This is a genomic window from Streptomyces sp. NK15101 (assembly GCF_020400725.1).
Taxonomy (GTDB): domain Bacteria; phylum Actinomycetota; class Actinomycetes; order Streptomycetales; family Streptomycetaceae; genus Streptomyces.
In genome coordinates, this window is sequence record NZ_JAINVG010000005.1 from 56613 (window position 1) to 170752 (window position 114140).

The following is a 114140-nucleotide window of genomic DNA, read 5'->3' on the forward strand; positions in this document are numbered from 1 at the left end:
GACAGCTACAGCGTGACAACCGACGGTCGCGCTCCGCAAGCATGGGCCAGGGTTTCACTCGAAGTGATGACGGCGTCGGCCGCCCGCGGCCGCCCGAGGAATGCCCGCGAACCCCTTGACCCTCATTGGTCCAGACCAATAAATTCTGCCCGCGCGCCCGGCACGGACCGTGCCGGGCGCGCGGGCCGCGGACCGGCACCCGCCGCCCGCGGTGCTCCGGAACGGCGGTCGGTCACGGGCCGCCGTCACCGGACCATCGCCACCGGTCCGCGCACGACGGGGCCGGGCCTCCCGGGGGGAGACCCGGCCCCGTTCGCACCCCGGCCCCGCCCGTGCGGACGCGGCCGGCTCAGGCCTCGGTGCCCTCGCCCGCCGGTGGGGTGTCCGTCAGGCCGAGCGCGGTCCGCGCCTCGGCGCCCAGGTCCTCGGGGAGGGCGTCCCAGGCGGTGTCGTACGCCTCCCAGTAGGCGTCGGCGTCGGACGCCGCGGCCAGCTTTCCCCAGCGCTTCGAGGCCGTGTCGAGCTCCTTGCCGAGCGCCGCGAGCGCGGGCTTGGACGTGCCGGGCCAGTCGCGGTCCCGCAGGCCCGTGCGGGCCGAGTCGATCGCGGCCAGCAGCTCACCGGCCCACTTCCGGTTGGCTTCGAAGTCCTCGTCCGGGTCTTCCTCCGGCTCCTGGTAGCTCAGCGTCTCGATCGGGTTGACGCTCAGCAGGAAGTGCTCCTGATCGAGGGTCAGGCTCGTCGAGTCGGACCGCACCGAGCCGCTGAACGGCTTCTTCTCCGTGGCGAACGCGCAGGTCACCGTCCGGTCGCCGAGGCGCCAGCTCTGCCTGCTCGGCAGGTAGTAGTAGATCCAGACGTCCTTGGGGATCTTCCAGGTGTCCATCGCGTAGGCCGAGTTGATCGTCTCGCAGCGCGTCTGGGCGAGCTCGTCGACGGGGTCCTCGCCGGGCCACTCGTCGAACCCGGTCACCTTGAAGTCGCCGGTGACCTCGCCGTCGTGCGGGCGGGCGCAGTCGACGACCTCCACGTCCGCCGTGTACTCCTCAAGCCCGCCGTCGTCGGTGAAGCACTGCCCGGTGCGCAGCGAGAACGGGGACTTGGAGCGGGAGGCCTCGTCCACGGTCTCCCGGAAGCCGTTCCACACCGAGCCGAAGCCGCCGGTCGCGAGGCCGACGACGAGCAGCAGGGAGCTGACGGCGGAGAGCACGATGCCCGCGATCGCGAGCCCCTTGCCCGTCTGGTCCTTCTTCCTGATCTGCGGGAGGGCGACGAGGCCGAGGACCAGACCGAGGGGCGGGAGGCAGCAGACGACGCCGGAGACGAGGGAGCCGATGGCGAGTCCGTTGGTGGAGCGCCGCGGCGGCTGCCCGTACGGGACGGATCCCGGCCCCCCGTAGGGGCCGGCCGCGTACGGCATCCCCGGGGAGGTGTACGGGCCGGGGGCGGGCCATCCCCCGGGCTGCGGGCCACCCCCGGGCTGCGGGGTCGGCGGGGTCGGCTGGCTCGGCTCCACGGGTACGCGCTCCTGTTGCGGGCGGGCGATGCGAACAAACGCTCGGGCGCGCATCGTACGCGGCGGGGCGGAGGGGGCGGCCACGTGGGGCCCGGCGCACGGAAGGAGCGGCCGCCACGAGGCGGCCGCCCCTCACCGGTGCGATCCGGTCCGGTTCGGGCTCAGAACTGCAGGGCCCAGGAGTCGATCTTCCCGGTGTCGTAGTTCGCGTTGTCCGTGACCCGCAGCTTCCACGTGCCGTTGGCGACCTCCGCGGAGGCGTTCACGCTGTACGTGGTGTTGATGTTGTCCGCGCTGCCGCCGGTGCCGAAGGCCTTCAGCGTGTACGCCGTGCCGTCGGGGGCGATCAGCTGGACCTGGAGGTCGCCGATGTAGGTGTGGACGATGTTCACCGGCACCTGGAGGGTGGCGGGGGCGTTGCCCGAGACGCCGCTGACGGTGACCGGGGACTCGACGGTCGCGTTGTCGTTGATCGCGTAGTCCGCGGTGTTCTCGAACTTCGGGCCGGTGGGCGGCGGGGTGGTGCCGCCGCCGACGTACAGCAGCTTGTTCGGGGAGCCGGTGCCGGGGTTGGTGACGACGTTCGGGGTGGCGGCGGTCGTCAGGGCCGTGGAGACCTGCGCCGGGGTCGCCGTCGGGTTGTCGGCGAGGTAGACGGCGGCGGCGCCGACGACGTGCGGGGTCGCCATCGACGTGCCGGAGATGGTGTTGGTGGCGGTGTCGCTGCTGTTCCAGGCCGAGGTGATGGAGGAGCCCGGGGCGAAGATGTCCAGGACGCTGCCGTAGTTGGAGAAGCTGGAGCGGGCGTCGCTCGACGTCGTGGAGCCGACCGTGATGGCCTCGGTGACGCGGGCCGGCGAGGAGCCGGAGGCGTTGGAGTTCTCGTTGCCCGCCGCGACGCCGTAGGTGATGCCCGCGGCGATCGAGTTGCGGACGGCCTGGTCGAGGACGCTGTCGGCGCCGCCGCCGAGGCTCATGTTGGCGACGGCCGGCTTGACGGCGTTCCGCGTGACCCAGTCGATGCCCGCGACGACCTGCTCGGTCGTGCCGGAGCCGGAGTTGTCGAGGACGCGGACGCCGACGATCTTCGCCTTCTTGGCGACGCCGTACGACGTGCCCGCGACGGTGCCGGCGACGTGGGTGCCGTGGCCGTGGCCGTCCTGGGCGGTGTTGTCGTTGTCGATGGCGTCGTAGCCGTTGGAGGCGCGGCCGCCGAAGTCGCTGTGGCTGATGCGTACGCCGGTGTCGATGATGTACGCGGTGACGCCCTGGCCCGCGCTGTCCGGGTAGGTGTAGCTCTGGTTCAGCGGCAGCGCCCTCTGGTCGAGCCGGTCGAGGCCCCAGGACGGCGGGGAGGGCTGGGTGCCGTCGACGTGGAAGACGCGGTTCTGGACGACGGACTTCACGGCCGGGTCGGCCGCGAGCTTCCGCGCCTGCGCCTCGGAGAGTTCGACGGAGTAGCCGTTGATCGCGGTGGTGTACGTCCGCTTGATCTTCGCGCCGAACTTGGCGGCGACGGCCCGGCCTTCGGCGGTCTCCGCCTGCGCGGACTCGTCGAGGGTGACGATGTAGCTGCCCGGGACGGTGCCTTCGGCCCCGGCGTTCTCGATGACGCCTTCGGGGGCGGCCGGCGCGGCGGCCGCCGGGAGGGCGGTGAGGGAGCCGAGGGCGAGGGCGGCGACGGCGATGGCCGCGGCGGTGGCCGTCCGGCGACGCGGTGTGCGCATCACTGACATGTGGGGGGTCCTCCTCGTGGGGGCAAGACAGGAGCACGGCACGATTACGGCATGAACATGTCAAGTCGACACGGGAGGCCCGTGCCGTCCCGAACGTCCGGCTGCCGAGCGAAAGATTGACCGATCCATAGGAATCCCACAAGAGCCCTCGCAGCTCCGCAACACCCGTGCCACACGCCTGACATGCTGCCCCTCATGACCGCCTACGAGTGCCCTCGCTGCCGGATCCAGTCCCCCACCGACGCCCTCACCTGGTGTTGTCCGCGATGCCGCGGCCCCTGGGACCTCGCGTTCACGAGTGCGCCGGTCTCCCTCCCGTCACTCGCCTCACGCGTGAATTCATTGTGGCGTTACGCGGAAGCGCTGCCTCCGCTCCCGTACGGGCCCGAGGTGAGCCTCGGCGAGGGCCGCACACCGCTCGTCCGCCTCACCGACTCGGTTTCGGCCAAACTCGACTTCCTCATGCCGACGCTGTCCTTCAAGGACCGGGGCGCCGTGATGCTCGCCGCCCACGCCCGCCGGCTGGAGCCCCGCACGGTCCTCGCCGACAGCAGCGGCAACGCGGGCACGGCGATCGCGGCCTACGGCGCGCGGGCCGGACTCGACTGCGTCGTGTACGTCCCCGGCGGCACCTCCCCCAAGAAGCTGGAGCAGATCCGGGCCCACGGGGCCCGGGTCGTCGAGGTGCCCGGCGACCGCGAGGCGACGGCCCGGGCGGCGCGCGCGGCCGCCGACGAGCCGGGCGTCTTCTACGCCTCGCACGTCCACAACCCGTACTTCCTGCACGGCACCAAGACCTACGTCTACGAGCTGTGGGAGGAGCTCGGCGGACGCCTCCCGGACACGATCGTCGTCCCCGTCGGCAACGGCACCCTGCTCCTCGGCGCCGCCCTCGCCCTCGACGAGCTGCGGCGCCACGGCCTCGTCGACACCCGGCCCGCCCTGGTCGCCGTCCAGGCGGAGGCCGTGTCCCCGCTGGCCGAGGCCTTCCACGCGGGCGCGGAGGACCTCGCACGGCCGGCCGTCGCCCGCCCCACCCTCGCCGAGGGCATCGCGATCCCGGCCCCGCCGCGCGCCCGCCAGATCCTGCGGGCGGTCCGCGCGACGGGCGGCACGTTCCTGACGGTGACGGAGGACCAGATCCGCACGGCACAAAGGGACCTGGCCCGCCGGGGCCTGTTCGTCGAGGCGACCGGCGTGGCCTGCTGGGCGGCCGTGAGCGCGGCCCCGCCCCGCCCGGGACTCACGGTGGTGCCGCTGTGCGGGGCGGGCGCGAAGACCGGCCTGGCCCCGTGAGCCCGGGGCTCAGTCCGTCCAGAACGTGTCGTGCTTCAGGAAGAACTCCGCGCGCTCGTCGTCCGTCATCGACGCGAACGCCGGCATCATCTCGAAGTACTCCTCGCGGGGCGCGCCCGGCGCGAAGAGCATGAGCATCGAGGCCTCTTCGCCGGAGTCGTTGCGGAAGGCGTGCAGCCCGCCCGTCGGGACGTACAGGAAGTCGCCCTTGACCGCGTCGATCCAGCGGTCCCCGTCGTAGAGGCGGACCGTCCCGTCGAGGACGAAGAAGGTCTCCGAGATCGTCCGGTGGAAGTGGGTGGCGGGCCCGCCGGCCTCGGGAGGCATGTCGACGCGGTAGAGGCCGAACTCCCCGCCCGTGGAGGCGGTGGTGGCCAGATAGTGCGTACGGGTCCCGTTCGGCGCGGTGAGCTCGGCGGGCGTCCCGGCGGGCCGGAAGGAGGCGCTGATCTCGCCCTTCTCGCCGTGGTAGCGGGGGTCGGGGTAGGACATGGAGGCTCCGTTTCGTTCATCCGGCGACCGCCCTGACGACCGCTCAGGTGTACGGAAACGGTTGGCCGCGCGGGGCCGTTCCCCGGCAGACTGCGTCCATGGACAGCAGTCGAGTGGTGACCGGCGTCGAGGCGCATTCGGCGGGCGGCACCGGCCGTCTCGTCCTGAAGGACCCCCGCGACAGCGGCCACGGGCACGCCGTGGAGCGGTACGTGATCGCGAAGGGCGAGGGCCGGCCGCGCTACATGGAGCTGCTCGGCGGCCGGTACATGAACCCCGACCGGCCGCCGCGGCCCGGCTTCGTCGGCGGGATCATCGAGGACGCGGCGGCCGTCACGGACGAGGAGCTGGACGCGCTGCTCGCCTACGAGTGGCGCTCGCGGTACACGGCGGCGTGGCTGATCGGCGTGGACCGGCGTGCCTCGTTCCGCGAGCGGCTCGGCGAACTGCTCCTGGCCAGCGAGGTCTGCTACGCGGGCGGGGCCTACTGCTTCGCCCTCGCCCGGCTCGGCACCCGCGCCGACGCGGAGGTCCTCGCCGCCTACCTGGACCGGTACCTGCCCCGTACCGACCTCCGCTATGACCAGCCCCAGGCCCTCGGCGCCCTGCTGCGGCTCGACGCCGGGCTCGGCACCTCGTACGCCGGACAGTTCCTCTCTCCGGGCGGCCTCTGGGAGACCTGGGTCGGCGCCCTGCCCCACCTGCGCGACGAACCCGGATTCACCCCGGAGAGGCTGCGGTCGTGGACCGACCTCCGGTGCGACTTCGCGGACGGCTGGACCCGCCCCTGAAGCCGCACCGGGACCATGGCCGTCCCGTACGGATCAGAACTCGTCGGCGCCGTTGCGGAGCTCGTACGTCCAGTACCCCGTCTTCGCGGCGGCCTCGTCGACCGCCAGGCCGCCGGCGGGGGCCTTGACGACGATGCTGCCCTCGGCCGGGCCCTGGGCGGCGAAGAGGTTCACGTTGAACTCCTTCACGACCTTGCTGTCCTCGTCGACGCCGCCGAGCGCGATCCGCACGTTGGCGTAGGCGGGCGCGCCGGCCTTCAGGACGATCGGCGCGGCCGGCTTGCTCTTCGCGACGGCCGGGACGTCCTTGGCGGTCTGGATCGGGCCGAAGGCGATGAGCGGGTACTCGAGCAGGGTGCACGAGCGGCCGGAGGTGTTGGTGGCGGTGAGGACGATGTGCTCGGTCGGGACCTCGTCCGCCTTCGCCGCCGTGACCTTGATGTCGCCGTAGGCGCAGGCGGGGGCCGTGGCGGAGCTCTCGCCGCCGGTGGAACCGGTGGAGCCGCCCGTGGTGGAGCCGGCCTTCGCCCCGCCGGTGGAGCCGGTGGAACCGCCGGCCGTGGAGCCGCCGTCGGCCGAGCCGCCCGTGGAGCCCGAGCCGCCCTTCGCGGCGGTCCGGTCCGCCGTGCCGCCGCCCGCCGTGCCGTTGTCGCCCGCACCGGCGGCGGACTGGGAGGAGCTCGCGCTCCCCGCGTCCTTGGCGCCCGTGGCGTCCCCGCCGCCGCAGGCGGTCAGACCCAGCGAGAGGGCGGCGATGGCGGCGGCCAGGACGGTGTTCCTGCGGTGGTTGCGCATGGTGGTTCTCCCCCGTTGACGCGGTCGGTCGGGGCGCACGATCGGTGCGTGCGCCTCGCGGCACCGGCCTGTTCTCCCCGGTGCCGCATTCAGCTTCCCGTCCCGCGCTGCCGTCCCGCTTGCGTACCGCTAACGATTCGCTGTCAGCCGCGAGAGGTGCGCCGCCGCCCGCGCCGAGCCCTCGGTGAAACCGGCCGCGTCGGCCGCGACGATCGCCCGTTCCAGCTGGTCGGCGGCCTCTTCGAGACGGCCGATACCGGCCAGCGCCTCGCCCAGGGTGATCTGCAGCGAGGCCCGGATGACCGCCGCGTCGGGCGCGACCAGTTCCCCGGCGCGAAGGGTGTGCGCGAGCGCCGCCTCGTACTCCTCCGCCTTCAGGCAGTGGCCCGCCAGGTGCTGGAGGGTCAGCACCTGGGTGGACGGGTGGCCGGTGCGGTCGGCGAGCGAGACGGCGTGCAGCATGAGCAGCCCGGCCCGCTCGTGCTCCCCCGTCGCGTCCAGGACGGCCGCGTAGTTGACGTAGGCGATCGCCTCGCTGATCGGGTCGCCGGCCCGGGCGGCCAGACCGGGCGCCTTCTCCAGGTGGACCAGCGCCTCGGCGTCCCGGCCCTCCTCGTGCAGGATCCAGCCGAGCAGGGCACGCGTGCGCGACTGCGCGTCGAGGTCGCCGATCGCCTCGGCGGAGGCGAGTCCGGCCTCCAGGAGCGGCGTCCAGCCGTCGCCGATCCGCCTGAGCATCAGCGGCCACTGCACGAGCGCGATCCGCCAGGCCCGGTCGTGCATCCCGAGGGCGGCCGCGGCGGTGACGGCGCCCTCCAGGGCGGCCCGCTCGGCCGCGTACCAGTCGAGCGCCGCCGTGCGGTCCTCGAACTCCCTCGTCGCGGCGGGCCGCCGGGCGTCGGCCGGCAGCGAGTAGCAGGGCTGCGAGCCGGGCTCGGCGGCGGCGTCGGCCGCGAGACCCGTGTAGAGGTAGTGGTCGAAGAGCCGGGGCAGCCCCTCCTGGTCGGCCTGCGGGGCGAGGTGGCGCGCGTAGAGGCGCACCAGGTCGTGCGGTGTCCAGCGGCCGGGGACGGCCTCGGTGAGCAGGTGCGCGGCGGCGAGCCGGTCCAGGTCGGCGGAGGCCTGCCCGGGCGTCGTCCCGGCGAGCGCGCCCGCCGCGAACCGGTCCAGGTCGGAGCCGGTGTGCAGGCCGATCGAGCGGAACATCCGGGCGGCGGACTCCGGCAGCTGCTGCACGGTGAGGCGCAGCGCGGCGGAGACGCCCCGGTCCTCCACGTCGAGCAGCGCCAACCGGTTCTGCTCGTCGGCGAGTTCGCCGACCATCGCGTCGAGAGTCCACTGCGGCCGCTCGGCCAGGCGGGCCGCCGTCACCCGGAGGGCGAGCGGCAGGCCGTCGCAGAGCCGGGCGAGGCGGGTGGCGGCGGCCGGTTCGGCGGCGACCCGCTCCTCGCCGAGCACGGTCGTGAGCAGGGCGGCCGAGGCGGCCGCCTTGAGGTGCCCGAGCGGCACGGGGCGGGCGGCGTCGGAGGCGATGAGGCCGCCGAGGCGGTCGCGGCTGGTGACGAGGGTCGCGCAGTGGTCGCCGCCGGGCAGCAGCGGCCGGACCTGCTCGGAGGAGCGGGCGTTGTCGAGGACGACGAGCAGCCGGCGCCCGGCGGTGAGGGAGCGGAACAGCGCCCCGCGCGCGTCGACGGCCTCGGGGATCCGTTGCGGCGGGACGCCGAGGGCGAGCAGGAACTCCCGCAGGACGCCGGCCGTCTCGGGCGCCGGTGTGTCGCTGAAGCCGCGCAGGTCGGCGAAGAGCCGCCCGTCGGGGAAGTCGGCGCGCCGCTCGTAGGCCCAGTGGACGGCGAAGGCGGTCTTGCCGACGCCGGCGGGCCCGGTGACGAGACAGACGGGACCGTCCCCGGCGCGGACGGCACGGTCGAGCGCGGCCAGTTCGGCCCCGCGCCCGGTGAAGCCGCGCGGCGCCCGCGGCAGGCCCTCCGGCGCCGGGGCCCTGGCCTCGACGGCGGGGCGGGGCACGGAGACGGGCCCGGCGGAGCGGAGCAGCGTCGCGTACGCCTCGCCGAGGGTCTCACCGGGGTCGACGCCCAGCTCCTCGGCGAGCAGCCGCCGGGTCCTGTGGTACCAGTCGATCGCGTCCGACTGCCGGCCGGAGCGGGCGAGCGCCAGCATCAGCGCGGCGGCCAGGGACTCGCGCAGCGGGTGGGCGACGGCCTCGGTACGAAGGACGGCGGCGGCCCTGCCGTGCTCGCCGAGCTGCCCGTACGCCTCCGCCAGCGCCTCCACCGACGCGAGCCGCATCTCCTCCAGACCGCTCGCGGCGGCTTCGAGGGGCCTGCTGTGCACGGTGCCGGTGAGCGCGGGCCCCTGCCAGTACGACAGCGCCTCCCGCAGCATCCGCACCGCGTCGGCGGGCCGCCGCTGGACGCCGGCGAGGCCCACGAGCTCCTCGAAGCGGTGGGCGTCCACGAGCGACTCGGGCATCCGGAGCACGTACGCCGAACCCTGCGTCGCGAGCTCGACCCCGTACGCCTCGGCCCCGTGCTCGGCGAGCAGCGCCCGCAGCCGCGAGACGTGCCCCTGGAGGACGGTCTTGGCGTGCGTGGGCGGCTCCTCCTCCCACAGGGCGTCGATCAACTGACCGACGTTCACGGCGCTGTTGGGCCGCAGCAGAAGCATGGCGAGCAGACTGGACCGCTTGGCGGGCCCCAAGGCTACGTCCCTGTCCTCCGTCACCAGCGCGACGGAGCCGAGCAGCCTGAACTCCACCTGATACCTCCGCGATCCCTGTCCCTCAAGCCCCCCGTCCCCGGCCTCCGAGGATACTTGCGAGTAGAGGCCCGCCCGCCCCCGCCGTTCCCCGCTCCCGCTCCCGCCGTCGCCATCCGGACACGGCGATCGACCGGCTAGGGGAGCCGGGCCGGGCAGGGGAGACGGACCGGGTCGGGGAACCGGACCGAGGTGGAGCGATCCCGACGGAACCTCCGCCGCCCGCCCGCTCCTCCGCCAGGCCCGGCCTCACCCGCTCCTCCAGGACCCGGACGGCAGTACCGCATCCCGCCACGACCACCGCGACGCCCGGAAGGGGCCGGACTCCACGGAGTCCGGCCCCTTCCGGGATGCGGGTGCGATCAGACGTTGAAGCGGAACTCCACGACGTCGCCGTCCTGCATGACGTACTCCTTGCCCTCCATGCGGGCCTTGCCGGCCGCGCGGGCCTCGGCGACCGAGCCGGTGGCGACGAGGTCGGCGAAGGAGATGACCTCGGCCTTGATGAAGCCCTTCTGGAAGTCGGTGTGGATGACACCGGCCGCCTCGGGGGCCGTCGCGCCCTGCTTGATCGTCCAGGCGCGGGATTCCTTCGGGCCGGCCGTCAGGTAGGTCTGGAGGCCGAGGGTGGCGAAGCCGACGCGGGCGAGGGTGGCGAGGCCGGGCTCCTCGGCGCCGACCGACTGGAGGAGCTCCATGGCGTCCTCCTCGTCGAGCTCGGCGAGGTCCGCCTCCAGCTTGGCGTTGAGGAAGATCGCCTCGGCCGGGGCGACCAGGGCGCTCTGCTCGGCCTTGAAGGCGTCGTCCGTGAGCTCGTCCTCGTCCACGTTGAAGACGTACAGGAACGGCTTCGTGGTGAGGAGGTGGAGGTCGTGCAGCAGCTCCGCCTTCTCCGAGCCCTGGACGATGCCCTGCGAGAAGAGGGTGTCGCCCTTCTCCAGGATCGCCTGGGCGGCCTCGACGGCGGCGACCTTGGGCGCCGTGTCCTTCTTGATCCGCATCTCCTTCTGGAGGCGCGGCAGGACCTTCTCGATGGTCTGGAGGTCGGCGAGGATCAGCTCGGTGTTGATCGTCTCGATGTCGTCCTTCGGCGAGACCTTGCCGTCGACGTGGACGACGTTCTCGTCCTTGAAGGCGCGGATGACCTGGCAGATCGCGTCCGACTCACGGATGTTCGCGAGGAACTTGTTGCCCAGGCCCTCGCCCTCGCTCGCGCCGCGCACGATGCCGGCGATGTCGACGAAGTCGACCGTCGCCGGGAGGACGCGCTGGGAGCCGAAGATCTCCGCGAGCTTGGCCAGGCGGGGGTCGGGGACACCGACGACGCCGACGTTGGGCTCGATCGTGGCGAACGGGTAGTTGGCCGCCAGCACGTCGTTCTTGGTCAGGGCGTTGAACAGGGTCGACTTGCCGACATTCGGCAGACCGACGATTCCGATCGTGAGCGACACGGTGGCGACTTCCTGAAGTGTGGATGGTGGGCCGATCCCCCAGTTTACGGGCGGGACGAACCGGCCAGTGACGGAGACCTTCGGTCGTTCTCGGGGGCAAGGTCACCCAAAGGGCGTGTCCCGGACCCGGTTCCCGCCCTCTTCCGACCTACGTTGGTCGAGTGGAGCAGCACAGGACAAGTCAGCCGCAAGGCCGCCGAAGGCCGCAGACCCCCACCACGCCGCCGGTCGCACCGCCCGGCGCTCTCGTGGAGGGCGCGGCCGTCTACCGCGTGACCGGCAGAGCCGGCCGCGCGCCCGGTCGCGCCCGCGTGGAGCGGGCCGTGGCCGCCGGCGGCCCGGCCCGTGCGTCCGGGCGGCCCGCCGGGCGCCGGCCCGTGCCGCCGGTCGTCCTGGCCTTGCGCCGGCTCCCCTCGCCCCGTCTCACCGGACTCGGCGCCGGGCTCTTCGCCTCCGCCGTCATGCTGACCCTCGGCCTCCTCGACCAGCTGCTCCTGGACGGCTCCCCCGTCGTCTACGGGCTGCTGTTCCTGCCGGTCAGCGCCCTGACCGCGCTCTGGGTCCGGACCGCCGACCTGGTCACCGCCCCGATCGGCGTCCCCATCGCCTTCGCCGTCGGCATCGTCCCCATCGCGGGCGGCACGGGCGGCTTCGGCGGCCAGGCCATGGCCGTCGTGACCGCCCTCGCCGTGCACGCCGGATGGCTCTACGGCGGCACCCTCGTCGCCGGCCTCATCGCGAGCGTCCGCAAGGTGCGGGACATGGGGCGGCGCCATCAGCGCGCCGCCGCTGCGGCGGGGCGTCGGCCCGTAGCGTGACTTGGATCCGGGATCCAATATCCGGGATTCGATCTGCCGAATCCCGGATATCGGATCCCCACCCCGCTCCTCAGACCACCCTCGCCGCCGTCCCCGCCGCCATCCCCGCCCCCACGATCCCCGCGTTGTTCTGCAGCTCCGCCGGGACGATCTTCGCGCGGATGCCCTCGATCAGCGGCAGGAACCTGTCCGCCTTGCGGCTCACGCCGCCGCCGATGATGAACAACTCGGGCGAGAAGAGCATCTCGACGTGCGCGAGGTACTTGCGCAGCCGTCGGGTCGCCCAGTGCTCCCAGGTGAGGCCCTCGTCCTCCTTGGCCCTGGTCGAGGCCCGGGTCTCCGCGTCGTGCCCCTTGAGCTCCAGGTGGCCCAGCTCGGTGTTGGGGACGAGCCGGCCGTCGACGAAGACGGCGGAGCCGATGCCCGTGCCGAGGGTCAGCAGGATCACCGTGCCCTTGCGGCCCCGGCCCGCGCCGAAGGTCATCTCCGCGATCCCGGCCGCGTCCGCGTCGTTCAGGACGGTCACCGGGAGTCCGCCGAGGCGGTCGCTGATCAGGGCGCCGGCGTCGACGCCGATCCAGGACTTGTCGACGTTGGCGGCCGTGCGGACGGTGGAGCCGGTCACGACGCCCGGGAAGGTCACGCCCACCGGTCCCGTCCAGCCGAAGTGCCCCACGACCTCCGCGACGCAGCCCGCCACACCGTCGGGTGTGGCGGGCTGCGGGGTCAGTACCTTGTGGCGCTCCTCGGCGAGCGCTCCGTGCTCCAGGTCCACGGGGGCGCCCTTGATGCCCGAGCCGCCGATGTCCACTCCGAAGACGTTCATGGACCCCACGGTAAGGGCAGGCGCGCCGCGCTACTCCTCGACGGACGCGGCGGACGCGGCGGGCGCGGCCGCCGCGAGCCTCTCGGCCTCGGCCCGGAGGTCCTTGTTGCGGAGCTCCTTGGGCAGCGAGAAGGTCAGGGACTCGTCCGCCGTCTTGACGATCTCCACGTCCGCGTAGCCGCGCTCGGCGAGCCACTCCAGGACCTCCTGCACCAGGACGTCCGGGACGGAGGCGCCGGAGGAGAGGCCGACGCTGGTCACGCCCTCCAGCCAGGCCTCGTCGATCTCGCTGGCGAAGTCGACCAGGTACGCGGCGGGGACGCCGGCCTGCTTGGCGACCTCGACCATGCGGATCGAGTTGGAGGAGTTCTTCGAGCCGACGACGATCACCAGCTCGGCCTGGCCGGCGAGCTCCTTGATGGCGGTCTGGCGGTTCTGCGTGGCGTAGCAGATGTCGTCGGACGGCGGGGAGATCAGCTGCGGGAACTTCTGCTTCAGCGCGTCGACCGTCTCCATCGTCTCGTCGACGGAGAGCGTGGTCTGGGAGAGCCAGACGACCCGGGAGGGGTCGCGGACCTCGACCTTGGCCACGTCCTCGGGGCCGTCGACCAGCTGGATGTGGTCGGGGGCCTCGCCGGAGGTGCCGATGACCTCCTCGTGGCCCTCGTGGCCGATGAGGAGGATGTCGAAGTCCTCCTTGGCGAAGCGGACGGCTTCCTTGTGGACCTTGGTGACCAGCGGGCAGGTGGCGTCGATGGTCGCGAGCCGGCCCTGGCGGGCCTCCTCGTGGACGGTGGGGGCGACGCCGTGCGCGGAGAACATCACGATGTTGCCGGGCGGCACCTCGGTCGCCTGGTCGACGAAGATCGCGCCCTTCCGCTCCAGCGTCTGGACCACGTACTTGTTGTGGACGATCTCGTGCCGGACGTAGATCGGGGCCCCGTACTGCTCCAGGGCCTTCTCGACGGCGATCACGGCACGGTCCACGCCCGCGCAGTAGCCGCGGGGAGCGGCGAGCAGGACACGCTTCGGGCGGTTCGTCGCGGAGGCGGCATCGGGCGTCGGCGCGGGCGTTGCAGTCATGCGTCCCATCGTAAGGCCGCGTCGGTGAGCGGTTGGAGCGGCGCCGTGGCCGAAACTGGCGCCATGGCTCAGGAGGCGCAGGTGGCGGACCACGAGGAGCTCCGGCGGAATCTCGGATTCCGGGACCTTGTCGTGTACGGACTGCTGTTCATCGCCCCCATGGCACCGGTCGGCGTCTTCGGGACCCTCGACGCGAAGTCGCACGGCGCCGTCGCACTGGTGTACGTCGTGGCGACCGTCGCCATGGCGTTCACGGCGTTCAGCTACGCCCAGATGGTGCGGGTCGCGCCGCAGGCCGGTTCCGTCTTCACGTACGCGCGCAAGGGCCTCGGGGAGGGGCCGGGGTTCATCGCCGGATGGATGGCGATGCTCGACTACCTGCTGATCCCGGCCGTCGCCTACCTCTTCGCCGGCATCGCGATGGAGGCGCTGGTCCCGGAGGTGGACCGGTGGGTGTGGACCGGGATCGCCGTGGTGGTCACCACGCTGCTGAACCTGTGGGGCGTGCGTGCGGCGGCCCGGGTGGGCTTCGCGGTGCTCGCGATGGAGATCGTCGTCCTGCTGGTCTTCGTCGTGTCGGCGGTGGTGGTGCTCGTACGGGACGGGGCGCTGCGCGACGGGTGGTCGCCGCTCACCGGTGACGGCTCGTTCTCGCTCGCCGCGGTGGTGGGCGCGGTGTCGGTGGCCGTCCTGTCGTACCTGGGCTTCGACGCGATCGCCTCCTTCGCGGAGGAGGTCACGGGCGGCTCACGGAAGGTGGCGCGGGCGGTGCTGTTCTGCCTGGGGCTGGCGGGCGTCCTCTTCGTGGCCCAGACCTGGCTGGTGGCGCTCCTCGAACCGGTCTCCTCGGCCGAGCTCGCCGCCGACCCGGCCAGGCAGGGTTCGGCCTTCTACGACGCGGTGGACACCTCGGTCGGCGACTGGCTGCACGACCTGGTGGCCGTCTCGAAGGCGATCGGCGCGGCCTTCGCGGCGCTCGCGGGGCAGGCGGCGGGCGGCAGGCTGCTGTTCGCGATGGGCCGCGACCGGCGCCTTCCGCACCTGCTCGGCCGCACCGACGGCGGCGTCCCCCGGGTGGCGCTGCTGGTGGCCGCGACCGTGACGATGATCGCGGCGGTGTGGGCGGCGCGCCGGGACGACGGGCTCGACCACCTGGTCTCGGTGGTCGACGTGGGCGCGCTGACCGCCTTCGTCCTGCTGCACGCGAGCGTGGTGGGCTGGTTCGCCGTGCGGCGGGCGGAGGGGCCGCCGCACTGGCTGAAGCACGTCGTGCTTCCGGTGGTCGGTGCGGCGATCCTGATCGCGGTGATCGTCGAGGCCTCGGCCGCCGCGCAGGTGGTGGGCGTGGTGTGGCTGGGGGTGGGTCTCGTCGTCCTCGCCGTCCAGGGCGCGACGAGGACGGACACGCGCGCGTAGACCTCGCGCCGCGCGCGGGGCCGTCTCCGCGCGGGGACCGTCTCCACGCGCGCGTGACGCCGCTCGGGGCTCCCCGGGCGGGCCTGGCCGCCCCGCGCGCCCCTGACGTTGTCGTACCGCGCGGTTACGCTCGGTCCATGGCTCTGACTACGTCCGCCGAAGCACCGCTTCCCGTCGGTGAGGTCTCCCGGCTCATCGGGGGGTGGATCGACCGGCTCGGGGCGATCTGGGTCGAGGGGCAGATCACTCAGCTGTCGCGGCGCCCCGGCGCCGGGGTCGTCTTCCTGACGCTGCGGGATCCCTCGCACGACATCTCCGTCAGCGTCACCTGCTACCGCCAGGTCTTCGACGCGGTCGCGGACGTCGTCTCGGAGGGCGCCAGGGTCGTCGTGCACGCCAAGCCCGAGTGGTACGCGCCGCGCGGGCAGCTGTCGCTGCGGGCGGCGGCGATCAAGCCGGTCGGGATCGGCGAGCTGCTCGCCCGGCTCGAACAGCTGAAGCGGAGCCTGGCCTCGGAGGGGCTGTTCGCCCTCGACCGGAAGAAGCCGCTGCCGTTCCTGCCGCACCTCGTGGGCCTGGTCTGCGGGCGCGCCTCGGCGGCCGAGCGGGACGTCCTGGAGAACGCGCGCCGTCGCTGGCCGGCCGTCCGCTTCGAGGTGCGGAACGTCGCGGTGCAGGGCGTGAAGGCGGTCCCGCAGGTCGTCCAGGCGGTCAGGGAGCTGGACGCGCACGAGGACGTGGACGTGATCATCGTGGCCCGGGGCGGCGGCAGCGTCGAGGACCTGCTGCCGTTCTCGGACGAGCAGCTGATCCGGACGGTGGCCGACTGCCGTACGCCGGTGGTGTCCGCGATCGGGCACGAGCCGGACTCTCCGCTGCTCGACCTGGTGGCCGATCTGCGCGCCTCGACGCCGACGGACGCGGCCAAGAAGGTCGTCCCGGACGTCGGAGAGGAGCTGGACCGGGTGCGCGGGCTGCGGGACCGGGCGCTGCGGACCGTGCAGGGGCTCCTGGACCGGGAGGAGCGCGGCCTGGCGCACGCCCTCGCGCGGCCCGTGATGGAGCACCCGCAGCGCATGGTGGAGGTGCGCGAGGAGGAGGTGGCGGCGCTCCTGGCCCGGAGCCGGCGGGTCCTCGGGCACCTGCTGGACCGGGCGGACTCGGAGCTCTCGCACACGCGGGCGCGGGTCCGGGCGCTGTCGCCCGCCGCGACGATGGAGCGGGGGTACGCGGTGCTCCAGCGGGCGGACGGGACGGTGGTCCGCTCCCCCGAGGAGGCCGCGGAGGGCGAGGAGCTGCGGGCCCGGGTCGCCGAGGGCGAGTTCACGGTGCGCCGCGTGCCCGACCCGGCCTGAGGGCCTGGGGCGGGCCCCTGAGGGGAAGCCCTGAGCGGAGGCCCTCATCGGGGCCCTTCGAGCGGCGGCCCGAGCGGCGCCCCCTGAACGAGACGACACGGCTTGTCGACACGACAGCCGAGGAAGAACGACCGGACACGGCGGATGGAGCAGCACATGGCAGTGGGTACGAGCACGGACGCGGGCACGGAAGAGGAGGCCCTCGGTTACGAGCAGGCGCGGGACGAGCTGATCGAGGTCGTCCGGCGCCTGGAGGCGGGCGGGACGTCCCTGGAGGAGTCCCTGGCGCTCTGGGAGCGGGGCGAGGAGCTGGCGAAGGTGTGCCGGCGCCGTCTGGAGGGGGCGCGGGCCCGGCTCGACGCCTCGCTGGCTGCGGAGCGCGCGGCCGAGGCGGACGCGGAGGAGGACGGGGACGAGTAGGCCCCGCATGTAGACTCCGAGTGAAACGGATCACTATCCGGATGTATTAGTTGAATTTTCATCAATTGCGGGCGTACTGTCGAGACATCGCTTGAATCTTGTACGAGCGAACCCCCCTTGCAGTTCGGAAGGTACGCAGCATGTCTCTCGCCCTCGACGCCGTCGCCCAGGACCTCCTCTTCCGTGAGGCCCGTACCGCCAACACGTTCACCGACGAGCCGGTGACCGACGAGCAGGTCCAGGCGATCTACGACCTGGTGAAGTACGGCCCCACCGCCTTCAACCAGACCCCGCTGCGCATCACCCTGGTCCGCTCCCCCGAGGCCCGCGAGCGCCTGGTGAAGCACATGGCCGAGGGCAACCAGGCCAAGACCGCCGCCGCCCCGCTGGTCGCGATCCTCTCGGCCGACAACGAGTTCCACGAGGACCTGCCGGCGCTGCTCCCGCACTTCCCGCAGGCCAAGGACATGTTCTTCTCCGAGCGTCCGGTCCGTGAGGGCTCCGCGCTGCTGAACGCCGCCCTCCAGGCCGCGTACTTCATCGTGGGCGTCCGCGCCGCCGGCCTGGCCGCCGGCCCGATGACCGGCCTGGACTTCGCCGGTGTCCAGAAGGAGTTCCTGGACGACGACCACACCCCGCTGATGGTCGTCAACATCGGCAAGCCGGGCGAGGACGCCTGGTTCCCGCGCTCCCCTCGCCTCTCGTACGACGAGGTCGTCACCACCGTCTGAGCCTGACGGCACACGGGAACGGCACACGGAAGGGCCCCGCACTCCACGAGTGCGGGGCCCTTCCTCGCGTCTCAGGCCTTCTTCGCCTGGAGCGAGCCGGCCATCTCGGCCAGCCGCTCGAAGGAGGCCGTGCCGGCCACCACGGTCGTCGCGCCGTTCTCCGTACGGACCAGCGCGTCGTACTTCGGTCCCTCCCAGCGCTGCCAGACCCGCCCGGCCACCGTCTGGGTCTTCCCGGTGTTCTTCGCCTTCCGGGTCACCTCGGGCACGAACTTCCCCGGCTCCGCCGTCGACTGGTTGACGGCCACGTACTGGGTGTCCGGGGAGATGAAACCGAGCTGCCAGGCGTCGCTCTTCTCGCGCTTGTACGAGACGACCGTCGCCTTCCATCCCTCGCCCAGGCCCTCGGGGGCCAGCACCGGATAGGGCGCCACCCGCTGGGCCGTGAGGAGCTCGACCCGGTAGTCCTTCGCCTTGATCGGTTCGGCGCTCTCGTCGTGCGGGATGAAGAGATACATCACGCCCGCGGCGACCATGATCACCCCGAGGGACTGGAACATCCCGCGTACCGTCTGCCTACCTCGCATACCTGCCACGCCCACCATGGTCGCATCATGGTGTCCTGCTCATACGTGGGGCCCTCTGCTCATTTTGTCGACGTACCGATAGAGTCGCATCACCCTCTTTTTCCCGGCCGTCGCCGTACAGAAAGGTGCGCTCCGATGACCGAGCACCACCACCTTCCGCCCGAGCTTGTCGTTTCTCCCGAGGCCCCCGACCGCAACCTCGCCCTGGAGCTGGTCCGCGTCACGGAGGCCGCCGCCATGGCCGCCGGCCGCTGGGTCGGCCGCGGCGACAAGATCGGCGCGGACGGGGCGGCGGTCAACGCCATGCGGACCCTGATCTCCACCGTCTCGATGAACGGCGTCGTCGTCATCGGCGAGGGCGAGAAGGACGAAGCCCCCATGCTCTTCAACGGCGAGCGGGTCGGCGACGGCACCGGCGCCGAGGTCGACATCGCGGTCGACCCGATCGACGGCACCACGCTCAACGCCAAGGGCATGCCGAACGCGATCGCCGTCCTGGCCGCCGCCGACCGCGGCACCATGTTCGACCCGTCCGCGGTCTTCTACATGGACAAGCTGGTCACCGGCCCGGAGGCCGCCGACTTCGTCGACATCAACGCCCCCGTCTCGGTCAACATCCGCCGGGTCGCGAAGGCGAAGAGCTCCTCCCCCGAGGACATCACGGTCGTCATCCTGGACCGCCCGCGCCACGAGGGCATCGTCAAGGAGATCCGCGAGACCGGCGCCCGGATCAAGTTCATCTCGGACGGCGACGTCGCCGGCTCGATCATGGCCGTCCGCGAGGGCACCGGCGTCGACATGCTCATGGGCATCGGCGGCACGCCCGAGGGCATCATCTCCGCCTGCGCCATCAAGTGCCTCGGCGGCGTGATCCAGGGCAAGCTGTGGCCCAAGGACGAGGCCGAGCGCCAGAAGGCCCTGGACGCCGGCCACGACCTGGACCGCGTGCTCTCCACGAACGACCTGGTCAGCGGCGACAACGTGTTCTTCGTCGCGACCGGCATCACCGACGGCGAGCTGCTGCGCGGGGTGCGCTACCGCGCCGAGACGGCCACCACGCAGTCGCTGGTCATGCGCTCGAAGTCCGGCACGATCCGCCAGATCGACTCGACGCACCGGCTCTCGAAGCTGCGCGCGTACAGCCAGATCGACTTCGACCGGGCGAAGTAGCCGGCCGGCCGGCCGGGAACCGGCCGTACGAAGAGGGGCGCCCCCATGTGCGGTGGGGGCGCCCCTTCCCGTACGGACCGGGGGCGGGTCTCCGTGGGCCCGTCAGCCCGCCTGGGCGATCCGCTCGGTCGCCGCCGCCTTCCGCAGCTCCACCTCGCGCCGCCGGCGCCGGGCGAGGACGACGCGGCGCTCCGCCGCCGTGAGCCCGCCCCACACGCCGTAAGGCTCGGGCTGGAGCAGTGCGTGCTCCCGGCACTCGACCATCACGGGACAGCGCGCGCAGACCCTCTTGGCCGCCTCCTCGCGGGCGAGCCGTGCGGCGGTCGGCTCCTTGGACGGGGCGAAGAAGAGCCCTGCCTCGTCCCGGCGGCACACCGCCTCCGCGTGCCATGGACCGGCCTCGTCCTCCCGGGCAGGGGCGCGCTGAGGGGGCACGGCGGCGACCTGGAGGGGCTGATGCGGCAGTTGCAGCACGGTCTACTCCTGACGACGGCTTCGCGAGCGAGCGGCGATGCACCAGCCCTACCCGCTGTGCGCGCGCCTATGCACTGCGTGCCCCGCCGTTCCGCACTGCGGATACCCGAGGGCGAATTCCGGTCACCTCCGGGCGGTCCCGGATCCTCAGTGCCCGAGGTGCTTGCGGAGCCTGCCCTGGAGGTCGGTGATCCACTTTCCGCGCTTGGGCTTGGCCTCGACGTTCCCGAAGACCGAGTAGCCGTTGACGACGACGACCGGCGCCTGCGGGTCGACCCCTTCCAGGGTCACGACCTCGAAGTTCCCGAAGACGCCGCTGCCGCTGCCGCGCAGGCTGATGTTCTCCGGGACCCGGACCTCGACGTTCCCGAAGATGGAGGTGGCGTTGATGGTGGTCAGCCGCTGGGCGAAGATCGCCTCGGTCAGGTCCACCTCGACGCTCCCGAAGAGCGCGAAGGCGTTCGTCCGGCGGCTCACCCGCCAGCGGCCCTTGCGGGTCGTGCTGGAGAAGATCGCGACGAGGTTGTCCGCGGGGCCCTCGGAGCCGTCGGGGCCGTGGGCGAAGGCCGGCTCGGCGTCCCGGCCGGTGCGGGCGCCCGGCAGGTCGCGGACGATCGGCTCCAACTCGCCGACGGTCTTGGCCCGGTAGACCGCGTCGATCCGGTCCGAGTGCTCCTCGGCGTCCAGCCGGCCCTCGGCCAGGGCGTCCCGGAGGATGTCGGCGATCCGGTCCCGGTCCGCGTCCGAGGCCCGCAGCGAGCCCTGCGGATCGGCGAAGGCAGGCCCGGCGAGAGCGGGCTCGGCGGGGGCGGCCGGCCGCTGCGGCCGCGGCTGCTTCTCGGGTTCGGGCTGCTTTTCGAGGTCCACGGAACCAGCGTAGCGACACGCGATAGATCGCGACCAGAGGGAACGCCCCGGGCGGACCCCCTAGGGGATCCCTGAGGGACGCCAGGGCTCCCGGGAGGTGAACCGGAAGGGCCGAGTGGCGGATTGAAGCCACGGCGGAAAACCGCCGCTTTCCGCACGTCCCGGCCCGCCACCACTTCTGTCAGGGTGTGGACACCGTGCGTGAGCACGGCTGGGGCCGGCGGGAGGGGTTGACGTGACGGGCGTGGCGGAATCGACTGGCACACCGGGCATGTCGGACGGGCCCCGCCGGCCTGGCGGAACCGGCGGGGCGGGCAAGCCGGGTGGATCAGGCCGGCCCGACGGGTCGGGAACGGAGAGGCCTCACGAGCCCGGCGGATCAGGCGGGCCCGGCGAATCGGGTGGATCAGGCCGGCCCGACGAGCCTGGCCGAGCAGGCGGGCCCGACGAGCCGGGCGGATCAGGCCGGCTTGCCCGCCCCGCCGGTTCCGCCGGGCCCGACGAGCCGGGCGGATCAGGCCGGCTCTGCGAGCCTGGAACGGCCCCGGTCGAACTCGCCGCCTTCCAGGGCCTCGTCCTGCGTCGCCTCGACGAGATCCGCGAGGCGCAGCGCGCCGCGCTCGCCGACCCCACCCGTACGGCTCACCCGGCCGCCGCCCCGGACGCCCCCGACGTCGAGCTGGTCACCGGCGCCCGGGCCATCGCCGCGCGGTACAGGGGGCTCCAGCGCACCGCCCGCCGGGAGATCCTCGCCCTGGCCGCCGGGCCGGTGGTCGCCGTGCCCGCCGCCGCCAACTCCGGCCAGCGGGAGGCGATGCGGGCGGGGGTGCGCTACCGCGTGGTGTACGAGCGGGACGCGCTCGCCCTCACCGACTCCGACACGCCGCCGCTCCTGGAGCACTGGGCCTCGCTCGGCGAGGAGATGCGGGTCGCGTTCGGGTTGCCCCTGAAGCTGGTGCTCGTCGACCGTGCCACGGCCCTCGTCGTCCCCCTCGCGGCCGCCGGCCCGGAAGACGGCCCGGAAGACGGCCCGGGTGAGCCGCGAAACCCGGAAGGCGACGGGGAGGGCGCCGTTCCCACCGCGACCGTGCTGAGGTCCCGGCCGCTCCTCGACGCCCTCGGCTGGATCTTCGACCGCGTCTGGGACAGCGCCCTGCCGGTCCCGGCCGCGCTCGCCGCCGCCGTGGACGGCCCCCTGACGGCCCACGACCGCCGGCTCCTCACCCTCCTCCTCAACGGCTACACGGACCAGGCGATCGGATCCCAGCTCGGCGTGTCCGAGCGGACCGTGCAGCGCCGGGTGCGGCGGCTGCTCGCCCTCGCCGGCGCGCGCAGCCGGCTCCAGCTCGGCTGGCACGCCGCCCGCCACCACTGGCTCTGAAACGTCCGGAAGCAGGGCCCGGGGCCGTCGTGTCGCCTTTACGACACGTCGTCAAACCGCCATTGCACAGGCCCTGTTGGGGCCCGGAGGCCATGGCAACGTGTCCGGCGTTCGCACCCCAGGACGCCGGAAGGACACCATGTCCCGTCGCAGATCCCTCGCGATACCCACCGCCCTCGCGCTCGCCGCCGCCTCCCTCGCCCTCACCGCGCGCCCCGCCGCGGCCGAGGCCGACCCCACCCCGGTCGACAAGCTGGGCGCCCACGACCGTGCCCTGCTCGACCGGTACGAGCGGCAGCACGACTCCGCCCGGCGCCTCGCCACGGGCGTCGCCACACCCGACTTCGCCACCCTCCTGATCGCCGTCGCCGACGGCCGTACCGCCGAGGCGGAACGGGCCCTCGCCGAGCTGGGCGTCGGGACGAGCCGTACCGAGGCGTCCGTCGGCTACCTCAAGGCCAACGTCCCCTTCGACCTCGTCGAGCGGGTCGCGGCCCTCGAATCCGTCGTCGCCGTCGACCTCGACGAGCTGCTGGAGGTCGAGGACACCCGCGCCGACGGCGGGCTCGCCGCCGAGCCGAAGCCGGGCGCGGTCCTCCCCCAGGCCCCCTCGGCCACCACCCCGGACGACAACCCGTACATGCCGACCCGCGAGACCGGCTCGACCGCCTTCAAGGCGGAGCACCCGGCCTTCGACGGGCGCGGGGTCACCATCGGCGTCATGGACACGGGCGTCGACCCGACCCACCCGGCGCTCGCGAAGACCACGACCGGCGAGGACAAGCTGGTCGAGACGGTCACCGGCACCGATCCGAACAACTTCATCGACCTGCTCTTCGACTCCAGCTGGTTCCTGCTGGGCAAGCACCAGGCCGGTCCGACCGTCCTCACCCCCGACGGCCAGGCCTGGACCGCGCCGCTCGACTCCGACCTGCGGGTGCAGAACCGCGCGCTGGTGATGCCGGGGGGCGAGCAGAAGAAGATCGGCGTCCTCTTCCGCGACTCGGACGGCGCGATCTGGGTCGACACGGACGGCGACTTCGACTTCACCGACGAGGAGGCGATGCGCCGGTTCGGCGAGGGCCGTCAGATCGGGTACCTCGGCACCGACGACCCGGCGACGCCGCTGAACGAGCGCGTCCCCTTCACCGTGCAGTGGAAGAAGATCAACGCCACCACCATGGGCGTGAACGTCAACGTGATCACCGAGGCGCACGGCACCCACGTCGCCGGCATCACCGCGGCGAACGGCATGTACGGCGGCGCCATGGACGGCCAGGCACCCGGCGCCAAGCTGGTCTCGATGAAGGCGTGCCACTCCTTCGGCTGCTCCTCGGCCGCGCTCACCGACGGCATGATCGACCTCGCCACGAAGTACGGCGTCGACGTGATCAACATGTCGATCGGCTCCAGCCCCGAGCTCAACGACGGCCAGAGCGCCCGCGCGCTCGTCTACAACCGGCTGGTCGACGCCACCGGCGTCCAGCTCTTCATCTCGGCGGGCAACTCCGGCGCCGGCACGAACACGGTCGGCGACCCGACCGGGGCCGACAGGGTGGTCAGCGTCGGCGCGGCCGTCTCCTCCGACACGTGGTGGGCGAACTACGGCTCGCCGACGAAGGACGCGCGCGCCATGTTCCCGTTCTCCTCGCGCGGCCCGCGCGAGGACGGCGGTTTCAAACCGGACATCACCGCGCCCGGTGCGGCCGTCTCCACCACGCCGGACTGGATCGCGCCCGCCTCGGTCCCGGAGACCGGCTACCGGCTGCCGCCCGGCTACTCGATGATGAACGGCACCTCGATGTCGTCCCCGCAGGCCGCCGGCGCCGGCGCGCTGCTGCTCTCGGCCGCGAAGCAGACCGGCGCGTCCGCCACGCCCGCCGAGCTGCGCGCCGCCATCTACTCGACCGCCGGCTGGAACGGCAAGGCCGAGGCCGTCGCGCAGGGCCGAGGCCAGTTCGACGTGCCGAAGGCCTGGTCCGTGCTCGGCAAGGGGCAGGCCGGCACGGCCGACGCGGTCACCGTCTCCGCGCCCGTCTGCACCCCGCTCTCCGGAAAGCTCGTCACCCCGCACCGCGGCAGCGGCCTATTCAACAGCTGTGCCCCCGGCGCGGGCGGCCAGGCGGTCGGCGAGGAGCGGACGTACCGGCTGACGGTGACCCGCACCACCGGCGCCGAGGGCCCCGTCACGTACGGGACCGGGCTGAAGGGCGGCGACGGCACCTTCTCCGTACCGGCTTCCGTGGTGCTCGCCAAGGGCGTGCCGACCACGCTGGAGGTCACGGCGAAGCCGGGCTCGCAGGGCGTCCACTCCGCGGTCCTCACCCTGGACGACCCGGCCACCCGGGCCGTCGAGCAGCACGCGATGCTCGCGGTCGAGGCCGCCGTCCCCCTGGCCGTCGGCGGCACCCCGCTGACCGTCACCGGCGTCACGTACCGCAACGGCACCGTCCACTACACGGTGGCCGTGCCCGCCGGGGCGCAGGCGCTGACCGTCTCGATGGACGGCCTCGACGAGGGCAGCCAGACCCGCTGGTGGGCCTTCCGGCCGACCGGCGTCTCCGGTGAGAAGTCCGCGGCCGGCACGATCTACTGCTACAACGGCTATCTCGACGGCTACGGCTGCGACCCGAAGAGCCGGACGTACGCCCAGCCCGCCGCGGGCGTGTGGGAGCTGGTCGTGGAGGCCCGCCGTACGTCCCCCCTGTGGGCGAACCCGTACGCGCTGACGGCCACCGTCTCGTAGCGGAACACTCCACATCGGCGCGGTCCCGGTCCCTGGTGAGCCTTACCTCACAGGATCGGGGCCGCGTCCGCGTCTTAGGCTGGAGGGCGCGCCCGCCAACGGAGGCGGCGCGCCGCTGTCTGCCGAGTGAGGAATGGCCGCCGTCATGCCTGAGTTTGCGTACTCCGATCTGCTCCCCCTGGGAGAGGACACCACGCCCTACCGCCTGGTGACCTCCGAAGGTGTCTCCACCTTCGAGGCCGACGGGCGTACGTTCCTCAAGGTCGAGCCCGAGGCGCTGCACAAGCTGGCCGCCGAGGCCATCCACGACATCCAGCACTTCCTGCGCCCGGCCCACCTGGCCCAGCTGCGCCGGATCATCGACGACCCGGAGGCGTCGAGCAACGACAAGTTCGTCGCGCTCGACCTCCTGAAGAACGCGAACATCGCCGCCGCGGGCGTGCTGCCCATGTGCCAGGACACCGGCACCGCGATCGTCATGGGCAAGCGCGGCCAGAACGTGCTGACCTCCGGCCGCGACGAGGAGGCCCTGTCGAAGGGCATCTACGACGCCTACACCAAGCTGAACCTGCGCTACTCGCAGATGGCCCCGGTCACCATGTGGGAGGAGAAGAACACCGGCTCGAACCTGCCCGCGCAGATCGAGCTGTACGCGACCGACGGCGGCGCGTACAAGTTCCTCTTCATGGCCAAGGGCGGCGGCTCGGCCAACAAGTCCTTCCTCTACCAGGAGACCAAGGCGGTCCTGAACGAGGCCTCCATGATGAAGTTCCTGGAGGAGAAGATCCGCTCGCTCGGCACGGCCGCCTGCCCGCCGTACCACCTGGCGATCGTCGTCGGCGGCACGAGCGCCGAGTTCGCGCTCAAGACCGCGAAGTACGCCTCCGCGCACTACCTGGACGAGCTGCCCACCGAGGGCTCGGCCGAGACCGGCCACGGCTTCCGGGACAAGGAGCTGGAGGAGAAGGTCTTCGAGCTGACGCAGAAGATCGGCATCGGCGCGCAGTTCGGCGGCAAGTACTTCTGCCACGACGTCCGCGTGGTCCGTCTGCCCCGTCACGGCGCCTCGCTGCCCGTCGCGATCGCCGTCTCCTGCTCGGCCGACCGCCAGGCCGTCGCGAAGATCACCGCCGAGGGCGTCTTCCTGGAGCAGCTGGAGACCGACCCGGCGCGCTTCCTGCCGGAGACGACCGAGGAGCACCTCTCCGCCGACGAGGACGTCGTCAAGATCGACCTCAACCAGCCGATGGACGAGATCCTCGCCGAGCTGACCAAGTACCCGGTCAAGACCCGGCTGTCCCTCAGCGGCCCGCTGGTCGTGGCGCGCGACATCGCGCACGCCAAGATCAAGGAGCGCCTGGACGCGGGCGAGGAGATGCCGCAGTACCTGAAGGACCACCCGGTCTACTACGCGGGTCCCGCCAAGACCCCCGAGGGCTACGCCTCCGGTTCCTTCGGCCCGACGACGGCCGGCCGCATGGACTCGTACGTGGAGCAGTTCCAGGCGGCGGGCGGCTCGAAGGTCATGCTGGCCAAGGGCAACCGCTCGAAGCAGGTCACCGACGCCTGCGGCAGCCACGGCGGCTTCTACCTGGGCTCGATCGGCGGCCCGGCGGCCCGTCTCGCGCAGGACTGCATCAAGAAGGTCGAGGTCGTCGAGTACGAGGAGCTCGGCATGGAGGCGGTCTGGAAGATCGAGGTCGAGGACTTCCCGGCCTTCATCGTCGTCGACGACAAGGGCAACGACTTCTTCCAGAACCCGGCGCCCGAGCCGACCTTCACGCACATCCCGGTGCGCGGTCCCGGTCTCGGCTGACCGTCACGGCTTCCGGAGCCCCCCGGTCCGTCCCCGGACCGGGGGGCTCCGTCGTCCGCCGGTGTCGATCTCCGCTCAGAAAGACGCTACCGACCGGTAGCCCTCTCGTCGCCTACTGGTCAGTATGGGGCGCGAGCATGTCAACCACTGAGCCGGTCGACCCCTCGGGAGCCCCCCATGCCCTCCGTCAAAGCCACCGCCACGGCCACCACCGCCCTCGGCCTGACGGCCCTCCTCGTCGTCGGCCCGGCGCCCGCCGCCTCCGCCGCCGACCCGGACACCCACGTCACCTCGGCCGCGGCCCTCGCGGACGTCGACTACGCGACCTGGCGCCGCGACGTGGCGGCCGTCGTCGCCGAGGCGCGCCCGTACGTCGAGGCGCGTTCCGAGAACGCCGGCCGCGAGAAGCAGGCCATCGTCCTCGACATCGACAACAGCTCCCTGGAGACGGACTTCCACCCGTTCTGGGAGCTGCCGACCCCGGCCATCGCGGACGTGCGCGCACTCGTCCGCGACGCCCACGCGCGCGGGGTGGCCGTCTTCTTCGTCACCGCCCGGCCCGGAATCATCTACTCCCTGACGGACTGGAACCTGAAGAAGGCGGGGTACCCGGTCGACGGGCTGTACGTGCGCTCGCTGCCCGACCTGTTCGGCGAGGTCAGCGCGTACAAGACGGCGAAGCGCGCCGAGATCGAGGCCAAGGGCTACACGATCATCGCGAACATCGGCAACAACACGACCGACCTCGTCGGCGGCCACGCCGAGCGCGCCTTCAAGCTCCCGGACTACGGCGGCAAGTTGTCGTGACGGCCCCTGGGGGTCAGCGCGTGTCGATGTGGAACTCCATCCGCTCGTAGTCCCCGTCGGGGGTCGTGCGGACGTATCCGCGCGCGTTCTTGAAGTCGCCGGTGCCTCCGGTGACGGCCACGTCGTAGGCCGCCGGCGTCTGGTTCGTGATGTCGAAGGTGACGAGGGCCTGGGCGGTGAGCTGTCCGCCCGGCCCGCCGTTCAGGACGAAGGTGCCGATGCAGTTCACGTCGGCCTGGTTCCCGGAGACGCGCACCACGGCGCAGGTCACGCCGTCACGGCCGACCTTGTCGCCGCCCTTGGTCTTGTACAGGTCGTCGGCGACGGTGAAGACGTCCCCGATCTTGGGCGGTGACGCGCTCTCACCGGCTCCCCCGCTCGGGACCTCCTTGGCGTAGAGCGTGAACTCGAAGCCGTCCCCGTTGTCGGCGGAGACGGGGGCGGCGGCGGCGAAGGCGACCGCCGCGACCGTACAGGCGCAGAGCGCGCCGGTCCTCCTGAAGCTGCGGGTCATGTTCCGCCTCCCGTGGGATGGGGGTCCCCCTCGGCATGCTTCACATTGTCCGGTGCCCACCCGGGATTCGCCCGTCCGGCGCAATCCCGGGGCGCCGGGTCGGGGATCATGGCGGCATGCCCACCCACAGAGCACTCCCGGTCCGTACGACCGCCGCCGTCGCCCTGGTGGCCGCCCTGCTGCTCGCCGGCTGCGGGACGACCGCGAGGCCCGACGCCCCGGCCGCCCCGAAGAGGACCACCGCCACGGCCGCCCCGGAGAAGACCGCCGCCCCCACCGTCGAGGCCGCCGCCACGCTCGGCGGCCCCGGGACGGCCTGCGTGCTGCCCGTCTCCTTCGGGCTGGCGGCGGACTGGAAGCCCGCGGCGGTCGAGGAGCCCGAGGACCCGGAGTTCGCGGAGCTCGTCCGGCAGGGGCCGGCCGTCATGCGCTGCGAGATCGACGCCAAGCCCGCCGGGAACATCGGCCACCTGCGGGTGTGGACGGCGGCGAAGGGCCCGGCCCGGGCCGCCCTCGAAGGCTTCGTGAAGGCGGCGGACGAGCCCTCCGCCGTCACCTACCGGGAGACGCGGGCGGGCGCGCTGGCCGCCACCGAGGTCACGTACACGACGTACAGCGAGCTCACGGACGAGACCAAGGAGCAGCGGGCCTTCGCCGTCACCACCCCGAAGGGCGCGGTCGTCATCGTCCATCTGGGCGGTCTCGACACCGACGAGCACCGCGCGATGCTCCCCGCCTACGAGCTGGCGAAGAGCACGGCGAAGGCGCTCTGAGCGTGAGCACGGCCGCCGGGCCGCTCCGGACGCGACCGTGGCCCCCCGTCCCGCACCGGACGAGGGGCCACGGCGTGCGCGGGGCCCTTACGCGAACTTCTGGTTCGCGGAGCCGTCGCAGTTCTGGAGCCGGATCGGCTCCTTCGCCGCGCCCTGGGTGAGGCAGAGGCCGGTGGCGGCGGCGGGGCGGACGGTGGCGCCGTCGCGGACGAACCGCTGGTTGGCGGCGCCGCCGCAGTTCCAGACGATGAGCGCCTTGCCGGTCTGGTAGGCGGCGCCCGGCACGTCCAGGCAGCGGTCCTGGGTGAGCTGGGTGTGGACGGTCCCGCGGGCGGAGTCGTACCACCAGCCCTGGTTGCGGCCGCCGTGGCAGTCCCAGCCGAGGACGGCGGTCCCGTTGGCCGACTCGGAGGCGTTCACGTCGAGGCAGTTGCCGGTCGCCTGGTTCCTCAGCGGCTTGTACGCGTCGTCCCAGGCGAGCGGGAAGAGCGTCGGGGTGCCGGAGGAGTTGACGTCGGCGCAGCTCGCCTCGCGCAGACCGGAGTCGTAGAGCTGGGTCAGACAGGAGGCGAAGGCGCCGTGGCCGCTCTTGTTGGGGTGGAAGGACTGGCGTACGGAGTTCTCGTCGATCCCGCCGGGCTTGGAGAGGTCGATGTAGAGGCCCCGGGCCCAGGTGTCCTCCATGCAGACCTCGTGGCCGTGGAAGAGCCGCGAGTTGTCGAGGTAGACCGCCCCCGTGTCGGCGGCGACCGTGCGCATGCCGCGCTCGAAGGCCGGGACGGCGGCGTTGCGGCCCCACTTGGTGTCGGAGTCGTAGCCCATGCCGCCGCAGGCGAGCTTCCCGGAGAAGTTCGGGTTGTCGTGGAAGTCGGGGCCGATCGGGCTCGGGTAGCCCATGACGACGAGCTTGTAGTCGCCGTCGGCGTATCCGGCGTCGCGCATGACCGTCTTCAGGTCGCGGACGGTCTGCTCGACCTTGGGGACGAGGCCGTCGACGCGGGCCTGCCAGCCGGGGGCGTACTTGGGCTCGCAGGCGCCCTGGCTGAGCACGTAGCGCTGGACGCAGTCGGTCATGACGGGACCGAACTGCAGGTCGTCGTTGGCGCCGGCGACGAGCAGGACCATCTTGATCCGGGTGTTGCGGGCCTTGATGGCGAGGTTGTCGCTCTGGACGAGCTCGTCGGCGTACTGCTTGGAGCCGCCGATCCGGATGTTCCCGGTGTACGCGCCGGAGCAGGACACGTTGAAGGTGAGGTCCGCGGGGATCCCGGTGCGGTGGATGGCGGCGTCCGGGGAGCGGTGGCACCAGTTGGTGGGCCCGTTGGTGGGGGACTCGTACGTGCCGACGCCCTCGCCGGAGATCTCGCTGTCCCCGAGCGAGATCAGGCCGGTCTTGCGCTGGGCGAGCGGCCGCTCCTCGGGGCTGCCGTAGATCCTGGTGGCCTCGGCCGCCCGGATCGCCTCCAGCTCGGGAGAGAGCGGTACGGAGGTGATTCCGGCCGCGGTGCTCGTGTCGGCCGCGCCGGCGGGGGCGGCTGCGGTCATGCTGCCGAGGGCCGCCGCGGCGGCGGCGACGGCCGCGACGGACCAGCGGAGTCTGGACCTGGTGCGCTTCACTGCGCCTCCTGGAAGTGGGGTTACCCACGGTTTTTACTGGCCGGTACGCGCCTTGGGAATACGTCGAACAAGACAAGTGCTCATCTTTTATTGGAGGTTGAGAAACATGAACGACACGGACGGGTACCGCATCGAGCACGACTCCATGGGCGAGGTGCGGGTCCCCGCGCACGCCAAGTGGCGGGCCCAGACACAGCGGGCGGTGGAGAACTTCCCGGTCTCCGGCCAGCGCCTGGAGCGCGCCCACATCGAGGCCCTGGCCCGGATCAAGGCCGCCGCCGCCAAGGTCAACGCCGAGCTCGGGGTGATCGGGAAGGACCGCGCGGAGGCGATCGTCTCGGCCGCGGAGGAGGTCGCCGAGGGCCGCTGGGACGAGCACTTCCCCGTGGACGTCTTCCAGACCGGCTCGGGCACCTCGTCCAACATGAACACCAACGAGGTGATCGCCACCCTCGCCACCGAGCGGCTCCCCGAGGGCCGCGAGGTGCACCCCAACGACCACGTCAACGCCTCGCAGTCCTCGAACGACGTCTTCCCCTCCTCCATCCACATCGCGGCCACCGCCGCCGTCACCCGCGACCTGATCCCCGCCCTCGACCACCTGGCCGCCTCCCTGGAGCGAAAATCGGCCGAATTCGCGTCGGTGGTGAAGTCCGGCCGTACGCATCTGATGGACGCCACCCCGGTCACCCTGGGCCAGGAGTTCGGCGGCTACGCGGCCCAGGTCAGGTACGGCGTCGAGCGGTTGCGCGCCTCGCTCCCCCGGCTCGCCGAACTCCCCCTCGGCGGTACGGCGGTGGGCACCGGCATCAACACCCCGGCCGGCTTCTCCGCGGCCGTCATCGCGGAGGTCGCCCGCACGACCGGACTGCCGCTGACGGAGGCCCGCGACCACTTCGAGGCCCAGGGCGCCCGCGACGGCCTGGTGGAGACGTCCGGGCAGCTCCGGACCATCGCCGTCTCCCTCACCAAGATCGCCAACGATCTGCGCTGGATGGCCAGCGGTCCGCGCACCGGCCTCGCCGAGATCAACCTCCCCGACCTCCAGCCCGGCTCCTCCATCATGCCGGGCAAGGTGAACCCGGTGATCCCCGAGGCGGTCCTGATGGTCGCCGCACAGGTGACCGGAAACGACACCACGGTCGCGGTCGCGGGCGCGGCCGGGAACTTCGAGCTCAACGTGATGCTCCCGGTGATGGCCAAGAACCTGCTGGAATCCGTACGGCTTCTGGCCAACGCCTCCCGGCTCCTCGCCGACCGCACGGTCGACGGCGTGACCGCCAACGCCGAACGCGCCCGCGAGTACGCCGAGTCGTCCCCGTCCGTGGTCACCCCGCTGAACAAGTACATCGGCTACGAGGAGGCCGCGAAGGTCGCCAAGAGGTCCCTCGCCGAGCGGAAGACCATCCGCGAGGTGGTGCTGGAGTCCGGCTACGTCGAGCGGGGCGACCTCACGGTCGAGCAGCTGGACGAGGCGCTGGACGTGCTGCGGATGACGCGGCCGTAGCGGAGACGGCCGGTGGCGACCGGCCGGTAGCGGTTTCGTCCGTGACCGGTGGCCGACTCCTTGGTGATCTGTACCGCAGCGGTCGTGGGAGCGCGCCCCTAAGATCTGCGCATGACAGGATCGGGCGGCTCTCAGCACTGGGCGCCGGGGGAGCACATCCTCTGGCGCTACCGCGGCAACGGCACCGACGAGGTGCACATCTGCCGACCGGTGACGGTCGTCCAGGACACGCCCGAGCTGCTCGCGGTCTGGATGGCGCCCGGCACCGAGTGCGTCCGGCCCGTCCTCACCGACGGCACGTCCGTCCACGACGAGCCGCTCGCCACCCGCTACACCGCCCCGCGCACCACCGAGCGCGCGCGCTGGTTCGGCAGCGGCGTGCTGAAGCTGGCGCGGCCCGGCGAGCCGTGGTCGGTGTGGCTGTTCTGGGAGCGCGGCTGGCGCTTCCGCAGCTGGTACGTGAACCTGGAGGAGCCGCTCGCCCGTTGGTCCGGCGGCTTCGACTCCGAGGACCACTTCCTCGACATCTCCGTCTACCCCGACCGCAGCTGGCTGTGGCGGGACGAGGACGAGTTCGCGCAGGCCCAGCGGTCCGGCCTCATGAGCCCGGCGCAGGCCGCCCGGGTGCGGGCGGCCGGGGAGCGGGCGGTGGAGCGGATCAAGGCGTGGGGGACGCCGTTCGCGGACGGCTGGGAGGACTGGCGGCCCGACCCGGCATGGCGGATTCCGGAGCTGCCGGCGGACTGGGACCGCACTCCGGCGCACACGGCACCGTGAGACCCTTGATGCGCCCCCGGGGTTCAAACGTAGGATCGTCCTCCGCACGGCAGAGACGGACCGAACACCACGTCAGACCGACCGAACACCACGTCAAAGACTCACCGCAGCACAGGACCTGACCAGAAGTCACCCACGAGGGGGAGAGCAGTGCCGGACGTGCGCCCGGGTGTTCCGACCCCTGCCGTTGCCGCAGCTCGCGGAACGTCCAGATCCGCTGCATACGAGGGGTTTACCCCCGCCGAAGGCGCGGCATCGGCGAGAAGAGCGAGTGCATCGCACCACCGGCCCGGACGGACGGAATCCCACGCGTGACGGAGCATCCCACCTCCCACGAAGGCCGGCAGCCCCTGGCTGCCCGGCCGCAGGAACGCGCTCGCCCTCGCCAGGAGGCGGCCGCCCTGCCCTCCGACGTGCCCGGCCAGGCGGGCGGCCCGGCGGCCGCCGCGACCCCGGGCCCGGACGCGCCCCCGCAGCCCGTCGCCGGAGGCACGGGCCACCCCGGCCTCACGGGCGGCACCGACCATCCGGTCACGGCCGACGGCACGGGCCACGCCGTGACGAGTCACCCCGGCGGTACGGGCCGTCCCGGCACCCCCGGTGCCGTGGCCCTCGCGGTCTCCCCGCAGCATCCCGGCGGCGGGGACACCTCCACCCGACGGGAGGGCGACCGGCTGCGGTTCGTCGGCGCCGCGACCCGGCGCATCGCGCGCGGCATCGACCTGGACGAGATCGTCCTCGGCCTGTGCCGGGCCACCGTGCCGACCTTCTCCGACGAGATCCTGGTCTACCTGCGCGACCCGCTGCCGGTGGGCGACGAGCGCCCGGTGGCGCCCTTCGTGCTGCGGCTGCGGCGCACCGACCGGCTGCGGTTAAGCGATCTGGAGGGCGAGGACCTCGTCCTCGTACCCGATCCGGATCCGACCCCCGCGGCCGAACTCTGCGAGGTGCGGTCCGGCGGGGCGCTGGCCGAGGTGCTGCGCGGGGTGCGGCCGGTCTTCGGCGACTCCACGGCCGCCCGGACGGCGCTGGCCGAGCTGCTCGGCCCCGAGCACCCGCTGCCCGGCGGGCTGCGCGCGGTCCTCGCGCCGCTGCGCGGCCGGCGGCGGGTGATCGGCGCCGCCGTGTTCCTGCGCCGCCCCGAGCGGGCCGGCTTCGAGCCGAACGACCTGCTGGTCGCGGCCCAGCTGGCCACGCACACCGCGCTCGGCATCGACAAGGCCGTGCTGTACGGCCGCGAGGCGTACATCGCGGACGAGCTGCAGCGGACGATGCTGCCGGACTCGCTGCCGCAGCCGACCGGCGTCAAGCTGGCCTCGCGCTACCTGCCGGCGGCCGAGACGGCCCGGGTCGGCGGCGACTGGTACGACGCGATCCCGCTGCCGGGCAGCAGGGTCGCCCTCGTCGTCGGCGACGTCATGGGCCACTCCATGACCTCGGCGGCGATCATGGGCCAGCTGCGCACGACCGCGCAGACCCTGGCCGGCCTCGACCTGCCCCCGCAGGAGGTCCTGCACCACCTGGACGAGCAGGCGCAGCGGCTCGGCCAGGACCGCATGGCGACCTGCATGTACGCGGTGTACGACCCGGTCTCGCACCGGATCACCGTGGCCAACGCGGGCCATCCGCCGCCGATACTGCTCCACCTGGGCGGGCGCGCCGAGGTGCTGCGGGTGCCGCCCGGCGCCCCGATCGGGGTCGGCGGGGTGGACTTCGAGGCGGTCGAGCTGGACGCCCCGGCGGGCGCCACGCTGCTGCTCTACACGGACGGTCTCGTCGAGTCCCGGCTGCGGGACGTGTGGACCGGGATCGAGCAGCTGCGGGAGCGCCTCGCGGCGACCGCGCAGCTGACGGGCCCGGACCACTCGCCTCCCCTGGAGGCGCTCTGCGACGACGTCCTCGACATGCTGGGCCCGGGCGACCGGGACGACGACATCGCGCTGCTCGCGGCCCGCTTCGACGGGATCGCGCCGAGCGACGTGGCGTACTGGTTCCTGGAGCCGGAGGACGCGGCCCCGGGGCGGGCCCGGCGGCTCGCCCGGCGGGCGCTCGCCCGCTGGGACCTGGAGGACCTGACGGACTCGGTCGAGCTGCTGGTCAGCGAGGTCGTGACGAACGCCGTGCGGTACGCGGAGCGGCCGGTGACCCTGCGGCTGCTGCGGACGGACGTGCTGCGCTGCGAGGTCGGCGACGACTCCCCGCAGCTGCCCCGGCAGCGGCGGGCACGCGACACGGACGAGGGCGGGCGCGGACTGTTCCTGGTGAACCGGCTGGCCCGGCGGTGGGGGGCGACCCGGCTGTCGGGCGGCAAGGTGGTCTGGTTCGAGCTGGCGACCCGTACCTGAGCCCGTCCGCCCGCGCCCCGTACGACCGCCGTACGACCGAAGGCCGGACCCCCGTGCGGGGTCCGGCCTTCGGTCGTGCGGTCAGCGCGGCGGTCGGGTGGTGGTGGTCACGCCCGGCTCGCCGGCGTCCGGCGGCTGGATCGAGGTCTGCGGGGCCGTCGGCTCCACGGTCACCGTCGGCTCCTGTGTGGGCTCCGGCGGCGTGGTGACGGGGTCGCGCGTCGGCTGCGGCGGCGTGGTGGCCGTCGAGGTCGGCGGGGCGGTCGAGCCCGGGGAGGCCGTGGTCGGCTCCTCGGTCGGCTCCTCTTCCTCCGGCGCCTCGGTGGTCGAGGTGGGCTCCGGCAGCGTGTCGTCCGGGGCGGCGCCGTCGGTCTCCAGGTCGAAGGAGGCGTCCGAGCCGCCGTTCAGCGCGCGCTCGGTGTAGTCGCCCCAGATCTGGGCGGGCGTGCGGCCGCCGTTGGCGCGGCCGGGGTTGATGGTGTCGGTGAGGGTGACCTGGTTGCCCTTGGCGTCCTCGCCGAAGAGGCCGACGGCGGTGACGAGTTCGGGGGTGTAGCCGACGAACCAGGCGGACCGGTTGTTCTCGGAGGTGCCGGTCTTGCCGGCGGCCTCGTAGTTTCCGGCGGCGCGGAAGCCGGAGCCGTTCTGCACGACGCCCGTCATGGCCTGGGTGGCGGTGTCGGCGGCCTCGCGGCTGATGACCTGCTCGCCGATCGCCTCGGCGCCCTTGACCGTGCGGTCCTTGTGCTCGGCGGTCTTCACCAGGGTGGGGGTGACCTTCTTGCCGTGGTTGTCGAGCGTGGCGTAGACGCCGGCCATGTCCATCGTCGAGGCGCCCATGGTGCCGAGCGAGATGGCGGGGGTCTCGGGGAAGCCCGCGCCGTCCTTCATGCCGAGGGCGAGGGCGGTCTTCTTGGCCTTGGCCGGGGTGACGTCGACGATCATCTGGGCGTAGACCGAGTTGATCGAGCTGTTGGTGGCCTTCTGGACGGTGACGGGGCCGTAGCTCCTGTCGTCCTCGTTCTCCGGCGCGAACTCGATGGGGCTGCCGACGACCGGCCTCTGGCTGGTGCCGTCGTAGACGGTGCCGAGGCCGATCCGGCGCCCGTCCTGGGTGACCGCGCGGTTGTCGACGGCGGAGGCGAGGACGATCGGCTTGAAGGTGGAGGCGGGCTGGTAGTCGCGGCGGGTCGCGTTGGACATCCAGTGCTCGGTGGCGCCGACGCCGCCGTACAGGGCGACGACCGCGCCGGTCTTCGGGTCGACGGAGGTGGCGCCGGCCTGGACGGTCGCCTGCTTCTCGTCGCCCTTGCGGTCGAGCTTCTCCTCCAGCTGCTTGTCGACCGCCTTGACGAGGTCCTTCTGCTTCTTCTCGTCGATGTTGAGGGTGATCGTCCAGCCGCCGGCCTTGATGTCCTCCTCGCTGACGCCCTGGCGCATCAGCTCCTGGTTGGCGGCCTCGATGATGTAGCCGGTCTGGCCCTCCATGCCCGGGGCGGGCTTGGGCTTCTGCGGGACGGGGAACTTCATGCCGGCGCGCTCGGAGGCGCTGAGCCAGCCCTCGCCGACCATGTTGTCGAGGACGTAGTTCCAGCGCTCCTCGACGAGCTTGCGGCCGGTGGTGCTCGCGGAGGTCCAGTCGTACTGGTTGGGCGCCTGGAGCAGCGAGGCGAGGTAGGCGCCCTGGGCGGTGGTGAGCCTGGTGGCGTCGACGCCGTAGTACGAGCGGGCGGCGGCCTGGATGCCGTAGGCGGAGCGGCCGTAGTAGCTCGTGTTCATGTACCCGGCGAGGATGTCGCTCTTGCTCATCTTCTGGTCGACCTTGATGGCGATGACCATTTCCTTGAGCTTGCGCGTGGCCGTCTGGTCCTGGCTCAGGAAGTAGTTCTTGACGTACTGCTGGGTGATGGTCGAGCCGCCCTGCTTGCCCTTGCCGGTGACGGTGTTCCAGGCAGCGCGGGTGGTGCCCTTGATGTCGACGCCGTTGTCCTTGTAGAAGGTCTTGTTCTCGGCGGCGACGAAGGCCTTCTGGACCGGCAGGGGGATCTTGTCGAGGCCGACGATCTCACGGTTGATCTTGCCGGTGCGGCCGAGGATCTTGCCGTTGGAGTACTTGTAGATGTTGCTCTGCATCGTCGCCTCGGCGTTCGCCGTCGGCACCGGGACCAGCAGGTAGACGACGTAGAGGGCACCCATGCCGAGCAGGCAGAACACGATGAAGGTGCCCAGGAGCTTCTTCCAGGTGAAGAGGCGGCGTATGCCGCGCTTCCTCGCCTTGCCCTCGTCCGGTCGGCCCATGTGTCCAGTCGCTCCACTCGTCTTGTGTCCGGCGCCCTCGGTGCTGAGCCCGCCCGCGTCGGATCAGCTCAGCAAGCTAACACCGACGAGGCGGACAAAGGACAACCGATCACGTCTTTTCCGGACGTGAGAATCAGCACCCACGCCCAGAGGAACCGACGCTCGAGCGGACCGGATGGTTGCGTGAGGGATCGGTTCCGTTTGGTGACTTCGCCGTTCGGTGACTTCGCCGTTCGGTGACTTCGCCGTTCGGTGACTTCGCCGTTCGGTGACTTCGCGACGTGCCGGCCGGTGACCCCGCGGCGCGCCTAGACGCTCGTGGAGCTATACATCGTGCGTATACACGGGGTGTACAGTAGGCGGCATGTCCATCGGTCACACCCTCCTCGGGCTCCTGGAGTCCGGACCGCGCCACGGCTACGACCTCAAGCGCGCCTTCGACGAGAAGTTCGGCCAGGACCGGCCGCTCCACTACGGCCAGGTCTACTCGACCATGTCCCGGCTCCTGAAGAACGGCCTGGTCGTCGTCGACGGCATCGAGGCCGGCGGCGGCCCGGAGCGGAAGCGGTACGCGATCACCGAGGCCGGCATCACCGATGTCGCCCAGTGGCTCGCCACTCCCGAGAAGCCGGAGCCGTACCTCCAGTCCACGCTCTACACCAAGGTCGTCCTGGCCCTGCTCACCGGCCGCGGGGCCGCCGAACTCCTCGACACCCAGCGCGCCGAGCACCTGCGCCTGATGCGCGAGCTCACCCGGCGCAAGCGCGACGGCGACCTCGCCGACCAGCTCATCTGCGACCACGCGCTCTTCCACCTCGAAGCGGACCTGCGCTGGCTGGAACTGACCGCCGCCCGCCTCGACGCACTCGCCGAGGAGATCCGCCGATGAGCTCCGCCCCGCTCCTCCGCGCCACCGGCCTGGACAAGGCCTACGGCCCGACCCCGGCGCTCGCCGGCGCCGACTTCGCCCTGCGGGCCGGCGAGGTCGTCGCCGTCATGGGCCCCTCCGGCTCCGGCAAGTCCACGCTCCTCCACTGCCTGGCCGGCATCGTGCGCCCCGACGCCGGCACGGTCACCTACGACGGACGCGAACTCACCGCGCTCTCCGACGGCGCGCGCAGCTCCCTGCGCCGCACCGACTTCGGCTTCGTCTTCCAGTTCGGCCAGCTCGTCCCCGAACTGACCTGCGTCGAGAACGTCGCGCTCCCCCTCCGCCTGAACGGCGAGAAGCGGAAGACGGCCGAGGCCAGGGCCGCCGAGTGGCTCGCCCGCCTGGAGGTCGGCTCCGTCGCGGGCCAGCGTCCCGGCGAGATATCCGGCGGCCAGGGCCAGCGCGTCGCCGTCGCCCGCGCCCTCGTCACCGCCCCGCGCGTGATCTTCGCCGACGAACCGACCGGCGCACTCGACTCCCTCAACGGCGAGCTGGTCATGCGGCTCCTCACCGACGCCTCCCGGGACACCGGCGCCGCCGTCGTCCTCGTCACCCACGAGGCCCGGGTCGCCGCCTGGTCCGACCGCGAGGTCGTCGTACGGGACGGTTCGGTGCGGGACGCGGAGTGGGCCGCGTGAGCCCCGGCACCTGGGCCCGCGACCTGACGCTCGGCGCCCGGTTCGCGGTCACCGGCGGCCGTTCCGGCCGGCTCCGCACCCTGCTGACCGCGACCGGCGTCGGCTTCGGCGTGGCCCTGCTGCTGCTCGCCGCCTCCTTCCCGAACATGCTCTTCCAGCGGGAGGTACGGGAGTCGGTCCGCGCCGTCGACGGCAGCGAGCAGGTCACCTCGCCCCGCCCCGACTCCTTCCTCCACCTCGACCGGAGCACCGTCTACCGCGACGACGTCGTCAGCGGCCTGCTGCTCCGCCCCGAGGGCGACGCGCCCCCGGTCCCGCCGGGCGCGGACCGGTTCCCCGGGACCGGCCAGATGCTGGTCTCCCCCGCGCTCGGGGAACTGCTCGACTCCCCCGAGGGCGCGCTGCTCAGGGAGCGGATCCCCTACGAGGTCGTCGGGACGATCGGACCGGCCGGACTGATCGGCCCGGCCGAGCTGCGGTACGTCGCCCACGTCGACTTCCTGAACCCGGAGAACCTCGACGGGCGCGGCACGCGCTACGGCTGGTCGGTGCCCGAGGAACCGATGAACGCGTTCCTGGTCCTCCTCGTCGTCGTCGCCTGCGTCGTCCTGCTCCTGCCGGTGCTCGTCTTCGTCGCGACCGCCGTCCGCTTCGGCGGCGAGCAGCGCGACCGGCGGCTCGCGGCGCTCCGGCTGATCGGCGCGGACACCGCCATGACCCGGCGGATCGCGGCCGGCGAGTCCCTCGCGGGCGCGCTGCTCGGTCTCCTCGTGGGCCTCGGACTCTTCGCGGTGGCCCGGCAGTTCGCGGGCACCTTCACCATCTGGGACGTCAACGCCTACCCCGGCGACGTCGTGCCGATGCCGGCCCTCGCCGCGCTCGTCCTCGCCGTCGTCCCGGTCGCCTCGGTCGTGGTCACCCTCTTCGCCCTGCGCGGGGTGGCGATCGAGCCGCTGGGCGTCGTACGGACCTCCACCCCGCGGCGCCGCCGGCTGTGGTGGCGGCTGCTGCTCCTCGCGGCCGGCGCGGCCTTCCTCGCCCCGCTCATCGGCGAGGTGCGGGTGACCGAGACCAGCATCGACACCGTGGGCGTCGTGGCCGGCACGACCCTCGTCCTGATCGGCCTCACCACGCTCCTGCCGTGGCTCGTCGAAGCGGGCGTCAAGCGGCTGCACGCCGGCCCGGTGGCCTGGCAGCTCGCGGTCCGCAGGCTCCAGTTGAGCAGCGGCACGGCGGCCCGCGCGGTCAGCGGCATCGTCGTCGCGGCGACCGGGGCGATCGCGCTCCAGATGCTCTTCCAGGCGATGGAGAACGACTTCACCCGGCTCAGCGGCGAGGACACCTCCCGCGCCCAGCTCGCGATCGGCAACGACGCGAGGAACGCCGACGAGGCGCGCGGGGTGATCGACCGCTTCCGGCGGACCGAGGGCGTCACCGGCGTGATCGGCACCGTCGAGTCCCACGTGTGGCGGCCCGGCCGCCTGAAGGAGGGCGAGGAGTTCTCCCCGACGACCTCGATCCGGGTCGGCGACTGCGCCTCTCTCCGGGAGTTCGCCACGCTCCCCTCCTGCACCGACGGGGACGTCTTCGTCTTCCTCGCCCACGGCGTCCAGGGCAATCCGCCCGACGACCGCGTCACCGGCGTCGCCCGGCCCGGCGCCACGGTCGCCCTGCGCGACCCGCATCCGCACCCGAGCGCGCCGAAGCGCCCGGAGGGCGCGCCGCTGCCGCAGTGGCGGATCCCCACGACGGCCCGGGTCGTGGACTCCCGCCCGGACCCGACGGGCATGTACGAGTACGGCGTCCTCGCCACCCCGTCGGCGATCGACACCGCCCTGCTCGACGAGCCAGACGCGCAGACCATGGTCCGGCTCGACCCGGCGGTGCCGGACGCCGCCGAGTACGTGCGGAACACGGCGGAGGCCATCGATCCGACGTCCTGGGTGCGCACCCTGAAGGACACCGAGCGGGACGCGGCGTTCTCCAGCGTCCGGACCGGCATCCTCGTCGGCTCCACCCTGACGATGCTGCTCGTGGCGGCCTCGCTCCTGGTCGCGACCCTGGAGCAGCTGCGGGACCGCAAGCGGCTGCTCTCCTCGCTGGTCGCCTTCGGCACCCGGCGCTCGACCCTGGGCTGGTCGGTGCTGTGGCAGACGGCGGTGCCGATCCTCCTCGGCCTGGTCCTCGCCGTGGCGGGCGGTCTCGGTCTCGGGGTCGTCCTCCTGAAGACGGGCGGTCAACAGGTCCAGGACTGGTGGGGTTTCCTGCCCGTCGTCGGGATCGGCCTCGGACTGATCGCGGCCGTGACGCTGCTGAGCATGCCGGTGCTGTGGCGGCTGATGCGGGCGGACGGGCTGCGGACGGAGTAACCCGTCGACCGGATGTCCGAGGAGTACGGGGCGGTACGGGGGCGGGGCGCGGGTTCCTGACACCGGGGGGTGTCAGGAGCCGCCGCCCACCACCCGTACCGGAAGCTCCTCCATCGCCCCGCGCAGGGCCTGGGCCAGCTCCTCGAACTCGGCGTGCCGGGCCGCGCCCGTCCGCATCGCGAGGGCGATCCGCCGCGAGGGCGCCGGTTCGGCGAACCCCCCGGTCCACAGGGCGGTGTTGCGGGCGGTCTCGACGGTCACGGCGGTGCGCGGCAGCAGGGTCACCCCGAGGCCGCCGGCGACGAGCTGGACCAGTGTGGCGAGTCCGGCGGCGGTGGTGGTGACCTCGGCGCCCTCCGTGCGCCCGGCCTCCCGGCAGATGTCGAGGGCCTGGTCGCGCAGGCAGTGTCCCTCGTCGAGGAGCAGCAGCCGGAGCTCCCTGAGGGCCTCGCGGGGGATGTCGTCCCGCCCGGCCAGCGGGTGCCCCTCGGGGGCGACCAGGACGAAGTCCTCGTCGAAGAGGGGGAGTTCGGTGATGCCGGGCACGCCGAGCGGCACGGCGAGCAGCAGCAGGTCGAGCCGGCCGGCCGCGAGCCCCTCCAGGAGCGAGGAGGTCTGTTCCTCGTGTACCTGGAGGTCGAGCTCGGGCCAGCGGCGGTGGACGAGCCGCAGGACGGTGGGCAGCAGGTAGGGGGCGACGGTCGGGATCACGCCGAGCCGCAGGACGCCGGTGAAGGGGGCCCGGGCGGCCTCCGCCTCCTCCATCAGCTCCGCCACCGCGTCGAGGACGGTCCGGGCGCGGACCGCGAGCCGCTCCCCCGCGGGCGAGAGCAGCACCTTCCGCGTCGTACGCTCGAGGAGCTGGACACCGAGTGCCTCTTCGAGAGCCGAAACCGCGCCCGAGAGGGCGGGCTGGCTCATGCCGATGGCCGCCGCCGCGTCGCGGAAGTGCAGATGCTCGGCGACCGCCGCGAAGGCCCTGAGCTGGGAGAGGCTCGGCTGCTTGCCTCGGTGCGGGCCGCGCGGGGGGCTGTACGGGGATGCCACTGATAACCACCTTCGATCAACACGACCCACACTAGCTATTTCACTGATCAATGCACCCCGTGCCAGTATGTGAGACGTCCAACCCCCACGGAAGGCCCCAAAAGGGACCCTTCCTGCCTGCAAGGAGAGCGCGTGCTCACTGTCGGTGACAAGTTCCCCGCCTACGACCTGACCGCCTGCGTGTCGCTGGAGAGCGGCAAGGAGTTCGAGCAGATCGACCACAAGGCCTACGAGGGCAAGTGGCGCGTGGTGTTCTTCTGGCCGAAGGACTTCACCTTCGTCTGCCCGACCGAGATCGCCGCGTTCGGCAAGCTGAACGACGAGTTCGCCGACCGTGACGCCCAGATCCTCGGTGTCTCCGGCGACTCGGAGTTCGTGCACCACGCCTGGCGCAAGGACCACGCCGACCTGCGCGACCTGCCCTTCCCGATGCTGGCCGACTCGAAGCACGAGCTCATGAGCGACTGCGGCGTCCGCGGCGAGGACGGCTTCGCCCAGCGCGCCGTCTTCATCGTGGACCCGAACAACGAGATCCAGTTCGTCATGGTGACCGCCGGCTCCGTCGGCCGTAACCCCAAGGAGGTCCTGCGGGTCCTCGACGCGCTGCAGACCGACGAGCTGTGCCCGTGCAACTGGAACAAGGGCGAGAGCACCCTCGACGCCGCCGCCCTCCTCGCGGGCGAGTAAGGACGGATCCGACATGGCCCTCGACGAACTGAAGTCCGCCATACCGGACTTCGCCAAGGACCTGAAGCTGAACCTCGGTTCGGTCATCGGCAACAGCGACCTCCCGCAGCAGCAGCTGTGGGGCACCGTCCTCGCCTGCGCGATCGCCTCGCGCTCGCCGAAGGTGCTCAAGGAGCTGGAGCCCGAGGCCCAGGCCAACCTGAAGCCCGAGGCGTACCAGGCCGCCAAGTCCGCCGCCGCGATCATGGCGATGAACAACGTCTTCTACCGGACCCGGCACCTGCTGTCGGACCCCGAGTACGGGACGATGCGCGCCGGCCTGCGGATGAACGTCATCGGCAACCCGGGCGTCGAGAAGGTCGACTTCGAGCTGTGGTCGCTGGCCGTCTCCGCGATCAACGGCTGCGGCCAGTGCCTTGACTCGCACGAGCAGGTCCTGCGCCAGGCCGGTGTCGACCGCGCCACGATCCAGGAGGCCGTGAAGATCGCCGCGGTGATCCAGGCGGTCGGCGTCACGCTGGACGCGGAGGCCGTGCTCGCCGAGTAGGGCGCCGCCGTACGAGAAGGGCCCCGGGGCTTCGCGCCCCGGGGCCCTTCCGTCACTTCTTGAGCGCCTCCATGACGGCCAGCAGGTCCTGGGTCATGGGGACGTCGATCCCGGAGAGGTCGATCTCCTGGGTGTTCCTGGTCGCCTCCCCCTCGGTGGAGTCGTAGTCGTACTGCGACCAGACGCTGAGCTCGAACTCCGCCTGCCCGTCGAGGACGAGCAGCAGCGCCCCCTCGTTCCCCGACTGGTCGAAGAAGGCCTTCTCACCCAGGCCGTCGACGGGCTGCGGGGATCCCCCGTGCATGACCCTCGGCACGAACTCGGGGCCGGGGTCCGACTTCTTGTGCAGGGTGTACGTGATCGAGGCGCTGTACCCCTTGTCCGGCGGACCGAGGGTGAGCGAGCATCCGGCCTGGAAGAGGGCCGGGTCCTCGATGGAGGGGCCCGAACCGTCCTGCCCGACCTCTCCGAGGACGCCTTCGAGCGCCTTCAGTTCGAGCGTGCGGCAGAAGTCCGCGGTGTCCCGGTACCCGCCGAGGTCGGGCCCCGGGTCCTGCCGCTGCTGGTACGCGTAGAGTCCGCCGCCCCACACCGCCGAGGCGAGCACCGCGCCGCCGAGCGCCCACGGCCAGGGGCGGCGGGCCCGGGGCGGGCGCGGCGGCGGGGTCTCGGTGAGCGTTTCCGGGGCGCCGAACTCCCCGCCGCCCACGAGCTCCGGCTCCGATATCACTTGCCCTCCCCCTCACCGGCGCCCGGCGCCGGGACCGGTGCGACCGCGAAGGCCGTCGCGCCGCGGGGCTCGGGGGTGCTGCGCAGGGCCTGTTCGGTGGTGTACGCGCGCAGGTAGCCGACGACCGTGTTGAGGACGGCGACCAGCGGCACGGCGACGACGGCGCCGCCGATCCCGGCGGTGAGGCCGCCGGCGGCGACGGCGAGGACGACGGCGAGGGGGTGGACGCGGACGGCCCTGCCGAGGATGAACGGCTGGAGGACGTGACCCTCGATCTGCTGCACGGCGAGCACGACGACGAGCACCATGAGGGCGGTGAACACGCCGTTGGTGACGAGGGCGACGACGCAGGCGAGGGCTCCGGAGATGACCGCGCCGACCAGCGGGATGAAGGCGAAGAGGAAGATGAAGACGGCGAGCGGGACGGCCATCGGGACTTCCAGGAACCAGAGTCCGAGGCCGATGAAGACGGCGTCGATGAGGGCGACGAGGACGGTGCCGCGGACGTAGGCGGTGAGGGTGCGCCAGGCGCGCGGTCCCGCGCCGGCGACGCCGGGCCGGGCCTGGGCGGGCACCAGCTTGAGCGTCCACTCCCAGACCTTCTTCCCGTCGTAGAGCAGGAAGAGGGTGCAGAACATGGCCAGCAGGATGCCGGTCATGGCCTCCACGATGACGGTGACGCCCTGGAGTCCGGCGGAGGTGATCTGCTCGGCGTTGGCGCCGATGGCCTCGCTGAGGTTCTTGGCGATGTCGTTGATCTGCTGCTCGGTGACGTGGAACGGGCTGTCGAGCAGCCAGTGCTTGAGTTCCTCGATGCCGTCCTTGATGCGGTCGGACAGGTTGTCGACGTTGTCCATCACCTGCCAGACCACGAACCAGCCGACCAGCCCCATGACGACGAAGCCGGACACGGCGGTGACGGCGGTGGCGAGGCCGCGGGGCAGGCCCTTGCGGCGCAGCATGGCGACGGTGGGCTGGAGCAGGGCGGTGACGAGGAGCGCGGCGACGAAGGCGAGGACGACCAGCTGCACGGAGCTGATCACCTTCATCAGCACCCAGACGGTGCCGGCGAGGACGAGCAGCCGCCAGCCCGCCTCGGCGGCCACGCGCATGCCCCAGGGGATGGCGGCGACGGGGTCGGGGCGCGCGGCGACGGCCGGCGCGTACGAGGGAGGCGCGGGGACGGAGCGCTCCGGCTCGGTGGCGGCCTCCGGGTCCGGGAGGGGCGCGGCGGTGTCCGGGTCGACGTCCGGCGGCGTGGGGACGGCCGGGCCGGGGGTCTCGGGGCGGGCGTCGCGAGGGGTGCCGTACGGCGGTCCGAGCGGATCGTCCCGTTCCGCCTCGGCCCGGCGCTCGTCGAGGCGTTCACCCACGCGACTCAGGCTCTCGCCCAGCCGGCTCAGCCATCCTGGCACTCTGGACATCTCTTCCCTCTCCCCCCGCCGATTCTTCCCCGCTCGCTCCTCCGGGAGCCCGTGGGGCCTTCGAACCTACACGCAAGAAGCCCCTCACCTTAGGACGGTGAGGGGCTTCCGGAGGTTGAGCGGGCCGGCATCGGGTCCGGGGACCGTCCCCGACGCGGCGCGGCCTAGTACCAGTGGTTGGCCTGCCAGAACGACCAGGCGCCACACGGGCTGCCGTAGCGGCTGTCCATATAGTTGAGGCCCCACTTGATCTGGGTGGCGGGGTTGGTCTGCCAGTCGGCGCCGGCCGAGGCCATCTTGTAGCCCGGCAGGGCCTGCACGAGACCGTAGGCACCCGAAGACGGGTTCACCGCGCGGTAGTTCCAGCCGGACTCGTGGTCCACGATGTTGCTGAAGCACGAGAACTGGTCGGCCGACATCATCTGCCGGGCCATCGCCTGGACCTCGGCGATGCTGTAGGAGCCCTGCGCGGCGAAGGACGAGGCGCTGCGGATGGAGGACCGGCTGGCGCGCTCCTCGGCCTCCTTGCGCTCCTGCTCGGCCTTGGCCTCGGCGGCGGCCTTGTCGGCGGCCTCCTTCTTCGCCTCGGCGTCCTTGGCGGCGCGGATGCGTGCCGACTCCTCCGCGGACTTCTTCGCGGCGGCGTCGGCGGCGGCGGCCTGGACGTCGGCCTGCTCCGAGAGGGACGAGACCTGTACCTGGGCCTGCTCGCCCGCGGGGATGTCCGCGAGCAGCGTGGTGTCGGCCGCGGTGGCCTCGAAGTTGTCGTCCGAGGGCTGAGCGGCGTTGCCCGAGGCGACACCGGCGATGGCGCCGACAGTGGTGACCGCAGTGGCCGAAGCCACCGCGAATCCCCGGACCGAGATCCGGCTCACACGGTTTCCTTCCAGCACGCCCGCACAGGTGACCACGCGGGCGAAATCTTGCCCCTGGCACTGGTCTCCGACGTACGGGGTCACAGAAGACACGGGCCCGTGGTGCTGTGGGCGGCATACGGCGACGGCTGTGGAGTTGTGTGGTGCGGTGCGCACCCCCGAGGGTGCACGTGTGCCGTATGCGGGGCCTGACGGAAGCAAGACTCTGCCGGACGACGACACCGCAAGGCAATTCCGTGTTGCGTGTGAAAGCTCACACCTGGGTGGACGCACGGGATTTGGCGGATACGGGCGACAGCACGGCGCCGCCCGGCTAAGCTCCTGCGCTCTGCCGGGCGGCGCCAACTGCCTTACCCGTATGAACGGGTGCGAATCGGTCAGATCTGAACGTCCTCCAGCATCTCGGTCACGAGCGCGGCGATCGGGGAGCGCTCGGAGCGGGTGAGGGTGACGTGGGCGAAGAGCGGATGCCCCTTCAGTTTCTCGATCACGGCGACGACTCCGTCGTACCGGCCGACCCGGAGGTTGTCGCGCTGGGCGACGTCATGGGTCAGCACGACCCGCGAATTCGCCCCGATACGGGACAGAACGGTCAACAGGACGTTCCGCTCCAGGGACTGGGCCTCGTCCACGATGACGAAGGCGTCGTGGAGGGAGCGGCCCCGGATGTGGGTGAGCGGCAGGACCTCCAGCATCCCGCGGCCGAGCACCTCCTCGATGACCTCCCGGCCCGCGACCGAGGACAGCGTGTCGAAGACGGCCTGCGCCCACGGGCTCATCTTCTCGGCCTCGCTGCCCGGCAGGTACCCGAGCTCCTGGCCGCCGACCGCGTACAGCGGACGGAAGACCATCACCTTCTGGTGCTGACGGCGCTCCAGGACGGCCTCCAGGCCCGCGCAGAGCGCGAGCGCGGACTTGCCGGTGCCGGCCCGGCCGCCCATGGAGATGATGCCGACGTCCGGGTCGAGCAGCAGGTCGAGCGCGATCCGCTGCTCGGCGCTGCGGCCGCGGAGCCCGAAGGCCTCCCGGTCGCCGCGGACGAGCCGCACGTTCCCCTCGGCGGTCACCCGGCCGAGCGCCTTGCCGCGCTCGGACTGGAGCACCAGGCCCGTGTGGACCGGAAGCTCGGTGGCCTCCGGCACGTACAGCGAGTCCTGGTCGTAGAGCAGGTCCACCTGCTCCCCGGAGAGGGCCAGCTCGGACATCCCGGTCCAGCCGTTGGCGTCCGTGATGGCGAGTTCGGCGCGGTACTCCTCGGCGAGGAGCCCGACCGAGGAGGCCTTGATGCGCAGCGGCAGGTCCTTGGAGACGACCGTGACGTCGTACCCCTCCGCCTGGAGGTTGCGCGCGACCGCGAGGATCCGTGAGTCGTTGTCCCCCGACCTGTAGCCGGCGGGCAGGACGCCGGTGTCGGAGTGGTTGAGTTCGACACGCAGGGTGCCGCCCAGGTCCCCGATGGGGAGCGGGGCGTCGAGGCGTCCGAACCGGACCCGGAAGTCGTCGAGCAGGCGCAGCGCCTGCCGGGCGAAGTAGCCGAGTTCGGGGTGGTGCCGCTTGGCCTCCAGCTCCGTCACCACGACGATCGGGAGCACCACCTCGTGCTCCTCGAAGCGCGAGACGGCGTTGGGGTCGGCCAGCAGGACGCTGGTGTCGAGAACATAGGTGCGCCGGTCGGAAAGGCGGCGCTTCGTGCTGGTCACCACGGAAGGACAGACCCCCTCTGAAGACCCCTGTGAGGTCGGGGTGCGACGGAACCGGTGTCGCTGCGGAATGGGACCGGGCTCAGGCCGCCATGCGCGGGCCGAACCACGGCCCTCCGCTTCTCCCGTGCTTGTCCCGCACGGTCGTCCTGGTGCAAGGGGCCTCCCGGGTGGCGGTCTCCGTGCCGCTCACTTCACCAGGGATATGCCCTCGAACGACCACTGCCATGCCATGGCATATGACGACGTATTCATGAACACCAGGTGATCGGTTCCGACCGGGGGTGATCGGCAGGGGCTCAGGTGCCGTAGCGCCGGTGCCGGGCCGCGTAGTCCCGCAGCGCGCGCAGGAAGTCGACCTTCCGGAAGGCCGGCCAGTGGACCTCGCAGAAGTAGTACTCGGAGTGGGCGCTCTGCCACAGCATGAAACCGGACAGCCGCTGCTCGCCGCTGGTCCGGATCACCAGGTCCGGATCGGGCTGACCGCGCGTGTACAGGTGCTCCGAGATGTGCTCGACGTCGACGATCTCGGCGAGCTCCTCGAAGCTCGTCCCCCGCTCCGCGTGCTCCAGGAGCAGCGAGCGGACCGCGTCCGCGATCTCCTGGCGCCCGCCGTAGCCCACCGCGACGTTCACGAGTATCCCCGTGTTGTCGTGGGTGGCCTCCTCGGCCTCCTTCAGCACCGTCTGGGTGCGGGCGGGCAGCAGGTCCATCGTGCCGACGTGGTGGACCCGCCAGCGGCCGTCGGCGGCCAGCGCGCGCACGGCGTTCTCGATGATGCCGAGCAGCGGGACGAGCTGTTCCTCGGGGCGGTTCAGGTTGTCCGTGGAGAGCATCCAGAGCGTGACGACCTCGACGTCCGTCTCGGCACACCAGCCGAGCAGCTCCTGGATCTTGTCCGCGCCGGCCTTGTGTCCCTGCTCGGGGGTCCCGCCGGACGCCTTGGCCCAGCGACGGTTCCCGTCGAGGATGACGCCGATGTGCTTGGGCACCTGGGTGTGGTCGAGGCGGCCTTCCACCCGGCGTGCGTAGAGCCCGTACACCAGGTCGCGCAGGTTCACTGTTCTTTACCCCTCCATGCAGTGTCGGCCCCCGAAGCCGCCACACTACTGCGGACGGGCGACGGGCTCCCAGCCCGGGACTGTCACAAGTCCGTGATAAGCAGAGATACGTGACTGATTCCCCCTTGTACCGCGCCGCCGACGAGCGCTACGACTCCATGGAGTACCGGCGCACCGGGCGCAGCGGACTGAAGCTCCCCGCCGTCTCGCTCGGCCTCTGGCACAACTTCGGCGACGACCGCACGCTCGACTCGCAGCGGGCGATCCTGCGCCGCGCCTTCGACCTCGGCGTCACCCACTTCGACCTGGCCAACAACTACGGGCCGCCCCCCGGCTCCGCCGAGCTGAACTTCGGCAAGATCTTCGCCCAGGACTTCGCGCCCTACCGGGACGAGCTGATCGTCTCGACCAAGGCCGGGTACCTGATGCACCCCGGCCCGTACGGCGAGTGGGGCTCCCGCAAGTACCTGCTGTCCTCGCTCGACGCCTCCCTGAACCGGATGGGCCTCGACTACGTCGACATCTTCTACTCGCACCGCTTCGACCCGCACACCCCGCTGGAGGAGACGATGGGGGCCCTCGCCTCCGCCGTCCAGCAGGGCAAGGCGCTGTACGTCGGCGTCTCCTCGTACAACAGCGAGCAGACCGCCGAGGCCGCGCGGATCCTCAAGGAGATGGGCGTCCCGGCGCTCATCCACCAGCCCTCGTACTCCATGATCAACCGGTGGACCGAGGAGGACGGCCTCCTCGACACCCTGGAGGCGGCCGGCATGGGCTGCATCTCCTTCGTCCCGCTCGCGCAGGGCCTGCTCACCAACAAGTACCTGAAGGGCATCCCGGAGGGCTCGCGGGCCACCCAGGGCAAGTCCCTCGACCCGAACCTGCTCTCCGACGAGGTGCTGCGGCGCCTGCACGGCCTCGCCGGCATCGCCGAGCGGCGCGGGCAGTCCCTCGCCCAGCTGGCGCTGTCGTGGGTGCTGCGGGACGAGCGGATGACCTCGGCGCTGATCGGCGCGTCCAGCGTCGCCCAGCTGGAGGAGAACGTGGCGGCGCTCGCGGGCGCGCCGCTGACGGACGAGGAGCTCGAGGAGATCGACTCGTTCGCGGTGGACACCGCCGGCACGAACATCTGGGCCGGCCGCGGCTGACGGCCCCGCCGGCACCCCGCCCCGGTCCCGACGGGCCCCGGGGCAAGAAAAACGGGCCGGTCCGTGGGGGGGATACGGACCGGCCCGAGGGGGGGTTTCCACCATAACCCTTCGATAGTCCTCTTGCGCGCCACGTACGCCGAACGAACCGCGTCGGATTCGCCGGAACCCAAGCGGCACAAGGGCTCCGAGGCCCTGTGGCGGGTTTGCGCCCCGGCGTGGCGGCGGGGTTCCGTCCCTCCCAAGAGGGACCGGCCGGCACGGGCACGGCGTTGACGCGGCGGAGCACCCGGAGGGCTTTCCGGCAGGTCAGCCCCGCTTAGCCGAGGCGGCGACGCGGTCCGGTACCGCCGGGCGACGACTCGGTGACCCTGCGTACGGGTGACGGCCCGTGCGCGGCGACGCCCTCAGGGCATGGCGGTGAACGCCCCCAGGAGGAGACCGAGCAGCCCGCCCCCGAGCATGAAGGGGCCGAACGGGATCGCCGAGGAACGGTCGGCCCGCCGCAGCAGGACGGCGCCGAGGCCGTACACCGCGCCGAGGAGGAAGCCCGCGAAGGCCCCGGCGAAGAGCACGCCCCAGCCGTACCAGCCGAGGGCCGCGCCCAGCGGGACCGCCAGCTTCACGTCGCCGAAGCCGAGCCCGCCCGGGTTGATCAGGAACAGCACCAGATAGGCCCCGCCGAGGGCGAGCCCCCCGAGCAGCGCCCGCGGCCAGGACCCCGCGTCGTATGGGAGGAGCTCCGCCCCGCCGAGGAGCAGCGGGACGGCGACGGCGAGCGGCAGGGTGAGACCGTCCGGGAGCCGGTGCACGCGCGCGTCCACGCAGGCCAGGAGGACGGCGAAGGGCGCGCCGAGCAGCCAGACCGCGAGCTCGGGCCGGGGCCCGCCGGTGGCGGCGGCGAGCGCGGCACAGACCAGGGCGGTGAGCAGCGGGGCGACGAGCGGGCTCGCGGTGGTCGCGCACTCCTGCCGCCCGGGACCCCCGAGCCAGCCGCGCCCGGGACCGGCCAGGACGTGCCCGGCGGGGCAGCGGTCCCGCCACCGCTCCTCCGGCTCCACGGAGAGCCGGTACGCGGCCCGGGGCACGAGCAGCCCGACGGCGGCCCCCCACAGGGCGGCGACGGCGATCAGCGTGACGTACACGGACGAGACCCTAGGGCGCCGTGCCGCTACGGTCTGCCGCATGGGGAAATGGGTGGACGGGACGGGGACGTTGGGGGTGGCCGCTCTGGACCTCCCGCTGGAGGTGGCGGCCTCCTACCGGGCGCGGCGGCGGGGGCTGCTCGGCCGGGACGGGATCGCGGGGGCGCTGCTCATCGTCCGGACGAACAGCGTGCACACCTTCGGCATGCGGTTCCCGATCGACGTGGCCTACCTGGACGGCTCCTTCACGGTCCGGTCCGTGGTCACGATGCGGCCGGGGCGGCTCGGCATGATCCGGCCGCGCGGCCGGCACGTCCTGGAGGCGGAGGCGGGCGCGATGGCGGCGTGGGGCCTGGAACCGGGAGTACGCGTGCGCGTGTCCTGCGGACAGGTCACGGCGGGCCCGAACCGAGCAGGGTGAACGCCCCGTACGCGCCGGAGGCGAGCGCGAGCCCGGCGAGGACGGGCACGGCGGTACGGGTCCGCACGCGCGCGAGGGCCACGGCGGGCGGGAGCAGCAGCCCGAAGGCGGGCATCATCAGGCGCGGCCGGGAGCCGAAGTAGGCGGCGCCGACGAGGGAGACGAACACGACGCCGATCGTGTGGACGAGCAGCGGCAGCGGCTGCCGCTGCCGCACGCAGAGCGCCAGCAGCCCGCCGAGCAGGACGAGCGCCGCACACAGGCCGAGGGCGGCGGGCCACGGCAGGCCCGCGATGAACAGGGCGAGGGCGACACCGCCGTCGATGGAGTTGCCCCAGGCGGCCTGCACGTCGAAGTAGGCGGTGGGACTGCCCTGACGGACCCCGACGTGGGCGACGTACGCCAGCCAGCCCAGCGGGGCGATCAGCACCCCGGCCACGGTCCGCGCGGGCAGCCGCCGTTCCCGTACGAGGGAGACGAGGGCGGTGACGCCGAGGGCCGCGATCAGCGCGACGGCCGTCGGCCGGGTGAGCCCGGCGGCCGCGCACAGGACACCGGCGAGGATCCAGCGCCCGCGCAGCACGGCGTACAGCGACCAGGCGGCGAGGGCGGTGAACAGGGTCTCCGTGTACGCCATGGACTGGACGAACGCGGTGGGGCACACGCCCCAGAGGACCGCGAGGAGGACGCCGGCGCGGGGCCCCGCGACGTGGGCGCCGCACTTCGCGATGCCCCAGGCGGCGGCGAGCCCCGCCGTCCAGGAGACGAGGAGCCCCGCGGTGGCCGCGTCGACGGGGAGCACGGCGGAGAGGCCGCGCTCCAGGGCCGGGAGGAGCGGGAAGAAGGCGAGGTCGGAGTGGACGTCGCCGTTCGGCAGGGTGACCTGGTACCCGTACCCGTGCTCGGCGATGCGGACGTACCAGACGGAGTCCCAGCGGCCCTTGAGCCGGTGCAGCCCGTCCTCACCGGTCACGGCGGCGGCGACGGCGAGGACGACGAGGCCGACTAGGCGGGTGGCGGCGTAGCCGCCGAGTGCCGCGAGGGCGGCGGGGTCGCTGGGCCGGGTCCGGAACATGCGCCCGATTATCCGGGGCCCGCGGTCAGGTCACCCGAGGGGCCTTATGCGGACGAACTTGGCGGCCATGACGGGGCCGAGCTGCTCGACGATGGCGTGTCCGGGCTCCTGCGGCGAGGGCAGGTCGCCGAGGAAGGACGTGACGATGACCTCGTCGATGCCGAGGACGCCGCGCGCGCTCTGCTCCTCGAGGAAGTCGAGCGTCCGACGCCAGTCGGCGGCGCCGGGGTCCTCGCCGAGGAAGGACCGGACGGTGCCCTGGACCACGTCCCAGAAGAACACGTGCGGCAGGACACCGCCCTGATGGAGGACATGGGTCTCGTACGCGCCCCGGAACTCGGGGATCCGGGTGACGAGATCACTGACCAACTGCACGCTGGGGGCCATGCTCGGGGCCGCGTTCGGGTTCGCACCGGGGTTCGCGCTCGGGGTCGCCGTCATCTGTCCAGAATGCTCCCGCCGAAGAGGGATGTCCCGCCGTATTTACGCTTTCCTGGCGACGTCTTTCGCCGGGTTTTCCACAGGGGGTGCGAAGTGTCCCTCTTCCGTGGATCGTTGGGCGTATGTACGAGTTGGCGATCCTCGCCAGGGGCGGGGTCCTCCTGACGGTCTGGGCGGTCGCGGCGGGCTGGCCGCCGGGGCGGCTGGCCGGACGGCTGCGCAGGGACGGCTGGCAGCGGATCTGCCGGGGCGCCTGGGCGGCCCCGGGGAGGGAGGTGGACTGGCGGTTGAGGGCGACGGCCCTCCAGCTCCTGCGCCCGGAACTGGTGTGCAGTCACGGGACGGCGGCGCGGCTGCACCGCATCGAGCGGCTGGGAACGGCGGGCGGCCCACTGGAGTTCACGACGCCGGCCCGGTCGGCGCGCGGCGAGGACATACGGGTCCACGGCACGAGGTTCCTCACGTCCCGCGACTGGTCGACCCGACGGGGGCTGCGGACGACGACCCCGGCCCGTACGGTCGGCGACCTGATACGGGCCTCCGGCACCCGCGAGGAGGCGGTGGTCGTCGCGGACTCGGCGCTCGCCCGGCGGGCGGTCGAAGGGGTGCGGCGCGAGGCACTCGTCCGCTACGAGGACCTCACCGCCGAACTCGCGGCGCCCCGGCGGGGAGCGGCCCGCGCCCGGACCTGGCTCCGGCTGGCCGAACCGGCGTCGGGCTCCCCGGCGGAGACGGTCGCCCGACTCCGGATGCGGGACGCGGCCCTGACCCCCGAATCCCAGCCGACCCTGCTCACGGCGATCGGGAAGCCCCTCCGCCCGGACTTCCTCTTCCGGGAGGCGGGCCTGGCGGTGGAGATCGAGGGCCACGCCTTCCACGGCACCCGGCGCGCCCACGAACGGGACGTCGCCCGCTTCAACGCGCTCCAGTCCTGCCCGGAGATCCGCCGCGTACTGCGCTTCACCGCCGGGGAGGTCTTCCGCCGTCCGGACCGCATGACGGCGACGATCCGGGCGGCGCTGGCCCTCTAGGGAGCGGGGGGTGTGGTCCGGGGGAAGGAGATCTCGACGCGCCGGTTTTTCTTCCGGCCCTCCTCGGTGCGGTTGTCGGCGATCGGGTAGTCCTCGCTGTACCCGCGGATGTCGAAGGTGGTCCCCGGGTCCAGGGCCCGCGCGAGCACCTGCTGCACGGCCACGGCCCGCTCCTTCGACAGCTTGAGCCCGTGCTCGTACGTCCCCAGGTTGTCGGTGAACCCGAAGACCCGGACCCGCCCGGACCCCATCTTGCCGATCTCGGCGGCGATGGCGGCGATACGGGCGTTGGCGGCGGGCGAGAGCCTGGCGCTGTTCTTCGGGAACAGCACCTCGGCCTGCAGCGCGAACGTCACGTCCACGTTGGTGTCCTGCCGGCGCTCCTGCCCGCCCTCCTCCTCGACGATCTGCTTGATGTCGAGCACCTTGGCGGGGGCGAGGGTGGCCCCGTCGGGAAGCATCAGCCCCGGGGACTCGGGGTCGATGACGGGCGGAGGCGAGGAGGTACCGGCGGGCCCGGGCCCGTCATCGGCGTACGCGGGGGGCCCGGCGAGCGGCCCCAGGGCCACGCACACGAACAGGAGGGAGGCGAGGCGGCGGTTTCTCGTCGTCGTCATGGCGTCGCCTCAGGAGAGCTTGAGGGTGGCGGGTTCGAAGGTGGGGAGCTGGAAACTTACTTCGGTGGTGGAGGTGGGGGGTGCGGGGAACTGCATGAAAACGTCGGTCGACTTTCCGGGGCCGATGCTGTCGAGTCCTGTGGTGGTCAGAGGTCGCCCATCTGTGTCACGCAGGACGTAGTACCGCTTCTTTCCCACAGAGTCGACGAGCGTAGCGCCGCCCAATGTCAAGCCATGCTTGATGACTTCCGTCTCATCCCCTCTGATTTCCACGGGAAGAAGGACGGAGGAACCGGATGGATTCTTCAGCTGCCCCTTGATCGTGAGGAAGCCGCCCGAGTCACGCTCGGCAGAATTGATGACGAGTTCCACGCCCTTTTGCCCCTTGAGAAGCGCCAACGTTTCCGTGGGCTCTGCGACCCCTTGCGACCCCTGGGTGGCTGATGCTTCCCGCTGGGGTGCGGCACTGGTTGAGGCGGCCTTGTTCTCATTGGGCTTCTCCTCGGCACCACACCCGGACACGAAGAGTGCCACGGACGTGATCGCGGCGGCGACCACCCCTCTGCGGATCGTCCTTGCGTAGCGCGCGTTCATGAAGCGTGCTTCCTTTGCTCGTCGCGTGTCAGTCCGACAGTCGGACTCTGAAGAGATCAGCGGCGTCGGGGAGGGTCGGCCTGTCAGGTTCGATCACCCACGGTTCGCCATCGCAGACGAGGCCGACTATGGGCTCCTGGTCATCGGGCTCTTCGTCACCCTCATCGGGGCTCGTAGGCGTCGGACCCGGAGTGGATTCGGGCGGATCCGGAGTGGATTCCGGCGCGTCGAAGATACAGCGCGGCTCAATTACTGCTTCAGCTGACGCTGTTGCGTGATGCGACTCTTGCCCTGTTGTGGTTACGGTTACCTTGAAGCCATGCTCACCTGTAGCGAGTGGCACACATCCGCTGCCCGCGAGTACCGCCCCGTTTCGAGCCGCGAACTCACCTGCTTGTTGACAGGCTGGCGAATCGAAATACGCAACACCCCGAAGAAACTCGCCCCACTGCCCAGGAGCGAGGATCACTTCACCCCAACCAGTCCGCAGCTGCTCGCGGGCATCCTGAGCCGCCGCTAGGGCTGCTGCGTCCGCTGCAGTCTGGGCACTGTTTCTCGTCAAGGCCGCCTGCCCCACCAGGAAGTAGGCGAATCCCAGAAACAAAAGACCTGCGATGACCGCAATATAGACGGGAAACGCCTGCCCCTCATCGCGGCAAAGCCCGGCGCGCCTTACTAGCCGCCGGTAAGCTCGGAGATCTTCTGGCGAATCGCGTTCATGATTGACGTACCGATGTCCGTACCGGTGATCGCCACCACGATCGCCACCACCACCACAATGATCCCCAGATATTCCACCGCCGTCTGGCCCCGGTCCTCCGATCGGCGGGTGGTCCGGTCGGACAGCCAGACACGGCCCTTGGTCAGGGCCTTCAGCATCGCGTCGTTCATCGTGGTCCCCTCCGCCTTCGAACGCCTGCGCTTGGGCACCGTACGCCGACGGGCGGGTCGGCGGACAGGGCCCGTTCATCGGGTGGGACTGATGAAGCAGGTCCCGGCGATCCGGTCCATCACTCCCCCTCCCTCACACTCAGTCCGCACTCTGGCACATCGGGTTGCGCCCGCGAAGTCGTTTGCCTCGAATATGTCAGCGCGTTCATTCGCCGGTCACCGACCCGAAGTCCGTCCCCGTGCCCAGGAACAGGCCCGCCCCGAGCAGGATCATGGTCGCCGGGACCATCAGGGTCGTGATCACCATCGTCGCCTTCGGGACCGCCTTCGCCGCCTTGCGGCGGGCGTTCTGCGCGTCAGTGCGCCGCATGTCGTTGGCGATCTGGATCAGGGTGTCGACGATCGGCGCGCCCAGCTCCTCGCCCTGCTGCAGCGCCGTGACGAACTGGGCCACCTGCTCGGAGTCGTTGCGGCGCCGCAGTTCGTCGAAGGCCTGGCGGCGGCTGACGCCCATGTCCATCTGGCGGAGCGTGATGCGGAGTTCGTCGGCCCACGGCCCCTCGTACTTCTCCGCGACCCGTTCCAGCGCCTGACGGAAGCCGAGCCCCGCCGAGACCACCACGGCCAGGACGTCCAGGAAGTCCGGCAGCGTGCGTTCGATCTGGTCCTTGCGGATCCGGACCGCCGACCAGATCCCGACCTCCGTCCAGAACGCGCCGAACGCGAGCAGCAGCAGGGCCGTCACGTACGAGCCCTTGCTCAGCATCACCAGGCCGCCGAGGCCGCCCAGGAAGCCGTAGACCGCCCGCCTCGCCCCGTACCGGTCGATGGTCAGGCCGCCCGGGTTGCCCGCCAGGTCGATGCGGCGGCGGACGGCGTTGACCCGCTTCGGACCCATCAGCCGGAGCACCGCCGGCGACCAGCGCATGCCCAGGCGGTCGACGGCGGAGTCGACGGCCCCCGTGCGGGTGGCGCCGACCTCCAGGGCGAGCCTGAGGTCGTCGGGAAGCTTCGCGTCGGCCCGGTAGAGGCGCAGGCCGTACGCGAAGCCGGCGACGGCGAGGCCCGCGAGGAGGGCGAGGAGGAGGTCCATCACGCGGGCCCCTTACACGTCGATCTTCGAGAAGCGGCGGATGACGGCGAAGCCGACCACGTACAGGGCGAACGCGGCGATCACGGCGAACTGTCCGATGCCCGAGCCGGTCATCCGGTCGAGGGCGCCCGGCTGCATGTTGTCGATCAGCAGGAGGGAGCCGACGCCGATGACCGGGACCGAGTACGCGGTCATGCTCACCTGGGAGAGCTGGGTGCGGACCTCGCGCCGGGTCTCCTTGCGCTCCTCCAGGGTCTCGGTGAGGTTCCGCAGGGAGGAGACGACGGTGCCGCCGGCCCGGTTGGCGAGGACGAGGGTGGTGACGAGGACGACGAGTTCGCGGGAGGGGAGACGCTCGGCGAGCTCCCCCAGCGCGTCGTCGAGGGACGTGCCGACGGACAACTGCTGCGCCACCTTCTCCAGTTCGTCCCCCGCCGGCGCCTCCAGTTCGTCGGCGGCCAGGCTCAGGGCCATCCGGAGGGCGAGTCCGGCCTGTGTGGCGTTCGCCAGGATGCGGGATAGTTCGGGGAGTTGGTTGATGAACCGCTCGATGCTCTTCTGGCGTTGCCAGTTGAGGTAGCCCACCGCGACCCAGATGCCGAGGAGCCCGCAGATCGGGCCGAAGAACGGGGACAGCGCCGCCTGTCCCACGAACCAGAGGGCCGCCACGGTCGCCGCGAGGGCCACCGTGAACTCGCCGGGCGTGATGTCGAGGCCGGTCGCCGCGATCCGCAGTTCCAGTTTCCGGCCGAGGGCGGTCTTCCGTACGCGCCGGTCGACGCCCCGGAAGCGGCGCCTGCGGCGGCCGGTCACGGCCTCCGGTTCGCCGCTCTCGTCGAGCCGGGCGACGAGAGCGGCGTGCCGGCGGGCCCCGCTCGCGTACAACTGGACGCCGACGACGCCCAGGACGCAGGCGAGCAGCGCCACGCCCACGGTCAGCCAGAAGGGGTCGGTCGTCATGGCCGTGCCTCGCGTCGCCAGGTCGGATCCGCCGTCGTCCACCGGTCCGCCGGCCGCCAGGTCGGGTCCGTCGTCATCACTCTTCCCCCGGTCGCCACGTCGGGTCCGTCGTCCACCGGTCCGCCGGTCGCCACGTCGGGTCCGTCCCCGTCCACCGCTCCCCCGGCAGCCGGGTCGGATCGGTCGTCATCGTCACTGCGCCTCCGGTGGGCATGTGGGCTCGGGTCATCACTCCGCCTCTCGGGTGGCCAGGTGGGCGTCCGTCGCCGCCACTCCGAACGCCTGCGGGATCGGCTGACCCGCCAGGTAGAGCCGTTCGGCGACGCGCCGGGGCAGCGGGTGGTACGTGAACCTCCCGTGCACCCGTCCGTCGGCCGCGACCGGCTGCGCCTGGAAGCGGCAGATCGTGGCCAGCAGGAAGCGTTCCCGGCCGTGCGAGGCGAGGACGGAGATCTCGGTGATGCGGCGCGTGCCGTCCGGGTGCCGGGTGAGCTGGACGATCACGTCGACCGCGCTGTTGATCTGGTCGCGGAGCGCCTCGAACGGCACCTTGACCTCGGACATCGACGCGAGGGTCTGGAGCCGCATCAGGGCGTCCTCGGCCGAGTTGGCGTGGACGGTGGCGAGCGAGCCGTCGTGGCCGGTGGACATCGCCTGGAGCATGTCGAGGGTCTCCCCGCCGCGGACCTCTCCGACGATGATGCGGTCGGGGCGCATGCGCAGGGAGTTGCGGACGAGGTCCCGGATGGAGATGGCCCCGCGGCCCTCGATGTTCGGCGGGCGGGCCTCCAGGCGGATGACGTGGGACTGCTGGAGCTGGAGTTCGGCCGAGTCCTCGATGGTGATGATCCGCTCGCCGTCCGGGACGAGGCCGGAGAGCGCGTTGAGGAGGGTCGTCTTGCCGGTGCCGGTGGCTCCGGAGACGATCAGGTTGAACTTGGCCTGCACGAGCCCCGAGAGCAGGAGCAGCATCTGCTCGTCGAGGGAGCCGAGGCCGATCATCTCGTGGAGGGTGTACGCCCGGGGGAAGCGGCGGATCGTGAGCGTGGCCCCGGTCAGGGAGAGCGGCGGGATGATCACGTTGACGCGCTCGCCGGAGGGGAGCCGGGCGTCGACCATGGGGTTCGACTCGTCGACGCGCCGGTTGACGGTGGAGACGATCCGCTCGATGGTCTGCATGAGCTGTTCGTGGGAGGCGAAGCGGAGCGGCAGGAGTTCGACGCGGCCGCCACGCTCGATGAAGATCTGGTCGGGGCCGTTGACCATGATCTCCGTGATGGAGGCGTCTTCGAGGAGCGGTTCGAGCACGCCGAGCCCGAGGGCCTCGTCGACGACCCGGCGGATCAGCTGCGCCCGCTCGGCGGTGGAGAGGACCGGGCCCTCGCGGCTGATGATGTGGCCGAGGACGCGCTCCAGGCGGGCCCGCCGCTCGGCCGCCGCGAGCGCGGACATCTCGGTGAGGTCGATCTCCTCCAGGAGCTTGGCCCGGAAGGCGGCGACGAGATGGCCGTCCTCCCGGCCCCCGCCCGTGGCCTTCTCCTCGGGGGCGCTGATCCGGGCGCGCAGGCTCATGGCAGGTCCTCCTCGTCGGGCAGTGGCATGGTGGCGGTCTTCTCGACGTTTCCGAAGTCGTCCCAGAAGGGCACGACGGAGGGGACGGTGACGGTGACGGTCACGGTGACCTCGCCGTCGCCCACGAGGGGGACGGCCTCCGGCTTGACCCAGCTGCTCGTCGCCTCGGTGGCCGCCGTCTGGGCATCGAGCCGGGGCTCGTCGTCGGTGGTCATGGCCCGGGCGGCCGCCCGGGCCGCCGTGCCCGCCTGCTGTGCCGCGTACGCGGCGACGCCGAGCTGGAGACCCGCCATGCCGACGATGAGCAGGAGGGGGAGGAAGCCCAGGTATTCGATGGCGGCCTGGCCCCGGTCGCGGCGTTCCTTTCGCAGACCGCTCCTCATGGCGTGGAACTCCTCTCGTCCACGGCACCCGCCTTGCCCTCGACCCGGAAGAGGCCTCCCACGCCCGGGACCAGGGCAGGGACCTGGACGCTGACCACCACAGTCGCCACCCCGCCGCCCGATGGGCAGCCGCTCACCTGGGCACCGGCCCTCCACGCCCCGTCCAGGTGCCGTAGCGCGGCCTCGTGGTGGTCGTCGCCCACCGCACACGCCCGTGCCGCCTCGTCCGCCGCGTTCCCCGCCAGCGTGTACGTGTAACCCACCAGGACGACCTGCCACAGCAGGGCGAGCGTGAGCAGGATCAGCGGCACCATTCCGAGGAACTCCACCGCCACCTGCCCCCTGTCGTCGTCCCGGTACGTCCGCATCGTTCAGCGTCCTCCGGTGCGGCGCCGGAGGCCCAGCGAGCCGCGGTCGCCCGCGCGGGCGAGCTGCTTGCCGGGGGCGTCGGCCGCCGGCGCGCCGACCAGGCCCAGCTCGCCCGCGAGGGTCCACAGCGCCTGCTTGACGGTCGACTTGGCGTCGAGCTCGTGGAGGCGGCCGGCGTCGACGACGGCGGAGAGTTCCTTGAAGTTGGCCGGGACGGCGACGCCCGCGATCCGGGTGCCGGTGATCTTCTGGACGAGGGGCGGCTGGATCTCGGTGGAGCGGTGGTGGCGGTTGACGAGGGTGAGGGTCTCCTCGGCTTTGCGGACCTGGAGCCGTTCCCACATCCGTACGGTCCGCTTGGCGGCCCGGACCGCGACCACGTCCGGGGTGGTGACGAGGAGCGCGGTGTCGGCCATCTCGATCGCGGCGGCGTTGGCGCTGTCGAGCCGGGAGCCGCAGTCGAGGACGACGACCTCGTGGCGGCCGCGCAGGGCGCTGACGACCTGGCGGGCGGCGCGGTCGGTGACCTCCTCGCCGCGCTCGCCCTCCCCGGGGGCGAGGAGCAGGGAGAGGCCGGTCTCGTGGACGTAGACGGCGTCCTGGAGGACGCGGGGCGAGATGTCGGCGATGGCCGCGAGGTCGGCGACGGAGCGCCGGAACTGGACGTCGAGGTAGGAGGCGATGTCTCCGCTCTGGAGGTCCATGTCGACGAGGGCGACGCTGCGCCCGGCGGCGCGGGCGGCGAGGGCGAGGTGGACGGCGGTGAGGGTGGTGCCGACGCCGCCCTTGGCGCCGCTGACGGTGACGACGGTGCCGCCGGGGCCGGCGATCGGCTCGGCGCCGGCGCCGAGGTGGCGGCGGACGCCGAGGGACCACTGGGCGGCGGCCTGGACGCGGCTGGCGAGTTCCTCGTAGCCGAGGGGGAGGGTGACGAGGCCTCGGGCGCCGGAGTCCATGGCGGCGGAGAAGAGGACGGGGCTGGCGTCGGCGGTGATGAGGACGACGCCGACGGCGGGGAAGCGGAGGGCGACCTCGCGGACGAGTTCGAGCGCGGGGACGGGGCCGATCCGCTCGTGGACGAGGACGACCTCGGGGAGTTCGTCGAGGGAGGCGGCGGCGAGGCGCGCGAGGGTGTCGACGAGCTGGGTGGAGTCGGTGACCGGCTGGGCGGGTTCGGTGTCGGGGAGCTGGCTGAGCAGCGTGCTGACGGACCGGGCCGCGTCGGGGTCGCCGACGGCCGGCAGGATCCTGGTGGTCATACCGGCCTCACTTGTCCTTGTCGAGCGTGTAGGTGCGGTCGCCCTTGTCGGCCGGAGAGCCGCCCGGGGAGCCGTCCGTGGACGGGGCGACGAGGGCGAGGCGTACGTGCTCGGCGAAGGACTCGGCGTACGCGACGCGCTGGGTGTCGAGGGTGGAGAGCGCGAAGGTGATGGGGACGGCGGAGGTGGCCCGGTCCGTCCGGTCGTTGCGCTGCGAGACGGGGGTGAGGGTGCCGACGTCGAGGACGCGGGCGCCGGTGACGATCAGCCGGGACTGGTCGGGGTCGCCCTTCTTCTCGCCGGCGAAGGTCGCGTAGATGTTGACGGTGGAACCGGCGGTGATCTTGCCCGCGACGCCGGCGGCGGCGTCGACCATGATCGCGATCTCCTGCTCTCCCGGCCGGAGCTCGGGGCGCTCGACGATCATGTCGGTCTGGAGGAGGGAGCCGGCCTTGAGTTCGGTGACGGCGATCTTGCCCTCGATCTGGCGGAGGTCGGTGACGGCGGTGGCGGAGAGCCAGCGCTTGGGCATGGAGATCTTCTCGAACTGGTTGGCGCTCAGGGGCTTGTAGGGCTCCACGTTCCTGGTGAGCCGGTACGCCGTGGTCTCCGGGCCGACCTTGGAGTTCACGTCGCTGATGACGGCGAGGACGCCGGCGAAGGCGCCGAGGGCGCACAGGACGGAGAGCAGCAGCAGGATCACGCCGCGGCGCTGGCGGGAGTTCATGGCCGTACTTCCTCGGTCGAAGCGGTCGGAGCGGTCGAAGCGGTCGGAGCGGTCGTCGGAGTGATCGGAGCGGTCGTCGGAGCGGTCGGGGGCGTGGGTCCGGGCGGGTGGGCGCGGGTGTCCGGCGGCAGGTGGCGGTGCGCGGGTCCGGTCACGGCAGCGCGGCGCGGGCGGAACGGGCACCGGGCCCGAGGGCGCGGGTCCGCGCGTCGGCCTGCGGTCCCGGTCCGAGCGTCCGTCCCCCGTGCTGTGGTCCAGGCCCCGGGGCGCGGCCTCCCGGGTCGGGTGGTGGCGGGCCGGCCGGGGGCAGCGGGGCGGAGCAGAAGCCGCAGCGGTCGCCGATGAGTTCCATCCCGCACCAGTGGCAGGTCTCGCGGCGTACGGAGGAGACGAGTTGGTAGAGGACGGACAGGTCGGGCAGGTACGCGGCGAACTCGACGAGCTTGCCGGTGCCCCACCAGCCGGGCGAGGAGGCGGGGAGCGGCGCCTCGTGCACGGGTCCCGGGATCCGCCATCGGGGTACGAGGGTGGTGGTGGGCCAGTCGGTCTGGAGCTGGCCGCGGGCGAGGAGGAGTTCGGTGGCGAACTCCGGCCCGGCGAGGGCCTCCCCGCCGGCTCCGGAACCGGAACCGGAGCGCGAGCCGAGCCGGACGATCTGCGGGGTCGGTCCGGCGAGGACGGCGAAGTGGGCGCCGGGGAGCCAGCCCTTGAGGTGGGAGCCGAGGCTCACGGGGACGCGGTCGAGCCGGGAGACGGAGCCGAGGACGGCGCCGGCGTAGATGTAGTGGGCGAGCAGCCGGGCGGCGGAGGCGAGGACTCCGGGGCTGAAGTCGCAGCCGGAGAGCTGCCGCAGCTGACGGACGAGGACGGCCGCGCCGAGGGGCGGCAGATCGGTCTTGACCAGCGCGATCCGGTCGCTCTCCAGGAGGGCGCGGACGGCGTGCAGGCGGTGTTCGACGGCGGTGGGCGCGGCGGTGGGGCAGACGACGACCACGTGCCCGTACCGCGCGAGGAGTTGCTGCATGTCGGCGACGGAGGCGTCGAGCGGTCGGGTCTCGGGGGGCGGGAGCACGGCGGCCTGCGGGGTGTTGGGGTCGGCCGGCGGCAACACCAGGTCGGTGCTGGTGACGGCGATCGCTGTCGGCACGTCGGATCCCCCGTCCCCTCCGGCCTCCGGTGCCCCGGGGGCCGCGGATCACTTACCGCGTTCGCGGCGTCACCGCAGGGTGCCGCCGTCTCTGCACCTTATCCGCGTCCCCCGGGGTGGTGAACACACAATCCGCCAAGCTGCCCCCACTAATTTGCGCCCTGACCTCGAACCCCGGGACCGGGCCCTGACCTCGGCACCTCGCTTCCGACCGAACGCCGTTGCCGGCGCGGGGTATTGACAACGCGATTGGTCTGGACCAACTTGTTGCGACAGCGGTGGCCGCCGCCGGTACCCCCGTACCCGCACCTCCCCTCCGTACGACGACGTACGGCACCTCCACCTCACCGACTCCCCCACCGGAGGATGCACGTGGACCGCACCCCCACCCGTCCGCACGGACGCCGTCTGCTCGGCGGAGCGCTCGCGCTCGCCGTCGGCTCCGGGCTCGTCCTCGTCGGCGGAGCCGGCACCGCACAGGCGGCGGACGTCAACGTCGCCAGGAACGCCGGGTTCGAGAACGGCCTCGCCTACTGGTCCTGTTCCGCCGGGAGCGGCGCCACCGTCTCCTCCCCCGTCCGCACCGGCGCCGGCGCCCTCCGCGCCACCCCGGCCGGTCTCGACAACGCCAAGTGCGTGCAGACCGTGACCGTGAAGCCCAACTCGACGTACACGCTGAGCGCCTGGGTCCAGGGCGGCTACGCCTACCTCGGCGCCACCGGCACCGGCACCACCGACGTCTCCACCTGGACGCCCGACAGCGCCTCCTGGAAGCAGCTCACGACCACCTTCACCACCGGCGCCTCCACCACCTCCGTACAGATCTACACCCACGGCTGGTACGGCACCTCCCCCTACTCCGTCGACGACGTGAGCGTCTTCGGACCCGACGGGGGCGGCGGCCAGGACCCCGACCCGACCGTCCCGTCCACCCCGGCCGGTCTCGCCGCCGGCACCGTCACCACCAGCTCCGTCGCCCTGAGCTGGGGCGCGGTCTCCGGCGCCACGGGCTACAAGGTGTACCGGGACGGCGGCAACCCGCAGACGGTGACCGGCACGTCGGCCACCGTCACGGGGCTCACCGCCGACACCGCGTACCAGTTCCAGGTCTCCGCGACGAACGCCGCCGGCGAGTCCGCGAAGTCCGCCGCCGTGACGGCCCGCACCGCGAAGCCCACCGACCCGGGCCCCGGCCCGGCCGTGCCCAGGCACGCCGTCACCGGCTACTGGCAGAACTTCGACAACGGCGCCGCGAAGCAGAAGCTGCGGGACGTCCAGGCGGCGTACGACATCATCGCCGTCTCCTTCGCGGACTCCACCGCCACGCCCGGCCAGATCACCTTCAACCTCGACCCGGCCGTCGGCTACGCCTCGGTCGCCGACTTCAAGGCCGACATCGCGGCCAAGAAGGCGGCCGGCAAGTCCGTGATCCTCTCCGTCGGCGGCGAGAAGGGCAACGTCACCATCAACAGTGACGCCACCGCGACCGCCTTCGCCGACAGCGCGTACGCCCTGATGCAGGAGTACGGCTTCAACGGGATCGACATCGACCTGGAGCACGGCGTCAACTCCACGTACCTCACCAAGGCGCTGCGGCAGCTCTCCGCCAAGGCGGGCTCCTCGATGGTCCTGACGATGGCCCCGCAGACCATCGACATGCAGAACACGGGCTCCGAGTACTTCAAGACCGCGCTCGCCGTGAAGGACATCCTCACGGTGGTCAACACCCAGTACTACAACAGCGGTTCGATGCTGGGCTGCGACGGCAAGGTCTACAGCCAGGGCTCGGTGGACTTCCTCACCGCCCTCGCCTGCATCCAGCTCCAGGGCGGGCTGGCGCCGTCCCAGGTCGGCCTGGGCGTCCCCGCCTCCACGCGGGGCGCGGGCAGCGGCTACGTCGACCCGCAGGTCGTGAAGAACGCGCTCGACTGCCTGACCAGGGGCACCGGATGCGGCACCTTCAAGCCCGCCCAGACCTGGCCGGCGCTGCGCGGCGCCATGACCTGGTCGACCAACTGGGACGCGACGGCCGGCAACGCCTGGTCGAACGCGGTGGGCCCGCACGTGCACAACCTGCCGTAACCGCCCCGAAGTGACGGCGCGGCGCCACCGCTCCCCCGGTGGCGCCGCGCCTCTTTCTCAGACGGGCAGGTAGTGGCGCAGCACCGGGTCGAGCAGCCGGATCCACTCGCCGACCCGGGCGGCGCGGCGGCCGTCGACCTCGCAGTCGTAGACCGAGCCGTCGTAGAGCGTGACGGCGACGCGCAGCACCCGGCCGCGCCGGACGGGCTCGTACCGTACGGCGCCGATCTCGCTCCAGAGGAAGTCGGCCTCCTCGCCGAAGGAGTGCAGGGACACCCCGCTCCCGTCGACGGCGACACCGGAGTTCCGGTCGGCGGCGGCGAAGTCCGGCGCGGGCCGCGGCGGCACGAGGGGCGGCGGCGGCAGGTGGTGGGGGGCGGGGTGCGGTACGGCGCCGGGAACGGCGTCCTGGACTCCGGCGCTCGGCATCGGCGGCAGCGCGTGGCCGGGCTGCGGTACGGCACCGAAGGGCGCGGGCACGGCGTCGGCGGGCGGGACCTGGGGCGCGGGCAGCGGCACCGCGACGGCGGGCGTCGCGGCAGCCACCCGGGGGTCCGGCACCACGAACGGCACCGAGGGCGCCACGGGCGGCCCGAACGCTCCCACCCCGGCCCCGGATCCAGCCCCGGCCCCAGTCCCAGCCACGGCCCCGGCCCCGGCCCCGGCCCCGGCCCCGGCCCCGGCCCCGGGCCGACCCTCCATCAGCTCGTCCATGATGGCGTCCGGAGCGGGCCGTTCGGCGGGGTCCTTGGCGAGGCAGCGCCCCACCAGCGACCGCAGCGCCTCCGGTACGGCGCCGAGGTCGGGGGCCTCGTGCACCGACCGGTACATGAGCCCCATCGGCGTCCCCTCGCCGAAGGGCCGCCCGCCGGCCGCGGCCACGAGGACGGCACCGAGCGCGAAGACGTCGGCGGCGCCGGTCACCTCCTCGCCGAGTGCCTGCTCGGGGGCGAGGTAGCCGGGGGTGCCGAAGGCGGAGCCGGTGGCGGTGAGCCGGGTGGACTCCAGGGCGCGGGCGATCCCGAAGTCGAGGACGCGCGGCCCGTCGGCGGCCATGACGATGTTGCCGGGCTTGAGGTCGCGGTGGACGAGCCCGCAGGCGTGGATCGCCTCCAGGGCCTCGGCGAGCGCGGCGCCGAGGGAGCGCAGCCGGCCCTCGTCCATGGGGCCTTCGGCGGTGAGGAGCCCGGAGAGGGTGGGCCCCGGGATGTAGGCGGTGGCGAGCCAGGGGGACTCCGCCTCGGGGTCGGCGTCGACGACCTGCGCGGTGTGGAATCCGCCGACCTGCCGGGCCGCGGCGACCTCGGCGCGGAAGCGGGCGCGGAAGGACGGATCGGCGGCGAGTTCCGGCCGCGCGACCTTGACGGCGACGGCGCGCCCGCCACGCGATCGGGCCAGATAGACGGTGCCCATGCCGCCTTCGCCTAGCTTGTGCTCGATGACGTATCTACCGATGAGGGTCCCCACGCGGGACAGTATGGCCGAACTTCCCACCTTGACCCGTTCATGACATAGCCGGACCATGTGGCCGGACACTCACGCGTCCGGACCGTCATCCGTCCGGACCGTCATCCGTCCGGACACCCGCACGACCCGGTCGCACTCCCCCACACTCCCCACCCAGGAGACAGCATGCGACGTCCCCTTCGCGGCAGAAGGTCCGCCACCCTCGCGGCCCTCGTGGCGTTCGCCCTCGCGGCGCCCCTCTCCGCGCTCACCACGCCCGCCGGGGCCGACCCGGCGCCGACCGCCGCCCGTATCGCCGCCGGCGCCGAGGAGGTGATCCGGCAGTACGAGATCGCCGGACCTTCCACCGTCGCCGCCCGCACCGCGCTGACCGCCACCGGCGTCTCGATCGACGAGGTCGACGCCCGCTCGGTCGTCGTCAGCGCCAACACCCAACAGCTCGCGCGGCTCAAGGCCCTCGGCTACGAGCCGGTCGCCCTGCCTGGCCCGCCGAACCGCGCCGCCGAGGGCGACAAGACGGCCGGCCCGCTCGACTTCCCCTCCGCCGACGCGAAGTACCACAACCACGCGGAGATGAACGCGGAGATCGACCAGCGCCTCGCCGCCCATCCGTCCATCATGAGCAAGCGGGTCATCGGCAAGACGTACCAGGGCCGGGACATCGTCGCCATCAAGGTCAGCGACAACGTCGCCACCGACGAGAACGAGCCCGAGGTCCTCTTCACCCACCACCAGCACGCCCGCGAGCACCTCACCGTCGAGATGGCGCTCTACCTGCTGCGCGAACTCGGCGCGGGCTACGGCACCGACCCCCGGATCACCAACGCCGTGAACGGCCGCGAGATCTGGATCGTCCCGGACCTCAACCCGGACGGCGGCGAGTACGACATCGCCTCCGGCTCCTACCGCAGCTGGCGCAAGAACCGTCAGCCCAACGCCAACTCCTCCTACATCGGCACCGACCTCAACCGGAACTGGGACTACAAGTGGGGCTGCTGCGGCGGCTCCTCCGGGACGAAGAGCTCCGAGACCTACCGCGGCACGGCCCCCGAGTCCGCCCCCGAGGTGAAGGTGGTCTCCGACTTCGTCCGCTCCCGGGTGGTCGGCGGCAAGCAGCAGATCACGGCGGCCATCGACTTCCACACGTACAGCGAACTGGTCCTCTGGCCCTTCGGCTGGACCACGGCCGACACCACGACCGGCATGACCCAGGACGACCGCGACGCCTTCGCGGCCGTCGGCGGCAAGATGGCCGCGAGCAACGGCTACACGCCCGAGCAGTCCAGCGACCTGTACATCACGGACGGCTCGATCGACGACTACCTGTGGGGTGCGCACAGGATCTTCGCGTACACCTTCGAGATGTACCCGACCTCCTCCTGGGGCGGCGGCTTCTACCCGCCCGACGAGGTCATCGAGCGCGAGACGAGCCGCAACCGCGACGCCGTCCTCCAGCTCCTGGAGAACGCAGATTGCATGTACCGCTCGATCGGCAAGCAGGCGCAGTACTGCGCGGCCTGAGCGGATGAACGAACCGGGGCCGGCGGGGACTCCCGTCGGCCCCGGCTTCGGACAGACCAGCCGTACGCCCCTTGACACCAATAGCCCGCCTCGGCAGTGCTGTTGAAACCGAATCGGCGTCCGTCGGGGTGTTGTAGGTTCTGGCCATGGCCAAAGGTGAGGTGACGGAGAACCCGGAGTCGCGGTTCTCCGCGGTGCTGGCGAGCGCGGCAAGCCTTCCGGGTGTGCGTATCCAGAGGGAGGCGTACCTCCGAAAGGCATTGGCTCGCTATTGCTCCGAGGACGACATCCGCAGAGCGATCGAGGAGACCCCCGCGGCGGCGGGTATCCCCCTCGAGGTTCTGGACAGAGCGGCCGACGACTCCATCGGCTACGAGACCGCCAAGGCCAGCGCTCTCTCCGCGGCTGCCGGGATACCCGGCTTCATCGCCCTTCCGGCCACCGTGCCCGCCGATATGGCCCAGTACTTCGGTCACATGCTGCGGATCGCGCAGAAGCTCGCCTACCTCTACAGCTGGCCCGATCTGTTCTCCGGCGACAGCGACGGCATCGACGACGCGACCAAGGGCGTCCTCACGCTCTTCTTCGGCGTGATGTTCGGCACCCAGTCGGCGAACGCCGCTGTGGGGCAGATCGCGGGGATGATGTCGAAGGAGGTCGCCAAGAAGCTGCCCCAGAAGGCACTCACCCAGGGCGTCGTCTATCCGATCGTCAAGAAGGTCGCCGGATACCTCGGCGTTCAGATGACGAAGCAGACCTTCGCGAAGACCGTCTCGAAGGCCATCCCCGTCGTCGGTGCCGTTGTTTCCGGCGGACTCACTTTCGCGACCTACCGCCCCATGGCGAAGAGACTGAAGAAGCATCTCGCCGGCTTGGAGCTGACGAAACCGACGCATCGAGCGGCAGACGCGGAATTCGTGGACGGGGAAGTCGTGGGCGTGGAGTTCGTGCACGTTCACGACTCCCCGTCGGACCGCACCGAGCCCGCTTCGACCTGACGAGCGGGTCACGCCCCGGAAGGTGCGGCCCGCTCGGTCGTGCTCGGACCGGGGGACCCGCCTCAGCCGAGGACGGCGAGGGCGTCGATCTCGACGAGGAGGCCCGGCGGGAGGCCGACGTAGACCGTGGTGCGGGCGGCGGCGGGGGCCTTGAGGTCCTGCTCCTCGAAGTACTCGTCGTAGATCTCGTTCATCTCGGCGAAGTGGTCCACGTCGGTGAGATAGACCCGCATCATCATCACGTCGTCCCAGCCCGCGCCGCCCTCCTCCAGGATCGCCTTGACGTTGGCGAGGGTCTGCAGGGTCTGCTCGCGCAGGGTCGGGCCCGCGACCGTGGGGGCCCCGCCCCCGGCGGCGGGCAGGAAGCCGACCTGGCCGGCGACCTGGAGGATGTTGCCCTTCCGCACGCCGTGCGAGAACTTCGCGGGCGGGGCGGTGTGGGTGGCGGGGGTGATCGCGGTCTTCTCGCTCATGCGATGTCCTTCGTAGCAGGCCGACCGGAGTACTCGCGGCTGATCGCGTCCGCGGTGCCGCGCACCTCCGGGAGGAGGGTGAGGAGTTCCTCGGCGGTGACGACCACGTTGGGCGCCGAGACCGACATGGCGGCGACGACCCGCCCGTCGGCGCCCCGGACGGGCGCGCCGACACAGTTGATGGACTCCTCGTGGCCGCCGAGGTCGGTGGCCCACCCCTGTTCGCGCACGGTCGCCAGCTCCTTGAGGAAGGCGGCGGCGTTCGGCGTCGAACGGGGCGTGTACGGGGGGTAGTCGAGCTTCGCGGCGACGGCGCGCCGCTCCGGCTCGGGCAGGTCGGCGAGGAGCAGCTTGGCGACGGCGGCGACGGTGATCGCGACGGGCTTGCCGATGCGCGAGTACATGCGGACCGGGTAGCGGCTCTCGACCTTGTCGATGTAGACGACCTCGCCCTCCTCGTACACCGCGAGGTGGACCGTGTGCCCGATCCGCTCGTTGAGGGCGACGAGGTAGGGGTGGGCGATCTCGCGGACGTCGAGGTTCTCGACGGCCTCCTGGGCGAGCGCGAAGAGACGGGCGCCGAGACGGTAGCGCTGGTCCTGCTGCCGGTGGACGAGGCCGTGCTCGTGGAGGGTGCGCAGCAGCCGCAGGGCCGTGGACTTGTGGACGCCGAGCCGCTCGGCGACCTGCCCGAGATCGGCGGGGCCCTGGGCGAGCAGCGGCAGGATGCTGAGCGCCCGGTCGACGGTCTGGCTCATGGCGTGCGTACCTCCTGGTCGTCCCCCGTCCAGCCGGGGCCGAGGTGAAGTGTGCCCCAGGCGGTGTCGTCGAGCGCGGCCAGCCGGTCGGCGCGGGCCCGGCGGGGAGGCCGCGCCAGGTCCCCGGCCGTGGTGAGGACCGCGGCGGCCGCGAGGTGCCCGTGCCGGAGCCGGGTCCTCATGTCGAGCCCGCGGAGGGTCCCGGAGAGGAAACCGGCGGCGAAGGCGTCTCCGGCTCCGACGGGGGAGACGACGGTGACGCGGGGGGCGGGGACGGGGGTGACGGTGTCGCGCCCGCGGAGGGCGGGAGCGGGGGTGACGGTGTCGCGCCCGCGGTGGGCGGGAGATGCGGAGCCGTCGGGGACGGGTGCGGGGGATGCGGAGCCGTCGGGGGCCTCGGGTGCGGCAGGTGCGGGGCCGTCCGGAGCGGGACCGCCGAGCGCGGGTGCGGGGCCGCTGCGCGGGGCCTTTCCCCACCCCGCCCCTTCCCGAACCGGGCCTCCGCCCCGGGCCCCCCGCCTCAAGCGCCGGCGGGGCTGGACATCAGCCCGCCCGGCGTCCGGGGGCACGGCCGCAGGCCGTACGGGGGCCTGGGGGCTTGCCCCCGGTTCGGGAAGGGGCGGGGTGGGGAAGGAAGCCGCGCGGCGCTCGAACGCCACCGCCCCTTCCCCGCCCCGCTTCACCACGAGCACCGCCGGCTCCGCCAGCACCGCCCGGATCGCATCCGGCTCCGCCACGCCCCACAACCGCTCCGCCTCGTCCGCGCCCACGAAGACGATGTCCGCCCGGCGGGCGAGGTCCAGCAGTACGGCGGAGGCGCCGCCGTCCCGCCACAGCCCCGCCCGGTGGTTCACGTCGAACGAGACGAGCGGCCGCCCGGCGCGCGGGGCGGTGAGCTCCCGCATCAAGGCCAGGCAGTCCGCGGACAGCGCCGCGGTGATGCCGGTCAGGTGGAGGATCCGGGCTCCGGCCACGGAGTCGTACGGGACGGTGGCCGGCGACATCGCCGAGGCCGCGGACCCGGCCCGGTAATAGACGACCTCGTGGGCGTCCGTCGCCCGGTCCGCGTCGGTGCGGAAGTAGACGCCGGTCGGCCGGTGCGGGTCGCGGCCGACGGCGCCGACGTCGACCCCGTGCGCCGCGATCGCGTCGACGAGGTGGTCGCCGAAGCCGTCGCGGCCGACGCGGCCGACCCAGCGGACGCGGTGTCCGGCGGCGGCGAGGGCGCAGGCGACGTTGGACTCGGCGCCGCCGATCGCGCGGGTGAAGGAGGGGACGTCGGCGAGGCGGCCGGGCCGGGTGGGCAGGAAGGTGACCATGGACTCGCCGAGGCAGACGGCGTCCGGGCGGACGGCCTCGGGGTGGGCAGCCTCGGGGCGGGGAGCCTCGGGGCGGACAGTCTCCGGGCTGACAGCCTCGGGATGGACAGCCTCCAGGCGGACAGCCTCAGGGCGGGCAGCCTCAGGGCGGGCAGCCTCCAAGCTGACAGCCTCAGGGCGGGCAGCCTCCGGGCTGACAGCCTCAGGGCGGGCAGCCTCCGGGCTGACAGCCTCAGGGTGGGCAGCCTCCGGGCTGACAGCCTCAGGGTGGGCAGCCTCCGGGCTGACAGCCCTCCGGCAACCGACGTCCCGGCAGCCGACACCCCGGCAGCCGACCCCCGGGGCCCCGTCCACGGGCGCGGGTCCGCTCATGGTCGGCTCCCTGTGACTCGACTCGTACGGGTCCATTGACCCGGCCTCGGCCCGGATGTTAGACAGCGTTGAGCACTGTGCGCAATGAGCGTTGCACATCCTGCAACGCCCCAACGAGGAGGCCCCATGCCCGACCTGGCGAACGAGCGCGTCGACCACCGCTTCAAGGCCCTGCCCCCGGACGCCGAGGGCCTGACGGTCGGCGAGCTCTCCGCCCAGCGGCGCAACCTCTTCACCGGCGGCTACACGACCCCCGTCCTCGCCCTCTCCGCCGAGTCCGTCGAGCACAACCTGCGCCTCCTGGAGACCTACGCCGAGCGCCACGGCCTCGCCTTCGCCCCGCACGGCAAGACCTCCATGGCCCCCCAGCTCTTCGACCGGCAGCTGGAGCACGGCGCCTGGGGCATCACCGCCGCCGTCCCCCACCAGGCCCGCGTCTACCGCGCCCACGGCATCTCCCGGATCTTCCTGGGCAACGAGCTCGTGGACCCCGTCGCCCTGCGCTGGCTCGCCGCCGAGCTCGACGCCGACCCGGACTTCCGCTTCGTCTGCTACGTCGACTCCGTGCGCGGCGTCGAGCTGATGGACGAGGCCCTGCGCGCGGCCGGCGCGGCCCGCCCCGTGGACGTGGTCGTCGAGCTGGCCGCCGGTTCGACCGGGCGCACGGGCGTCCGGACGGAGCGGGAGTGCGCGGTCGTCGCCGACGCGGTCGCGGCCGCCCCCACCCTGCGGCTCGTCGGCGTCGCCGGGTACGAGGGCACGATGCCCGGCGCCGACGCCGACTCGGTGCGCGAGTGGCTGCACCGGCTCGTCGGGCTCGCGGCCGACTTCGACAAGGCCGGCCGCTTCGACCCCGCCATCGGCGAGATCGTGGTGAGCGCGGGCGGCAGCGAGTGGTTCGACACGGTCGCCGAGGTCTTCGCGGAGATCCCCGGCCTCTCCCTCCCCGTCCTGAAGCTGCTGCGCTCCGGCGCGTACGTCTCGCACGACGACGGCCAGTACCGCGACCGCACCCCCTTCAACCGGATCCCCGAGGAGGGCGCGCTGCGGCCCGCGTTCCGCCTCTGGTCCCAGGTGGTCTCCCGCCCCACCGCCGAGCAGGCCTTCACCAACGCGGGCAAGCGGGACGCCGCCCACGACCTGCACCTCCCCGAGGCGCAGGCGGTCCGCGACGCCCGCACGGGTGAGATCCGCGCCGCGGAGGGCATCACCGTGACGGGCCTCTCCGACCAGCACGCCTGGCTCCGCACCGAACCGGGCGCGGACCTGGAGGTCGGCGACTGGGTGGGGATGGGCCTGTCGCACCCCTGCACGATCTTCGACAAGTGGCAGCTGATCCCGCTCGTCGAGGCGGACGGCACGGTGGTCGACCACATCCGCACGTTCTTCTAGGAGCGAGGGAGCGCCGGGGTGATGGATCTCGTCTTCCGCGACGCGGAGGTCGTCGACGGCAGCGGCGGCGACTCCTACCGGGCCGACGTGGGGATCGAGGACGGCCGGATCGTCTCGATCGTCAAGGAGGCCGCGGCGGCCGGCTGCCAGCGCCCGACCGCCCGCCGCGTCCTGGACGCCGAGGGCCTCGTCCTGGCGCCCGGTTTCATCGACATGCACGCCCACAGCGACCTCGCGCTGCTCCGCGACCCGGACCACGGCGCGAAGGCCGCGCAGGGCGTGACCCTCGAAGTCCTGGGCCAGGACGGACTGTCGTACGCCCCCGTCGACGACCGCACGCTCGCGGAGGTCCGCCGGGCGATCACCGGCTGGAACGGCGACGGCTCCGACGTCGACCTCGACTGGCGCACGGTCGGCGAGTACCTGGACCGGCTGGACGCCGGAATCGCCGTGAACGCCGCGTACCTCGTCCCCCAGGGCACGGTCCGGATGTACGCGATGGGCTGGGAGGACCGCCCGGCGACCGAGGCCGAGCTGAACCGCATGCGGCGGCTGGTGGCCGAGGGCCTCGAACAGGGCGCGGTCGGCATGTCCTCCGGCCTCACCTACACCCCCGGGATGTACGCACCGGACTCCGAGCTCACCGAGCTGTGCCGGGTCGTGGCGCGGTACGGCGGCTACTACTGCCCGCACCACCGCTCGTACGGGGCGGGGGCACTGCGCGCGTACGAGGAGATGGTGACGCTCGCCCGCGAGGCCGGCTGCGCCCTCCACCTGGCCCACGCCACCCTGAACTTCGACGTGAACGAGGGCCGCGCCCCGGAGCTCCTGGCCCTCCTCGACCAGGCCCTCGACGCCGGCGCCGACATCAGCCTCGACACGTACCCGTACACCCCCGGCAGCACGACCCTGCTCGCGCTGCTCCCGAGCTGGGCGGGCGAAGGCGGCCCCGACGCGACCCTGGAGCGCCTCCGCGACGCCGCCACGGCGGAACGGATCCGGCACCACCTGGAGGAGCTCGGCTCGGACGGCTGCCACGGGGTGCCCGTCGACTGGGCCACGATCGAGGTCGCGGGCGTCTCGGACCCGGCCCTGGCGGACCTGGTGGGCACCCGCGTGGGCGACTGGCGAACGGCCCGCCGGCTCCTGATCGCCGACCGCCTGGGCACGACGATCCTCCAGCACGTGGGCCACGAGGAGAACGTGCGGGCGATCATGCGCCACCGGGTGCACACGGGCGGCTCGGACGGCATCCTCCAGGGCCTCAAGCCGCACCCGCGCGCGTACGGCACGTTCCCGGAGTACCTGGGGCGGTACGTGCGCGAGCTCGGCGTCCTCTCCCTGGAGGAGTGCGTCGCCCACCTCACCTCCCGCCCGGCCGCCCGCCTCCGCCTCCCGGACCGGGGCCTGGTGAAGGAGGGCCACGTGGCGGACCTGGTCCTCTTCGACCCGGCGACGGTCGCGTCGGGCGCGACGTACGAGAACCCCCGAACCCTCCCGGTGGGCATCCCGCACGTCCTGATCGACGGCAGGTTCGTCATGGAGGACGGCAAGAGGACGGACGTGCTGGCGGGAAGATCGATCCGCCGCACTCCCTGAGGAGGGCGATCTCCCGCCGCCCCCGTTGTGCCCGGCCCCTACCGCCTGACGCCCACAGGAGCGGCACCCTCCAAGGTGCCGCTCACGCGGGAACCCCACGGTTCCCGCCGCACCCACAGAAGCCCGAGTCCCAGCACCACACCCGCAAGCACGAACCCGTACCAGGGCGTGTGCCCGGACGGCTGCGTCTCATGGACGAGCGCCGCCGAGACGACGGCCAACACCTGTCCCGCCCTCCCCCGCCAGGCAACCGCCGCGACGACGACCGTCCCCCACAGCAGATACCAGGGCTGAACCATCGGCGAGAGCACGACGAGCGCCGCCAACGACAGTCCGAGCCCGAGGACGGGATCGAGAAGGCCCCGATACGCACGCCACGCGAGGGCGGCGATGACGGCCAGGGCGAGAAGCAGCCCCAGCTTCTGGAGGACGCCCCTGACCGGGTCCGGCTCCCCGGTGAGGAGCACCCCGACCCCGAGACCCAGGTCACTCGTCAGAGACAGCGGCGTGTGGATGGCCCCGGCCACGCTCTGCGTCCGCACCCACCCGAACCCGGTCCCGGCGAGGACCGACGCCCCCGCCGCCACCGCCCCCGCCACGGCCCCGGGCAGGGCGAGCCCCTTCAGCAGCCCCCGCAGACCGCCCCCGCGCGCGATCATCACTCCGATGAAGAGCAGGGCCACGGCCGCCGGCGACTTCACCATCATGGCGAAGCCGACGAGGACGGAGCCGAGCACCCACCGTCCGCGCGAGGCGAGCAGGACGCCGCCGAGCATGAGGCCGATCATCAGCCCGTCGTTGTGCGTGCCGCCGACGACGTGGATCAGGAACAGCGGATTGAGCACGGCGAGCCAGAGGGCGCCCCCGCCGCCCCCGAACCCCCGCACCGCCCACACGACCAGGGCGAGCGCGCCGAGGGCGATGAGCCGCATCCCGAGGACGGCGGGCACGACCGCCCCGCCGGTCGCCTTCACGACGGCCGCGGCGAGGAGCAGGAAGGCCGGCCCGTACGGCGCGGGAGTGTCGGTCCAGTTCCCGCCGACGCTCGCGGCCGCGTCGGCGCCGGGGTCGCCGGGGCCGAGGACGGAGGGACCGGCCCCGTACACGTCGTGTCCCGACAGGACCATCCCGCCCTGGGCGATGTAGCTGTAGACGTCGGCGCTGTGCAGCGGCGGGGCGAGGAGCAGCGGCGCGGTCCAGCAGCCGAGGGTGGCGAGGACGCCGTCCCGCAGGCCACGCGCGAGGAGGACGCCGTAGCGCCACCAGGCGGCGACGAGCAGGACCAGGCCGAGGTACGCGAGGACGGCGCCGGCGACGGTGAGCGCGGAGCCGCGCGGCTGCCACAGCGGCCCGCCGCCGAGGACCGGAAGGGTGCCGGCCGCGTATCCGCCCACGGCGACGGCGAGCGACCCGCCCGCACCCAGCCACCGACATCCGGAGGCACTGAAGACCCACATGAGCGGACAACCTACCGGCGGTCCGCTCAGCGGCTCACGACGGCCGTCCGCTCCAGGGTCTCGGTGGCGGTGCCCGTGCGCTGTATCCGGTGCCAGCGCAGCCGGCTGCCGAGGAGGGCGGTGACCACGGACTGGACGACGACGAGGTACATCAGCTGGCGGTAGACGAAGATCTGCAGGGGCAGGGTCCAGATCGGCTCGAACCGCTCGCGGTCGAGGCGGAGCGCGTACACCGCAGTGCCGACCTGCACCGCCGTGAAGCCGAGCCACACGCCCAGGGCCTGTCCGGGGTCCTGGAAGAAGAGGCCGTAGACGGCGAAGACGTCGACCAGCGGGGCGATCAGGGGCAGCACGGTCTGGAAGAGCAGCAGGTAGAGGAGGCCGCGGCGGCCGAGCTTGCCGGACTGGCCGCCCTCGACGACGGCCCTGCGGTGCTTCCACATGGCCTGGAGGGTGCCGTAGCACCACCGGTAGCGCTGCTTCCAGAGCTGCCGGACGGTGGACGGGGCCTCCGTCCAGGCGATGGCGGACTCCTCGTAGACGACGCGCCAGCCGGCCCGGCACAGCGCCATCGTGAGGTCGGTGTCCTCGGCGAGGGTGTCCTCGCTGACGCCGCCGACACCGGCGAGCGCGTCCCTGCGGAAGGCGCCGATGGCGCCGGGGACGGTGGGCATGCACTCCAGGACGTCGTACATGCGCCGGTCGAGGTTGAAGCCGATCACGTACTCCAGGTGCTGCCACCGGCCGAGGACGCCCTGCCGGTTGCCGACCTTGGTGTTGCCGCTGACCGCGCCGACGCGGGGGTCGGCGAGCGGCTGGACCAGGCGGCGGACGGCGTCCGGCTCGAAGACGGTGTCGCCGTCGATCATCACGATGATGTCGTGGTGGGCCCAGGCGAGACCGGTGTTGAGGGCGGCGGCCTTGCCGGCGTTCGGCTGGCGCACCACCATCACGCGCGGGTCGTCGATGGACTCGGCGATCTCGAAGGTCCGGTCGGAGGAGCCGTCGTCGATGACGACGACCTGGATCTCCTCGTACGTGGAGGCCAGCAGGGAGCGGACGGTCGCCTCGATCCCGGCCTCCTCGTTGTACGCGGGGACGAGGATCGAGACCGGCCCGGTGACGGGAGGCAGCCGGGGCGCGCCGCGGCGGCGCCTGGACCGGGTGCGGCGGACGTGGATCCGGGCGACGCCGATGAGGAGGGCGAGCCGGACGGCGGTGATGACGCCGGCCACGACGAGGAGCCAGGTCATGGCGTCGGCGAAGCCCCGGGACGCGTTCTGGGCCTGGACGAACGCGGCGCCCTTCCATTCGGCGAGCACCGAGACGTGGTACGTGGTGCCGGTGAGGCCGAGGGCCTGGCCGACGGTGGTGTGGCGGGTGGTGCCGCCGGGGTGCGCGAGGAGCTTCTCGGTCTCGTCGACGGCCCGCGGGGAGCCGGTGAGCTGGAGGACGGACTTCCCGTCGGCGGCGACCAGGACGTAGCCGGCCTCGGCGGCCCGGCGGCCGGCCTCCCACTGCCCTGCGCAGAGCGTCGTCAGGGTCGTGGTGTGCGGCAGCCGCAGCAGGCGGGTGCCGAGGCCGGTGCTCGCGCCGAGCGCGTTCTGGGTGAAGGAGAGCTCCAGGGCGGCGCGGGTCTCCGAGACCTGGGCGAGGTCGACGTCGGTGTACGTGTGCGAGCCGAGCTCGTGGCCGTCGGCGACGATGCGGCGGACGAGCTCGGGGTGGGCGGCGGCCTCGGAGCCGGTGAGGAAGAAGGTCGCCTTCGCGTGGCGGGCGGCGAGGACGTCGAGCAGCCGCGGGGTCCAGTCGGGGCTGGGGCCGCCGTCGTAGGTGAGGGCGACGGTGCCGTCGGGCGGGGTGGCGCTGCGGACGATGCCGTTCTGGTCCACCTGGACGACGGGGCCCTCGCCCCGGGTCTCGGGGGCGGTGGGGCACTGGGCCTGCGGCGCGCCGGTGGCGGCTATCTCGTGGCGGCCGTAGCCGGCGAAGACGAGGGCGGTGGTGGCGACGAGGAGGATCAGGCAGAGCATGGCCCAGTGCGCACGGGGGTCCCGGCGCAGCGCGTGCCGCGTCCGGGGACCGCCGGGCGGGGCGGGCGGGACCGTGGGCGCGGACGCGAAGGACGCGGCCGGCGCGTCGTACGGAGGGTGCGGGGCGTACTCGGCGTGCGGGGCGTACTCGGCGTGCGGCTCGGGCTCCGCGGAGGGCCCGGCACCGGCGGCGTGCGGCTCCGGCTCCCCGTACGGACCGCCCCCGGCGTACGGCTCGGGCGCGGACCCGTCGTACGCCCCGGGGACGGGACCGGCGTACGGCTCGTACGCGTACCGTCCCGGGGCTCCGTACTCCTGCCCCTGCCCGTACCCCTGTGCCTCGGCCCCCGTGTGGCCGTACGCGTTCCCGGCTCCCTGCCCGTATGGATCGTTCGGGTCGTACCCGTACCCGTGCCCGACGCTCACTTCGGGCGCTTCGTGGCGCCCGGCGCCTGGTCGGACTTGCCCGGATTGCCGTCTCCGGTGGTCGACGTCGGCGCGGGGGCCGTCACGGGCGGGGCGGTGGTGGCGGTCGTCGGGGTGGACGACGGGCCCTCGGTCGTGGCCTTCGCCGTGGGGGTGGCCGAGGCGCCGGGGGACTCGGTGGTGCCGCGCGGGGTGGCCGTGTGCTCGGACGTGTCGCCCGGGGCCCCGGTCTGGACCGGATCGGGCTGGATGAGCGCGGGCGCGTCCTGCTCGTCACCCGACCAGGGCAGCGGCCCTCCGGCCGGTCCGGCGCCGAAGGAACCGGCGACGACGATCCCGAGGAAGCCGAGGCATGCCACGCCCACCCCGGCGGCGGCCCACCGCACCTTGCGGCCCCGCCGGCCCGAGGCGTCGACGAAGACGCTGTTGTCCTGGTGGCTCATGTGCGCGCATTGTAGGGAGCACGACACTGTCGTGCGAGTCCACACACATTCCGGACAGGCTTTCTCCACGAGGCACAGAACGTCCGACGTGTCCCAAAACACTCGGCGTCCCGGCCGAGCCCGCCGTAAGCTCTCGTCATGCAGGTGATCCAGTCCACGAAGCTCGCCAACGTCTGTTACGAAATCCGGGGTCCGGTGCTCGAAGAGGCGATGCGGCTTGAGGCTGCGGGTCATCGCATCCTCAAGCTGAACACGGGCAATCCGGCCGCCTTCGGCTTCGAGTGTCCGCCCGCGATCCTGGAGGACGTGCTCCGCAACCTCTCCGAGGCGCACGGCTACGGTGACGCGAAGGGGCTGCTCGCGGCCCGCCGGGCGGTGATGAGCCACTACGAGACCAAGGGCATCCCGCTCTCCGTCGAGGACATCTACCTCGGGAACGGCGTCTCGGAGCTGATCCAGATGTCGATGCAGGCGCTGCTCGACGACGGCGACGAGGTCCTCGTACCGGCCCCGGACTACCCGCTGTGGACCGCGTCGGTCTCGCTCGCGGGCGGTACGGCGGTGCACTACCGCTGCGACGAGCAGGCGGACTGGATGCCGGACCTCGCGGACATCGAGCGGAAGATCACCGACCGCACCAAGGCGATCGTGATCATCAACCCGAACAATCCGACGGGCGCCGTCTACGACGACGAGATGCTCCGCTCGCTGACGGAGATCGCCCGGCGGCACAACCTGGTCGTCTGCTCGGACGAGATCTACGACAAGATCCTCTACGACGGCACCACGCACACCCCGACCGCCGCGATCGCCCCCGACCTCCTCGTCCTCACCTTCAACGGGATGAGCAAGAACTACCGGGTGGCCGGTTTCCGCTCCGGCTGGCTCGCGGTCTGCGGTCCGAAGCACCACGCGTCCTCGTACATCGAGGGCCTCACGATCCTCGCCAACATGCGCCTCTGCGCGAACATGCCGGCGCAGCACGCGGTGGCCGCCGCGCTCCAGGGCCGCCAGTCCATCGAGGATCTGGTGCTGCCGGGCGGGCGTCTCCTCGAGCAGCGGGACACGGCGTACGAGCTGCTGACGCAGATCCCGGGCGTGACGTGCGTGAAGCCGAAGGGCGCGCTGTACCTCTTCCCGCGTCTCGACCCGAACGTCTACAAGATCAAGGACGACCGGCAGATGGTCCTGGACCTGCTGCGGGCCGAGAAGATCATGGTGGTGCACGGGACGGGCTTCAACTGGCACGAGCCCGACCACTTCCGGATCGTCACGCTGCCGGCGGCCTCGGACCTGGCGGACGCGGTGACCCGGATCGGCCGGTTCCTGGACGGGTACAGCCAGCCCTGACCCCCGGCCGGGGACGGAGCGCCGCCGGCCCCGTCCCGCACTCCGGACGGCTCTCAACTTTAGATCGAATCCAAGCTAGGATGGCCTTCAGAACACCTCAGGAGGCCATCCCATGTACGAACCGATCCGCACCAAGTCGGTCCACCGGATGGCCGACGACGCCCAGGACGCGTACCCGCACCGCTCCCGCGAGGAGGAGCTGGACATCCAGCTCGCCGGACACCTCGCCGCCCTGCTCGCCGTCACCGACGAGCTGGGCGACACGGAGGCCGGCGAGCTGATCGCCCGGCAGGTGGCGCGGCTGCGCGGCGCACCGCCCGCGCGGCACGCCGGACTGAGCGGTTCGTCCGCGCAGGACCTGCACCGCAGGGCGCACGCCCTCGCGGGCCGCGCACTGGTCGTCGCCGCCTCCCGGGCCGACACGGCCGCCGCGATCCTCGCCGCCGAGCGCATGGACGCGCACACCGCGGCGCTGGCCGGGGACACCCTGGTCGCCGCCCCCTGACGGCCCCGGTCCGCGTGGCACGAACCACGCGGACCGGGCGCCACCCAACACCTCCGCGACCCACGGATCCGGCACCCCCCGCTCCGGTTCGGTACCGGGATCGCTCCTTCACCCCCCGTACACCCGACTCCCCCTGGAATGTGGGTTTCCGCGAGCACGCTGCCCGCGTGAGACGCATCCTGGGAATCGTCCTGGCCGTCCTGCTCCTCGGCGGCGTGGCCGCCGTCCTCGTGACGGGCGGCGACAAGGACACGGGCACGGCAACGAAGACCGTGCGAGGAGTCATCGGATCGGAGAAGGCCGAGTTCTTCGCCGATCCGCAGGTGGTGAAGGCCCTGGCCGCCAAGGGCTTCACCGTGGGCACCGAGACCTCCGGGTCCTGGGACATGGAGGAACTGCCCCTCGACGGATACGACTTCGCCTTCCCGTCCTCCAAGGGACCGGCCGACGAACTGCGCGCGAAGGCCCGGCAGAAGGCGAAGGACAAGGCGGCGGGCGCCCCGCTGCGGCCCTTCTACTCGCCCCTCGTCGTCGTCGCGCACAGCACCGCCGCCCGGGTCCTCGCCGACAACGGCCTGGCGACCCTCGGCCCGCGCGGGACGAGCGGCACCCTGAAGATGGACGCCTACCTCGCGGCGGCCCGCGCCGACCGGACCTGGCAGCAGCTCAAGGGCTCCGCCGGACACGCCGAGCTGAGCGGCACCCTCTTCATCACCTCCACCGACCCGGTCGCCTCCAACTCCGGCGCCCTCTACCTCGCCGCCGCGAGCTACGTCGCCGACGGCGGGCGGGTCGCGGGCGACAAGGCCGCCGTCACCCGCACGGCCCCGCTCATGCGCAAGCTCGTCCAGGTGCAGGGCGCCCAGCAGTCCGGCTCGGACGCGCCCTTCCGGGACTTCGTCAGCGGCGTCGGCAACCCGCTCGTCCTGGTGTACGAGTCGCAGGTCGCCTCCCAGCTGCTCGCCGGGCGGTCCATGGGCGACCTCGTCGTCCTCTACCCGGACACCACGGTCAACAGCGACCACACCCTCGTACCGCTCACCGAGAACGGCCGGAAGCTCGGCGAACTCCTCGCAACCGACACCGAGTTGCGCAAGCTCGCGGTCCGTCACGGCTTCCGCCCGCAGGGCGCGGCCGACGAGTTCACCGCCGCCACCGACGACCACACCGCATACCTCAACCAGACGTTGACCGGCGTCCGCCAGGCGCCCGTGCCCACCAGCGAGGTGCTGCACGAGATGGCGCTGCGGGCCCGCGACCAGGGGGACACCGCATGACCACGCCCGACGACCCGAGAAGAACGATGGCCCTGACCCCGCCCGAGCACGACGCCCCGCTCGTCCTCACCCCGCCCGAGCCCGTGCCCGCCGTCCGCGCCGAGCAGGCCTCCGGTCTGGTGCCGCTGGACGAGTCGGTCCGCACGGAGATGGCCCGCCGGGCCGAGGAGTACGTCGGCTCGCTGTCCGGACTCGACCCGCGCTCCCCCGAGTTCGCCGGCCGGATCGGCGAGATCGCGGCGCTCGGCGCGGGCGAGATGCGCTCCGCCGCACAGCAGTCGAACCGGATGCTGGACCGCACGATCCGCTCGCTCGGCGAGGGCCCGGGCGGCGGCGACGCACAGACCCGGGTCGGCTCCTCCCTCGTCGAACTGCGGCGCACGGTCGAGGACCTGGACCCCCGCGACACCCCCGGCAAGGGTCTCAAGGGGCTGCTCTCGAAGCTCCCGGGCGGCAACAGACTGCGCGACCACGTCGCCAAGTACGCCTCCTCGCAGGCCACGCTGAACCGGATCGTCGGCTCGCTGCGCGGCGGCCAGGACGAACTGCGCCGCGACAACGCCGCTTTGCAGACCGAGCGGGCCCGGCTGTGGGAGACCATGGGCAAGCTCCAGGAGTACGCGGTGCTCACCGACGCGCTCGACGCGGCCGTGGAGGAGCGCATCGCGCTCACCCCGGACCCGACCCAGGCGGACGCGCTGCGCGCCGACGTCCTCTTCCCGGTCCGGCAGAAGCACCAGGACCTCCTGACCCAACTCGCCGTCTGCGCCCAGGGGTACCTGGCGATGGACGTGGTCCGCCGGAACAACGACGAGCTGATCAAGGGCGTGGACCGGGCGGCGACGACGACCCTGTCGGCGCTGCGGATCGCGGTGATGCTCGCCTCCGCGCTCGAGAACCAGCGGAAGGTCACCGAGCAGGTGAACGTGCTGCGCTCGACGACCGAGGACCTGGTCCGGGGCAACGCCGAGATGCTGGCGACGCAGGCCGGCGAGATCCAGCGGATCGCGGCGGACCCGGCGGTGGGGGCCGAGACGCTCCGCACGGCCTTCCAGCAGATCTACCGGACGCTCGACGCCATCGACACGTACAAGGTGCGGGCGACGGAGTCGATGGCGGCGACGGTCGAGTCGCTGACGGCCGAACTCCGCGAGGCGAGCGCCCACCTGGACCGCAGCCGCCGTACCGGCGCCCTCGAAGGCGGTCTCGGATGAACCACGGCACCAGCCCGAACACCGCCCACGGCGCCACCGGACCGGCCGCGCCCCGGACCTCCCCGAGGACGGCCCGCCGCGTCACCGCCCGGCTGCGCCGCACGGCCGCCGGCACCGTCGCCCGCCTCGCGGGCGGCCGGGGCCGCTCCCGCGGCACGACCGCCGCGCGCGCCGCCCGCACCGCGACCGCCGTCCTCGCGCTCGCGCTCCTCGCCACCGCCTGCTCCGGCGGCGGCGACGGAGACCGCCCCGACGAGCACGGCACGGAGTACAAGGCCGGCACCCTCCGGGTCCTCGCCTCCTCCGAACTGGCCGACATGGCGCCGGTCCTCGCCGAGGCCGCCAAGGCGACCGGGGTCACCGTGCGTCCCACTTACGCCGGCACCCTGGACGCCGTCGAGCGCATCGCGTCCGGCGAGGCGGACAAGGGCTACGACGCGGTGTGGCTCTCCTCCAACGACTACCTCCGGCTGCGCCCGGACACGGCGAAGAGGATCATCGACGAGACCCCGGTCATGACCTCGCCGGTGGCGCTCGGGGTGCGGCCCGCCACCGTCACCCGGCTCGGCTGGGACCCGGCGAAGGTGACCTGGTCGCAGCTGCACCGGGCGGTCGCCGACGGGAAGCTGACGTACGGCATGACGGACCCGAAGCGCTCCAACTCCGGTTTCTCCGCGCTCGTCTCGGTCGCCTCCGGGCTCTCCGGCGCCCAGTCCGCGCTGACCGGGCAGGACGTCACCCGGGCCACCCCGCGCCTGAAGGAGTTCTTCACGGGCCAGAAGCTGACCTCGGGCTCCTCCGGCTGGCTCGCCACGGCCTACGCCCGCCGCACCGACGTCGACGCGCTGGTGAACTACGAGTCCGTGCTGCTGTCCGCGCCCGAGAAGCTGACCGTGATCCGGCCGTCCGACGGCGTCGTGACCGCCGACTACCCGTTCACCCTGCTCACCTCGGCCCGTCCCGAGGCGAAGGAGGCGGCGGGCCGGCTCACCACCTACCTGCGCACCCCGGACGCCCAGCGGCGGATCACCGAGACGACCCTGCGCCGCCCGGTGGTCGCCGGGGTCCGCCCGGCCTCGGCGCTCGCCCGGGACCAGCGCCGCGAGCTGCCGTTCCCGGGCAGCCGGGCGGTCGCCGACGGACTGCTCGACGCGTACGACAACACCCTGCGCCGGCCCTCCCGCACGGTCTACGTGCTCGACACCTCGGGCTCCATGGGAGGCGAGCGGCTCGACCGGCTGAAGTCCGCGCTCACCGAGCTGACCGGCGACTTCCGGGACCGGGAGGAGGTGACCCTGATGCCCTTCGGGTCCTCGGTGAAGCAGGACGAGGTCCGTACGCACACGGTCGACCCGGCCTCGCCGAAGGCCGCGCTCGACGCGATCCGCGCCGACTCCCAGCGGCTCTCGGCCTCCGGCGGCACGGCCGTCTACTCCAGCCTCCAGGAGGCCTACCGCTTCCTGGGCAGGGCACCGTCCGACAGCTTCACCTCGGTCGTCCTGATGACGGACGGCGAGAACACCGACGGCGACCCGGCGTCGGCCTTCGACACCTTCTACCGCTCCCTCCCGGCCGAGCAGCGGCGCACCCCGGTCTTCCCGATCCTCTTCGGGGACTCCGACCGGGGCGAGCTCGACCACATCGCGAGCCTGACCGGCGGCAAGCTCTTCGACGCCACCCGGGGTTCGCTCGACGGCGCCTTCGAGGAGATCCGTGGGTACCAGTGACCGTCTGCTCGGGTACGTCGAGTCCCGCAAGAACCTCACCGGCAGCGCCTGCGGACTGGCCGGCGTCGGGATCGCCCTCACCGGCGCGGCGGGCGGACTCTGGCCGCTGGTGATCGCCGGGCTGTACGCGGCGGGGGCGCTGATCGCCCCGCCCGAGCGCCCCGACACCCCGCGCTTCCCGGACGCGGACGAGCAACTCGACGCCCTGCGGGACGATTTCACGGCCCTGCGCGCGTACCTGGCCGAGGTGGAGCTGCCGTCGTCCGTGCGCGAGCGGCTCACCGCGCTCGACGCCCTGGTCGAGGCCCTGCTCGAACCGGGCTGGGTGAGCGACCCGGAGCACCTGCACGTCCTGGCCCGCACGGTGCGGCAGGACGTCCCGGAGGCCGTCGACACCTTCGTGCGGACGCGGTGGTGGTCGCGGTTCACGCCGGGCGCCGAGCCCCCGGAGACCCACCTCGAGCGCCAGCTGGCCGCACTCCACGAGGAGACGACGGCCATCGCCGCCGCCCTGCGGGACGCGGAGGCGATCCGTCAGGAGACGCACACGCGCTACGTGGAGGAACGGGGCACGTGACCTGCGGAGTTGAGCCAGGAAGTATGTTCCGCGCATGACATTCGAAAAGCGCACCGCGTCCCGTCGCACCGTCCTCACCGCCTTCGCGGCGGCGGCCACGGTGGGCGCCCCCCTGCTCACCCAACTCGCCACGCCGACCCCAGCGTTCGCCACGGGTGACAACGACATCTACGACGACAACATCGACCTCTACACGAGCACGGACAACCCCGTGAAGGAAGGCGTCGACTACGGCCGCCGCTACCGGCGCCACGACCAGGCCGACGGCTACCTGTCCAAGCCGACCGGCTACACGGCCAAAACCGCGATCATGGCGATCCACGGCGGCCAGATCGAGCGGGCCACCTCCGAACTCTGTCTGGCGATCGCGGGTTACGACCCCGCGGACGTGACGGACCCGACCAAGCCGCCGCTGCTGCCCACGGTCCACGACTACTGGATGTTCGAGGGGATGCGCACGGAGAACAACCGCGACCTGCACGTCACCTCGGTGAACTGCAACGACCACGTCGCGCGCGTGCTCGCCACGAGCCACTTCAACGTGCTGAGCCTGCACGGCTGCTCGTACGACCAGCTGAACATCGACGAGACGGCGGTCTGGCCCTCGACGGCCGACCGGCGACTGGTCGTCGTGGGTGGTCTCAACAAGGCCTTCCGGGACGCCCTGATGTACGAGCTGAACACCGCGGGGTTCCGTGCGGTGGATGCCCTTTCCGACAACTACAAGGTCCAGCTGGCCGACTACGCGGGCGCGGCCCCGGACAACATCTGCAACCGGACGATCCTCGGCAAGGGCGCCCAGCTGGAGATCACCGAGGACATGCGGCGGTCCCTCTTCGGCACCGACCTCACGAACTACAACACGAGAAGCGGCCGCATCGCGAACTGGAACAACCCGCGCTTCCTCGGGTTCCGTGACGCCTGCCGCCGGGCCATCGCCACCGTCGAGGCCGGCCAGACCATCCTCTAGCGGACGTGCGCCGGCCCCCGGAGCCTGAGGGGGCTCCGGGGGCCGGTTGCGTCGTGGTGGGCCGTCGTGACCCCACTGGTCAGGGCGGTGTTTCGGGGCAACCCACCACGAGTCTCGGAGGGACTAGCCGAGGCGCTCCACGAGGGCGCGGTACTGGTCCCACAGCTCCTTCGGCGTGTGGTCGCCGAAGGTGTTCAGGTGGTCGGGGACGAGGGCGGCCTCTTCGCGCCACACGTCACGGTCGACCTTGAGGAGGAACTCCAGGTCCTCGGCCGGCAGGTCCAGGCCCTCGGTGTCGAGGGACTCGGCGGTCGGCAGGATGCCGATCGGGGTCTCGACGCCCTCGGCCTTGCCGTCGAGGCGCTCGACGATCCACTTCAGGACGCGGCTGTTCTCGCCGAAGCCGGGCCAGACGAACTTGCCCTCGTCGTTCTTGCGGAACCAGTTCACGTAGTAGATCTTCGGCAGCTTCGCCTGGTCCGCGCCGGCGCCGACCTTGACCCAGTGGGCCATGTAGTCGCCCATGTTGTAGCCGCAGAAGGGCAGCATGGCGAAGGGGTCGCGGCGCAGCTCGCCGACCTTGCCCTCGGCGGCGGCGGTCTTCTCGGAGGCGACGTTCGCACCGAGGAAGACGCCGTGGTTCCAGTCGAAGGACTCGGTGACCAGCGGGACCGCGGAGGCGCGGCGGCCGCCGAAGAGGATCGCGGAGATCGGGACGCCCTTGGGGTCCTCCCACTCGGGGGCGATCGTCGGGCACTGGCCGGCCGGGACGGTGAAGCGGGCGTTGGGGTGGGCGGCCGGGGTCTCGGACTCCGGCGTCCAGTCGTTGCCCTTCCAGTCCGTGAGGTGCGCGGGGGCCGTCTCGGTCATCCCCTCCCACCACACGTCGCCGTCGTCGGTGAGCGCGACGTTCGTGAAGACGGAGTTGCCCCACAGGGTCTTCATGGCGTTGGCGTTGGTGTGCTCGCCGGTGCCGGGCGCGACGCCGAAGAAGCCGGCCTCGGGGTTGATCGCGTAGAGGCGGCCGTCCTCGCCGAAGCGCATCCAGGCGATGTCGTCGCCGATGGTCTCGACCGTCCAGCCGGGGATCGTGGGCTCCAGCATGGCGAGGTTGGTCTTGCCACAGGCCGACGGGAAGGCGGCGGCGACGTACTTGGCCTCGCCCTGCGGCGGGGTCAGCTTGAGGATGAGCATGTGCTCGGCGAGCCAGCCCTCGTCACGCGCCATGACGGAGGCGATGCGGAGCGCGTAGCACTTCTTGCCGAGCAGGGCGTTGCCGCCGTAGCCCGAGCCGTACGACCAGATCTCGCGGGTCTCGGGGAAGTGCGAGATGTACTTGGTGGTGTTGCAGGGCCACGGCACGTCCTCCTGGCCCTCCTCCAGGGGGGCGCCGAGGGTGTGGACGGCCTTGACGAAGAAGCCGTCGGTGCCGAGCTCGTCGAGGACGGCCTGTCCCATGCGGGTCATGGTGCGCATGGAGACGGCGACGTACGCGGAGTCGGTGATCTCGACGCCGATGGCGGAGAGCGGGGAGCCGACGGGGCCCATGCAGAAGGGCACGACGTACATGGTGCGGCCGCGCATGGAGCCGCGGAAGATGCCCTTCTCACCGGCGAAGACGTCCTTCATCTCCGCGGGGGCCTTCCAGTGGTTGGTCGGGCCCGCGTCCTCCTCCTTCTCGGAGCAGATGAAGGTCCGGTCCTCGACGCGCGCGACGTCGGAGGGGTCGGAGGCGGCGTAGTAGGAGTTCGGGCGCTTGACCGGGTCGAGCTTCTTGAAGGTCCCCTTGGCGACGAGCTCCTCGCACAGGCGCTCGTACTCGGCCTCGGAGCCGTCGCACCAGACGATGTTGTCCGGCTGGGTGATCTCGGCGATCTCGTTCACCCAGGAGACGAGCTCCTGGTGCTGGGTGGGGACGTCGGTGGGAGCCGCGTTGTCGCGCGCCACGATTGCTCCTTGAAGAGGGGTTTTCAGATGTATGCCCCGTGGGGGCCGCGACCCGGATGCTTCGTAGCTGCTCATCCGGTGCCGACCGCACTCATTTGATCATCCGATGGATACGCCCATATGTCCAGGGGGGTGCACACGTGAGCATCGCCACTCATCTCCGTTACCTACGGGTGCGTAGCTAGGATCCCTTTTCATGACTGCAGCAACGCCGGAAGTGACCCCGACCGAGCGCACCGTGCCGCTCCCGACGAAGCCCCGGCTCAGGGGATGGCTGCACGCGGGCATGTTCCCCGCCGTGATCGTCGCGGGCCTCGCCCTCGTCGCTCTCTCCGACTCGCCCCGCGCCCGCATCGCCTGCGGGATCTACGCCCTCACCGCCTGCCTGCTCTTCGGCATCAGCGCGCTGTACCACCGCGGCAACTGGGGCCCGCGCGGCGAGGCCGTGCTCCGGCGCCTCGACCACGCCAACATCTTCCTGATCATCGCGGGCACCTACACCCCGCTCACCCTGCTGCTGCTCCCCGACTCCACGGCGAAGCCGCTCATGTGGGCGGTCTGGGCCGCGGCCGCCGCCGGCATCGCCTTCCGCGTCTTCTGGGTCGGCGCCCCTCGCTGGCTGTACACGCCCTGCTACATCGCGATGGGCTGGGCCGCCGTCTTCTTCCTGCCCGACTTCACGCGCGCCGGCGGCATCGCCGTCCTCGTCCTCGTCGTCGTCGGCGGACTGCTCTACAGCGCGGGCGGCGTCGTCTACGGCATCAAGCGCCCGAACCCCTCGCCGCGCTGGTTCGGCTTCCACGAGGTCTTCCACTCGCTGACCCTGGCGGCCTTCACCGTCCACTACGTCGGCATCTCGCTGGTCGCCTACCAGCACGCCTGAGCGGGGACCACGAGGGCCATGAGCCTGCGCGAACGCAAGAAGGCGAAGACCCGCGCGGCGATCCGGAAGGCCACCTACCGGCTCGCCGCCGAAGAGGGCTGGGACGCCGCCACCACCGAACGCATCGCCGCGGCCGCCGAGGTCTCCCCCTCCACCGTCGTGCGCTACTTCCCGGTCCGGGAGGACATCCTCCTCACCGCCGAGAACGACGAGGAACTGGAGGCCCGGCTGCGCGCCCGCCCCGCCGGCGAGGAACCCCTCGCCTCGCTCCGGGCGGTCGTCCTCGAAGCCGTCCGCACCGCCCTCGACGAGGAGCCCGAGGAGACCCGGCTGCGCGCCCGGCTCATGGCGGAGACCCCCGCCGTCCGCGCCCGGCTCACCGAGACCACCGCGGTCACCGGCCGCCGCCTCGCCCGCGCGATCGCCGACCGCACCGGCCGGGACGCCGACGACCTGGAGGTTCGGGTCTTCACGGCGGCGGCCCTCGGCGCCCTGCGCGAGGCGACCCTGTACTGGGCCGAGCACGGCAGCACCGACGACCTCCTCGCCCTCGTCGACCGGGCGGTCGGCACGGTCAGGAGCGGTCTGACGTCCTCACGACCGGTCCCCTAGCGCGGCCCGCACGATCCGCGCCGACTCCGGATTGTCGGCGCACTCCCACACTCCGTGCGGGCAGTAGTCGGTGACGGTCTGGTACACGGGCCGGTGCGCCGCGAACCAGTCCAGCATCCCCCGCACGTACGCCGGGTTGTCCCCGTTCCTGAAGAGTCCCCACTCCGGGTACGAGACGGGCTTGCCGTGGGCCGCCGCGAAGCGCACGTGGTGCGCGAGCCCGTACTCCTCGTCCACCTGCTCCTCGAAGGAGAGCCCGGCCGGCTGGTCGTAGGCGTCCATCCCGATGATGTCGACGACGTCGTCGCCCGGGTAGCAGTGCGGCCAGGGGATCGCGTCGAGCCCCCGGCTCGGCGTGAAGTCGAAGCGGAACCGCTGCCCCGGCACCCCCCGCAGCACCCCCACCACCCGCCGCCAGTAAGCCTTCCAGGCCGTCGGGTCCGGTCCGCAGCGATGGCCGTACGTGGTGCCGTTCATCTCCCAGCCGAGCACCAGGACCGCGTCGCCGAGCCCGTGCTCCACGAGCCGCTCCCCCAGGGTCCGGAAGTGCCCGTCGTACGCCCCGTCCACGCCCCGCCGCAGGCCGGCCCGCACCTCGGCGTCCGGCAGCCCTGCCTCGTTGCGGTCGAGCATCGGCACGTTCAGCACGAAGAGGCGCCCCGGCCGCTCGGCCTTCCAGCGCGCCCAGGGCCCGAAGAGCGCCGGATGCCCCTCGATGTTGGACCAGCGGTCGCCCGGCAGATAGGTGTGGCCGACGGTCAGGGAGTCGCCGCCGAGCCAGGCCTGCACCTGCGCGATCCGGCGCACCCCGGCCTCGTCGGAGCCGGTGAAGAACCCCGAGGGGACGCCCGGCAGCGGCTGTTGCCCGGGCACGGTCCCCGTCCCGGCGTGCCGGCCGCCCGGCAGGAGCCGGTCGGGCAGCAGCAGGAGTACGACAACGGCCGCGAGCAGCACGGTCAGTGCGGCCCGCGGCCAGGTGAACCAGGCGGGAGGACGGTTCACGTCAGCTCGTCCAGAAGTCCCACCAGCGGGTCAGGATCAGCATCCCGATGATCCCGGTGTGCAGGACGGGCAGGGCGAAGGCGAACTCGCCGAGGAAGGCCCGCAGCCCCGCCGGGGCGGGCAGCAGACGCTCCCGGACGTTGTGCGCGGTGACGTACCAGAACATGGTGATGGTGGCGACCCAGGCCAGACAGCACCACAGGCAGAGCGAGTTGATCTCGTACAGCGACTGGTACATCAGCCAGGTGCAGAAGCCGACCCCGAAGAGCATCCCGGCGTTGAGGCCGAGCCAGAACCAGCCCCGGTAGCGGGCCCCGGCGAGCAGCCCGGCACCGACGGCGGCGACGACGGCGTACGTGACGAGCCCGAGCATCGGGTTCGGGAAGCCGAACACCGCCGCCTGCTCGCTCTTCATGATGTTGCCGCAGGACACGACCGGGTTCAGGCTGCACCCGGGCTGGAAGCCGGGGTCCTCCAGGAGCAGGAACTTGTCGATCGTGATCACCCAGCCGGCGAGCACGCCCGCGGCCCCGGTGACCAGCAGCAGCCAGGCCAGGGCCCGGCCCGCGCCGATCGCGCCGCCGGCCTCCCGCGCGGTCTCGTCCCGCCGCTGGCCCGGCGCCCCGCCCCGTACGTCCACCGTCGCCATGACGCGGCTCCTTCCGCTCAGCCCTGGATGCGGCGGACCGGCAGCAGGACGTGGGCGCAGTCGGCGAGCATCTCCTCGTCCGAGACGAAGGCCCGCAGCCGCGCCTCGTCGACGGGCTGTCCGGGCACGCCCTCGGACCAGGGCCGTACGGAGCAGAGGAAGTAGACCTTGCCCTGGGCGCGGGCGGCCTGCTCCCACTCCTCCGGCACCGGGCACTGGACCTTCAGGAAGGGCAGGGTGAGCACGGCGGAACCGCCCTCGACGAGCAGCGTGGCGTTGATCCCGGCGTCCTTCTCCAGATCGAAGAGCCGGTCGCCGACCGAGAGGTTCATCGATTCCAGGGCCGCGCGCATCGCCTGCTGACCGGCCTCCGGGCCGTCCCGGCCGTCACCGAGCGAATACGCCATCAGGAACGGCGTTCCCGCCGAGTCGGCGGAAGGCTCGCTGGCCCACGGAATCACCGTGAGAGTTCCCAGCGGAGAGGCGCTGCGCGCCGAGGAAACGACGTGGGAAGTGGTCATGAAACCGGATGCTAATGCTCCAACCGCCCTTTCCCCCCGCCGTTTTCACCCGAACGGCCGACATTCACACCGCTGGCATTTCCGCCGCAACGAACCCGGGTTTTCATCGTTGTGCCCTGAGGGCATAAGCCGACCACCAGGAGATCACTGATGATCGTCCCGCGCCGCGTCGCACTGCGGTCCCTGTTCGCCCTTGCCGTCACCGCCTTCACGGGCGGTGCGCTCGGCCGCATCGCGACCCGACCGGAACCGGGGGGAACGCGCGATCCGCACGCCTTCGACGAGATGTACCGGGGCCGTCACATCCTGGGCTTCTCCGGCCCCGGGGGCGAGCCGACGGTCCTCGTCGACGGCCGGCCGCTGCATCTGATGCGCTGCGCCGACGGCGGCTACGTCACCCCGATCGACCACTACGAGTCCTGCCCGACGCCCCTGGCGGCCACCCGCGCGGCCGTGGACGAACTGGGCACCGCCCGGCTCTCCCCCCTCGCGGGCGCCCACGGCGTCACCGACCCGACGGGAGGGAGCCCGCGTGGTGTACACGCGTAAGAACCAGCGCGATCTGACCGGCGCCGAGCGCCGCAAGTTCGTCGCCGCCGTCCTGGAGCTCAAGCGCACCGGTGCGTACGACCGCTTCGTCCGCACCCACATCGACCACTACACGGCGGACGGGGGCGGCCGGCTCCGGATCGCCCACATGACGCCGAGTTTCCTGCCCTGGCACCGCAAGTTCCTGCTGGAGTTCGAGACGGCCCTGCGCCGGATCGACCCGACGGTCTCCGTACCGTACTGGGACTGGACCCGGGACAACTCCCCCGCCTCCTCGATCTGGCGCGAGGACTTCATGGGCGGCAACGGACGCCGGGCCGACCTCCAGGTGATGACGGGCCCCTTCGCGCACTCCGCCGGGCGGTGGCCGATCACCCAGTCGATGACCGACATCCGTTACCTGACCAGGGACTTCGGACGCCCCCGCGACCCGATCACGCTGCCCACCGCCGCCCAGCTCGACGAGGTCATGCGCGAGCGGGTGTACGACGCCGCGCCCTGGAACTCGACGAGCGCCACCGGCTTCCGCAACGCCCTGGAGGGCTGGGCGCCCGGCCGGGGCAACGAACGGTTCCGGATCCACAACCGGGTGCACCGCTGGGTGGGCGGCCTGATGCTCGGCGGCGGCTCCGTGAACGACCCGGTCTTCTGGCTGCACCACTCCTTCGTCGACCTGATCTGGTCGCGCTGGCAGCAGCGGAACCCCGGCGCCGCCTACCTGCCGGCGGAGCCGCCGCCCCTGGGCGACGCGCAGCACCGCAAGGTCGCCGCCCGGCACGAGCCGATGGCGCCCTGGGGCGTGACCCCGGCGTCGATGTTCGACCACAGTCGGATCTACCGGTACGCCTGAGCCCGCACACGGATGTCCCCCCGGCCGCGGCGGCCGGGGGGACATCCGTGTGAAGCGGGGGATCAGCCGCCGTAGCCGCCGTCACCGTGGCCGCCGTTGCCGTCGGCGTTGATGCAGGTGTTGCCGAACGCCGGGTTCAGCAGACCGATGACGTTGACGGTGTTGCCGCAGAGGTTGATCGGCACGTGGACCGGGACCTGGACGGCGTTGCCGGAGGCGACACCGGGCGAGTGGGCGGCGACGGCCCCGGCGCCGGCGTCGGCGACGGCCAGGCCGGCTCCGCTGAGGGCAACGGCACCCGTGCCGGCGAGAACGGCGGCAGCCTTCGCGATGCGAGACATCAAGAACTCCTTGGGCTGGAAAGCGACCGCAGGAATCACGGCCGTCACTTCCGTCCAACGCCGATCACCGCCACGGGTCACGGCCATTGGTCCGAAAGGGAAGAAGGAAGATCGAAAAATGGCCCGCGACCCGAATGCCGTCCGCCGTCGGATACGACGGGACGCCTTCGGCCCGCGGGCCGTGGCCATGCGACAAGCCTTCTCTTGCAACGACCGACGGCCCTTGGAGTGGCGGGGAAGAATCGTGTCTTCACTCGCCCGGTCACCGATCGTACGAATGAACGGGGACGCGGATGCCTCAGCCCGCGTCCGGCGCCAGTCCCAGCTGGGGGTCGAGGGCGCCGCTGAGCACCGGGGTGAGGAGCCCGACCTGAGGTTCCGTCAGCTTCGGCAGTCCGGAGAGCCCGTTGCCGCGCGGGGCCTCCACCGGGTTGCCGACGACGGCGCCCGGGGTGGACGCCTTCATCTCCGAGTGCGGGCTGCTGAGCAGGGCGCGACCGGGCTCGCTGCCCTTGAGGAGCTCGGGAAGCGGCGCGTCGACGACGGTCTCCGGCAGGGTACCGGCCAGCGGAACGCTGGGCAGGGCGACGTCCGGGAGCGCGCCGACGCCCTTCTGGAAACCGGTGGGCGCACCGGGCATCGGGACGGGAACGCCGGTCGCCACGGTCGGCGCGTCCATCGGCAGGACCGGCTCCAGGCCCTGGAGCGGGACGAACACCGGAGCCTCGACGGCGGCGGCGGGAGAGGCCAGGGCGGCGGAGGCGAGTGCGGTCATGAGGAGTCCCATGCCCGCGTGAGAACGCAGAGTCATGTGAGGAGAACGAGCCCCTTGGCCGAAACGTCGCGGGACTAACCCGTGTGCAGCAACGCGGAGGGCCCTCACCGGTGAAGGCGAGGGCCCTGGTTGACGCGGTGCCGGGGTACGGGGTCAGTGCCGGCGGGCGAGCCGTCCGCCGCGGAGGTAGACGACGCCACCGCCGATGATCAGTGCGGCACTGATCGCGGTCGCACCCATGAGCGCGGGGTCCATACCGGTGCCGGGCAGCTCCCCACACCCGTGGTGCGGCCCTTCTCCGGGCGCGGGCTGCTCACATGTGGGGTGGCCGGTGGGGTGGCCGGTCGGGTGGCCCGTGGGGTGACCCGTCGGGTGGCCCGTGGGATGACCGGTCGGATGACCCGTCGGGTGGCCCGTGGGATGACCGGTCGGGTGACCCGTCGGGTGGCCCGTGGGGTGACCGGTCGGATGACCCGTCGGGTGGCCGGTCGGGTGGCCGGTCGGGTGACCCGTGGGATGACCAGTCGGGTGGCCCGTGGGATGACCGGTCGGGTGACCCGTGGGGTGACCGGTCGGGTGACCCGTGGGATGACCGGTCGGGTGACCCGTGGGGTGACCGGTCGGGTGACCCGTGGGATGACCAGTCGGGTGGCCCGTGGGATGACCCGTCGGGTGGCCGGTCGGGTGACCCGTGGGGTGACCGGTCGGGTGACCCGTGGGATGACCAGTCGGGTGGCCCGTGGGATGACCCGTCGGGTGACCGGTCGGGTGGCCCGTCGGGTGACCCGTGGGGTGACCGGTCGGATGGCCCGTCGGGTGGCCCGTCGGATGACCGGTCGGGTGACCCGTCGGATGACCCGTCGGGTGGCCCGTGGGATGACCGGTCGGGTGACCAGTGGGATGGCCCGTCGGGCCCGGCTCCTCGCCGTAGCCGCCGGGGCCTTCGCCGTACCCGCCCGGGTCCTCGCCGTAGCCGTCGGGTTCCTCCGCCTGGTCGCAGAGGTCTCCGACGGCTGCCGCGGCGATCCCGCCGAGTTCCATGGACTTGCCGCAGACATCCGCCGGCAGGGTGGCCCGGACATGGCCGGCCTTGCCGGAGCCGGGCCCGTCGCCCGTGTCGGAGTGGGAGTTCGCGGCCAGGGCGAAGCCCCCGCTCAGCGACAGGATGCCGGTCGCTGCCGCCGCGGTGAGTACTTTCCTGCTGATGATGGACCGCATACCGCTCTTCCTCTGGAGAAAGGGAGAGACCGGCGAGGATCCCCCCTCGCTCCGACCGGCCTGATCCGCACCGACGTTCACGTGGGATCGGCCAGAGGGTATGAGTCGGCGCCCGGCGCACAGCCGGGGCCACACGGCAGCTGATCAGAAAATCATTCGATCAGCCGACCGTGAGGAACAGCGGCACCGAGTCCGCCGTAAATGCCCGTGGGGCAGGTGTCACTGAGGTGACGTCAGCCGCCCAGTCCGCCGGCGACCGGGAGGCCACCCAGCAGCGAGGCGCCCTTGGTGGCGCTGTTCAGCTGGTCCGCCGCCTTCGTGACGGTCTGGACCGGGGAGCCGTCCGTGGTGCTGCTCAGCATGTCGCTCTTGAGCCCGTTGGCGGCGATCGCTTCGAGGCCGCCGTTCAGGCTGGTGGGGGTCAGCGCCTCCGTGGCCATGGCGGGCGCGGCGGCACCCAGAGCCATCAGCGAACCGGCGACGACCGCGGCGACCTTGGTGGGCTTCATGGAGTGAATCCTTCCTCTGTGCTTTCAAGTCACTTTCTGCACAGGGCTCTTGGCCGAATCCTGTACATCGTTCTGCTTCTGTAACGAGGAGTGAGCGCGCCGGAAACTCCGGGAGGAAGGATTTCTCGGTACTGCACCCGATCGATGCGGACCGGTGCTATTTGCCGATCGCACACGCCCGTACCGGCCCGGTGGGGGCCGGGCCGGTACGGGGTGCGGGGGCGCTACCGGACGGGCAGCGGGGGCTTGACCGGCAGCTCGGGCACCGTGGCCGGCGGCTTGACGGGCAGCTCGGGCGCGGTGGCCGGGAGCGTGGGCGCGGTGGCGGCGTCCGGCGCGGGCAGCCCCCCGAGCACGGGGCCGAGGACCAGGTTGAGCAGCGAGGACAGCGTGGAGGTGACCTGCGGGACGACTCCGCCGACACCGGAGGTGAGCGTGGAGAGCAGGGCGGCGACCGCCTTCTCGACGCTCCCGAGGGTGTCGGACACGACGTCCACCGGGGCCGTCGGGAGCTCGGGGGCCGCGGGAGCGTCCGGGAGGAAAGCCGGGGCGGTGGCCTTCGCCTGGTCGACCGCCGTGGCGATCTCGGCCTTGAAGGCCTCGGCGTCGGCCGCGGACAGCCGGCCGGAGTCGGCCTCGAGCGCGGCCGTGACGAGTTCGGTCACGGGGGTCGCCACCGAGCCGAGCCCGCCGAGCGCTTCGGCCTGGGCCGGCAGGTCGGTGACGTCCGGGAGGGGCGCGTGCGCGACCCGGTCGGCCGTGGAGGACGGGTGGTGTTCGCCGGCGAAGGCGGGTCCCGCCGTGCCGAGGGTGAGGGCGGCGGATATCGCCAGGGCGGTGAGGTGGCGTGTGGCCAGGGGACGCATATGTGTTCCTTTTCCTTATGCGTCGGACAACTGCCCTCTCACGGTGCCTGCGGTTATAGCCCTCCGCAACCGCTGAACTACGGAGCGCCACGTCCCCGTTCGGGTGAATCCGCCTCCGGGCCCTGCCCCCGGAGGGGCGTACGCCGTTGCACCGGACGGCGCACGAGGGTGCGTCCGAACGAGTACCGGACCAGTGGCGGCAAGGAAAAAGCCGGTGCGCCCACCCAGGAGGGGGCGCACCGGCTTCGGAAGGACCGATCAGGCGTGCGAGATCAGGCGTTGATGCAGGTGTTGCCGAAGGTCGGGTTCAGCGCACCGATGACGCTGACGGTGTTGCCGCAGAGGTTGATCGGCACGTGGACCGGGACCTGGACGACGTTGCCGGAGATGACACCGGGGGACTTCACGGCCGCGGCCTCGGCGCCGGCGTCGGCGGCGGCGACACCGGCGGCACCGGCGACGGTGGCGGCGGCACCCACGGTCAGGACAACGACCTTGGCGATACGGGACATGGAGAGGCGCTCCTCGATCGAATTCATCCAACTCGGACTGCGCGGACTGTTCGGCCCGGCTCCCTCAACAACGCCCCGGCTTTTCATCGGTTGCTCTCCCGAACGGGTGACGTTCAACCGATCTTTGGGCCATAGGAGGGCCATTGGGGGGACTGGGCGTGGAATGGCGCAACACGCACAACGAGGAACCGGGCTCCGGGATACGGGAGTTAGCGTTTCCGGGCATCTAATGCTTACTATCGCCCCGCATCGGGGTTATAACGTTCCCGAACGTTGCTTCCGGGCCCCCCGCGCGTTCACCCATTTCGTGCGGACGACACCTTCCTCTCTCCCGGCCTACTCGGGTCTTCCCTCCCTTCTCTCATCAAAGCGGAGAACCTGTATGCGGAATTCAGCGGTTCTTGCTGTGCGTCGCAGCGTCTTGTGCGCCTTGTCGTGTGCGGCCCTGACCGCCGCGCTGCCCGGCGCTTCCGCAGCCGCGCCCCGCCCACGGGAGGCGGCCCGCGTCCCGTTCACCGCCCGCCACCAGGCCGTACAGCACGGTGGGATCGTGCGCGCCGCCAGCACCTCGGCGAAGGGTGCGAGGGGCACCGAGTCGGTCAACGACGGCGCCTCGATCAGGTACGTCGACGTGGACAGCGACCCCAACACGTACAACTCCAGCCGTGCCGGGCTCGCGGTGCCGGCGGGCGCCCGGGTCACCTGGGCCCGGCTCTACTGGGGCGGGAACCTGCGGGTGGGCGAGCAGAAGCCGCCGAAGGACAACGGCCGCGTCCTGATCGCCGAGCCCGGGGGACGGTACAAGGCGCTGCTCGCCGACTCCGTGATCGGTCACCGCACGACCGACGGCGCCGACGCCTTCCAGGCCTCCGCCGACGTCACGGAGCTGGTCCGCCGCTCGCGTCCCGGGCAGTGGACCGTCGCGCAGGTGAATGTGGCGATGGGCCGTTCCGCGGTGGGCGGCTGGGGCGGCTGGACGCTCGTCGCCGCGTACGAGAAGGCCTCGGAACCGCTGCGCAGGATCAGCGTCTGGGACGGTTTCGAAACGGTCGGTCCGCGCGCCGGCGAGCTGCGCGTCCCGGTCGACGGAAACCGTTTCCCCAAGGGTGTCTCCGGGCGTCTCGGGCTGATCGCCTATGACGGTGACCGCGGGACTTCCGGGGATTACCTGACCGTGGAAACCAGCCGCTCGAAGAGCATCCGTCTCTCCGATTCCGCCAATTCCGCGGACGACGTGCTGAACTCCACCGTCACCGAATTCGGCGCCGGTCGTACCGTACGCCGACCGGATCGTACGAACACCCTCGGATACGACTCCGACGTGTTCGACCTGCGGGGAGCGCTGCGCTTCGGGGGCGACCGGGTCCACGTCCGGGTCGGGAGCCGGAAGGACACCGTCTGGCTCGGCGCGGTCTTCCTCCAGGCGGACGTCCGGCGCTGACGTGCTGTCACCACTCGACACGGACCCCGGGTCCGTCACCGTCCTGCACGCGGTCCAGCCCGGCGACGGCGGGGTCGCCCGTGTCGTCGTCGACCTGGTCCGCGCCCAGCGCGCCGCCGGCCTGCGGGTCGCCGTCGCCTGCCCGCCCGGCACCCGGCTCTCCGCCGCCGTCCGCGCCGAGGGCGCCGAGACCCACGACTGGCGGGCCGGCCGCGACCCCGGGCCCGCCGTCCTGCGCGAGACGCGGGAGCTGGCCCGGCTGGTCCGCGCGGTCCGGCCCGGGCTCGTCCACGCGCACAGCGCCAAGGCCGGGCTGTGCGCCCGACTCGCCGTGCGGGGGCGGATCCCGACGGTGTATCAGCCGCACGCCTGGTCCTTCGAGGCGGTCGAGGGGAGGACCGCCGCGGTCGCCCGGCGCTGGGAGCGGTTCGGCGCCCGGTGGACGGACCGCGTCCTCTGCGTGAGCGAGGCCGAGCGGCGCACCGGCGAGGCGGCCGGGGTCGCGGCGCGCTGGTCGGTCGTCCACAACGGCGTGGACACGGCACGGTTCGCCACCGACGGACCGCCCCGCAATCCGGCGCCCACGGTCGTCTGCGTGGGCCGGCTCTGCCGGCAGAAGGGGCAGGACGTCCTGCTCGCCGCCTGGCCCGCCGTCCTCGCGGAGGTGCCCGCGGCCCGGCTCGTCCTGGTCGGCGACGGCCCGGACGAGGAGGCGCTGCGGGCCGCGGCCGGCCCGTCGGTGCGGTTCACGGGGGCCGTCGAGGACCCCGTGCCGTGGTACCGGGACGCCGACGTGGTCGTCCTGCCGTCCCGCTGGGAGGGCATGGCCCTCGCGCCCCTGGAGGCCATGGCCGCCGGCCGGCCGGTCGTCGTCAGCGACGTGGACGGCGCGCGCGAGAGCCTGCCGCCCGCCCACGAACCCCAGTGCCTGGTCCCGCCCGAGGACCCGGCCGCGCTCGCCGCCGCCCTGAGCCGCCTCCTCGGCAGGCCGGAGCTGCGGCACCGCCTGGGCCGCGAGGCCCACGAGCACGTACTCAGCAGATTCGATGTCCGGCGCACCGGCGCGGCCGTCGCGGACGTCTACCGCGAGCTGGCCGGAGTGCGGGGGGCCGAGCACAGAGAGCCGATTGCGCAGTGACCACGGAAAGTACCAGCGTTCCCTCTTCGCCGGGCCCCTGGCCCACGGGGGGTCAGACCTTCGGTCTCGCCTCCCTCGCGCCGCGCCGCGGGACGCCCGGCCGGCTCGCGCTGCCGCGCCACCGGCGCGAGCGGCCCCGGTCCGGTGCGGCGGCGCTCGTGGCGGTCGACGCCCTGGCCGTCCTGGCCGCCGCGGCGGTGCTGAGCGCGGCGCACCACGACGTCCGGCTCGTGCTGCCGGTCCTGGCGGTCGTCCTCGTCCTCGACGGGCACGCGGGGCTCTACCGGCCGGCCGCGCACGCCCGGGCCCTGGACGAGCTGCCCGCGCTGGGCTCCCGCGCCGGATTCGCCTGGTGCCTGGCGGCGGCCGCGGTCGCCGCGTACTCCCCCGCCCTGGCGATCGGGCCGCTGCGGCTCTGCGCCGCCTACGGCACGCACGTCGCCCTGGTGTGCCTGGTCCGCGCCGTGCTGCTCGGGCGGCGGCGCCGGATCGCCCGGGAGCGTCCGCGGTCGGCGCTCGTCGTCGGCGGGGCGGGGGCCGCGCGCCGGTTCGCCGCGGCGGCCGCCCAGCACCCCGAGTACGGGGTGCGGCCGGTCGGGATCGTGGGCGTGCCGGAGCAGGGCGGCGTTTCCCGCGCGACCGGGGAGCCCGGACTCCCGGTGCTCACCACGACCGAGGAGATCCACCGGGCGGTCATCCAGAACACCGTGCGCGACGCCCTGTTCCTCGACGACGACCCGGGTCTCGTGACGCTCTTCCAGCAGTACGGCTGCGCCACCTGGCGGGTCGGCGGCCGGTACCAGGACGGGCCGATGGGCGCGCACATGTGGGGGTACGCCTGGCAGCGGATCGTCCCGCTGCGCGAGCGCCGCGGGCGGGCCGCGAAGCGGGCCCTCGACATCGTGCTCGCCGCCCCCGCGCTCGCCGTCGCGCTGCCGGTGCTGCTGCTGTGCGCGCTGGCCGTGCGGCTCTCGGACGGTCCCGGAGTGCTCTTCCGGCAGGAGCGGGTGGGCCAGCACGGGCGCCACTTCACGCTGCTCAAGTTCCGTACGCTGCGCCCCTCCGACGACAACGAGTCGGCGACCCGCTGGAACGTGGCGGGCGACCGGCGGATGAGCGCGGCCGGGAGCTTCCTGCGGAAGACCTCGCTGGACGAGCTGCCGCAGCTGTGGAACGTGCTGCGCGGGGACATGAGCCTGGTCGGGCCGCGGCCCGAACGCCCCTACTTCGTCGCCCAGTTCAGCAAGATCCACACGGGATACGCGGCCCGGCACCGGATGCCGGTGGGGCTCACGGGTCTGGCGCAGGTGCACGGACTGCGCGGCGACACCTCGATCGAGGACCGCTGCCGCTTCGACAACCACTACATCGACCACTGGTCGCTCTGGCAGGACGTCTGCATCCTGCTGCGCACGGCGGCCGGGCTCGTCCGACCCACGGGGAGCTGAGAATGGCCACGGCCGTGACGACGGCGCCGGCGGCCCCGGCCGCGCCGGAGGCCGCGGGCGTACGGGACCTGGTCCGCCGGGCCGGGGCGCTGTCCCCGGTCCTCGCCGTGATCGCGCTGCTGCTCGTCCCGGGCGGCGGCGGCGCGCAGGGCGGCACCGGAGGCACGGGGACGGTCGCGGACGCGGCCTCCGGGCTCCTCGTCCTGATCTGTCTGGTGCGGGTGCTGCGCGGCGGGGCCCGGCCGCTGACCCGGGCGGCGGCCGTCGTCCTCGGCCTGCCGGTGCTCGGGATCTGCCTGGCCGCGATCACCTCGAACGACCCGGCGGCGAGCCTGCCGGGCGTCGCCCGTTACCTGCAGGTCTTCGTCCTCGTCCCGGCGGCCGTGCTCCTGACGGTCCGCGACCGGCGGGACTTCGCCGTGATCGCCTGGGGCCTGGTCGCGTTCGCGCTGCTCCAGGGCGCGGTCGGCGTCGTCCAGTACCTGACGGGCACGGGCGCCTCGTACCAGGGCGAGGACATCCGGGCCGTCGGCACCTTCGGGGCCACCGACGTGATGGGCATGGCGACGGTCGTGGCGTACGGACTCGTCGTCGCCACCGGGATCGCGCTCGGCAGCGGTCCCGGCCGCGTCCGCACGGCCGCGACGGTCTGCGCGGGGCTCCTCCTCGTCCCGCTGGTGCTGTCGTTCAGCCGGGGCGCGTGGATCGCGACCGTGCTGACCTGCGCGGTCCAGCTGCTGCTGGCGGGGGTCCGGCGGGCGGTGCGGGTGGCGCTCGCGGCGGCCGCGCTCGGGGTGGTCCTGGTCGGTGGCCTCGGGATCGGTTCGGAGATGGTGGAGGAGCGGGTCACCAGCATCACGCGGGTGACGGCCACCCCGGACCAGTCGGTGACGGACCGGTACACGATGTGGGCGGCGGCGGGGCGGATGTGGCGCGCGGAGCCGGTCACGGGCGTCGGCCTCAAGGGCTTCCCCCGGTACCGCGATTCGAACGCCTCGCTCGCGCTCTCCTCGGGCAGCGACACGGCCGGCGCGGGCGCCGGCTTCGCGCGTCAGCCGCTGCTCTCCCCGCACAACATGTACCTCCTGGTGCTGAGCGAGCAGGGTCTGGTGGGTCTCCTCGCCCTGGCCGGGAGCTGGGTGGCGCTGCTCGTCGGCGCGCTGCGGCGGCAGCGGTTCGGCGCGGACTGCGCGCTCGTCGCGACGGGCCTGCTGACCTGGCAGCTCGTCGACTTCTTCTACGCGGACATCGGCGGCCCCTCGACGGTCCTGATGTCGGTCGTGTTCGGTCTGGCGGCCTGGTGGTCGCTGGCGGAGGTGAGGCGTGCGTGACCCGTGGGCCGGGGAACCGGAGCCCACGGACGCGCCGTGGGCCGACGGGCCGCGCCCCTCGCCCCGGCCGCCCTGCGGCACCCCGCTGACCGACCCCTGGCCGGCCTCGCCTCCGGGCCCCACGGACTCCCCGTGGACCCCGGAGGCCGTCGTGCTGCCGGGGGCGGGTGCCGCGGGCGCGGCCGTCTCCACCGGGCTGCTCGCCGGGGCCCGGCGGGTGGCGCGCCACCCCGGCGGCCCCCGGACGGGCGCGCCCCCGTCGGCCGCGTCCCCGTCGGCCCCGCGGACGAAGCAGCGGACCGCGGCCGCACCCGCCGGGCGCCGGGCGCACGCCCGCGCGCGGGGGCCTCGCGCCGGTGCGTCCGGGGGCGGCGGGTTCCTCGCGAAGGCGGCGGCCGTGACGGCGGGGCTGACCGCGGCCGGGGCGGTCCTCGGGCTCGTGCGGGACCAGATCATGGCCGGGTACTTCGGGGCCGGGGCCGGGACCGACGCGTTCCTGGTGGCGTGGACGGTGCCCGAGTTCGCCTCGACGCTGCTCATCGAGGACGCGATGGCGCTGATCCTGGTGCCCGCCTTCTCCCGGGCCCTGGCCCGTCGTTCGGCCGGCCTGCCCGGTGACCCGGTGCGCGAGCTGGTGCGCGGGACGCTCCCCCGGATCGTCCTCGCCCTCGGTCTCGCCGCCGTCGTCCTGATCGTCGCGGCGCCGCTGCTCGTGGCCGCGCTCGCGCCGGGGCTGCCCGACCCGGGGCTCGCCGTGGACTGCACGCGGCTCACCGGGACCTGCGTGCTGTCCTTCGCCCTGGTGGGGTACTGCTCGGCGGCGCTGCGGGCGCACGGCCGGTTCCTGCCGCCGGCGGCGATCTACGTGGCGTACAACACGGGGATCATCGGCACGATCCTGGTGCTGCGCGAGCCGTGGGGGGTGCGGTCCGCCGCCGCGGGGGTCGCCGTCGGCGGGGTCCTGATGGTCCTCGTCCAGGCCCCCTCGCTCCTGCGCGCGCTGCGCACGCCCCCGCGCACTCCCCCGCGGGAGCCGGCGGCGGCCGCCTTCGCCGGAGAGGGCCGCTTCCTGGTCATCGGTCTGATCGCGCCCGTCGTCGCGTTCTCGCTGTGCCGCCAGTCCCAGACCCTGATCGAGCGGTTCCTCGCCTCGCCGCTGCCCGCCGGCGCCATCTCGCACCTGAACTACGCGCAGAAGGTCGCGCAGATGCCGATGATCCTCTCCCTGATGCTGTGCACGGTCAGCTTCCCGGTGGTCGCCCGCGCGCTCGCCGCCGGCGATCCGGAGGCGGCCCGCCGCCGGGTCGAGCGGGATCTGCTGCTCGCCGCGGTCGTCGTGCTCGTCGGCTCCTCGGCGGTCATCGCCGTCGCCCCCCGGATCGTGGAACTTCTCTTCGAGCGCGGCGAGTTCACCAGGGCCGACACCGTCGCCACCGCCGCCGTCATGCGGGTGTACGCGCTCGGTCTGCTGGGCCAGACGATGGTCGGCGCCCTCGTCCGCTGCTACTTCTCCGCCGCCCGCCCGCTCTGGTACCCGGCCGCCGCCATGGCCGCCGGCCTCGCCACGACCGCCGCCGCCGGCGTCCCCGGCGCCCACTACTGGGGCGCGGTCGGCATCGCCGCCGCCAACGCCCTCGGCATCACCCTCAGCGCCGTCCTGCTGCTGCGGGGCGCGCACCGCCAGGCCGTCCCGGTCCGCGTCGACCGGCTCGGCGAGGGGCTGCTCCGGCTCGCCACCGCGGGCGCGTGGGCCACCGGCGTCGGCTGGCTCTGCCAGCTGGCGATCGACTCAGCCCTCCTCGCCGTCGTCGTCGCCGGCCTGGTCGTCGCCGGCGTCTTCCTGCTCTTCATCGCCTGCGCCGCCCAGGCGCCCGAGATCCCGCCCCTGCCCCGCTCCGCCTTCCGGAGGACCCCCCATGCCCGCCGCCACCGCGCTGCGCCGTCCACTGCCGAAGCCGCCTCTGTGGAAGCCGCCCCTGTGGGTGGCGATGTACCACTCGATCACGGACACCGCTGACGATCCGTACCGGGTGACCGTCTCCCCCGTGCGCTTCGCCCGGCAGCTGCACTGGCTCGGCGACCGGGGGCTGCGCGGGGTCTCGGTGCGGGAGCTGCTCGCCGCCACCGCCGAGGGGCGCGCCAGGGGGCTCGTGGGCCTGACCTTCGACGACGGGTACGCGGACTTCCTCGACTCGGCGCTGCCGCTGCTGCGCCGGCACGGTTTCACGGCGACGGTGTACGTCCTGCCGGGCCGCCTCGGCGGCGAGAACGGCTGGGACGCGGACGGGCCGCGCAAACCGCTGCTCGACGAGGACGGGATCCGGCGGATCGCCGAGGCCGGCATGGAGATCGGCTCGCACGGCCTGCGGCACGTCCCGCTGACCGAGGCCGACGACACGACGCTCGCGGCCGAGACCCGGCACAGCCGTGAGCTCCTGGAGGAGATGACCGGCCGGCCGGTGGACGGCTTCTGCTATCCGTACGGGCAGGTCGACCCGCGCGCGATCCACGCCGTGCGCAAGGCCGGCTACCGCTACGGCTGCGCGATCGACCCGGGCCCGCACACCAGCACGTACGCCCTGCCCCGCGTCCACATCGGCGAGAACGACACCCCCTGGCGGCTCACCGCCAAGCGCGTCCTGCACCCGCTGCGCCGCCGTCACCCCGCCGACCTGTTCCCCGCCGCGTACGGCCCGTCCCCGGTCGGTGCGCCGTGAAGGTCCTGCACGTCATCACCGGGCTCGGCATCGGCGGAGCCGAGCAGCAGCTCCGGCTGCTGCTCCGTCACCTGCCGGTGGCCGGCGGGGTGGTCACCCTCACCAACCCGGGCGCGGTCGCCGCGGGCATCGAGGCCGACGGCACGCCCGTCACCCACCTCGGCATGGCCGGGAACCGCGACCTCGGCGCGCTGCCCCGGCTCGCCCGGATCGTCCGGCAGGGCCGCTACGACCTCGTCCACACGCACCTCTACCGGGCGTGCGTGTACGGCAGGGTGGCGGCCCGGCTCGCCGGGGTCCGCCGGGTGATCGCCACCGAGCACTCGCTCGGCGAGAACCAGATCGAGGGCCGGCCGCTCTCGGCGGGCACCCGCGCGCTCTATCTGGCGTCCGAGCGGCTCGGCACGTCCACGGTCGCCGTCTCGCCCAGCGTCGCCCGCCGGCTCGCGGACTGGGGCGTGCCGCCGGACCGCATCCGGGTGGTGCCGAACGGCATCGAGTCCGGCCGGTTCGCCTTCGACGCGCGCGCCCGGCGCCTCACCCGGGGCGTGCTCGGCATCCCCGAGGACGCGTACGTCGTCGGCGGCGTCGGACGGCTCGCGCCAGGGAAGCGGTTCGACCGGCTGGTGCGGGCGGTGGCCTCGGTGCCGGAGGCCCGGCTGCTCCTCGTCGGCGAGGGCGAGCACCGCGAGGAGCTGCTGCGGGTCGCCCGGGAGTGCGGGGCCGCCGACCGGATCCTCCTCGCCGGGGCCTGCGAGGACCCGCCGGCCGCCGGCGCCCTCGGGCCCTCGCTGCCCGAGCTCCTCTCCGCCATGGACGTCTTCGTGTCCACCTCTCCGGACGAGGCCTTCGGGCTCGCGATCGTCGAGGCGCTCGCGGCGGGCCTTCCCGTGCTGTACGTGGCCTGCCCGGCGATCGACGACCTGCCCCCGGACGCGGCACCGGGCGCGCGCCGGATCGGCGAGTCCGTCCCCGGGCTGATCTCCGCGCTGCACGGCGTCCGGGACGCCCGTCCCGCCCGGCTCCCGCTGCCGGCGGCCGCCCGCCGCTACGACATCGCGCACAGCGCAGGGCAGTTGATGTCCCTCTACGACCAGGCCGTCCACGGCACCCCCTCCCCCGCGAAGTGAGAGAACCCGCCCCATGAACACCACCCCACCCCGCGCCCTCCTCCCCGCCGGCCTGCGGTCCCCCGGCCGCTGGGCGGTGCTGCCCGCCGCCGTCCTCGCCGGGGCGGTCCTCGGCGGCGGCTACGGAGCCTTGAGGGCGCCGGAGTACGCGGCGACCAGCTACGTCATCGTCGTACCGGCCGAGAAGGCCGACCCGGCGGCGGCGGTCGGCTTCGCCCAGGCGTACGGGCGGGTCGCCACCGACATCGCGGTGACCGGCGACGCCCAGGTGTGGGCGGGGGTCACCGCCGACACCCTGCGGAAGAGCGTGCAGGCCGAGACCTCCCCGGACGCGCCGATGATCTCGATCACCGCGCGGTCGGCGAAGCCCGCCCAGGCGGTCTCGATGGCCGACGGGGTGGCCCGCGCGCTCGTCCTCGACAGCTCGCACGTGGCGGGCAGCACGGGCGTGAAGGTCGTCCAGTTCTCCCGTGCGACCGAGCCCGTCGCGCCCGTCTCGCCCTCCGCGCCGCTCTCCGCGCTCGTCGGCGGCTGTGCGGGCGGTCTCCTCGGCGGCCTGGTCCTCCTGGTCCGCCCGAAGCGCTCCGCCCCGCGCGGCGAGGCCCGGCACTCCCGGCAGGCGACCGTCCCGGCCACCGCGGTGCCCGCGCCGGCGGTCGCCACGCACCGGCCGGAGGCGGTGTGAGCGCGAGAACGCGGACCGCCCGGCTCGACCGGCGGGCCCTGCGGAGCGAGATCTGCCGTGACGAGGAGGAGTTCGGGCGGCTTTCGGCCGAGTGGACGGCACTGTACGGACGCTGCTCCTCCGCCACCCCCTTCCAGTCCCACTCCTGGCTGCACTCCTGGTGGCTCTCGTACGGCCGGCCCGGTGCGCTGCGGGTGGTGCTCGTACGACGGGACGGCGGGGAACTCGTCGCCGCCGCGCCCCTGATGCGGGCCCGCGGGCCGCTGCCCGTCCTCACCCAGCTCGGCGGCAGCATCACCGACTTCACGGACGTCCTCCTCGACGACGCCTGCCCGGAGGCGGCGCCCGCCCTCGCCGGGGCCCTCGCGCGGGCCGCCCGGGGGGCCGTCCTCGACCTGCGGGAGGTCCGGCCCGGGGCGGCCAGCGAACGCGTCTTCGCCCACTGGCGCGGCCCGCGCCGCCGGATGCCCGACTCGCTCTGCCTGGAGCTGCCCGCCGTCCCCATGGAGGGGCTCCTCGAACGGATCCCGTCCGGGAAGGCCCAGCGGGTCCGCGCCAAGCTGCGGAAGCTGGACGCGCTCGGCATCGACGCGCGCGTGGTGACCGGCGAGGAGGTTCCCGCCGCCCTCGACCGGCTCCTGAAGCTCCATCGGCTGCAGTGGCAGGGCCGGGGCGTGACCGCCGAGCACACCAGCGAGCGGTTCGCCCAGCACCTCACCCGCGCCGTGCGGCCCATGGTCGAGCGCGGCGACGCGATGGTCACCGAGTTCCGGCTCGCCGGGGACGTGGTCGCCGCCGACCTGACCCTGATGTCCCCGCGGCTCGCGGGCGGCTATCTGTACGGTGCCGATCCGGCGCTGCGCGCCCGCAAGGTCGACGTGGCGACGATGCTGCTCCGGCACGGGGCGCGCGAGACCAGCGCGGGCGGGCGGGCCACGCTCAGCATGCTGCGCGGCAGCGAGTCGTACAAGCAGCACTGGCGGCCCGAACCGGTGCGCAACCGCCGTCTGCTCCTCGCCGGCCGCGGTACGGCCCCGCTCCTGTGGCTGCGCGCGGGCGCGGCCGGCGCCCGCCGCTGGGCGGCCCGGCAGGCGCGGGAGCGGGCCTGGGTCGGGCGGCTGCTCGGCCGCGGTGGCGGCGGATGAGCTCCGCCACCGCCGCCGTGAGGGACGTCAGAAGGGCCAGACCTCCTTCAGGGCGTCCTTCCAGTCGAGGTCGACCTCGTCCTTCCAGTGCTCCTCCGGGACGCAGACGGACCCACCGAGCCAGTTCTCCACCCACGGACCGAGGTCCACGGGCCAGCAGTCGAGCTCGGGCTCGGGTTCCGGCTCGGGCTTCGGCTCCGGCTCGGGCTTGGGCTCGGGCTTGGGCTCCGGCTTGGGCTCCGGCTTGGGCTCGGGCTTGGGCTCCGGCTTCGGTTCCGGAATCGTCGGGTCGGTCGGGTCCGTCGGGTCCGTCGGGTCCGTCGGGTCCGTCGGGTCCGTCGGGAGTTGCGGTTCCGTGCCGTACAGCATCTGGCGGAACACCAGCGACGACTGCGGATTGTCGTCGCACTGCCAGACGCCGTGCGGGCAGTAGTCGGTGATCGTGTGGTACAGCGGCTTGTGCTGCTTCATCCACGCCAGCATGCGCCGCATGTATTCCGGGTTGTCGCCGTTCCGGAAGAGCCCCCATTCGGGATAGGAGATCTGCTTCCCGTGCTCGGCGGCGAAATCGACCTGCTTCTGGAGCCCGTACGGTTCGCTGACGTGCCGGTCGAAACTGCTTCCGGCCGGCTGGTCGTACGAATCCATGCCGATGATGTCGACGACGTCGTCGCCGGGGTAGCACTCGGTCCACGGAATCGCGTCGAGGCCCCGGCTGGGGTTGAAGTCGAAGCGGAACTTCTGGCCCGGTACGGAACGCATCGCGGTGACGATCCGGTTCCAGTACTTCTTCCACGCCGTGGGGTCGGGAGCGCACCGGTGGCTGTAGGTGGTGCCGTTCATCTCCCAGCCGAGGACGACGACGGTGTCCCTGGCTCCCTCTTCGACGAGGCGTTCGGCGAGGGTCCTGAAGTGGTGGTCGTAGTACCCGGCGGCGCCGAGCTGGAGCTGGCGGCGGACCTCGCGGTCGGAGAGGCGGGCCTCGTTGCGCTCCAGCATGGGCACGTTGAGGACGAACATGCGGTGGAGCCGCTCGTTGCGCCAGTCGGCCCAGGCCTCCAGGAAGCCGGGGGGTCCCTCGATGTTCGACCAGAGGTCGCCCGGGAGGTAGGTGTGGCCGACGCGGAGCTCGTGGCCGCCGAGCCACCGTTCGAGCTGCCTGATGCGGCTGACGCCGGCCCTGCCCGAGTCGAGGAAGGCGCCCATGGCGCCGGCGGGGGGCGGTCCGGGGTCCGTCGTCGTCACGGATTCGGCGGCGCGGGCGGGGGACGGGAGCACGACTGACCCCGAGGCGAGGAGACCGGCGGTGAACACCCCCAGCCACACTCTCGATCTTCCGCGGTGTGCAGCTGCCATGGCCACTCCTTCACGTCGTACGCCATTTGATGAACCGTCAATCCGATGTTCAGAAAGTATTCCTAATGGGCCGATCGTGAGCTCGGCTCCCCTGGATCAGTAGTCCATTAGAGGATTTCATCGCCCAGTTGGGGCACCCGAGATGAAGGGCATGCCGTGCCGAGCCGTCAGCATTTCGACACCAGCGTCCCCGCCGTCCTCGTACGGCTCGACCGGAATCCCTTTCATCACGGCACCCTCGGCGCCGCGCGTTCACTGGGGCGGGCGGGAATTCCGGTCCACGCCGTCATCGAATCGAGCACCAGTCCGGTCGCCCGCTCCCGCCATCTCCGCTCGGTCCGCGTGCGCCCCGGGACCGACTCCGCCACCGGGCTCGCCGAGCTCCTGACCCGTGTCGCGGACGAGATCGACGACGACCCGTCACATCCCCTCCTCGCCGTGCCGCTGGACGACGTCAGCGCCCTCGCCCTGGCCCGCCGCCGCTCCGCGCTCGTCCCGCGCTTCCTGCTGCCCGAGCAGACCGAGGAGCAGCTGCTGAGGGTCGCGGACAAGGCGGAGCTCGCCGAGACCTGCGCGGGCCTGGGCCTGCCCCACCCCCGTACCGAACTCCCCGACGGCGCCGACGAGGCCGCCGCCATGGCCTGGTCGCTCGGCCTTCCCGTGGTCGCCAAGTGGAGCCGTCCGTGGCTGCTGCCGGCCGGCGGCGGGCTGCGGAGCACCTCGATCGTGCGTTCGCCCGCCGAGGTGCGGGAGCTGTACGCCCGCACCCCGGAGGCCGGCAGCCGGCTGCTGCTCCAGGAGCTGCTGCCGGCGGGCCGGGACCTCGACTGGTTCTTCCACGGTTACGTGGACTCCACGGGCCGCTGCTCGACGGGGGGAACCGGGCGCAAGGAGCGCTCCTGGCCGGACGGGGCCGGGCTCACCGCCTCCGGCCGCTGGACGGTGAACCCGACCGTCGACCGGACGGCCCGCGACCTCCTCGACGCGCTGGGCTACCGGGGCGTGTGCGACCTGGACTTCCGGCTGAACAGGGCGACCGGCGCGTACCACCTGCTCGACTTCAACCCCCGGCCCGGCGCCCAGTTCCGGCTCTTCACCGATCCGGACGGCCTGGACGTGGTCCGGGCGCTGCACCTGGACCTCACCGGCCGGCCCGTACCGCCGCACTCCCCCGCGTACGGCCGCCGGTTCCTGGTCGAGAACTACGCGGCGCTCTCGCTGCTCGCCTCCCCGCGCCGCCGGTACGCCCCCGAGCCCGGCGCGGCCCGGGGCCGGACCGAGTGCGCCTGGTTCGCGGCCGACGATCCCGCGCCCGCGCTGGCGATGGGCCGTGCCTGGCTCGCGCACCTCCTGCGCAAGGCCCTCGGCGCGCTCCGCCGGACGCTCGTGTCCCTCCGTACGGACCCGGCGGTCGCCCCCGCGCCGCCCTCGCCCCGCACCTCCCCCGACCGGCTCACCCCACGATGAACGCGGAAGGCACGATGTCGAAGTCGATGTACGACCTGGTGGTGGTCGGGGCCGGGCCCTACGGCCTGTCCGTGGCCGCCCACGCCGCCGTCCACGGACTGCGCCTGAGGACCTTCGGCCGCTCGATGGAGTCCTGGCACGCCATGCCCTCCGGGATGTTCCTGAAGTCGGAGCCCTGGGCCTCCCACCTCTCCGACCCCGAGGGGGCCTACGGCCTCGACGCCTACGCGGCGGCCAGGGGCGTCCGCGCCCGGCACGGCGTGCCCCTCCCGGTGGACTTCTTCGCCGCGTACGGCGACTGGTTCGCCCGGCAGGCCGTGCCCGTCCTCGACGAGCGGCTCATCGGCTCGGTCGCGCCCGCCACCGGGGGCTTCGAGCTGCGCACCGAGGACGGCGAGCCGCTGCGCGCCCGGACGGTGGCCCTGGCCGTGGGCGTCCTGCCGTTCTTGGAGATCCCCGAGCCCCTGCGGGGACTGCCCCGGCGGTACGTCACCCACTCCAGCCACCACGGCGAGCTCGACGGCTTCGCCGGCCGGGACGTCACCGTCGTCGGCGCCGGCCAGGCGGCGCTGGAGACCGCCGCGCTCCTCACCGAGCGGGGCGCCGCCGCCGTACGGATCGTCGCCCGGGCCGGCCGGCTGAACTGGAACACCCTGCCGCCGGCCCTCGACCGCGGTCTGTGGCCCTCGCTGCGCGCCCCGCACACGGGTCTCGGCTGCGGCTGGCGGAACAAGCTGTACGCGGACACCCCCGGGATCTTCCGGCGGCTGCCGGCCGCCACCCGCGAGCGGATCTTCGACCAGGCGCTCGGCCCGGCGGGGGCCTGGTGGCTCCGCGAGCGGTTCGCGGCGGTCGGCGACGTCCGCCTCGGGCACCGGATCACCTCGGCGAGGGCGACCGGGGGCGAGCGGCTCCGGCTCGACGTGGCGGGGCCGGACGGGACGGCCGTCCTGGAGACGGACCACGTGATCGCGGCCACCGGCTTCACCCCGAGCCTCGACCGGGCCGGGGTCCTCTCCCCCGCGC

102 protein-coding genes and 1 pseudogene (1 of these 103 only partly in view) are annotated in these 114140 nt (G+C 72.7%); 51 read left to right on the forward strand and 52 right to left on the reverse strand.

From position 1 onward, the window contains the following. Nucleotides 1–349 precede the first annotated feature (349 nt). Both K7G60_RS03940 and K7G60_RS03945 read right to left on the reverse strand, forming a co-directional pair. Nucleotides 350–1516: a DUF4190 domain-containing protein gene (locus K7G60_RS03940; RefSeq protein WP_225799361.1), complete on the reverse strand. Its 1167-nt coding sequence runs from the start codon at nt 1514–1516 to the stop codon at nt 350–352. Between the two features lie 161 nt (nt 1517–1677). Beyond that, nucleotides 1678–3252 carry a S8 family peptidase gene (locus K7G60_RS03945; RefSeq protein ID WP_225799362.1) on the reverse strand — a complete coding sequence of 525 codons (1575 nt, stop codon included), beginning with the start codon at nt 3250–3252 and terminating at the stop codon, nt 1678–1680. A 183-nt stretch (nt 3253–3435) separates the two neighbouring features. On the opposite strand from K7G60_RS03945, the gene K7G60_RS03950 reads away from it, so the two are divergent. Then, the gene (locus tag K7G60_RS03950) at nt 3436–4548 is read left to right on the forward strand and encodes a threonine synthase (RefSeq protein ID WP_225799363.1); all 1113 of its coding nucleotides are present in this window, start codon (nt 3436–3438) and stop codon (nt 4546–4548) included. 9 nt (nt 4549–4557) lie between these two features. Here the strand turns inward: K7G60_RS03950 and K7G60_RS03955 are convergent, their stop codons facing one another. Next, nucleotides 4558–5040, reverse strand: a complete 483-nt coding sequence (locus K7G60_RS03955; RefSeq protein WP_225799364.1) for a cupin domain-containing protein — start codon at nt 5038–5040, stop codon at nt 4558–4560. Between the two features lie 98 nt (nt 5041–5138). Here K7G60_RS03955 and K7G60_RS03960 point away from each other — a divergent pair, with 98 nt between their 5' ends. Then, on the forward strand, nt 5139–5831 hold the full coding sequence (locus tag K7G60_RS03960) for a DUF6000 family protein (RefSeq protein ID WP_225799365.1): 693 nt from the start codon (nt 5139–5141) through the stop codon (nt 5829–5831). 33 nt (nt 5832–5864) lie between these two features. On the opposite strand, the gene K7G60_RS03965 is transcribed toward K7G60_RS03960, so the two are convergent. The 3 genes from K7G60_RS03965 to ychF all read right to left on the reverse strand — a co-directional run bounded on the left by K7G60_RS03965 (nt 5865) and on the right by ychF (nt 10852). Beyond that, a complete protein-coding gene (locus K7G60_RS03965; RefSeq protein ID WP_225799366.1) occupies nt 5865–6626 on the reverse strand; it encodes a DUF4232 domain-containing protein in 762 nt (253 codons plus the stop codon). Nucleotides 6627–6755: 129 nt separating this feature from the next. Beyond that, nucleotides 6756–9401, reverse strand: a complete 2646-nt coding sequence (locus K7G60_RS03970; RefSeq protein ID WP_225799367.1) for a BTAD domain-containing putative transcriptional regulator — start codon at nt 9399–9401, stop codon at nt 6756–6758. 362 nt (nt 9402–9763) lie between these two features. Next, complete coding sequence (gene ychF / locus K7G60_RS03975; protein WP_225799368.1) at nt 9764–10852, reverse strand: redox-regulated ATPase YchF; 1089 nt, start codon at nt 10850–10852, stop codon at nt 9764–9766. A 311-nt stretch (nt 10853–11163) separates the two neighbouring features. Between ychF and K7G60_RS39110 the strand changes: the two genes are divergently transcribed. After that, on the forward strand, nt 11164–11670 hold the full coding sequence (locus K7G60_RS39110) for a DUF6542 domain-containing protein (protein ID WP_374115584.1): 507 nt from the start codon (nt 11164–11166) through the stop codon (nt 11668–11670). A gap of 70 nt (nt 11671–11740) precedes the next feature. Here the strand turns inward: K7G60_RS39110 and ppgK are convergent, their stop codons facing one another. After that, the gene (gene ppgK / locus K7G60_RS03985; RefSeq protein ID WP_225799369.1) at nt 11741–12496 is read right to left on the reverse strand and encodes a polyphosphate--glucose phosphotransferase; all 756 of its coding nucleotides are present in this window, start codon (nt 12494–12496) and stop codon (nt 11741–11743) included. Nucleotides 12497–12526: 30 nt separating this feature from the next. Continuing rightward, complete coding sequence (locus K7G60_RS03990; protein WP_225799370.1) at nt 12527–13588, reverse strand: 4-hydroxy-3-methylbut-2-enyl diphosphate reductase; 1062 nt, start codon at nt 13586–13588, stop codon at nt 12527–12529. 54 nt (nt 13589–13642) lie between these two features. Between K7G60_RS03990 and K7G60_RS03995 the strand changes: the two genes are divergently transcribed. The 4 genes from K7G60_RS03995 (at nt 13643) to K7G60_RS04010 (ending at nt 17501) form a co-directional block, all read left to right on the forward strand. Then, the gene (locus tag K7G60_RS03995; RefSeq protein WP_225799371.1) at nt 13643–14995 is read left to right on the forward strand and encodes an APC family permease; all 1353 of its coding nucleotides are present in this window, start codon (nt 13643–13645) and stop codon (nt 14993–14995) included. Between the two features lie 137 nt (nt 14996–15132). Continuing rightward, nucleotides 15133–16350 carry an exodeoxyribonuclease VII large subunit gene (gene xseA / locus K7G60_RS04000; RefSeq protein WP_225799372.1) on the forward strand — a complete coding sequence of 406 codons (1218 nt, stop codon included), beginning with the start codon at nt 15133–15135 and terminating at the stop codon, nt 16348–16350. Between the two features lie 156 nt (nt 16351–16506). Further along, a complete protein-coding gene (locus K7G60_RS04005; protein ID WP_225799373.1) occupies nt 16507–16770 on the forward strand; it encodes an exodeoxyribonuclease VII small subunit in 264 nt (87 codons plus the stop codon). A gap of 140 nt (nt 16771–16910) precedes the next feature. Beyond that, the gene (locus K7G60_RS04010; protein ID WP_225799374.1) at nt 16911–17501 is read left to right on the forward strand and encodes a malonic semialdehyde reductase; all 591 of its coding nucleotides are present in this window, start codon (nt 16911–16913) and stop codon (nt 17499–17501) included. Between the two features lie 71 nt (nt 17502–17572). Here the strand turns inward: K7G60_RS04010 and K7G60_RS04015 are convergent, their stop codons facing one another. Next, nucleotides 17573–18106, reverse strand: a complete 534-nt coding sequence (locus K7G60_RS04015) for a DUF4245 domain-containing protein (protein WP_225799375.1) — start codon at nt 18104–18106, stop codon at nt 17573–17575. Between the two features lie 117 nt (nt 18107–18223). On the opposite strand from K7G60_RS04015, the gene glpX reads away from it, so the two are divergent. After that, nucleotides 18224–19258 (forward strand): class II fructose-bisphosphatase, encoded by a 1035-nt coding sequence (gene glpX / locus K7G60_RS04020; protein WP_225799376.1) that lies wholly within the window; start codon nt 18224–18226, stop codon nt 19256–19258. Between the two features lie 102 nt (nt 19259–19360). On the opposite strand, the gene K7G60_RS04025 is transcribed toward glpX, so the two are convergent. Then, nucleotides 19361–19732, reverse strand: a complete 372-nt coding sequence (locus K7G60_RS04025) for a WhiB family transcriptional regulator (RefSeq protein WP_030692804.1) — start codon at nt 19730–19732, stop codon at nt 19361–19363. 147 nt (nt 19733–19879) lie between these two features. Beyond that, nucleotides 19880–20599 (reverse strand): DUF1707 domain-containing protein, encoded by a 720-nt coding sequence (locus K7G60_RS04030; protein ID WP_225799377.1) that lies wholly within the window; start codon nt 20597–20599, stop codon nt 19880–19882. Nucleotides 20600–20843: 244 nt separating this feature from the next. On the opposite strand from K7G60_RS04030, the gene K7G60_RS39115 reads away from it, so the two are divergent. The 4 genes from K7G60_RS39115 (at nt 20844) to K7G60_RS04050 (ending at nt 27349) form a co-directional block, all read left to right on the forward strand. Further along, on the forward strand, nt 20844–21980 hold the full coding sequence (locus K7G60_RS39115; protein WP_308080135.1) for a helix-turn-helix transcriptional regulator: 1137 nt from the start codon (nt 20844–20846) through the stop codon (nt 21978–21980). 139 nt (nt 21981–22119) lie between these two features. Further along, nucleotides 22120–24726 (forward strand): S8 family serine peptidase, encoded by a 2607-nt coding sequence (locus K7G60_RS04040; RefSeq protein ID WP_225799378.1) that lies wholly within the window; start codon nt 22120–22122, stop codon nt 24724–24726. Nucleotides 24727–24871: 145 nt separating this feature from the next. Then, nucleotides 24872–26542, forward strand: coding sequence for a fumarate hydratase (locus K7G60_RS04045; RefSeq protein ID WP_225799379.1), 1671 nt, complete (start codon nt 24872–24874; stop codon nt 26540–26542). Nucleotides 26543–26719: 177 nt separating this feature from the next. After that, complete coding sequence (locus tag K7G60_RS04050) at nt 26720–27349, forward strand: HAD family acid phosphatase (RefSeq protein ID WP_225799380.1); 630 nt, start codon at nt 26720–26722, stop codon at nt 27347–27349. A 13-nt stretch (nt 27350–27362) separates the two neighbouring features. Here the strand turns inward: K7G60_RS04050 and K7G60_RS04055 are convergent, their stop codons facing one another. Continuing rightward, nucleotides 27363–27863 (reverse strand): dirigent protein, encoded by a 501-nt coding sequence (locus K7G60_RS04055; protein WP_225799381.1) that lies wholly within the window; start codon nt 27861–27863, stop codon nt 27363–27365. Nucleotides 27864–27979: 116 nt separating this feature from the next. On the opposite strand from K7G60_RS04055, the gene K7G60_RS04060 reads away from it, so the two are divergent. Then, nucleotides 27980–28636 carry a lipoprotein gene (locus K7G60_RS04060; protein WP_225799382.1) on the forward strand — a complete coding sequence of 219 codons (657 nt, stop codon included), beginning with the start codon at nt 27980–27982 and terminating at the stop codon, nt 28634–28636. Nucleotides 28637–28723: 87 nt separating this feature from the next. Here K7G60_RS04060 and K7G60_RS04065 read toward each other — a convergent pair whose 3' ends face one another. Next, nucleotides 28724–30253, reverse strand: coding sequence for a ricin-type beta-trefoil lectin domain protein (locus K7G60_RS04065; protein WP_225799383.1), 1530 nt, complete (start codon nt 30251–30253; stop codon nt 28724–28726). A 106-nt stretch (nt 30254–30359) separates the two neighbouring features. On the opposite strand from K7G60_RS04065, the gene K7G60_RS04070 reads away from it, so the two are divergent. From K7G60_RS04070 to K7G60_RS04080, 3 genes are all read left to right on the forward strand, one after another. Then, the gene (locus tag K7G60_RS04070) at nt 30360–31760 is read left to right on the forward strand and encodes an aspartate ammonia-lyase (RefSeq protein WP_225799384.1); all 1401 of its coding nucleotides are present in this window, start codon (nt 30360–30362) and stop codon (nt 31758–31760) included. A gap of 111 nt (nt 31761–31871) precedes the next feature. After that, complete coding sequence (locus K7G60_RS04075; RefSeq protein WP_225799385.1) at nt 31872–32537, forward strand: DUF402 domain-containing protein; 666 nt, start codon at nt 31872–31874, stop codon at nt 32535–32537. A gap of 311 nt (nt 32538–32848) precedes the next feature. Then, nucleotides 32849–34882, forward strand: coding sequence for an ATP-binding SpoIIE family protein phosphatase (locus K7G60_RS04080; protein WP_225799386.1), 2034 nt, complete (start codon nt 32849–32851; stop codon nt 34880–34882). Between the two features lie 81 nt (nt 34883–34963). On the opposite strand, the gene K7G60_RS04085 is transcribed toward K7G60_RS04080, so the two are convergent. Continuing rightward, the gene (locus K7G60_RS04085) at nt 34964–37180 is read right to left on the reverse strand and encodes a transglycosylase domain-containing protein (RefSeq protein WP_225799387.1); all 2217 of its coding nucleotides are present in this window, start codon (nt 37178–37180) and stop codon (nt 34964–34966) included. A gap of 364 nt (nt 37181–37544) precedes the next feature. On the opposite strand from K7G60_RS04085, the gene K7G60_RS04090 reads away from it, so the two are divergent. Genes K7G60_RS04090 through K7G60_RS04100 form a run of 3 tightly spaced genes read left to right on the forward strand, consistent with a single transcriptional unit; the run spans nt 37545 to nt 41118 of the window. Continuing rightward, a complete protein-coding gene (locus tag K7G60_RS04090; RefSeq protein WP_225799388.1) occupies nt 37545–38069 on the forward strand; it encodes a PadR family transcriptional regulator in 525 nt (174 codons plus the stop codon). Further along, the gene (locus K7G60_RS04095) at nt 38066–38749 is read left to right on the forward strand and encodes an ABC transporter ATP-binding protein (protein ID WP_225799389.1); all 684 of its coding nucleotides are present in this window, start codon (nt 38066–38068) and stop codon (nt 38747–38749) included. The genes K7G60_RS04090 and K7G60_RS04095 overlap by 4 nt, the downstream gene beginning before the upstream one ends. After that, the gene (locus K7G60_RS04100) at nt 38746–41118 is read left to right on the forward strand and encodes an FtsX-like permease family protein (protein WP_225799390.1); all 2373 of its coding nucleotides are present in this window, start codon (nt 38746–38748) and stop codon (nt 41116–41118) included. Before K7G60_RS04095 ends, K7G60_RS04100 begins: the two co-directional genes overlap by 4 nt. A gap of 72 nt (nt 41119–41190) precedes the next feature. Here K7G60_RS04100 and K7G60_RS04105 read toward each other — a convergent pair whose 3' ends face one another. Then, nucleotides 41191–42165, reverse strand: coding sequence for a LysR substrate-binding domain-containing protein (locus K7G60_RS04105; RefSeq protein ID WP_225799391.1), 975 nt, complete (start codon nt 42163–42165; stop codon nt 41191–41193). Between the two features lie 132 nt (nt 42166–42297). On the opposite strand from K7G60_RS04105, the gene K7G60_RS04110 reads away from it, so the two are divergent. Both K7G60_RS04110 and K7G60_RS04115 read left to right on the forward strand, forming a co-directional pair. Then, nucleotides 42298–42852 (forward strand): peroxiredoxin, encoded by a 555-nt coding sequence (locus tag K7G60_RS04110; RefSeq protein WP_093874286.1) that lies wholly within the window; start codon nt 42298–42300, stop codon nt 42850–42852. 13 nt (nt 42853–42865) lie between these two features. Then, entirely contained in the window at nt 42866–43399 is a 534-nt protein-coding gene (locus tag K7G60_RS04115; protein ID WP_030222466.1) for an alkyl hydroperoxide reductase, read from the forward strand. A 52-nt stretch (nt 43400–43451) separates the two neighbouring features. On the opposite strand, the gene K7G60_RS04120 is transcribed toward K7G60_RS04115, so the two are convergent. From K7G60_RS04120 to K7G60_RS04140, 5 genes are all read right to left on the reverse strand, one after another. Continuing rightward, the gene (locus K7G60_RS04120) at nt 43452–44129 is read right to left on the reverse strand and encodes a hypothetical protein (protein WP_225799392.1); all 678 of its coding nucleotides are present in this window, start codon (nt 44127–44129) and stop codon (nt 43452–43454) included. After that, a complete protein-coding gene (locus K7G60_RS04125) occupies nt 44126–45553 on the reverse strand; it encodes an AI-2E family transporter (RefSeq protein WP_225799393.1) in 1428 nt (475 codons plus the stop codon). The genes K7G60_RS04120 and K7G60_RS04125 overlap by 4 nt, the downstream gene beginning before the upstream one ends. Nucleotides 45554–45717: 164 nt before the next feature. Further along, entirely contained in the window at nt 45718–46428 is a 711-nt protein-coding gene (locus tag K7G60_RS04130; RefSeq protein WP_225799394.1) for a transglycosylase SLT domain-containing protein, read from the reverse strand. Between the two features lie 377 nt (nt 46429–46805). Beyond that, nucleotides 46806–48131: a PhoH family protein gene (locus K7G60_RS04135; RefSeq protein ID WP_225799395.1), complete on the reverse strand. Its 1326-nt coding sequence runs from the start codon at nt 48129–48131 to the stop codon at nt 46806–46808. Between the two features lie 296 nt (nt 48132–48427). After that, complete coding sequence (locus tag K7G60_RS04140) at nt 48428–49189, reverse strand: isoprenyl transferase (protein WP_225799396.1); 762 nt, start codon at nt 49187–49189, stop codon at nt 48428–48430. Nucleotides 49190–49299: 110 nt separating this feature from the next. Between K7G60_RS04140 and mgrA the strand changes: the two genes are divergently transcribed. Further along, nucleotides 49300–50337, forward strand: a complete 1038-nt coding sequence (gene mgrA, locus K7G60_RS04145) for an L-glyceraldehyde 3-phosphate reductase (protein WP_225799397.1) — start codon at nt 49300–49302, stop codon at nt 50335–50337. 407 nt (nt 50338–50744) lie between these two features. Here mgrA and K7G60_RS04150 read toward each other — a convergent pair whose 3' ends face one another. Then, a complete protein-coding gene (locus K7G60_RS04150) occupies nt 50745–51482 on the reverse strand; it encodes an A24 family peptidase (protein ID WP_225799398.1) in 738 nt (245 codons plus the stop codon). A 40-nt stretch (nt 51483–51522) separates the two neighbouring features. On the opposite strand from K7G60_RS04150, the gene K7G60_RS04155 reads away from it, so the two are divergent. Next, the gene (locus K7G60_RS04155; protein WP_225799399.1) at nt 51523–51903 is read left to right on the forward strand and encodes a DUF192 domain-containing protein; all 381 of its coding nucleotides are present in this window, start codon (nt 51523–51525) and stop codon (nt 51901–51903) included. On the opposite strand, the gene K7G60_RS04160 is transcribed toward K7G60_RS04155, so the two are convergent. Both K7G60_RS04160 and K7G60_RS04165 read right to left on the reverse strand, forming a co-directional pair. Continuing rightward, on the reverse strand, nt 51875–52978 hold the full coding sequence (locus K7G60_RS04160) for a glycosyltransferase family 39 protein (protein WP_225799400.1): 1104 nt from the start codon (nt 52976–52978) through the stop codon (nt 51875–51877). The genes K7G60_RS04155 and K7G60_RS04160 overlap by 29 nt on opposite strands. A gap of 30 nt (nt 52979–53008) precedes the next feature. Further along, nucleotides 53009–53419 carry a hypothetical protein gene (locus K7G60_RS04165; RefSeq protein ID WP_225799401.1) on the reverse strand — a complete coding sequence of 137 codons (411 nt, stop codon included), beginning with the start codon at nt 53417–53419 and terminating at the stop codon, nt 53009–53011. Between the two features lie 122 nt (nt 53420–53541). Between K7G60_RS04165 and K7G60_RS04170 the strand changes: the two genes are divergently transcribed. Continuing rightward, entirely contained in the window at nt 53542–54450 is a 909-nt protein-coding gene (locus tag K7G60_RS04170) for a hypothetical protein (RefSeq protein ID WP_225799402.1), read from the forward strand. On the opposite strand, the gene K7G60_RS04175 is transcribed toward K7G60_RS04170, so the two are convergent. The 12 genes and pseudogenes from K7G60_RS04175 to K7G60_RS04230 all read right to left on the reverse strand — a co-directional run bounded on the left by K7G60_RS04175 (nt 54447) and on the right by K7G60_RS04230 (nt 64062). Further along, complete coding sequence (locus K7G60_RS04175; RefSeq protein ID WP_225799403.1) at nt 54447–55067, reverse strand: OmpA family protein; 621 nt, start codon at nt 55065–55067, stop codon at nt 54447–54449. The two genes, K7G60_RS04170 and K7G60_RS04175, sit on opposite strands and share 4 nt — an antisense overlap. Before the next feature lie 9 nt (nt 55068–55076). Continuing rightward, nucleotides 55077–55661, reverse strand: a complete 585-nt coding sequence (locus K7G60_RS04180) for a hypothetical protein (protein ID WP_225799404.1) — start codon at nt 55659–55661, stop codon at nt 55077–55079. Nucleotides 55662–55689: 28 nt separating this feature from the next. Next, nucleotides 55690–56295: pseudogene (locus tag K7G60_RS04185) on the reverse strand (pilus assembly protein TadG-related protein); the annotation flags it as partial. A gap of 41 nt (nt 56296–56336) precedes the next feature. Then, complete coding sequence (locus tag K7G60_RS04190) at nt 56337–56552, reverse strand: Flp family type IVb pilin (protein ID WP_225799405.1); 216 nt, start codon at nt 56550–56552, stop codon at nt 56337–56339. Between the two features lie 205 nt (nt 56553–56757). Then, nucleotides 56758–57645 (reverse strand): DUF5936 domain-containing protein, encoded by an 888-nt coding sequence (locus K7G60_RS04195; RefSeq protein WP_225799475.1) that lies wholly within the window; start codon nt 57643–57645, stop codon nt 56758–56760. A gap of 12 nt (nt 57646–57657) precedes the next feature. Further along, on the reverse strand, nt 57658–58605 hold the full coding sequence (locus tag K7G60_RS04200) for a type II secretion system F family protein (RefSeq protein WP_225799406.1): 948 nt from the start codon (nt 58603–58605) through the stop codon (nt 57658–57660). Nucleotides 58606–58833: 228 nt separating this feature from the next. Continuing rightward, complete coding sequence (locus tag K7G60_RS04205; protein WP_225799407.1) at nt 58834–60177, reverse strand: CpaF family protein; 1344 nt, start codon at nt 60175–60177, stop codon at nt 58834–58836. Then, complete coding sequence (locus K7G60_RS04210; protein ID WP_225799408.1) at nt 60174–60560, reverse strand: TadE/TadG family type IV pilus assembly protein; 387 nt, start codon at nt 60558–60560, stop codon at nt 60174–60176. Before K7G60_RS04210 ends, K7G60_RS04205 begins: the two co-directional genes overlap by 4 nt. Beyond that, nucleotides 60557–60928 carry a TadE/TadG family type IV pilus assembly protein gene (locus tag K7G60_RS04215; protein ID WP_225799409.1) on the reverse strand — a complete coding sequence of 124 codons (372 nt, stop codon included), beginning with the start codon at nt 60926–60928 and terminating at the stop codon, nt 60557–60559. Before K7G60_RS04215 ends, K7G60_RS04210 begins: the two co-directional genes overlap by 4 nt. A gap of 3 nt (nt 60929–60931) precedes the next feature. Further along, entirely contained in the window at nt 60932–62188 is a 1257-nt protein-coding gene (locus K7G60_RS04220) for a P-loop NTPase (RefSeq protein ID WP_225799410.1), read from the reverse strand. 7 nt (nt 62189–62195) lie between these two features. Further along, nucleotides 62196–62915 (reverse strand): Flp pilus assembly protein CpaB, encoded by a 720-nt coding sequence (cpaB, locus tag K7G60_RS04225; protein ID WP_225799411.1) that lies wholly within the window; start codon nt 62913–62915, stop codon nt 62196–62198. Between the two features lie 151 nt (nt 62916–63066). Further along, nucleotides 63067–64062 carry a hypothetical protein gene (locus K7G60_RS04230; protein ID WP_225799412.1) on the reverse strand — a complete coding sequence of 332 codons (996 nt, stop codon included), beginning with the start codon at nt 64060–64062 and terminating at the stop codon, nt 63067–63069. 366 nt (nt 64063–64428) lie between these two features. Between K7G60_RS04230 and K7G60_RS04235 the strand changes: the two genes are divergently transcribed. Continuing rightward, nucleotides 64429–66144 (forward strand): chitinase, encoded by a 1716-nt coding sequence (locus tag K7G60_RS04235; RefSeq protein ID WP_225799413.1) that lies wholly within the window; start codon nt 64429–64431, stop codon nt 66142–66144. Nucleotides 66145–66201: 57 nt separating this feature from the next. Here the strand turns inward: K7G60_RS04235 and K7G60_RS04240 are convergent, their stop codons facing one another. Then, complete coding sequence (locus tag K7G60_RS04240; protein WP_225799414.1) at nt 66202–67611, reverse strand: serine/threonine-protein kinase; 1410 nt, start codon at nt 67609–67611, stop codon at nt 66202–66204. 165 nt (nt 67612–67776) lie between these two features. Here K7G60_RS04240 and K7G60_RS04245 point away from each other — a divergent pair, with 165 nt between their 5' ends. Both K7G60_RS04245 and K7G60_RS04250 read left to right on the forward strand, forming a co-directional pair. Beyond that, nucleotides 67777–69132, forward strand: coding sequence for a M14 family metallopeptidase (locus tag K7G60_RS04245; protein ID WP_225799415.1), 1356 nt, complete (start codon nt 67777–67779; stop codon nt 69130–69132). 146 nt (nt 69133–69278) lie between these two features. Next, entirely contained in the window at nt 69279–70130 is an 852-nt protein-coding gene (locus tag K7G60_RS04250; protein WP_225799416.1) for a hypothetical protein, read from the forward strand. Between the two features lie 62 nt (nt 70131–70192). Here the strand turns inward: K7G60_RS04250 and K7G60_RS04255 are convergent, their stop codons facing one another. The 3 genes from K7G60_RS04255 to K7G60_RS04265 are packed head-to-tail and all read right to left on the reverse strand — an operon-like array spanning nt 70193 to nt 72680. Then, on the reverse strand, nt 70193–70603 hold the full coding sequence (locus tag K7G60_RS04255; RefSeq protein ID WP_225799417.1) for a RidA family protein: 411 nt from the start codon (nt 70601–70603) through the stop codon (nt 70193–70195). Next, nucleotides 70600–71361 (reverse strand): IclR family transcriptional regulator, encoded by a 762-nt coding sequence (locus tag K7G60_RS04260; protein WP_225799418.1) that lies wholly within the window; start codon nt 71359–71361, stop codon nt 70600–70602. Before K7G60_RS04260 ends, K7G60_RS04255 begins: the two co-directional genes overlap by 4 nt. Next, nucleotides 71358–72680, reverse strand: a complete 1323-nt coding sequence (locus K7G60_RS04265; RefSeq protein ID WP_225799419.1) for a sugar kinase — start codon at nt 72678–72680, stop codon at nt 71358–71360. The genes K7G60_RS04260 and K7G60_RS04265 overlap by 4 nt, the downstream gene beginning before the upstream one ends. 456 nt (nt 72681–73136) lie before the next feature. Here K7G60_RS04265 and K7G60_RS04270 point away from each other — a divergent pair, with 456 nt between their 5' ends. Both K7G60_RS04270 and K7G60_RS04275 read left to right on the forward strand, forming a co-directional pair. Then, a complete protein-coding gene (locus K7G60_RS04270; RefSeq protein ID WP_374115582.1) occupies nt 73137–74444 on the forward strand; it encodes an alanine racemase in 1308 nt (435 codons plus the stop codon). Nucleotides 74445–74462: 18 nt separating this feature from the next. Beyond that, a complete protein-coding gene (locus K7G60_RS04275) occupies nt 74463–76043 on the forward strand; it encodes an amidohydrolase family protein (RefSeq protein ID WP_225799421.1) in 1581 nt (526 codons plus the stop codon). A 38-nt stretch (nt 76044–76081) separates the two neighbouring features. Here K7G60_RS04275 and mptB read toward each other — a convergent pair whose 3' ends face one another. Genes mptB through K7G60_RS04290 form a run of 3 tightly spaced genes read right to left on the reverse strand, consistent with a single transcriptional unit; the run spans nt 76082 to nt 80402 of the window. Further along, a complete protein-coding gene (gene mptB / locus K7G60_RS04280) occupies nt 76082–77500 on the reverse strand; it encodes a polyprenol phosphomannose-dependent alpha 1,6 mannosyltransferase MptB (RefSeq protein ID WP_225799422.1) in 1419 nt (472 codons plus the stop codon). 26 nt (nt 77501–77526) lie between these two features. After that, on the reverse strand, nt 77527–79959 hold the full coding sequence (locus K7G60_RS04285) for a glycosyltransferase (protein WP_308080136.1): 2433 nt from the start codon (nt 79957–79959) through the stop codon (nt 77527–77529). Next, complete coding sequence (locus K7G60_RS04290; RefSeq protein ID WP_225799423.1) at nt 79956–80402, reverse strand: hypothetical protein; 447 nt, start codon at nt 80400–80402, stop codon at nt 79956–79958. Before K7G60_RS04290 ends, K7G60_RS04285 begins: the two co-directional genes overlap by 4 nt. 138 nt (nt 80403–80540) lie before the next feature. Here K7G60_RS04290 and K7G60_RS04295 point away from each other — a divergent pair, with 138 nt between their 5' ends. The 7 genes from K7G60_RS04295 (at nt 80541) to K7G60_RS04325 (ending at nt 88022) form a co-directional block, all read left to right on the forward strand. Then, the gene (locus tag K7G60_RS04295) at nt 80541–81752 is read left to right on the forward strand and encodes a pyridoxal phosphate-dependent aminotransferase (RefSeq protein ID WP_225799424.1); all 1212 of its coding nucleotides are present in this window, start codon (nt 80541–80543) and stop codon (nt 81750–81752) included. A gap of 112 nt (nt 81753–81864) precedes the next feature. Further along, nucleotides 81865–82257 (forward strand): hypothetical protein, encoded by a 393-nt coding sequence (locus K7G60_RS04300; RefSeq protein ID WP_225799425.1) that lies wholly within the window; start codon nt 81865–81867, stop codon nt 82255–82257. Between the two features lie 140 nt (nt 82258–82397). Continuing rightward, nucleotides 82398–83534 (forward strand): hypothetical protein, encoded by a 1137-nt coding sequence (locus K7G60_RS04305; protein ID WP_225799426.1) that lies wholly within the window; start codon nt 82398–82400, stop codon nt 83532–83534. Further along, nucleotides 83531–84748, forward strand: coding sequence for a toxic anion resistance protein (locus K7G60_RS04310; protein WP_225799427.1), 1218 nt, complete (start codon nt 83531–83533; stop codon nt 84746–84748). Before K7G60_RS04305 ends, K7G60_RS04310 begins: the two co-directional genes overlap by 4 nt. Further along, complete coding sequence (locus tag K7G60_RS04315) at nt 84745–86475, forward strand: VWA domain-containing protein (RefSeq protein ID WP_225799428.1); 1731 nt, start codon at nt 84745–84747, stop codon at nt 86473–86475. The genes K7G60_RS04310 and K7G60_RS04315 overlap by 4 nt, the downstream gene beginning before the upstream one ends. Then, nucleotides 86462–87052: a hypothetical protein gene (locus K7G60_RS04320; protein WP_225799429.1), complete on the forward strand. Its 591-nt coding sequence runs from the start codon at nt 86462–86464 to the stop codon at nt 87050–87052. Before K7G60_RS04315 ends, K7G60_RS04320 begins: the two co-directional genes overlap by 14 nt. Nucleotides 87053–87086: 34 nt before the next feature. After that, nucleotides 87087–88022, forward strand: coding sequence for a poly-gamma-glutamate hydrolase family protein (locus K7G60_RS04325; protein ID WP_225799430.1), 936 nt, complete (start codon nt 87087–87089; stop codon nt 88020–88022). A 123-nt stretch (nt 88023–88145) separates the two neighbouring features. Here the strand turns inward: K7G60_RS04325 and K7G60_RS04330 are convergent, their stop codons facing one another. Continuing rightward, nucleotides 88146–89969 (reverse strand): phosphoenolpyruvate carboxykinase (GTP), encoded by a 1824-nt coding sequence (locus tag K7G60_RS04330; RefSeq protein ID WP_225799431.1) that lies wholly within the window; start codon nt 89967–89969, stop codon nt 88146–88148. Between the two features lie 196 nt (nt 89970–90165). Between K7G60_RS04330 and K7G60_RS04335 the strand changes: the two genes are divergently transcribed. Continuing rightward, on the forward strand, nt 90166–90852 hold the full coding sequence (locus K7G60_RS04335) for a hemolysin III family protein (protein WP_225799432.1): 687 nt from the start codon (nt 90166–90168) through the stop codon (nt 90850–90852). A gap of 18 nt (nt 90853–90870) precedes the next feature. Then, nucleotides 90871–91464, forward strand: a complete 594-nt coding sequence (locus K7G60_RS04340) for a TetR family transcriptional regulator (protein ID WP_225799433.1) — start codon at nt 90871–90873, stop codon at nt 91462–91464. Here K7G60_RS04340 and K7G60_RS04345 read toward each other — a convergent pair. The 3 genes from K7G60_RS04345 to K7G60_RS04355 are packed head-to-tail and all read right to left on the reverse strand — an operon-like array spanning nt 91447 to nt 93636. Then, entirely contained in the window at nt 91447–92466 is a 1020-nt protein-coding gene (locus K7G60_RS04345) for a glycosyl hydrolase (RefSeq protein ID WP_225799434.1), read from the reverse strand. The genes K7G60_RS04340 and K7G60_RS04345 overlap by 18 nt on opposite strands. 1 nt (nt 92467) lies before the next feature. Beyond that, entirely contained in the window at nt 92468–93115 is a 648-nt protein-coding gene (locus K7G60_RS04350; RefSeq protein WP_225799435.1) for a vitamin K epoxide reductase family protein, read from the reverse strand. A 17-nt stretch (nt 93116–93132) separates the two neighbouring features. Beyond that, entirely contained in the window at nt 93133–93636 is a 504-nt protein-coding gene (locus K7G60_RS04355; RefSeq protein ID WP_225799436.1) for a DUF5949 family protein, read from the reverse strand. Between the two features lie 150 nt (nt 93637–93786). Between K7G60_RS04355 and K7G60_RS04360 the strand changes: the two genes are divergently transcribed. Continuing rightward, the gene (locus tag K7G60_RS04360) at nt 93787–94185 is read left to right on the forward strand and encodes a tyrosinase cofactor (RefSeq protein ID WP_225799437.1); all 399 of its coding nucleotides are present in this window, start codon (nt 93787–93789) and stop codon (nt 94183–94185) included. After that, a complete protein-coding gene (locus tag K7G60_RS04365) occupies nt 94169–95035 on the forward strand; it encodes a tyrosinase family protein (RefSeq protein WP_225799438.1) in 867 nt (288 codons plus the stop codon). The genes K7G60_RS04360 and K7G60_RS04365 overlap by 17 nt, the downstream gene beginning before the upstream one ends. 62 nt (nt 95036–95097) lie before the next feature. On the opposite strand, the gene K7G60_RS04370 is transcribed toward K7G60_RS04365, so the two are convergent. From K7G60_RS04370 to K7G60_RS04390, 5 genes are all read right to left on the reverse strand, one after another. After that, nucleotides 95098–95376 carry a chaplin gene (locus K7G60_RS04370; protein WP_225799439.1) on the reverse strand — a complete coding sequence of 93 codons (279 nt, stop codon included), beginning with the start codon at nt 95374–95376 and terminating at the stop codon, nt 95098–95100. 298 nt (nt 95377–95674) lie between these two features. Continuing rightward, nucleotides 95675–96187, reverse strand: a complete 513-nt coding sequence (locus tag K7G60_RS04375; RefSeq protein WP_225799440.1) for a hypothetical protein — start codon at nt 96185–96187, stop codon at nt 95675–95677. A gap of 1415 nt (nt 96188–97602) precedes the next feature. Further along, the gene (locus K7G60_RS04380; protein ID WP_093874334.1) at nt 97603–97878 is read right to left on the reverse strand and encodes a hypothetical protein; all 276 of its coding nucleotides are present in this window, start codon (nt 97876–97878) and stop codon (nt 97603–97605) included. 224 nt (nt 97879–98102) lie between these two features. Continuing rightward, on the reverse strand, nt 98103–98744 hold the full coding sequence (locus K7G60_RS04385; protein WP_225799441.1) for a hypothetical protein: 642 nt from the start codon (nt 98742–98744) through the stop codon (nt 98103–98105). A 272-nt stretch (nt 98745–99016) separates the two neighbouring features. After that, nucleotides 99017–99256, reverse strand: a complete 240-nt coding sequence (locus tag K7G60_RS04390; RefSeq protein WP_225799442.1) for a chaplin — start codon at nt 99254–99256, stop codon at nt 99017–99019. Nucleotides 99257–99638: 382 nt separating this feature from the next. Here K7G60_RS04390 and K7G60_RS04395 point away from each other — a divergent pair, with 382 nt between their 5' ends. The 9 genes from K7G60_RS04395 (at nt 99639) to K7G60_RS04435 (ending at nt 110291) form a co-directional block, all read left to right on the forward strand. Further along, nucleotides 99639–100697, forward strand: coding sequence for a DUF3344 domain-containing protein (locus K7G60_RS04395; protein WP_225799443.1), 1059 nt, complete (start codon nt 99639–99641; stop codon nt 100695–100697). Between the two features lies 1 nt (nt 100698). Next, nucleotides 100699–101835: a glycosyltransferase gene (locus K7G60_RS04400; RefSeq protein ID WP_225799444.1), complete on the forward strand. Its 1137-nt coding sequence runs from the start codon at nt 100699–100701 to the stop codon at nt 101833–101835. After that, nucleotides 101832–103283, forward strand: a complete 1452-nt coding sequence (locus K7G60_RS04405) for an exopolysaccharide biosynthesis polyprenyl glycosylphosphotransferase (RefSeq protein ID WP_225799445.1) — start codon at nt 101832–101834, stop codon at nt 103281–103283. Before K7G60_RS04400 ends, K7G60_RS04405 begins: the two co-directional genes overlap by 4 nt. 2 nt (nt 103284–103285) lie before the next feature. Beyond that, entirely contained in the window at nt 103286–104614 is a 1329-nt protein-coding gene (locus K7G60_RS04410; protein ID WP_225799446.1) for an O-antigen ligase, read from the forward strand. Between the two features lie 217 nt (nt 104615–104831). Further along, entirely contained in the window at nt 104832–106631 is a 1800-nt protein-coding gene (gene murJ / locus K7G60_RS04415; protein WP_374115585.1) for a murein biosynthesis integral membrane protein MurJ, read from the forward strand. Further along, nucleotides 106531–107331, forward strand: coding sequence for a polysaccharide deacetylase family protein (locus K7G60_RS04420; protein ID WP_225799448.1), 801 nt, complete (start codon nt 106531–106533; stop codon nt 107329–107331). The genes murJ and K7G60_RS04420 overlap by 101 nt, the downstream gene beginning before the upstream one ends. Beyond that, nucleotides 107328–108461, forward strand: a complete 1134-nt coding sequence (locus K7G60_RS04425) for a glycosyltransferase (RefSeq protein WP_225799449.1) — start codon at nt 107328–107330, stop codon at nt 108459–108461. The genes K7G60_RS04420 and K7G60_RS04425 overlap by 4 nt, the downstream gene beginning before the upstream one ends. 13 nt (nt 108462–108474) lie before the next feature. Then, nucleotides 108475–109146, forward strand: a complete 672-nt coding sequence (locus K7G60_RS04430; protein ID WP_225799450.1) for a lipopolysaccharide biosynthesis protein — start codon at nt 108475–108477, stop codon at nt 109144–109146. Further along, entirely contained in the window at nt 109143–110291 is a 1149-nt protein-coding gene (locus K7G60_RS04435) for a GNAT family N-acetyltransferase (protein WP_374115583.1), read from the forward strand. The genes K7G60_RS04430 and K7G60_RS04435 overlap by 4 nt, the downstream gene beginning before the upstream one ends. A gap of 27 nt (nt 110292–110318) precedes the next feature. On the opposite strand, the gene K7G60_RS04440 is transcribed toward K7G60_RS04435, so the two are convergent. Further along, a complete protein-coding gene (locus tag K7G60_RS04440) occupies nt 110319–111647 on the reverse strand; it encodes a glycoside hydrolase family 26 protein (RefSeq protein ID WP_225799451.1) in 1329 nt (442 codons plus the stop codon). A gap of 156 nt (nt 111648–111803) precedes the next feature. On the opposite strand from K7G60_RS04440, the gene K7G60_RS04445 reads away from it, so the two are divergent. Together K7G60_RS04445 and K7G60_RS04450 are read left to right on the forward strand one after the other, a co-directional pair. After that, the gene (locus tag K7G60_RS04445) at nt 111804–113114 is read left to right on the forward strand and encodes an ATP-grasp domain-containing protein (RefSeq protein WP_225799452.1); all 1311 of its coding nucleotides are present in this window, start codon (nt 111804–111806) and stop codon (nt 113112–113114) included. A gap of 26 nt (nt 113115–113140) precedes the next feature. Continuing rightward, nucleotides 113141–114140, forward strand: partial view of an FAD-dependent oxidoreductase gene (locus K7G60_RS04450; protein ID WP_225799478.1) — the 5' portion only. Its footprint extends 251 nt past the window's final position; only the first 1000 of its 1251 coding nucleotides appear in the window; its start codon is at nt 113141–113143; its stop codon lies off the right edge, out of view.

Bases quoted from the DNA above. Each gene is read 5' to 3' on its own strand.
- K7G60_RS04310 (WP_225799427.1), top strand. From the start codon at position 83,531: ATGACCACGCCCGACGACCCGAGAAGAACGATGGCCCTGACCCCGCCC.
- K7G60_RS04375 (WP_225799440.1), bottom strand. From the start codon at position 96,187: ATGACTCTGCGTTCTCACGCGGGCATGGGACTCCTCATGACCGCACTC.
- K7G60_RS04075 (WP_225799385.1), top strand. From the start codon at position 31,872: ATGACAGGATCGGGCGGCTCTCAGCACTGGGCGCCGGGGGAGCACATC.
- K7G60_RS04055 (WP_225799381.1), bottom strand. From the start codon at position 27,863: ATGACCCGCAGCTTCAGGAGGACCGGCGCGCTCTGCGCCTGTACGGTC.
- K7G60_RS04265 (WP_225799419.1), bottom strand. From the start codon at position 72,680: ATGGTCACCTTCCTGCCCACCCGGCCCGGCCGCCTCGCCGACGTCCCC.
- K7G60_RS04370 (WP_225799439.1), bottom strand. From the start codon at position 95,376: ATGTCTCGCATCGCGAAGGCTGCCGCCGTTCTCGCCGGCACGGGTGCC.
- mptB (WP_225799422.1), bottom strand. From the start codon at position 77,500: ATGTGGGTCTTCAGTGCCTCCGGATGTCGGTGGCTGGGTGCGGGCGGG.
- glpX (WP_225799376.1), top strand. From the start codon at position 18,224: ATGACCGAGCACCACCACCTTCCGCCCGAGCTTGTCGTTTCTCCCGAG.
- K7G60_RS04250 (WP_225799416.1), top strand. From the start codon at position 69,279: ATGGCCAAAGGTGAGGTGACGGAGAACCCGGAGTCGCGGTTCTCCGCG.
- K7G60_RS04350 (WP_225799435.1), bottom strand. From the start codon at position 93,115: ATGGCGACGGTGGACGTACGGGGCGGGGCGCCGGGCCAGCGGCGGGAC.
- K7G60_RS04015 (WP_225799375.1), bottom strand. From the start codon at position 18,106: ATGGTGGGCGTGGCAGGTATGCGAGGTAGGCAGACGGTACGCGGGATG.
- K7G60_RS03960 (WP_225799365.1), top strand. From the start codon at position 5,139: ATGGACAGCAGTCGAGTGGTGACCGGCGTCGAGGCGCATTCGGCGGGC.
- K7G60_RS03950 (WP_225799363.1), top strand. From the start codon at position 3,436: ATGCTGCCCCTCATGACCGCCTACGAGTGCCCTCGCTGCCGGATCCAG.
- K7G60_RS04290 (WP_225799423.1), bottom strand. From the start codon at position 80,402: ATGAGCCACCAGGACAACAGCGTCTTCGTCGACGCCTCGGGCCGGCGG.
- K7G60_RS04090 (WP_225799388.1), top strand. From the start codon at position 37,545: ATGTCCATCGGTCACACCCTCCTCGGGCTCCTGGAGTCCGGACCGCGC.
- K7G60_RS04060 (WP_225799382.1), top strand. From the start codon at position 27,980: ATGCCCACCCACAGAGCACTCCCGGTCCGTACGACCGCCGCCGTCGCC.
- K7G60_RS03990 (WP_225799370.1), bottom strand. From the start codon at position 13,588: ATGGGACGCATGACTGCAACGCCCGCGCCGACGCCCGATGCCGCCTCC.
- K7G60_RS04045 (WP_225799379.1), top strand. From the start codon at position 24,872: ATGCCTGAGTTTGCGTACTCCGATCTGCTCCCCCTGGGAGAGGACACC.
- K7G60_RS04315 (WP_225799428.1), top strand. From the start codon at position 84,745: ATGAACCACGGCACCAGCCCGAACACCGCCCACGGCGCCACCGGACCG.
- ppgK (WP_225799369.1), bottom strand. From the start codon at position 12,496: ATGAACGTCTTCGGAGTGGACATCGGCGGCTCGGGCATCAAGGGCGCC.
- K7G60_RS04170 (WP_225799402.1), top strand. From the start codon at position 53,542: ATGTACGAGTTGGCGATCCTCGCCAGGGGCGGGGTCCTCCTGACGGTC.
- K7G60_RS04300 (WP_225799425.1), top strand. From the start codon at position 81,865: ATGTACGAACCGATCCGCACCAAGTCGGTCCACCGGATGGCCGACGAC.
- cpaB (WP_225799411.1), bottom strand. From the start codon at position 62,915: ATGAACTCCCGCCAGCGCCGCGGCGTGATCCTGCTGCTGCTCTCCGTC.
- K7G60_RS04010 (WP_225799374.1), top strand. From the start codon at position 16,911: ATGTCTCTCGCCCTCGACGCCGTCGCCCAGGACCTCCTCTTCCGTGAG.
- K7G60_RS04095 (WP_225799389.1), top strand. From the start codon at position 38,066: ATGAGCTCCGCCCCGCTCCTCCGCGCCACCGGCCTGGACAAGGCCTAC.
- K7G60_RS04195 (WP_225799475.1), bottom strand. From the start codon at position 57,645: ATGGACCTCCTCCTCGCCCTCCTCGCGGGCCTCGCCGTCGCCGGCTTC.
- K7G60_RS04115 (WP_030222466.1), top strand. From the start codon at position 42,866: ATGGCCCTCGACGAACTGAAGTCCGCCATACCGGACTTCGCCAAGGAC.
- K7G60_RS04180 (WP_225799404.1), bottom strand. From the start codon at position 55,661: ATGAACGCGCGCTACGCAAGGACGATCCGCAGAGGGGTGGTCGCCGCC.
- K7G60_RS04085 (WP_225799387.1), bottom strand. From the start codon at position 37,180: ATGGGCCGACCGGACGAGGGCAAGGCGAGGAAGCGCGGCATACGCCGC.
- K7G60_RS04395 (WP_225799443.1), top strand. From the start codon at position 99,639: ATGCGGAATTCAGCGGTTCTTGCTGTGCGTCGCAGCGTCTTGTGCGCC.
- K7G60_RS04165 (WP_225799401.1), bottom strand. From the start codon at position 53,419: ATGACGGCGACCCCGAGCGCGAACCCCGGTGCGAACCCGAACGCGGCC.
- K7G60_RS04220 (WP_225799410.1), bottom strand. From the start codon at position 62,188: ATGACCACCAGGATCCTGCCGGCCGTCGGCGACCCCGACGCGGCCCGG.
- K7G60_RS04210 (WP_225799408.1), bottom strand. From the start codon at position 60,560: ATGAGGAGCGGTCTGCGAAAGGAACGCCGCGACCGGGGCCAGGCCGCC.
- K7G60_RS04040 (WP_225799378.1), top strand. From the start codon at position 22,120: ATGTCCCGTCGCAGATCCCTCGCGATACCCACCGCCCTCGCGCTCGCC.
- K7G60_RS04215 (WP_225799409.1), bottom strand. From the start codon at position 60,928: ATGCGGACGTACCGGGACGACGACAGGGGGCAGGTGGCGGTGGAGTTC.
- K7G60_RS04360 (WP_225799437.1), top strand. From the start codon at position 93,787: ATGATCGTCCCGCGCCGCGTCGCACTGCGGTCCCTGTTCGCCCTTGCC.
- K7G60_RS04190 (WP_225799405.1), bottom strand. From the start codon at position 56,552: ATGAACGACGCGATGCTGAAGGCCCTGACCAAGGGCCGTGTCTGGCTG.
- K7G60_RS04175 (WP_225799403.1), bottom strand. From the start codon at position 55,067: ATGACGACGACGAGAAACCGCCGCCTCGCCTCCCTCCTGTTCGTGTGC.
- K7G60_RS04335 (WP_225799432.1), top strand. From the start codon at position 90,166: ATGACTGCAGCAACGCCGGAAGTGACCCCGACCGAGCGCACCGTGCCG.
- K7G60_RS03995 (WP_225799371.1), top strand. From the start codon at position 13,643: ATGGCTCAGGAGGCGCAGGTGGCGGACCACGAGGAGCTCCGGCGGAAT.
- K7G60_RS04260 (WP_225799418.1), bottom strand. From the start codon at position 71,361: ATGAGCCAGACCGTCGACCGGGCGCTCAGCATCCTGCCGCTGCTCGCC.
- K7G60_RS04070 (WP_225799384.1), top strand. From the start codon at position 30,360: ATGAACGACACGGACGGGTACCGCATCGAGCACGACTCCATGGGCGAG.
- K7G60_RS04270 (WP_374115582.1), top strand. From the start codon at position 73,137: ATGAGCGTTGCACATCCTGCAACGCCCCAACGAGGAGGCCCCATGCCC.
- K7G60_RS04380 (WP_093874334.1), bottom strand. From the start codon at position 97,878: ATGAAGCCCACCAAGGTCGCCGCGGTCGTCGCCGGTTCGCTGATGGCT.
- K7G60_RS03945 (WP_225799362.1), bottom strand. From the start codon at position 3,252: ATGTCAGTGATGCGCACACCGCGTCGCCGGACGGCCACCGCCGCGGCC.
- K7G60_RS04325 (WP_225799430.1), top strand. From the start codon at position 87,087: ATGACATTCGAAAAGCGCACCGCGTCCCGTCGCACCGTCCTCACCGCC.
- K7G60_RS04235 (WP_225799413.1), top strand. From the start codon at position 64,429: ATGCACGTGGACCGCACCCCCACCCGTCCGCACGGACGCCGTCTGCTC.
- K7G60_RS04125 (WP_225799393.1), bottom strand. From the start codon at position 45,553: ATGTCCAGAGTGCCAGGATGGCTGAGCCGGCTGGGCGAGAGCCTGAGT.
- K7G60_RS03955 (WP_225799364.1), bottom strand. From the start codon at position 5,040: ATGTCCTACCCCGACCCCCGCTACCACGGCGAGAAGGGCGAGATCAGC.
- K7G60_RS04200 (WP_225799406.1), bottom strand. From the start codon at position 58,605: ATGACGACCGACCCCTTCTGGCTGACCGTGGGCGTGGCGCTGCTCGCC.
- K7G60_RS04205 (WP_225799407.1), bottom strand. From the start codon at position 60,177: ATGAGCCTGCGCGCCCGGATCAGCGCCCCCGAGGAGAAGGCCACGGGC.
- K7G60_RS04355 (WP_225799436.1), bottom strand. From the start codon at position 93,636: ATGACCACTTCCCACGTCGTTTCCTCGGCGCGCAGCGCCTCTCCGCTG.
- K7G60_RS04245 (WP_225799415.1), top strand. From the start codon at position 67,777: ATGCGACGTCCCCTTCGCGGCAGAAGGTCCGCCACCCTCGCGGCCCTC.
- K7G60_RS04160 (WP_225799400.1), bottom strand. From the start codon at position 52,978: ATGTTCCGGACCCGGCCCAGCGACCCCGCCGCCCTCGCGGCACTCGGC.
- K7G60_RS04385 (WP_225799441.1), bottom strand. From the start codon at position 98,744: ATGCGTCCCCTGGCCACACGCCACCTCACCGCCCTGGCGATATCCGCC.
- K7G60_RS04340 (WP_225799433.1), top strand. From the start codon at position 90,871: ATGAGCCTGCGCGAACGCAAGAAGGCGAAGACCCGCGCGGCGATCCGG.
- K7G60_RS04390 (WP_225799442.1), bottom strand. From the start codon at position 99,256: ATGTCCCGTATCGCCAAGGTCGTTGTCCTGACCGTGGGTGCCGCCGCC.
- K7G60_RS03965 (WP_225799366.1), bottom strand. From the start codon at position 6,626: ATGCGCAACCACCGCAGGAACACCGTCCTGGCCGCCGCCATCGCCGCC.
- K7G60_RS04440 (WP_225799451.1), bottom strand. From the start codon at position 111,647: ATGGCAGCTGCACACCGCGGAAGATCGAGAGTGTGGCTGGGGGTGTTC.
- K7G60_RS04430 (WP_225799450.1), top strand. From the start codon at position 108,475: ATGAACACCACCCCACCCCGCGCCCTCCTCCCCGCCGGCCTGCGGTCC.
- K7G60_RS04255 (WP_225799417.1), bottom strand. From the start codon at position 70,603: ATGAGCGAGAAGACCGCGATCACCCCCGCCACCCACACCGCCCCGCCC.
- K7G60_RS04155 (WP_225799399.1), top strand. From the start codon at position 51,523: ATGGGGAAATGGGTGGACGGGACGGGGACGTTGGGGGTGGCCGCTCTG.
- K7G60_RS04050 (WP_225799380.1), top strand. From the start codon at position 26,720: ATGCCCTCCGTCAAAGCCACCGCCACGGCCACCACCGCCCTCGGCCTG.
- K7G60_RS04005 (WP_225799373.1), top strand. From the start codon at position 16,507: ATGGCAGTGGGTACGAGCACGGACGCGGGCACGGAAGAGGAGGCCCTC.
- K7G60_RS04420 (WP_225799448.1), top strand. From the start codon at position 106,531: ATGCCCGCCGCCACCGCGCTGCGCCGTCCACTGCCGAAGCCGCCTCTG.
- K7G60_RS04410 (WP_225799446.1), top strand. From the start codon at position 103,286: ATGGCCACGGCCGTGACGACGGCGCCGGCGGCCCCGGCCGCGCCGGAG.
- xseA (WP_225799372.1), top strand. From the start codon at position 15,133: ATGGCTCTGACTACGTCCGCCGAAGCACCGCTTCCCGTCGGTGAGGTC.
- K7G60_RS04295 (WP_225799424.1), top strand. From the start codon at position 80,541: ATGCAGGTGATCCAGTCCACGAAGCTCGCCAACGTCTGTTACGAAATC.